General features: G+C 66.1%; 106 protein-coding genes, 1 other RNA gene and 1 pseudogene (1 of these 108 only partly in view). 46 read left to right on the forward strand and 62 right to left on the reverse strand.

The features are described 5' to 3' along the window. The coding region (locus ACW4E8_RS26170) for a DUF6946 family protein (RefSeq protein ID WP_456807180.1) at positions 1–278 on the forward strand (278 nt) is incomplete at its 5' end. A 108-nt stretch (positions 279–386) separates the two neighbouring features. Here the strand turns inward: ACW4E8_RS26170 and ACW4E8_RS26175 are convergent. Beyond that, positions 387–683 carry a hypothetical protein gene (locus ACW4E8_RS26175; protein ID WP_456807181.1) on the reverse strand — a complete coding sequence of 99 codons (297 nt, stop codon included), beginning with the start codon at positions 681–683 and terminating at the stop codon, positions 387–389. Next, on the reverse strand, positions 680–1327 hold the full coding sequence (locus ACW4E8_RS26180) for a hypothetical protein (protein ID WP_456807182.1): 648 nt from the start codon (positions 1325–1327) through the stop codon (positions 680–682). The genes ACW4E8_RS26175 and ACW4E8_RS26180 overlap by 4 nt, the downstream gene beginning before the upstream one ends. Positions 1328–1568: 241 nt before the next feature. On the opposite strand from ACW4E8_RS26180, the gene ACW4E8_RS26185 reads away from it, so the two are divergent. Then, positions 1569–2318, forward strand: coding sequence for a DUF5131 family protein (locus tag ACW4E8_RS26185; RefSeq protein ID WP_456807183.1), 750 nt, complete (start codon positions 1569–1571; stop codon positions 2316–2318). Positions 2319–2332: 14 nt separating this feature from the next. Here the strand turns inward: ACW4E8_RS26185 and ACW4E8_RS26190 are convergent, their stop codons facing one another. Beyond that, positions 2333–3616 (reverse strand): three-Cys-motif partner protein TcmP, encoded by a 1284-nt coding sequence (locus ACW4E8_RS26190; RefSeq protein WP_456807184.1) that lies wholly within the window; start codon positions 3614–3616, stop codon positions 2333–2335. Positions 3617–3769: 153 nt separating this feature from the next. Here ACW4E8_RS26190 and tcmP point away from each other — a divergent pair, with 153 nt between their 5' ends. Further along, on the forward strand, positions 3770–4591 hold the full coding sequence (tcmP, locus tag ACW4E8_RS26195) for a three-Cys-motif partner protein TcmP (protein ID WP_456807185.1): 822 nt from the start codon (positions 3770–3772) through the stop codon (positions 4589–4591). A 1532-nt stretch (positions 4592–6123) separates the two neighbouring features. Here tcmP and ACW4E8_RS26200 read toward each other — a convergent pair. Then, on the reverse strand, positions 6124–6582 hold the full coding sequence (locus tag ACW4E8_RS26200) for a hypothetical protein (protein WP_456807186.1): 459 nt from the start codon (positions 6580–6582) through the stop codon (positions 6124–6126). 303 nt (positions 6583–6885) lie between these two features. On the opposite strand from ACW4E8_RS26200, the gene ACW4E8_RS26205 reads away from it, so the two are divergent. Both ACW4E8_RS26205 and ACW4E8_RS26210 read left to right on the forward strand, forming a co-directional pair. Beyond that, on the forward strand, positions 6886–7503 hold the full coding sequence (locus tag ACW4E8_RS26205; protein ID WP_456807187.1) for a hypothetical protein: 618 nt from the start codon (positions 6886–6888) through the stop codon (positions 7501–7503). 216 nt (positions 7504–7719) lie between these two features. Beyond that, positions 7720–8877, forward strand: coding sequence for a hypothetical protein (locus ACW4E8_RS26210; RefSeq protein ID WP_456807188.1), 1158 nt, complete (start codon positions 7720–7722; stop codon positions 8875–8877). A 200-nt stretch (positions 8878–9077) separates the two neighbouring features. Here ACW4E8_RS26210 and ACW4E8_RS26215 read toward each other — a convergent pair whose 3' ends face one another. From ACW4E8_RS26215 to ACW4E8_RS26235, 5 genes are read right to left on the reverse strand one after another with little or no spacing between them, the layout of a single operon-like run. Continuing rightward, positions 9078–9452, reverse strand: a complete 375-nt coding sequence (locus ACW4E8_RS26215) for a hypothetical protein (RefSeq protein ID WP_456807189.1) — start codon at positions 9450–9452, stop codon at positions 9078–9080. A gap of 40 nt (positions 9453–9492) precedes the next feature. After that, positions 9493–10665, reverse strand: coding sequence for an osmoprotectant ABC transporter ATP-binding protein OsmV (locus tag ACW4E8_RS26220; protein ID WP_456807190.1), 1173 nt, complete (start codon positions 10663–10665; stop codon positions 9493–9495). Further along, a complete protein-coding gene (locus tag ACW4E8_RS26225) occupies positions 10662–11312 on the reverse strand; it encodes an ABC transporter permease (protein ID WP_018312364.1) in 651 nt (216 codons plus the stop codon). Before ACW4E8_RS26225 ends, ACW4E8_RS26220 begins: the two co-directional genes overlap by 4 nt. A 10-nt stretch (positions 11313–11322) precedes the next feature. After that, positions 11323–12258, reverse strand: coding sequence for a glycine betaine ABC transporter substrate-binding protein (locus ACW4E8_RS26230; RefSeq protein ID WP_456807191.1), 936 nt, complete (start codon positions 12256–12258; stop codon positions 11323–11325). Between the two features lie 26 nt (positions 12259–12284). Next, positions 12285–13001, reverse strand: a complete 717-nt coding sequence (locus tag ACW4E8_RS26235; RefSeq protein WP_456807192.1) for an ABC transporter permease — start codon at positions 12999–13001, stop codon at positions 12285–12287. Positions 13002–13689: 688 nt separating this feature from the next. Between ACW4E8_RS26235 and ACW4E8_RS26240 the strand changes: the two genes are divergently transcribed. The 6 genes from ACW4E8_RS26240 (at position 13690) to ACW4E8_RS26265 (ending at position 20255) form a co-directional block, all read left to right on the forward strand. After that, positions 13690–14622 carry a pirin family protein gene (locus tag ACW4E8_RS26240; RefSeq protein WP_456807193.1) on the forward strand — a complete coding sequence of 311 codons (933 nt, stop codon included), beginning with the start codon at positions 13690–13692 and terminating at the stop codon, positions 14620–14622. Between the two features lie 317 nt (positions 14623–14939). Next, positions 14940–16502, forward strand: a complete 1563-nt coding sequence (locus tag ACW4E8_RS26245; protein WP_456807194.1) for an ABC transporter ATP-binding protein — start codon at positions 14940–14942, stop codon at positions 16500–16502. Then, positions 16495–17604, forward strand: coding sequence for an ABC transporter permease (locus ACW4E8_RS26250; protein WP_456807195.1), 1110 nt, complete (start codon positions 16495–16497; stop codon positions 17602–17604). Before ACW4E8_RS26245 ends, ACW4E8_RS26250 begins: the two co-directional genes overlap by 8 nt. 18 nt (positions 17605–17622) lie before the next feature. Continuing rightward, positions 17623–18543, forward strand: a complete 921-nt coding sequence (locus tag ACW4E8_RS26255; RefSeq protein WP_018312370.1) for an ABC transporter permease — start codon at positions 17623–17625, stop codon at positions 18541–18543. A gap of 59 nt (positions 18544–18602) precedes the next feature. Continuing rightward, positions 18603–19748 carry a BMP family ABC transporter substrate-binding protein gene (locus ACW4E8_RS26260; protein ID WP_456807196.1) on the forward strand — a complete coding sequence of 382 codons (1146 nt, stop codon included), beginning with the start codon at positions 18603–18605 and terminating at the stop codon, positions 19746–19748. A gap of 213 nt (positions 19749–19961) precedes the next feature. Next, entirely contained in the window at positions 19962–20255 is a 294-nt protein-coding gene (locus ACW4E8_RS26265) for a YkvA family protein (protein WP_011614800.1), read from the forward strand. A gap of 75 nt (positions 20256–20330) precedes the next feature. On the opposite strand, the gene ACW4E8_RS26270 is transcribed toward ACW4E8_RS26265, so the two are convergent. From ACW4E8_RS26270 to ACW4E8_RS26285, 4 genes are read right to left on the reverse strand one after another with little or no spacing between them, the layout of a single operon-like run. Next, positions 20331–21308, reverse strand: coding sequence for a quinone oxidoreductase family protein (locus ACW4E8_RS26270; protein WP_456807197.1), 978 nt, complete (start codon positions 21306–21308; stop codon positions 20331–20333). Between the two features lie 39 nt (positions 21309–21347). Next, positions 21348–21740: a methylglyoxal synthase gene (locus tag ACW4E8_RS26275; protein WP_018312374.1), complete on the reverse strand. Its 393-nt coding sequence runs from the start codon at positions 21738–21740 to the stop codon at positions 21348–21350. Between the two features lie 58 nt (positions 21741–21798). After that, positions 21799–22587, reverse strand: coding sequence for an SDR family oxidoreductase (locus ACW4E8_RS26280; RefSeq protein WP_114132269.1), 789 nt, complete (start codon positions 22585–22587; stop codon positions 21799–21801). 55 nt (positions 22588–22642) lie between these two features. Next, a complete protein-coding gene (locus ACW4E8_RS26285; RefSeq protein ID WP_456807290.1) occupies positions 22643–23530 on the reverse strand; it encodes a DMT family transporter in 888 nt (295 codons plus the stop codon). A gap of 206 nt (positions 23531–23736) precedes the next feature. Here ACW4E8_RS26285 and ACW4E8_RS26290 point away from each other — a divergent pair, with 206 nt between their 5' ends. Further along, positions 23737–24216 (forward strand): MarR family winged helix-turn-helix transcriptional regulator, encoded by a 480-nt coding sequence (locus tag ACW4E8_RS26290; protein WP_013955915.1) that lies wholly within the window; start codon positions 23737–23739, stop codon positions 24214–24216. 28 nt (positions 24217–24244) lie between these two features. Here ACW4E8_RS26290 and ACW4E8_RS26295 read toward each other — a convergent pair whose 3' ends face one another. Next, positions 24245–26518: a molybdopterin cofactor-binding domain-containing protein gene (locus ACW4E8_RS26295; RefSeq protein WP_456807198.1), complete on the reverse strand. Its 2274-nt coding sequence runs from the start codon at positions 26516–26518 to the stop codon at positions 24245–24247. An 83-nt stretch (positions 26519–26601) separates the two neighbouring features. Between ACW4E8_RS26295 and ACW4E8_RS26300 the strand changes: the two genes are divergently transcribed. Next, on the forward strand, positions 26602–27357 hold the full coding sequence (locus ACW4E8_RS26300; protein WP_456807199.1) for a TetR/AcrR family transcriptional regulator: 756 nt from the start codon (positions 26602–26604) through the stop codon (positions 27355–27357). A 27-nt stretch (positions 27358–27384) separates the two neighbouring features. Here the strand turns inward: ACW4E8_RS26300 and ACW4E8_RS26305 are convergent, their stop codons facing one another. From ACW4E8_RS26305 to ACW4E8_RS26320, 4 genes are read right to left on the reverse strand one after another with little or no spacing between them, the layout of a single operon-like run. Then, a complete protein-coding gene (locus ACW4E8_RS26305; protein WP_456807200.1) occupies positions 27385–28020 on the reverse strand; it encodes an N-carbamoylsarcosine amidohydrolase in 636 nt (211 codons plus the stop codon). Beyond that, complete coding sequence (locus ACW4E8_RS26310) at positions 28013–29092, reverse strand: 2,5-dihydroxypyridine 5,6-dioxygenase (RefSeq protein WP_456807201.1); 1080 nt, start codon at positions 29090–29092, stop codon at positions 28013–28015. Before ACW4E8_RS26310 ends, ACW4E8_RS26305 begins: the two co-directional genes overlap by 8 nt. A 13-nt stretch (positions 29093–29105) precedes the next feature. Continuing rightward, positions 29106–29936 carry an alpha/beta fold hydrolase gene (locus tag ACW4E8_RS26315; RefSeq protein WP_456807202.1) on the reverse strand — a complete coding sequence of 277 codons (831 nt, stop codon included), beginning with the start codon at positions 29934–29936 and terminating at the stop codon, positions 29106–29108. A gap of 11 nt (positions 29937–29947) precedes the next feature. Continuing rightward, positions 29948–30700, reverse strand: coding sequence for a maleate cis-trans isomerase family protein (locus ACW4E8_RS26320; RefSeq protein ID WP_010812897.1), 753 nt, complete (start codon positions 30698–30700; stop codon positions 29948–29950). A 347-nt stretch (positions 30701–31047) separates the two neighbouring features. Here ACW4E8_RS26320 and ACW4E8_RS26325 point away from each other — a divergent pair, with 347 nt between their 5' ends. From ACW4E8_RS26325 to ACW4E8_RS26350, 6 genes are all read left to right on the forward strand, one after another. Beyond that, a complete protein-coding gene (locus ACW4E8_RS26325) occupies positions 31048–32208 on the forward strand; it encodes an FAD-dependent monooxygenase (protein WP_456807203.1) in 1161 nt (386 codons plus the stop codon). A gap of 86 nt (positions 32209–32294) precedes the next feature. Continuing rightward, positions 32295–32792, forward strand: coding sequence for a (2Fe-2S)-binding protein (locus ACW4E8_RS26330; RefSeq protein ID WP_456807204.1), 498 nt, complete (start codon positions 32295–32297; stop codon positions 32790–32792). A 50-nt stretch (positions 32793–32842) separates the two neighbouring features. Next, complete coding sequence (locus ACW4E8_RS26335) at positions 32843–35731, forward strand: c-type cytochrome (protein WP_456807291.1); 2889 nt, start codon at positions 32843–32845, stop codon at positions 35729–35731. Between the two features lie 616 nt (positions 35732–36347). After that, positions 36348–37748 carry an MFS transporter gene (locus tag ACW4E8_RS26340; protein WP_456807205.1) on the forward strand — a complete coding sequence of 467 codons (1401 nt, stop codon included), beginning with the start codon at positions 36348–36350 and terminating at the stop codon, positions 37746–37748. Positions 37749–37949: 201 nt separating this feature from the next. Next, entirely contained in the window at positions 37950–38600 is a 651-nt protein-coding gene (gene upp / locus ACW4E8_RS26345) for a uracil phosphoribosyltransferase (RefSeq protein ID WP_078195614.1), read from the forward strand. Between the two features lie 143 nt (positions 38601–38743). Continuing rightward, positions 38744–38917, forward strand: coding sequence for a DUF3149 domain-containing protein (locus ACW4E8_RS26350; protein ID WP_456807206.1), 174 nt, complete (start codon positions 38744–38746; stop codon positions 38915–38917). Between the two features lie 45 nt (positions 38918–38962). On the opposite strand, the gene ACW4E8_RS26355 is transcribed toward ACW4E8_RS26350, so the two are convergent. Next, complete coding sequence (locus tag ACW4E8_RS26355; RefSeq protein ID WP_456807207.1) at positions 38963–40486, reverse strand: helicase HerA-like C-terminal domain-containing protein; 1524 nt, start codon at positions 40484–40486, stop codon at positions 38963–38965. 219 nt (positions 40487–40705) lie between these two features. Between ACW4E8_RS26355 and ACW4E8_RS26360 the strand changes: the two genes are divergently transcribed. From ACW4E8_RS26360 to rng, 8 genes are all read left to right on the forward strand, one after another. After that, positions 40706–41431: a YebC/PmpR family DNA-binding transcriptional regulator gene (locus ACW4E8_RS26360; protein ID WP_456807208.1), complete on the forward strand. Its 726-nt coding sequence runs from the start codon at positions 40706–40708 to the stop codon at positions 41429–41431. 91 nt (positions 41432–41522) lie between these two features. Next, the gene (gene purD / locus ACW4E8_RS26365; RefSeq protein ID WP_456807209.1) at positions 41523–42791 is read left to right on the forward strand and encodes a phosphoribosylamine--glycine ligase; all 1269 of its coding nucleotides are present in this window, start codon (positions 41523–41525) and stop codon (positions 42789–42791) included. 176 nt (positions 42792–42967) lie between these two features. Beyond that, positions 42968–43879: an oxygen-dependent coproporphyrinogen oxidase gene (gene hemF / locus ACW4E8_RS26370; RefSeq protein ID WP_456807210.1), complete on the forward strand. Its 912-nt coding sequence runs from the start codon at positions 42968–42970 to the stop codon at positions 43877–43879. Between the two features lie 10 nt (positions 43880–43889). Further along, positions 43890–44624, forward strand: a complete 735-nt coding sequence (locus tag ACW4E8_RS26375) for a nicotinate-nucleotide adenylyltransferase (protein WP_456807211.1) — start codon at positions 43890–43892, stop codon at positions 44622–44624. A gap of 61 nt (positions 44625–44685) precedes the next feature. After that, complete coding sequence (gene rsfS, locus ACW4E8_RS26380) at positions 44686–45420, forward strand: ribosome silencing factor (RefSeq protein WP_456807212.1); 735 nt, start codon at positions 44686–44688, stop codon at positions 45418–45420. 53 nt (positions 45421–45473) lie between these two features. After that, on the forward strand, positions 45474–45953 hold the full coding sequence (rlmH, locus tag ACW4E8_RS26385; protein ID WP_035822259.1) for a 23S rRNA (pseudouridine(1915)-N(3))-methyltransferase RlmH: 480 nt from the start codon (positions 45474–45476) through the stop codon (positions 45951–45953). A gap of 31 nt (positions 45954–45984) precedes the next feature. Continuing rightward, positions 45985–46599, forward strand: coding sequence for a Maf family protein (locus ACW4E8_RS26390; protein ID WP_456807213.1), 615 nt, complete (start codon positions 45985–45987; stop codon positions 46597–46599). Positions 46600–46686: 87 nt separating this feature from the next. Further along, positions 46687–48153 (forward strand): ribonuclease G, encoded by a 1467-nt coding sequence (gene rng / locus ACW4E8_RS26395; protein WP_456807214.1) that lies wholly within the window; start codon positions 46687–46689, stop codon positions 48151–48153. 62 nt (positions 48154–48215) lie between these two features. Here the strand turns inward: rng and ACW4E8_RS26400 are convergent, their stop codons facing one another. Further along, a complete protein-coding gene (locus tag ACW4E8_RS26400; protein WP_456807215.1) occupies positions 48216–48530 on the reverse strand; it encodes a hypothetical protein in 315 nt (104 codons plus the stop codon). A gap of 267 nt (positions 48531–48797) precedes the next feature. Between ACW4E8_RS26400 and ACW4E8_RS26405 the strand changes: the two genes are divergently transcribed. Then, the gene (locus tag ACW4E8_RS26405; RefSeq protein WP_456807216.1) at positions 48798–49313 is read left to right on the forward strand and encodes a hypothetical protein; all 516 of its coding nucleotides are present in this window, start codon (positions 48798–48800) and stop codon (positions 49311–49313) included. A gap of 15 nt (positions 49314–49328) precedes the next feature. Here the strand turns inward: ACW4E8_RS26405 and ACW4E8_RS26410 are convergent, their stop codons facing one another. Next, a complete protein-coding gene (locus ACW4E8_RS26410) occupies positions 49329–49919 on the reverse strand; it encodes a peroxidase-related enzyme (protein WP_456807217.1) in 591 nt (196 codons plus the stop codon). Positions 49920–50099: 180 nt separating this feature from the next. Here ACW4E8_RS26410 and waaC point away from each other — a divergent pair, with 180 nt between their 5' ends. Further along, on the forward strand, positions 50100–51086 hold the full coding sequence (gene waaC / locus ACW4E8_RS26415) for a lipopolysaccharide heptosyltransferase I (RefSeq protein ID WP_456807218.1): 987 nt from the start codon (positions 50100–50102) through the stop codon (positions 51084–51086). 58 nt (positions 51087–51144) lie between these two features. Here the strand turns inward: waaC and msbA are convergent, their stop codons facing one another. Continuing rightward, entirely contained in the window at positions 51145–52875 is a 1731-nt protein-coding gene (msbA, locus tag ACW4E8_RS26420; RefSeq protein WP_456807292.1) for a lipid A export permease/ATP-binding protein MsbA, read from the reverse strand. A gap of 91 nt (positions 52876–52966) precedes the next feature. Further along, the gene (locus ACW4E8_RS26425; RefSeq protein ID WP_456807219.1) at positions 52967–53740 is read right to left on the reverse strand and encodes a glycosyltransferase family 25 protein; all 774 of its coding nucleotides are present in this window, start codon (positions 53738–53740) and stop codon (positions 52967–52969) included. A 299-nt stretch (positions 53741–54039) separates the two neighbouring features. Between ACW4E8_RS26425 and ACW4E8_RS26430 the strand changes: the two genes are divergently transcribed. Next, on the forward strand, positions 54040–54819 hold the full coding sequence (locus tag ACW4E8_RS26430; RefSeq protein WP_456807220.1) for a glycosyltransferase family 2 protein: 780 nt from the start codon (positions 54040–54042) through the stop codon (positions 54817–54819). 38 nt (positions 54820–54857) lie between these two features. Beyond that, complete coding sequence (locus ACW4E8_RS26435) at positions 54858–55931, forward strand: glycosyltransferase family 4 protein (protein ID WP_456807221.1); 1074 nt, start codon at positions 54858–54860, stop codon at positions 55929–55931. An 18-nt stretch (positions 55932–55949) separates the two neighbouring features. Here ACW4E8_RS26435 and dnaE read toward each other — a convergent pair whose 3' ends face one another. Next, on the reverse strand, positions 55950–59462 hold the full coding sequence (gene dnaE / locus ACW4E8_RS26440) for a DNA polymerase III subunit alpha (protein WP_456807222.1): 3513 nt from the start codon (positions 59460–59462) through the stop codon (positions 55950–55952). 207 nt (positions 59463–59669) lie between these two features. Here dnaE and ACW4E8_RS26445 point away from each other — a divergent pair, with 207 nt between their 5' ends. Next, entirely contained in the window at positions 59670–60518 is an 849-nt protein-coding gene (locus ACW4E8_RS26445) for a sulfurtransferase (protein ID WP_456807223.1), read from the forward strand. Positions 60519–60530: 12 nt separating this feature from the next. Here the strand turns inward: ACW4E8_RS26445 and ACW4E8_RS26450 are convergent, their stop codons facing one another. The 5 genes from ACW4E8_RS26450 to rpsP form a co-directional block, all read right to left on the reverse strand. Continuing rightward, entirely contained in the window at positions 60531–61211 is a 681-nt protein-coding gene (locus tag ACW4E8_RS26450) for a CoA pyrophosphatase (RefSeq protein ID WP_456807224.1), read from the reverse strand. Between the two features lie 153 nt (positions 61212–61364). Continuing rightward, complete coding sequence (gene rplS / locus ACW4E8_RS26455) at positions 61365–61757, reverse strand: 50S ribosomal protein L19 (RefSeq protein WP_340523941.1); 393 nt, start codon at positions 61755–61757, stop codon at positions 61365–61367. 75 nt (positions 61758–61832) lie between these two features. Continuing rightward, positions 61833–62615, reverse strand: a complete 783-nt coding sequence (gene trmD / locus ACW4E8_RS26460; RefSeq protein ID WP_035822286.1) for a tRNA (guanosine(37)-N1)-methyltransferase TrmD — start codon at positions 62613–62615, stop codon at positions 61833–61835. Between the two features lie 55 nt (positions 62616–62670). Then, positions 62671–63294: a ribosome maturation factor RimM gene (gene rimM / locus ACW4E8_RS26465; protein ID WP_456807293.1), complete on the reverse strand. Its 624-nt coding sequence runs from the start codon at positions 63292–63294 to the stop codon at positions 62671–62673. 111 nt (positions 63295–63405) lie between these two features. Continuing rightward, complete coding sequence (rpsP, locus tag ACW4E8_RS26470; protein ID WP_078195596.1) at positions 63406–63660, reverse strand: 30S ribosomal protein S16; 255 nt, start codon at positions 63658–63660, stop codon at positions 63406–63408. Between the two features lie 152 nt (positions 63661–63812). Between rpsP and ACW4E8_RS26475 the strand changes: the two genes are divergently transcribed. The 5 genes and pseudogenes from ACW4E8_RS26475 to ACW4E8_RS26495 all read left to right on the forward strand — a co-directional run bounded on the left by ACW4E8_RS26475 (position 63813) and on the right by ACW4E8_RS26495 (position 67503). Further along, entirely contained in the window at positions 63813–64940 is a 1128-nt protein-coding gene (locus ACW4E8_RS26475; protein WP_456807225.1) for a PQQ-dependent sugar dehydrogenase, read from the forward strand. Positions 64941–65094: 154 nt separating this feature from the next. Next, complete coding sequence (locus ACW4E8_RS26480; protein WP_013955877.1) at positions 65095–65496, forward strand: hypothetical protein; 402 nt, start codon at positions 65095–65097, stop codon at positions 65494–65496. Positions 65497–65794: 298 nt separating this feature from the next. Next, entirely contained in the window at positions 65795–65950 is a 156-nt protein-coding gene (locus ACW4E8_RS26485) for a hypothetical protein (RefSeq protein WP_456807226.1), read from the forward strand. A 136-nt stretch (positions 65951–66086) separates the two neighbouring features. Beyond that, positions 66087–66572, forward strand: coding sequence for an NINE protein (locus tag ACW4E8_RS26490; RefSeq protein ID WP_456807227.1), 486 nt, complete (start codon positions 66087–66089; stop codon positions 66570–66572). 22 nt (positions 66573–66594) lie between these two features. Next, positions 66595–67503: pseudogene (locus ACW4E8_RS26495) on the forward strand (LysR family transcriptional regulator). 296 nt (positions 67504–67799) lie between these two features. On the opposite strand, the gene ACW4E8_RS26500 reads toward ACW4E8_RS26495, so the two are convergent. Continuing rightward, the gene (locus ACW4E8_RS26500) at positions 67800–69020 is read right to left on the reverse strand and encodes a PA0069 family radical SAM protein (protein WP_456807294.1); all 1221 of its coding nucleotides are present in this window, start codon (positions 69018–69020) and stop codon (positions 67800–67802) included. Between the two features lie 11 nt (positions 69021–69031). Further along, positions 69032–69535, reverse strand: coding sequence for an Lrp/AsnC ligand binding domain-containing protein (locus ACW4E8_RS26505; RefSeq protein ID WP_340523957.1), 504 nt, complete (start codon positions 69533–69535; stop codon positions 69032–69034). 108 nt (positions 69536–69643) lie between these two features. Between ACW4E8_RS26505 and ACW4E8_RS26510 the strand changes: the two genes are divergently transcribed. Next, positions 69644–70948 carry a D-amino acid dehydrogenase gene (locus ACW4E8_RS26510; RefSeq protein WP_456807228.1) on the forward strand — a complete coding sequence of 435 codons (1305 nt, stop codon included), beginning with the start codon at positions 69644–69646 and terminating at the stop codon, positions 70946–70948. A 78-nt stretch (positions 70949–71026) separates the two neighbouring features. On the opposite strand, the gene ACW4E8_RS26515 is transcribed toward ACW4E8_RS26510, so the two are convergent. The 8 genes from ACW4E8_RS26515 to ACW4E8_RS26550 all read right to left on the reverse strand — a co-directional run bounded on the left by ACW4E8_RS26515 (position 71027) and on the right by ACW4E8_RS26550 (position 79257). Then, a complete protein-coding gene (locus tag ACW4E8_RS26515) occupies positions 71027–72811 on the reverse strand; it encodes an acyl-CoA dehydrogenase (protein WP_456807229.1) in 1785 nt (594 codons plus the stop codon). Positions 72812–72909: 98 nt separating this feature from the next. Next, complete coding sequence (locus ACW4E8_RS26520) at positions 72910–73845, reverse strand: electron transfer flavoprotein subunit alpha/FixB family protein (RefSeq protein ID WP_456807230.1); 936 nt, start codon at positions 73843–73845, stop codon at positions 72910–72912. An 18-nt stretch (positions 73846–73863) separates the two neighbouring features. Further along, entirely contained in the window at positions 73864–74613 is a 750-nt protein-coding gene (locus ACW4E8_RS26525; protein ID WP_456807231.1) for an electron transfer flavoprotein subunit beta/FixA family protein, read from the reverse strand. Positions 74614–74831: 218 nt separating this feature from the next. Further along, positions 74832–75629 carry a MetQ/NlpA family ABC transporter substrate-binding protein gene (locus tag ACW4E8_RS26530; RefSeq protein WP_456807232.1) on the reverse strand — a complete coding sequence of 266 codons (798 nt, stop codon included), beginning with the start codon at positions 75627–75629 and terminating at the stop codon, positions 74832–74834. 46 nt (positions 75630–75675) lie between these two features. Further along, positions 75676–76329: a methionine ABC transporter permease gene (locus tag ACW4E8_RS26535; protein ID WP_010812940.1), complete on the reverse strand. Its 654-nt coding sequence runs from the start codon at positions 76327–76329 to the stop codon at positions 75676–75678. After that, complete coding sequence (locus ACW4E8_RS26540; protein WP_114132306.1) at positions 76319–77353, reverse strand: methionine ABC transporter ATP-binding protein; 1035 nt, start codon at positions 77351–77353, stop codon at positions 76319–76321. Before ACW4E8_RS26540 ends, ACW4E8_RS26535 begins: the two co-directional genes overlap by 11 nt. Before the next feature lie 164 nt (positions 77354–77517). After that, the gene (locus tag ACW4E8_RS26545) at positions 77518–78321 is read right to left on the reverse strand and encodes an enoyl-CoA hydratase (protein WP_456807233.1); all 804 of its coding nucleotides are present in this window, start codon (positions 78319–78321) and stop codon (positions 77518–77520) included. Between the two features lie 12 nt (positions 78322–78333). Continuing rightward, on the reverse strand, positions 78334–79257 hold the full coding sequence (locus ACW4E8_RS26550; RefSeq protein ID WP_456807234.1) for a histone deacetylase family protein: 924 nt from the start codon (positions 79255–79257) through the stop codon (positions 78334–78336). Positions 79258–79406: 149 nt separating this feature from the next. Here ACW4E8_RS26550 and mltB point away from each other — a divergent pair, with 149 nt between their 5' ends. Further along, entirely contained in the window at positions 79407–80513 is a 1107-nt protein-coding gene (gene mltB, locus ACW4E8_RS26555; RefSeq protein WP_456807235.1) for a lytic murein transglycosylase B, read from the forward strand. 68 nt (positions 80514–80581) lie between these two features. Here mltB and cysM read toward each other — a convergent pair whose 3' ends face one another. The 11 genes from cysM to cmk all read right to left on the reverse strand — a co-directional run bounded on the left by cysM (position 80582) and on the right by cmk (position 92029). Continuing rightward, positions 80582–81484, reverse strand: a complete 903-nt coding sequence (gene cysM / locus ACW4E8_RS26560; RefSeq protein ID WP_456807236.1) for a cysteine synthase CysM — start codon at positions 81482–81484, stop codon at positions 80582–80584. A gap of 135 nt (positions 81485–81619) precedes the next feature. Then, complete coding sequence (locus tag ACW4E8_RS26565; protein ID WP_013955857.1) at positions 81620–82921, reverse strand: solute carrier family 23 protein; 1302 nt, start codon at positions 82919–82921, stop codon at positions 81620–81622. Positions 82922–83159: 238 nt separating this feature from the next. Further along, positions 83160–83546: a ComEA family DNA-binding protein gene (locus ACW4E8_RS26570; RefSeq protein WP_456807237.1), complete on the reverse strand. Its 387-nt coding sequence runs from the start codon at positions 83544–83546 to the stop codon at positions 83160–83162. A gap of 155 nt (positions 83547–83701) precedes the next feature. After that, on the reverse strand, positions 83702–84697 hold the full coding sequence (rfaD, locus tag ACW4E8_RS26575) for an ADP-glyceromanno-heptose 6-epimerase (RefSeq protein WP_456807238.1): 996 nt from the start codon (positions 84695–84697) through the stop codon (positions 83702–83704). A gap of 28 nt (positions 84698–84725) precedes the next feature. Then, positions 84726–85673, reverse strand: a complete 948-nt coding sequence (gene rfaE1 / locus ACW4E8_RS26580) for a D-glycero-beta-D-manno-heptose-7-phosphate kinase (protein WP_010812949.1) — start codon at positions 85671–85673, stop codon at positions 84726–84728. Positions 85674–85753: 80 nt separating this feature from the next. Beyond that, positions 85754–87136 (reverse strand): UDP-glucose dehydrogenase family protein, encoded by a 1383-nt coding sequence (locus tag ACW4E8_RS26585; RefSeq protein WP_456807239.1) that lies wholly within the window; start codon positions 87134–87136, stop codon positions 85754–85756. 38 nt (positions 87137–87174) lie between these two features. Further along, the gene (gene lapB, locus ACW4E8_RS26590) at positions 87175–88413 is read right to left on the reverse strand and encodes a lipopolysaccharide assembly protein LapB (protein WP_456807240.1); all 1239 of its coding nucleotides are present in this window, start codon (positions 88411–88413) and stop codon (positions 87175–87177) included. 3 nt (positions 88414–88416) lie between these two features. Further along, entirely contained in the window at positions 88417–88764 is a 348-nt protein-coding gene (locus tag ACW4E8_RS26595; RefSeq protein WP_456807241.1) for a LapA family protein, read from the reverse strand. Positions 88765–89049: 285 nt separating this feature from the next. Beyond that, positions 89050–89469, reverse strand: coding sequence for an integration host factor subunit beta (locus tag ACW4E8_RS26600; RefSeq protein ID WP_436221040.1), 420 nt, complete (start codon positions 89467–89469; stop codon positions 89050–89052). 30 nt (positions 89470–89499) lie between these two features. Then, entirely contained in the window at positions 89500–91194 is a 1695-nt protein-coding gene (gene rpsA / locus ACW4E8_RS26605; protein ID WP_010812954.1) for a 30S ribosomal protein S1, read from the reverse strand. A 166-nt stretch (positions 91195–91360) separates the two neighbouring features. Next, positions 91361–92029 (reverse strand): (d)CMP kinase, encoded by a 669-nt coding sequence (gene cmk, locus ACW4E8_RS26610; protein WP_456807242.1) that lies wholly within the window; start codon positions 92027–92029, stop codon positions 91361–91363. Between the two features lie 125 nt (positions 92030–92154). Here cmk and ACW4E8_RS26615 point away from each other — a divergent pair, with 125 nt between their 5' ends. Beyond that, positions 92155–92391 (forward strand): DUF2061 domain-containing protein, encoded by a 237-nt coding sequence (locus ACW4E8_RS26615; RefSeq protein WP_456807243.1) that lies wholly within the window; start codon positions 92155–92157, stop codon positions 92389–92391. On the opposite strand, the gene aroA is transcribed toward ACW4E8_RS26615, so the two are convergent. The 7 genes from aroA to gyrA form a co-directional block, all read right to left on the reverse strand. After that, entirely contained in the window at positions 92388–93692 is a 1305-nt protein-coding gene (gene aroA, locus ACW4E8_RS26620; RefSeq protein WP_456807244.1) for a 3-phosphoshikimate 1-carboxyvinyltransferase, read from the reverse strand. The genes ACW4E8_RS26615 and aroA overlap by 4 nt on opposite strands. A gap of 41 nt (positions 93693–93733) precedes the next feature. Beyond that, positions 93734–94630: a prephenate dehydrogenase gene (locus ACW4E8_RS26625; protein ID WP_456807245.1), complete on the reverse strand. Its 897-nt coding sequence runs from the start codon at positions 94628–94630 to the stop codon at positions 93734–93736. Between the two features lie 117 nt (positions 94631–94747). Then, positions 94748–95875 carry a histidinol-phosphate transaminase gene (hisC, locus tag ACW4E8_RS26630; RefSeq protein ID WP_456807246.1) on the reverse strand — a complete coding sequence of 376 codons (1128 nt, stop codon included), beginning with the start codon at positions 95873–95875 and terminating at the stop codon, positions 94748–94750. A 28-nt stretch (positions 95876–95903) separates the two neighbouring features. Continuing rightward, positions 95904–97052 carry a prephenate dehydratase gene (gene pheA / locus ACW4E8_RS26635; protein ID WP_456807247.1) on the reverse strand — a complete coding sequence of 383 codons (1149 nt, stop codon included), beginning with the start codon at positions 97050–97052 and terminating at the stop codon, positions 95904–95906. A 108-nt stretch (positions 97053–97160) separates the two neighbouring features. Continuing rightward, positions 97161–98318: a 3-phosphoserine/phosphohydroxythreonine transaminase gene (gene serC / locus ACW4E8_RS26640; protein WP_456807248.1), complete on the reverse strand. Its 1158-nt coding sequence runs from the start codon at positions 98316–98318 to the stop codon at positions 97161–97163. 159 nt (positions 98319–98477) lie between these two features. Beyond that, complete coding sequence (locus ACW4E8_RS26645) at positions 98478–99041, reverse strand: DUF2059 domain-containing protein (RefSeq protein ID WP_456807249.1); 564 nt, start codon at positions 99039–99041, stop codon at positions 98478–98480. 94 nt (positions 99042–99135) lie between these two features. Continuing rightward, positions 99136–101802, reverse strand: a complete 2667-nt coding sequence (gyrA, locus tag ACW4E8_RS26650) for a DNA gyrase subunit A (RefSeq protein WP_456807250.1) — start codon at positions 101800–101802, stop codon at positions 99136–99138. A gap of 433 nt (positions 101803–102235) precedes the next feature. Here gyrA and ompA point away from each other — a divergent pair, with 433 nt between their 5' ends. The 5 genes from ompA to ACW4E8_RS26675 all read left to right on the forward strand — a co-directional run bounded on the left by ompA (position 102236) and on the right by ACW4E8_RS26675 (position 105420). After that, the gene (ompA, locus tag ACW4E8_RS26655; RefSeq protein ID WP_039011313.1) at positions 102236–102892 is read left to right on the forward strand and encodes an outer membrane protein OmpA; all 657 of its coding nucleotides are present in this window, start codon (positions 102236–102238) and stop codon (positions 102890–102892) included. Between the two features lie 124 nt (positions 102893–103016). Next, positions 103017–103775, forward strand: coding sequence for a bifunctional 2-polyprenyl-6-hydroxyphenol methylase/3-demethylubiquinol 3-O-methyltransferase UbiG (gene ubiG, locus ACW4E8_RS26660; protein WP_456807251.1), 759 nt, complete (start codon positions 103017–103019; stop codon positions 103773–103775). Then, the gene (gene gph / locus ACW4E8_RS26665; protein ID WP_456807252.1) at positions 103772–104446 is read left to right on the forward strand and encodes a phosphoglycolate phosphatase; all 675 of its coding nucleotides are present in this window, start codon (positions 103772–103774) and stop codon (positions 104444–104446) included. Before ubiG ends, gph begins: the two co-directional genes overlap by 4 nt. Before the next feature lie 79 nt (positions 104447–104525). Further along, positions 104526–104884, forward strand: a transfer-messenger RNA (tmRNA) gene (ssrA, locus tag ACW4E8_RS26670). A 314-nt stretch (positions 104885–105198) separates the two neighbouring features. Continuing rightward, the gene (locus ACW4E8_RS26675) at positions 105199–105420 is read left to right on the forward strand and encodes a DUF2188 domain-containing protein (RefSeq protein WP_456807253.1); all 222 of its coding nucleotides are present in this window, start codon (positions 105199–105201) and stop codon (positions 105418–105420) included. Between the two features lie 214 nt (positions 105421–105634). Here the strand turns inward: ACW4E8_RS26675 and ACW4E8_RS26680 are convergent, their stop codons facing one another. The 5 genes from ACW4E8_RS26680 to ACW4E8_RS26700 all read right to left on the reverse strand — a co-directional run bounded on the left by ACW4E8_RS26680 (position 105635) and on the right by ACW4E8_RS26700 (position 111192). Further along, complete coding sequence (locus tag ACW4E8_RS26680) at positions 105635–107356, reverse strand: gamma-glutamyltransferase family protein (protein WP_456807254.1); 1722 nt, start codon at positions 107354–107356, stop codon at positions 105635–105637. Between the two features lie 132 nt (positions 107357–107488). Then, positions 107489–108025, reverse strand: coding sequence for a DUF1097 domain-containing protein (locus ACW4E8_RS26685; RefSeq protein ID WP_456807255.1), 537 nt, complete (start codon positions 108023–108025; stop codon positions 107489–107491). Positions 108026–108062: 37 nt separating this feature from the next. Further along, the gene (locus ACW4E8_RS26690; protein WP_456807256.1) at positions 108063–109331 is read right to left on the reverse strand and encodes an amidohydrolase family protein; all 1269 of its coding nucleotides are present in this window, start codon (positions 109329–109331) and stop codon (positions 108063–108065) included. Positions 109332–109477: 146 nt separating this feature from the next. Then, on the reverse strand, positions 109478–110128 hold the full coding sequence (locus ACW4E8_RS26695; RefSeq protein WP_456807257.1) for a response regulator: 651 nt from the start codon (positions 110126–110128) through the stop codon (positions 109478–109480). Further along, the gene (locus ACW4E8_RS26700; RefSeq protein WP_456807258.1) at positions 110116–111192 is read right to left on the reverse strand and encodes a PAS domain S-box protein; all 1077 of its coding nucleotides are present in this window, start codon (positions 111190–111192) and stop codon (positions 110116–110118) included. The genes ACW4E8_RS26695 and ACW4E8_RS26700 overlap by 13 nt, the downstream gene beginning before the upstream one ends. A 416-nt stretch (positions 111193–111608) precedes the next feature. Between ACW4E8_RS26700 and ACW4E8_RS26705 the strand changes: the two genes are divergently transcribed. Beyond that, positions 111609–111918, forward strand: the 5' end (the start) of a protein-coding gene (locus ACW4E8_RS26705; protein ID WP_456807259.1) for a fimbrial protein. 704 nt of this gene lie beyond the right edge of the window; the window shows 310 of its 1014 coding nt (coding positions 1–310); the start codon lies at positions 111609–111611; the stop codon falls past the right edge of the window.

The following is a 111918-nucleotide window of genomic DNA, read 5'->3' on the forward strand; positions in this document are numbered from 1 at the left end:
TCCTGCTTCGTTTTAGTCATAAACACAGTCGTATGCCTACCCGCTATTGTAAGTGGGGGACTGTGTCCGGCGATTCAGGGGGCCGCTCCACCGGCCATGCACTGATGCTTGTGCACTCATTCAGCCAGACGCACGAGTGGTTTGAGGACTACCAGGCGTTCGCTGCGTTGTTTGGTATCAATGCCGAACTCAATCGGGTACATATGGCGAAGCGAGTTGGTGGGGTCACGCTGCACCTCGGCTGGGTCTGCGGTGCCGCCGAGTACCTCACCCGCTAGCGACAAGGCTCCCCCCCTCGCAGCCCATCCATCTAAGAGATACTCAGCAGTCAGGCGACCCACTGAGAGGTCGCCTGTTGGAATCAAATCCGTCTACCTGACGCCCGTTTAGTGGCCCACATGTCCTGCTTGACCTCTTTCCCATTCCGCCTTCACGACTAGCATCTGCAAATACGGTCTACCGAATCGCGGCACCCCGACTTGCATCCCCAGCATCGGTTCAAGGCGGACAGGGGCATGGCATTCGACACCGACCAATGGACGGATGGCCTCAAAAAACTCCCCGGCCTCCGCCACGCCGGCCGCTTCTACAACCGCTACCGGTGCATCAGCCCCGTTGAGGAGGACCTTGAAGTTGCAGTATCCACTCGTGGTCGGAAACCCGCCCGGCGTATGAACCTTCATGACAGACTCTCCACTCTCTTTGAGGCGGGGCGGCCGGCCTTTTGAGCATGGTTGAGGATGAGCTTCTCCGGCAACACAAAGGAGATGCTCAAGTCATCCACCGCAGTTTCAATGTCATTGCTAGGTATGGCGTCAAACCGCGCGAGCGCCGCCAGCACCTCCTTCAATTCCAAAGTAGCAGACGATGCGCTTATGTCTGAAGGATGCTGGAGCATCTCTATGAGCGGCACTACATGGCTCCACGGGCACTCGCCGCGAAGCACCAACGCATTTTCCTGACCTTGTCGACCGAGTGAGACCTGAAAGAGGCTCTCCTCCAGTGACCGCAGGAATCCCCCAACCTTTTCGTCGTACAAGGGCAGTAGGAATCGATGCTGACAGCTTTGTACCTGATGCGTTATTGCGGCGTAGTTTCCACCCCTGCTGCCAGCAAATCCAGTGAAGCGAATCGGCGGTGCTTCGCTAAGCTGAGATAGCGCGTCAAACATCCGACTAGACATATCCCCACAAATGCACCAGCCCGCGTTTGCTAGCAATTGCTGGAGTTGCAGCTTCTCTGCAAGTGCCTCTGTCAGCTCGGTCGGGGCCATGATTCTCGCAGGGATGACGAGCGCGTCACCATGTGCAACGGGTTCTGAAAGCATAATCTTTTGTCCTATTGAGAACGCCAGTGTGGCGCTTCACGTATAGGGACCCGTGATAAATCGGTAGCACCGATGCAGCTGGGTAGTTCGTGGCACTGGAGTCCCCACGAGTAAGGTTTAGCAAGACTATGGTCGATTCTCAGTCAGCATCGCCCCTGTATCGAAAGGGGCAATCGAAGGCAGTTGAAACGCGGCGATGCGCCCCATGTACAATTTCGCTTCTGCCTAATAGGAGCGAGCGATGAGCGGGGGCCAGAGCAAGATTGAGTGGACCGAGCGAACGTGGAACCCCACCGTCGGCTGCACGAAGATTTCGCAGGGGTGCAAGAACTGCTACGCCGAGGTGATGTCACATCGCTTGCAGGCTATGGGAACGCCTGGATACGAAAACGGTTTTAAGCTGACGCTGCTGGAGAGCCGCTTAGAGGAGCCCTTCCGCCGCGCCAAGCCGACAATCTACTTTGTCAACTCCATGTCGGACCTGTTTCACCAGTCCGTGCCTGATAAGTATATTGCCCGGGTGTTTGACGTCATCCGCTCCTGCCCGCAACACACATTTCAAATTCTAACGAAGCGTGCCGAGCGACTCGCCACCTATTGCACCCGCAACGAGATTCCGTTGAACGCCTGGCTAGGCGTCTCCGTGGAGGATAAGCGGCATGGCGTGCCCCGTATTGACCTGCTGCGCAACGTGAATGCGGGAATCCGCTTCCTGTCCATCGAACCTTTGCTCGAAGACCTCGGCAGACTGAATCTCCGTAACATAGATTGGGTAATCGTCGGCGGTGAATCGGGACCCAATGCCCGCCCGATGAAGCGAGCTTGGGTGGAGCGAATCCAGCAGCAGTGCGAGCAACAAGGCTCCCTCTTCTTCTTCAAGCAATGGGGCGGCTGGGGTGCCGACGGCATCCGGCGCTCAAAGAAGGCAAACGGGCGGCTATTGGATGGCAGGACGTGGGACGCAATGCCAGAACCTATAGCCTTGGTCTGACCAAGTCGCCAACGTCAAGTCAGGATGATTTGCGGAGAATATTCGACAATATCAGTCGCACGGTAGACTTTCGACGGTCGACGTACCCTGTCCTCGGAGGAGGACACTATGATTTCCCTAGACCGGTGCAGGCGATTGATGACGGCCTGTAGTCGGGACTCGTCCGCCATTGTGTTTGTGATATTGGTTTCGAACAATTGCTTTACCGTCACCGGGGCCTGAACCGTAGCAAGCTGCCTGGCAAAGTGAGTCGCGAGTTGGTCAATACAAAGCTCTTCACTGGTGGGGCCGAATGCGATAGAACTTTGACCACTATATTCTTCGTCCCTCCTGGCGTTGTAGCCCAGCATGAACAGGCCAGGCTCCAACTCATGCCCAAATTCGCTCGAATGTTCCCAGTGGAGCTGCTTCATCACATCGTGGGCCCGATAACGCTGTGACAGGTGGACCAGCCAGTAACTCCAGGCGTTCGCCTGGAACGGCCGGACAAAGAATAGCGTCATGTAGGGCGCACCGGTTTCCTTCTTGATACCATGCGCGAGGTGACGTTGCAACGTTGTACGCCAATCTTGCTGGGTCTTCATCCATTTCAGTCGGTCCCACGGCACGTAGTCTTCGAGGTTAATGTACCGCAGGGGCTTGCGGTTCACCGCACTGTCGCTCAAGAAGGTTGCCAGCGCGTCGACATTGAACGTGAGGATAATTTCTGCACCGGGAAGCTCGCTCATGAGCCACCTCAGTGTGCTCATCGGAATGGCATGATAGTTGTACTGGTCTAGCAAAAAAATGGCGCGCCCCCCGCCCTTTCTAGCCTTGATTCGCTGGACGATGTCAGGCAATTCCGTGAGGAACGCGGCGCTTCTTACATGGGCGTTCCGGTAGTCTTGATTGGCGACAGCGCCATCTTCACGGCGGCACGATATCCACCACTTCAAGTATTCAACCGTCTGCGGATTCTTATCGATGAAGAAGAACTCCGCATCAATTTCACGGGGGCGGTGACGCCGCCCAACGTTTAACTCCGCACGCGCCTCAAGTACGGAACGCAGCATGATAAGTGGGGTTCCGTCAACGACACCGTTGCCAGTCTCATCAAGATAGGCACCACCACCTGAGAACCCGTCAACCAAGGTCAAGGTGAGTCTTGGAATCGTTGCCGGCGCCATGACCGTCTCGATATAGCGGCGAACATAGCCTCCCACGATTGAATGCTTGACCGCACTATGCTGGTCAAGCACCGGAGGGGGAGTACCGATAACCCATTCGTATTTGTCGCCGTTCTTGGCCATAGTGAGCATTTTGGGGACTGATACTTGCGCCACAGCATAGCAGGTTTAGGCCGTCGTAATGGAAAGGCGAACTTATGTAGAATGCGATAGACGAGACCGAAAGTCGTTCTCGCCCAGATAGGGCCTGGCCATTTTCTAAAGCCAACGATGAGAAACACTCCCGTGATAGTTGACCCAGTGGACGGACTGCCGGTTATGGAGGTAGGCGGCTGGGCGAGAGAAAAGCACGACGCTCTCGCGCGCTATGTCGACGCTTCTCGCGCGGCACGTCGGAAATTCGGCTACTCGTCCTATATCGACCTATTCTCCGGGCCGGGCCGCGTAATTGAACGAGACACGGGGGTCATCCACGATGGCGGTGCTTTGTTGGCCTGGCGAACATCCATCCAGCGAAATGCCGCCTTCAGTGCGATGTACATTGGGGACCTGAACAGTGGCTACGTCGAGGCATGCGCAACACGCCTTCGGTCGCTCGGGGCTACCGTACAAGGCTTCACGGGGCCGGCATCGCGCACGATTGACGAAGTGCTTTCGATATTGCCAAACGGTTTACATCTCGCGTTCGTCGACCCGTTCAATATCGAGCATCTCGATTTCTCGATAATTCGGAAGCTCGCCACACAAAACAACATGGACATCCTGCTTCACTTCAGCGTGATGGATGTCCAGCGCAATATTGGCAAGGAGTTCAATGCAAGTGACTCCAGGCTTGAGGCCGCGGCTCCCGGCTGGCGGGATTCCGTGGCTCTGGATAAACTGCCTGTCCGAAATCGCGTTGCCGCCTTCCTCGACTACTGGGAGCAACTTGTTGTTGACTTGACGAAAATGCGGATTGCAGACGCGAAGCCCATTTTCATCAATCGGAAGCGCGGGCCGCTCTACCGACTGATACACCTGAGTCGGCATGATTTGGCCGAGAGACTTTGGAACGATGTCGGGAGGCCAGAGCGCGGGCAGGGCCGATTATTTTCGGATGCCGACTAGTAGAAGCGTTGCACGCGCCATGAGGCCGCACGTTGAGCAAATTAGCAAGCTGGCTCGTGCGTACGAACGCGATACCCTGCGGCGATGGCCTGCGTCACTGACGGTGACGTTATCAGCTGGACCACTGAGGTGGCAAGCCAGGTGGACTTGCCACCAGCGTAGCCATTCTGGCCCCATTCCAGGAGCGAGGTACCGGTCCAAAGGTGAGGCTTTCCACCCCAGATTACCAAGACCCCTGGGGGAAGCGTGCCAAGTTCACGAGACCAATCGGCACCATCCTTGGCACCGGTCCGCTCCACATGCATTGCCAGGTCGATTTCCGCAATGGTCGTGGAGTCAGGTCGCTTGTTGCCAAGCACCCAGGCACGCTTGAAACTGTTGTAATCGTCCCGACGACACTCACCACAAGGGCGATGTCCGGCAGCCCGTGCCGTTGCATCGTCCAAAAAGAAGAGCTCTGTGTAGCGACCTGGCTGCATGAGGGGCTTTCGGTTTCGGCCCTTATATGACAATAGGCACGTAACCCAAGCCTTGCGTTGCCACGGCCGGACAATGACGCCGTTGGCATCATGCAACGTACCTCGATTACCTAGCCAACCTGCCGAGGGGCAGATGGACTGAATTTCACCGGTCGGTGAGACGCCGTTTGGCAGTGGCATCTGCCCCCCTTACAAGCTTTGGATGGTTCTCAGACGACCGGGCGCCACCGGAAGCCCTTGCTGAGCATGCAGTCGTTTACCGCAGCACCTTGCTCGGTCGGGGCCAATTTATTGAGCCGCACCTGATATCGGCACTCGGCTAGCGCCGTCGCAGATTCCTCTCGGTCGACACCCTGTCGTTGCCATGCATACTGCCGAGGAGGGACGCATCCCGCCAGTAAGGTAGCTACCACGATACGCCAGAGAAATCTTGTGACCCCGTTTGTTTTCATTTTTCTCGCATTGCTAATCAGTCTTGCTCCCCTCTCAAGTCTGGCGAGAATGTTTGACTCCGAGAATCCCCCGTTTGGGGTATTGGAGGCGCAGGCGGTCTAACTCCTTTGTTCTGCTAGCGCGGGTACCCGAATCGGCCGGGGGGATTCGCCAACGTTACAGGACCGCCAGAAGACTACGCCACGCTTGGCTGCGATGTTCTCACGATGGTCGAGACGCACAGCCCGCAGCTGGCCCGTAAGCCTTCCCCTTCGGCACTTCACCCAACACCACACTCCAACCTGTGATAGTTGCGCGTTGACTGTTCAGTACCCACAAACCGGCCGCGCCCCATCTCTTCAGAAAAAATACCCACGCGGCCAGGGTGGCGCGTGGGCGGTAGCAGGGATGCAACTTCAGCCTGTCCTGACCTTATGAAGATTGACGGCAGAATCGGACGGTTCTTAACACAGGTCGACCAGGAACAATTGCGACCGCGCCTTTCTGCCGATGCATGGCGGAAGCCAGGCACACCTCCGACCTGAAGAAGTCCGCTTCATAAAGGGAGAAATTACCTCGCGAAGGGCTCCGTGACTCGAAGGCGGTCGGTGCGTTCCCACGCTATTCTTGGACAGCGTCGTCATCGCTGTTGCCTTGGCCTGAAGGCGAGAGCTCATTAAGTTGTTGGTAGAGGAAATCGTACGCTTCGAACCTTCGCTTCATTTCATACCGCACCCGGACAACAATCTGACTGCCGACCGCCTTAAAGGCATCTTCTCCCGACCGAGTCGCCTTATAACCATTCCACGTTGTCTCGGCGAACCGTAACTCACATAGGGCTTCCAGATACTCTTCCAGCTCAGGGTTTTCGAGGCCGGTTGCCACCAATAATTTCGACACGTCCATTTCACCGTTAGCAGCGAGTTGCGCGAGCGGCAAAAGCGCTGCCGCGGGAATCTCGTCCAGACCGGCGATTCTCAAGGCCAAGTGATATGCCTCCTCCTGCAGCCACGCTTGTCGGTCCAGCTTGCTGTCGCTGTCACACATTACCGCCGCAATCTGCTGCGCTATATCACGCATGCTCTTCTCCGTTAAACGTTGCACGAAGCGTCTGTCGGCAGGCTAAGGACCGGCCTCTCGGTACGAATGCAAAGAGGGACGCGCTCGCCGAGATGCGATTTTACAATGGGTCCGTGCAATACACTTCAAACTGGTCGACGTCGAATCTCGCTGACTTGCGTCGCTCTCGCATCCGCTCACAACGCCGAGAGTCGACTGTTCGCTGAAACCCAAAAATTGGCATGCAATCGGGATTGGCCCTAAAACACTTCGAGTGGCACAGCCATAGAATCGGCTTTCCAAAACCCATGTCTATAGCGCGCCATGCCTCTCGCTGACTTCGAACGCCGCCTGCATTCTCTTTTGGACGCTCACCCGACGGCCTCTCGTCCATTTGTCTGTGAGGGGTCCCCGCTGGACTGTCGCATCGTCATCGCTGGTATCAACAGTGCCTCGGAGTCTCCCGAACCCTTCTGGGACTACTGGCAACCCGGCGCGGGCTTTCATTACAGTCGGTTCATTGAAGACTACCTCGAGGCGAATAACGGGAAGTTCCGCCATACGCGGCGAGCCATTAACGTGGCTTCGGCAGCAGCCGCGCCTTTCAAGTGCCTGGAAACGAACCTGTACGCGACGCCTTCTAAGACCGCGCAGAGTCTACACAAAGAGGCGAAAAGCACCAAGATTTTCGAATTTTTGCTCGATGCCGTTCGTCCCGACGCCATCCTCGTACACAGCGTTCCAGCCTATGAGTTTCTTGCCGAACTGTCTGGCATCTCGACGACCGAGCTGCTACGAGGGCCGGTCCGTGGCAAGCTGTTCGGCAAGGACGTACTTCTTGCAGCGACCCCTCATTTCCGTAGCACATCGCACCGACGGATTGAGGAATTGATGCATCAGTTTGGGCAGCACCTCCTACCGCCTCCGCGCGAAGCTGCCTAATCCGCGTCGACAAAAATGAAAACCGCCGGCAGTGCCGGCGGGATGCGAACCCAAGCTGCCGACTGGCCAGCAAGCCCTCAGTCAATTGCGCAGCAAGTCGACCACAACCGCGACGAATAAACAAAGAACGCGCTCGGATGCCGGACGCATGAAAATCGATGCTGCTCGTATCCATTCGTGCCCGACACGAGCGCTCGCCCCTACTGTGAGGACGCGATGCCTTGGCAGTACACCGATTTTCAACGCGAGAAGCTATATGAGCAGGTTTGGGCAGAGCCTGTCACCCGAGTCGCCAAGTGCTATGCGATTTCCGATGTCGGCCTGCGGAAGATTTGCCGAGCCCTCGACGTGCCAATTCCCCCGGCGGGCTATTGGGCGAAGGTCGCCGCCGGCAAGGCCGTGGAAAGGCCTCGGCTGGAACCGACGGACGGCGCGACCAGCTACCGGCGCTCTCAGTATGTGGACGAAGAATTGGACGCGAGGTATCAGGAGCGCCTCGAACAGGACCTACCCCACCGGGCCAAACCAGCGACCGTTCCATTGCGGACGTCCCTCGACGATTGTCTGCCGCTGGCACGGCGCGTGGCGCAACGCCTGCAGGGCAAAGGCAAAGATACCGAAGCATGGCGCGCTTGCGACGGCCCGGGCCTGATGGCAGCTTCCACATCCAGTGTGAACAGTTTGCGGGCGGTGTTGCTTCTGAATCTTGTACTGGAATCAATGCTGGCCGCCGGCTACGCCTTGTCATCCCACGGCAAGGGGAAGAGTCGCGCATCCGTGTCCATTCTGCAACTCGACCTCTCCTTTCGCATTCGGGAAAGAGCCCGTCGGGAGACGCTTCCACTGTCGCCGGAACAGGAACGGCAAAACGCCGAAGCCGGGTTCAACCTCTACCGGCCACAGTACAAGCAGCATCCAACCGGGGATTTTGACATTGCCGCGACGGAGGTCGATGGCTACCGGGAACTGGCGCGAATCGGCGACAGCGCGGCTAGCCGCGTCGAAACTCGCGTCGCCGCGTTCGTGGAACGCCTACGCGAACTGGCCGTGCGGCACCAGGTAAAGGCCGAACTAGCCGCAGAGCGCCAAGCCCTCGCCGCGGTCCAAGCGGCCGAACTGCGCCGGCAAGCCGAGGTGCGCCAACTGGCACAGGCACGCCTCAAGACGGTCGAGGAATGGTCTGCACAACTGGAGCGCGCCAATCGGCTGCGGGCCCTTGCCGACGTCTTCGAGAGCAAGCACTTGGCGGCATGGGACGGCGCGGTCGACGGCAACTGGATTCGACGTGCGGCGGACTGGTTGGACCCGACCGTGGCTGGAAGGTGGGAGGAAGTCGATGGACCGTTCGATAGCGGTGCCAATCATGTCGATTGACACCGCCGACCTCACTGGCCCCGGCCAACGAGCAACTCGCAGCGAATGGGCTTGTGTGTGCCGGGAAGGTGTGCCAAAATGCCCTCACACGACCACGCTAACCTGTTGAATTTACAGCGATTTAGTGGCACTACGGGAGAATCTCACCGCTTCCGCCAGACAGCAAACGGCCCGCACCAGTCAACCGGTGCGGGCCGTTTTCATTTGGGATCGTCGTGCAGGTCTTGCGTCAGCAGGTGGTACGCGTCGGCCTCTGAAATCTTAAGCCGGTACTTACACGCCAGCACGCGCGCGAGCCCGTGTGCCGCGCCCGGCGGACTGTGCCTGAGCTGCTCGCGATAGGCCTCGACTTCATAACGCAAACGCCAGCGCCGGCTGGCCAGGTAGAGCACGCCCATCAGCCCCCAGCTGCGCCAGAACTGGCGCACATGGACCTTCTCATGCTCGATCAGCGCGTCGCTGGCGCCGGGCCGCAGCAGGATCAGCGGGCCGGGCGTAAAGCCGTCAAACCCGCGCGGGATCAGCCAGCGGGTTTCGACGACCAGGCACAGCGGCGAGCGGCAGTAGCGAAGCATGCGTAAAGCATAGCGCGGATGCCGCCGCCCTGCCCTGGCCTCAGGCGGCCGCGCGCAGCGGCGCCGGTGCGGCTGCCGCAGGCATCATCGCCGCCTGCCCACGTGAACGGCCGGAGCTCAGGTAGCCCGCGATGGATTCCTGCGTGACTTCGCCCAGGTAGCCGCCGTCCGCATCCATCACCGGCAGCCAGCTGGTGTTGTGCTGGTACATGCGCGACAGCACGATGCGCAGGTGCTCGTCGAAGGCCGCAGTGACGGCGAACGGGCGCATCACGTCGCTGCACTGGCCCTGGCCCGAGCGCGCATCGCGGCGCGTGACGTAGCCCAGCGCGACCTGGGCGTCGTCCACCACCGGCAGGTGGCGCACGTCGGCATCGTCCATCACGCCCAGCGCTTCGGCCAGCGGCATGTCGGGGCGGCAACTCGGCGGCATGGTGGCCGCATCGCCGGCGCGCACCAGCAGCAGGCGCTTGAGGGTGTTGTCATGGCCGACGAAGGCCTGCACGAACTCATCGGCCGGATGCGCCAGCAGCGCGTCGGGGTGGTCGAACTGCACCAGCTTGCCGCGGCGGAACACCGCCACCTTGTCGGCCAGCTTGATGGCCTCATCGATGTCGTGCGAGACCATGATCACGGTCTTGCCGAGCTGGCGCTGCATCTGCAGGAATTCATTCTGGATGCTCTCGCGGTTGATCGGGTCGACCGCGCCGAAGGGCTCGTCCATCAGCAGCAGCGGCGCGTCGGCCGCCAGCGCGCGGATCACGCCGATGCGCTGCTGCTGGCCGCCGGAGAGCTCGCGCGGATAGCGCGTCAGCAGCCGGTTGGGGTCGAGCTGCACCATCGCCATCAGCTCGCGTGCGCGCTCGCGGCATTGCTTCTTGTCCCAGCCGAGCAGGCGCGGCACCACCATGATGTTCTCTTCGATGGTCATGTTGGGGAACAGGCCGATCTGCTGGATCACGTAGCCGATCTTGCGGCGCAGGGTCACGCCGTCAAGGCCGCGCGTGTCCTCGCCCTCGATGCGCACCGTGCCCGAGGTCGGCTCGATCAGCCGGTTGATCATCTTCAGCGTGGTGGTCTTGCCGCAGCCCGAGGGGCCAAGGAAAACGCAGATCTCGCCGCGCGGCACCGTCAGCGACACGGCGTCGACCGCGCGCGTTTCGGTGCCGTCTTTCTGCGGGAAGGACTTGGTGAGTTGGTCGAGTTCGATCATAGCCGGATTCCTTTCGGCGTCAGCGCCCGCTGCAGCCACTGCAGGAAGGCGTCCGCCACGATGGCAAGCAGGCTGACCAGGACCGCGCCCACGGCCAGCTTGCTCATGTTGCTCTGGCTGATCGCCTGCAGGATCAGCACCCCAAGGCCACCCGCGCCGATGATGGCGGCAATGGTGGCAACCCCGATATTCATCACCACGGCGGTACGCACCCCGCCAAGGATCACCGGCACCGCCAGCGGCAGGTCCACCAGTCGCATGCGCTGCCAGGTGGTCATGCCGATGCCGCGCCCCGCTTCCTGGATGCCGGGGTCGACATTGGCCAGCGCGGTGTAGGTGTTGCGCATGATCGGCAGCAGCGAGTACAGGAACACCGCCGTCACCGCGGGCACGTAGCCCAGCGCATGGCCGAAGCGCGCAAACACCGGGATCATCAGCCCGAACAGCGCGATCGACGGCAGCGTCAGCACGATCGTGGCCAGCGCCAGCAGCGGCGTGGCCAGCGCCCGGAAGCGCGTGATCACGATGCCCAGCGGCACCCCGATCAGGATCGCCAGCCCCACGGCCGAGCCCACCAGCGCCAGGTGCTCGCCGGTCATTTTCAGCAGCGTGGGCCAGCTGTGCTGCAGGTAAGAGAACAAGTCCATGCGGCCCTCCTCAGATCAGTCCGTGGCTGCGCAGGAAATCCTCCGCGACCTTGTCCACCGGCTGCTGGCCGATGTCCACCTTGTAGTTCATGTCGGTCATGCTCTGGTTGTCGAGCTTGGCCGCCAGCGCATTGAGCAGGCCCGCCAGTTCCGGGTGCTGGTCCAGCACCGGCTTGCGCACCACCGGCACGGCGTTGTACGGCGGGAAGAAGTGCAGGTCGTCTTCCAGCAGCACCAGGTCGAAACCCTTGACGCGGCCGTCGGTGGCATAGACCAGGCCCAGCTCGACCTGGTTGTTCTTGAGTGCGGTGTAGACCAGGCCCGGGTCGAGCTGGATCACGTCGCGGCGCGAGAACGGCAGCTTGTACAGCGCCTTGAGCGGCTCCAGCCCGTCCGGGCGCGCGGCGAATTCCATGTCGACCGCGAACGGATGGCTGGTGTCGGGGCCTGCCTTGCGCATCTGCTCGGCAAAGCCCGACAGCGTGGTCACGCCGCTGGCCGCCGCGCGTTCCTTCGGCATCGCCAACGCATAGGTGTTGTTGATGTTCGAGGCATCGAGCCACACCAGCCCGCGCGCGCCGTCCATCTGCCTGACGCGCTCGTAGCTTTCCCTGGCGCCCAGTTTTTCCTGGACCTTGTTGAACACGATCAGTGCGGTGCCGGTGTAGTCCCACACCACGTCGAGCTGGTTGCTCTCCATCGCCTGGCGCATCAGCGTGCTGCCCAGGCCGGCGGTCAGTTCGGTGGTGAGGCCCTTGGCGCGCAGGTACTTCGAAGTCATCGACGACAGCAGCAGCTGCTCGGTGAAATTCTTGCCGCCCACGCGGATCGGCGTGGCCTCGGCATGCGCTTCAGGCGCAGTGGCCAGCGCTAGGCCCGCCGCGAAAGCGGTGACGGCAGCCACCACCAGGGCGACGCGCCGGGCACGGCGGCGGATGAATTGCATCTGGTTTTCCATTTCGGTCCCCAAGGTCAGCGCGCCAGGCCGCGGCGGCGCAGGTACAGCTGGCCGGCGGCGGCAAAGAGCGCGTCCAGTGCCAGCGCCAGCAGCGCCGTGGCGGCAGCGCCCAGCAGCAGCAGCGGCTGGTTGTTCAGGTAGATGCCCGGGAAGATCAGCTCGCCCAGGCTGTTGGCGCCGATCAGGAACGACAGCGGCACCGTGCCCACGTTGATGACCAGGGCGATGCGGATGCCGGCCAGCATCACCGGCAGTGCGTTGGGCAGTTCCACGCGCACCAGGCGCTGCACCGGGGTCATGCCGATGCCGCGCGCCGCTTCCAGCAGCGTGGGCGACACGGTGCGCAGCCCTTCATAGGTGTTGCGCACGATCGGCAGCAGCGAGGCCAGCCACAGCGCCAGGATGGCGGGCCGCTCGCCGATGCCGAGCACGGCCAGGGCCAGCGCCAGCACCGCCAGCGACGGCACGGTATTGCCCACGTTGAAGACCTGCATCAGGCGGTCGGCCCAGCGGCGCATGCACGGGCGGCTCAGCGCAATGCCGGCCGGGATGCCGGTGGCCAGCGCCAGCGCCATGGACAACACCACCAGGCGCAGGTGGTCGGCCACGTCATAAACCAGGCGCTCCTGGTACTGGCGGATCACATCGATGCCGATCCATGCCACCAGTGCGGCCAGCGCGGCCAGCGTCAGTCCTGCCCAGGCGAAGGCCCGTGCCGATTGCTTTGACATACTCTCCCCTTTTCCGAAACCGAAAAGCGCGCAGCACGCCACTTCCCGGCGATGGAAAACAATATGGGCTGGTGCGTGCGGAGAAGAGGCGCCACCAGGCCCGGTTCAGATTGCATTGCCGCCATGACCGGCACGATTGCCGGCGGACGGTCTGTGGATTCCTCCGCCGTGGGCGGGAAGTCCGATTGACGGGATGCCGGGTTGGATGGCAGTCCCTGAAGCGGCGCAACCGGCGACGCAAGCATGTTGCGATCGGTTGGCCAGTGGCAGCGCAAGTATTGAAGTTTTCCGACGCGCCGCCGGTCCATCGGCCGTTGACTGGCAAGGGCTGGCGAGGTTTTTCCAACCCCGCATCTCGCTTCAACGGATGACAAAGAGACCGCTATTATAGCGATCTTCATCGATCTTGTCATCTTCCCGCTTTCTTCCGGCATTCCTGCGCCGATCTGGCGCGAATTGGCGGCATTGGGACGGCATGCAAGACATGCATTAAGCGCCACACCGCGACCGCCCGCATCGTTCTGAAATCGCAACAACCAGCGCAGCCCATTGTTACGCCAGCAGAACAATCTGTTGCCCGGCGACCCTCTACTCTTTCCCCGCCAAACCACTAAATTGACGAGGTAGCTGAAACGACGGGAACCCGGTCTGGCCATTGCCGCGCGGGCCCCGCCCACAGGAGAAAGACATGGACACCCTTACTACCACCCTCGCCACCGTTCCCGCCGCCGCCGCGGAAACCGTGCAACGCTCGCGCGCCGTGGACCGCGTGGTGCGGGGCATCGCCACCTCGGACGGCGCCGGCGTCAAGCTGACCCGCGTGCTGACGCAGAACCTGCAGCGCCGGCTGGACCCGTTCCTGATGCTCGATGCCTTCGGCACCGACAGCAAGGACGACTACATCGGCGGCTTCCCCGATCACCCGCACCGCGGCTTCGAGACCATCACCTACATGCTGGCCGGGCGCATGCGCCATCGCGACAGCGCCGGCAACGAGGGCCTGCTGCAGAACGGCGGCGCGCAGTGGATGGTGGCGGGCGCCGGCGTGGTCCACTCGGAAATGCCCGAGCAGGAAGACGGCCGCATGGAAGGCTTCCAGCTGTGGCTGAACCTGCCGGCCGCGGACAAGATGACCGCGCCGTGGTACCGCGACCTGCCCGCCGCCGCGATCCCGACGGTGGCGCTGGAGAACGGCGGCGCGGTGCGCGTGCTAGCGGGCGCCACGCACGGCGTGGCCGGCGCGATCACGCGCCCGGTGACCGAGCCGGTCTACCTGGACGTGCACCTGCCGGCCGGCCAGACCTTTGCGCAGGCGCTGCCGGCCGGGCACAACGCGTTTGTCTACGTGTACCGGGGCGAGGTCTCGATCGGCAGCGGCGACGACCGCGCCGTGGTCGAGGCCCAGCGCATGGGCGTGCTGGACAACGCCGGCCAGTCTGACGGCGTCATCGTCAGGGCCGAGGCCGACGCGCGCTTCCTGCTGATCGCGGGGCAGCCGCTGAACGAGCCGATCGCGCAGTACGGGCCGTTCGTGATGAACACGCAGGAGCAGATCTACCAGACGCTGGCAGACTTCCGCGACGGGCGCTTCGCCACCAGCGCCGCCACCATCGACGCCTGAGCCCTGCCTGCGAGCGGCCGCCCTGGCCGCCCGCTGCTGCCGCTCCAGTCCAGCCGCTGGCCCCGCAAGGGCCGGCGGCTTTTTTTCGTGCTGTGGTCGGCACGCGACTTGCAACCACCCCCAAACCGTTGCAGGGACTGGAATGACGCCGGAATCGGCCCGCCCGGCTCCCTGTCACTTATATAATTCATCACCAATATCGGGCATCACCAGACCATGATGAATGCTGCAATGCGTCGCGGCGATGCTGCGCCACGCACTGCCGTGCTGTTGACTCATCCCACGTTGCTGCCACCACAACAACCCGAGCCGCCTCAGTGACATCACAACTCCCTCCCAGGCTGGCGCTGGCCCATATCAGCAAGCGCTACCCGGGCGTCGTCGCCAATGACGACGTCAGCCTCAGCGTCGCTCCCGGCGAGATCCATGCCGTGCTGGGTGAAAACGGCGCAGGCAAGTCCACCCTGATGAAGATCATCTTTGGCGCGGTCCGTCCGGATGCCGGCGAGATGCACTTCAACGGGGCGCCGGTCACCATCAACAGCCCGCACGACGCCCGCAACCTGGGCATCGCCATGGTGTTCCAGCATTTCTCGCTGTTCGACACGCTGACCGTGACCGAGAACATCGCGCTCGGCCTGCCCGCGGGACAGCAAGGCAACATGAAACAGCTGGCCGAGCGCATCCGCGCTACCGCCGAGCGCTACGGCCTGCCGCTGGAGCCGAACCGTCACGTGCATACGCTATCGGTCGGCGAGCGCCAGCGCGTGGAGATCGTGCGCGCACTGCTGGCCAATCCGCAGCTGCTGATCCTGGACGAACCCACCTCGGTGCTGACGCCCCAGGCAGTGGAAACACTCTTCGTCACGCTGCGCCAGCTGGCCGCCGAAGGCACCAGCATCCTCTACATCAGCCACAAGCTCGACGAGATCCGCGCGCTGTGCCATCAGGCCACCGTGATGCGCATGGGCAAGGTCACCGGCGTGTGCGATCCGCGCCAGGAAACCGCGGCGTCGCTGTCGCGGCTGATGATCGGCGGCGAGCCCCCGCGCGAGACGCGCGTGATTGCCTTTCGCGGCCCGGTGCGACTGAGCGTGCAGGAGCTGTCGCTGCCGCGCGCGCATGCCTTCGCCACCGAGCTGAACCGAATTTCGCTGGACGTGCATGCGGGCGAGATCGTCGGCATTGCCGGGGTCTCCGGAAACGGCCAGCAGGAACTGCTGGCAGCGCTGTCGGGCGAAGACACGCGCGCGACCAACGTATCGGTGCAGCTCGGCGGCAAGCTGGTGGGCAAGCGCGATGCACGCCAGCGCCGCCGCGCCGGCCTGGCCTTCGTGCCGGAAGAACGCCTGGGCCGCGGCGCCGTGCCGGGCATGAGCCTGGCCACCAATATCCTGTTGTCGCACCAGACGCGGCCCTACGTGCGGCGGGGCATGATCTCGCCCAAGGCCGCCACCGGGCTGGCCGCGGCGGTGATCAACCGCTTCCGCGTCAAGGCCAGCGGCCCCGAGGCGCTGGCGCGCAGCCTCTCCGGCGGCAACCTGCAGAAATTCATTGTCGGCCGCGAGATCGAAAGCGGCCCGAAGGTACTGATCGTGGCACAACCGACCTGGGGCGTGGACGTGGGCGCCGCCGCGCAGATCCACAACGAGATCCTGGCGCTGAAGGCCACCGGCTGCGCCATCCTGGTGGTGTCGGAAGAGCTCGATGAGCTGTTCGCGATCTGCGACCGGCTGCACGTGATCGCCAAGGGCCGGTTGTCGCCCTCGGTGCCGACCGAGACCGCCACGCGTGAGCAGGTCGGCCTGTGGATGAGCGGACTTTGGGAAGGCGGGCCCGCCCAGGCGCAATCCGGCGCGGAGGAGGCAAGCCATGGCTGATGTGCGACAACTGCTGCCCCGCTCCCCCCTCTCACTGGCGCCGCGTGGCCTGCCCTCGCGCACGATGGCCTATGCCTCGCCGGTGATCGCACTGGCGCTGACGCTCCTGTTCGGCGCGCTGCTGTTCCTGGTGCTCGGCAAGGACCCCGTAGCCGCGCTCAAGGTCTTCCTGGCCGATCCGCTGCGCGACCAGCGCGCCATCGGCGAGGTGCTGCTCAAGACCGTGCCGCTGGTGCTGTGCGCGCTCGGCCTGTCGGTCTGCTACCGCGCCAACGTGTGGAATATCGGCGCCGACGGGCAGCTGGTTGCCGGCGGCATCTGCGCCGGCGCCACCGTGCTTTACTTCGATGTGCCGGGCCAGGCCATGAACGGCACCGTGGTGCTGGTGCTGGCCTCATTGGCCGGCATGATCGGCGGCATGCTGTGGGCCTCGCTCACGGCAGTGCTCAAGGACAGGTTCAACGCCAACGAGATCCTGGTCTCGCTGATGCTCACCTATATCGCGCAGCAACTGCTGCTGTGGGTGGTCAACGGGCCGCTGAAGGATCCCAACGGCATGAACTTCCCGCAGTCGAAGGTGTTCTCGTCCGAGTACCTGCTGCCCAACCTGATGTCGGGTTCGCGCCTGCATGCCGGCTTTGCCGTGATGCTGGTGCTGGTGGCGGTGATGACCGTGTTCGTGTTCCGCAGCTTCGCGGGCTATCGGCTGCAGGTGGGCGGCACCGCGCCTGCGGCGGCGCGCTACGCGGGTTTCTCGGCGCGCAACGCGCTGTGGAGTGCGCTGCTGATCTCGGGCGCGACGGCCGGCCTGGCGGGCGCGTTCGAAGTGACCGGCCCGATCGGCCAGCTGCTGCCGTCGATCTCGCCGGGCTACGGCTTCACCGCCATCATCGTCGCCTTTATCGGCCGGCTGCATCCGGTCGGCACGGTCTTCGGCGGCATCATGATGTCGCTGTTCTATATCGGCGGCGAGATGGCGCAGTCGCGCCTGGGCCTGCCGTCGGCCATTGGCTGGGTGTTCCAGGGCATGCTGCTGTTCTTCCTGCTGGCCTGCGACACGCTGATCGAAAACCGCCTGCGCTGGCGCGCCACCACGGCCTGAGCGGAGCTACAGAACAATATGGAACAACTCGCTCCCCTCATCGCCACCGCCATCAACGCCGGCACGCCGCTGCTGCTGGCCGCGCTCGGCCTGCTGATCAACGAACGCTCGGGCGTGCTCAACCTGGGCGCCGAAGGCATGATGCTGGTGGCCGCGGTGGCCGGCTTCATGGTCGGCTACCAGACCCAGTCGCCGCTGCTCGGCTTTGCCGCCGGCGCGCTCGCCGGCATGCTGATGGCCACGCTGTTCTCATGGCTGGCGCTGGTGCTGGCCACCAACCAGGTCGCCACCGGGCTGGCGCTGTCGATCTTCGGCACCGGCCTGTCGGCCTTCATGGGCCAGCGCTTTGTCGGCCACGCCATGCCGGCGCAGGCCAAGGCCGTGCCCGGCCTGGCCGACCTTCCCTTCTTCGGGCCAGCCTTCTTCCAGCATCACTGGATGGTGTATTTCAGCCTGCTGCTGTGCTTTGCCATCATGTGGTTCCTGTTCCGCACGCGCGCGGGGCTGACGCTGCGCGCGATCGGCGAAGCGCCGGAATCGGCGCACGCGCTGGGCTACCCGGTGCGCACCATCCGCTTTGGCGCGCTGCTGTTCGGCGGCGCCTGCTGCGGGCTGGCGGGCGCCTACCTGTCGCTGGTGTACACGCCGATGTGGGTCGAGAACCTGGTCGCCGGCCGCGGCTGGATCGCGCTGGCGCTGACCACCTTCGCCACCTGGCGCCCGGGCCGTGTGCTGGTGGGCGCGTGGCTGTTCGGCGGCGTGACCATCCTGCAGTTCTACCTGCAAGGGATCGGCGTGTCGGTGCCGTCGCAGTTCCTGTCGATGCTGCCGTACGCGGCCACCATCGTGGTGCTGGCGCTGATCTCCCGCAATCCGGCCTGGATCCGGCTGAACATGCCGGCCTCGCTGGGCAAGCCCTTCCGGCCCGGCAATGCCTGAGCCTCGAGTTTTTTGACGGAAATCCCCGAGCTACCAACAATTCATCACAAGGAGAAATCATGATCGTCACGCGCAGGAAGACCCTGGCGGCCCTGGCCGCCACCGCCGTGCTGGCCCTCGCGGGCTGCGGCAAGAAAGAGGCCGACAAGCCTGCCGAGACGGCAGGCACGGCCCCGGCGCCCGCGGCCGAGCAGAAGGCCGAGCCGCTCAAGGTCGCCTTCGTCTATATCGGGCCGGTCGGCGATGCCGGCTGGACCTTCGCGCATGACAATGGCCGCAAGGCCGTGGAAGAGAAGTTCGGCGACAAGGTCAAGACCACCTTCGTCGAGAACGTGCCCGAATCCGCCGCCGACGCCGAGCGCGTGTTCCGCGACCTGGCCAGCCAGGGCAACAAGCTGATCTTCGGCACCACCTTCGGCTACATGGAGTCGATGCTCAAGGTCGCCAAGGAATTTCCGGACGTGAAGTTCGAGCACGCCACCGGCTTCAAGACCGCGGAGAACCTGGCCCAGTACGACGTGCGCACCTATGAGGGCGCCTACCTGGCGGGCGTGGTCGCCGGCAAGATGAGCAAGTCCGGCAAGATGGGCGTGGTGGCATCGGTGCCCATCCCCGAGGTGATCCGCAATATCGACTCGTTCACGCTGGGCGCGCGCAGCGTCAACCCCAAGGCCACGGTCAAGGTGGTGTGGGTCAACAAGTGGTTCGATCCGGGCAAGGAGCGCGAAGCCGCCACCACGCTGATCGGCCAGGGCGTTGACATGCTGATGCAGAACACCGACTCCGCCGCCGTGGTGCAGACCGCGCAGGAAAAGGGCGTGCACGCCTTTGGCTGGGACAGCGACATGAGCAAGTTCGGCGACAAGGCCCACCTGGCCGCGTCGGTGATCTCGTGGGGCGTCTACTACAACAAAGTGGTGGAAGACGTGCTGAGCAAGCAGTGGAAGAACAGCACCACGTGGTGGGGCCTGAAGGAAGGCATGATCGACCTGAAGGGCTTCAACGCGGACGTGCCGGCTGACGTCAAGGCGCTGGTCGAAGAGCGCAAGAAGGGCATCGCCGACGGCAGCGCGCCGATCTGGAAGGGTCCGATCAAGGACAACACCGGCAAGGAACAGCTGGCCAAGGACCAGGTGGCCGACGACGGCTTCCTGCACGGCGTGAAGTTCTACGTCGAAGGCGTGGAAGGCAAGATCCCGGGCTGATCGCCACGCAGCCCAGCCGCGCGCCAGTGACGGTGCGCGGCGCCCGCCTCCGCCGCGCGGGGGCGAAATCGCCACAATTCCCCGCCCTGCCGCCCGTTCCGGGCACCCTCCCCGCACCGCCCTTCCCTTGCGGAACTTGAAGCCGGCAATAACGGCCCAAGCTATCTGTGCATGCGCCAGTAACCGGCGCCCGCAATGTGAAGGAGGCCTCTCATGTGGAAGCGATTTTCGGCCCTGTGGACGCTGGTTCGCCGCGACGGCCGCCTGTTCTGGTACGCGCTGCGCCATCCGGACGCGCCGCCCTGGCTCAAGCCCGCCGCCATCGGGCTGCTGCTCTACGCAATCTCGCCGATCGACCTGATTCCCGACGTGGTCGCGGGCCTGGGCATTGTCGATGACGTGGTGCTGATTCCGCTGGCAGTGCACCTGATCCTGAAGCGCTTGCCGCCGCATATCCTGCGCCAGGCGCAGACGCGCGCCACCGCCACCACGGTCCGGCCGCACTGACGGCATCGGCCAATGACAAAGCCCCGGGGCAGCGCTTGCCGCCCCGGGGCTTTTGCTTGCCTGCCTGGCTATTGCTCAGTTCGGCAGCAGGATGGTCGAGCCGGTGGTCTTGCGCGATTCCAGGTCGCGGTGCGCCTGCGCCACCTCCGACAGCGCGTAGCGCTGGCGGATGTCGATCTTCACCTTGCCGGTGGCCACGGCGTCGAACAGGTCGGCCACCATCGGCTCCAGCAGTTCGCGGTGCACCACGTAGGTCATCAGCGTCGGGCGCGTCAGCCGCAGCGAGCCCTTGTTGCCCAGCACCGACAGGTCGAACGGCGGCACCGGGCCTGAGGCGTTGCCGAAGCTGACCATGGTGCCGCGCGGCGCCAGACAGTCGAGCGAGCCGCGGAAGGTATCCGCGCCGATCGAATCATAGACCGCCGGCACGCCCTTGCCGTTGGTGATTTCCTTGACGCGGTCCACGAACGACTCACGCGTGTAGACGATGGTGTGGGCGCAGCCGTTGGCGCGCGCCAGCTCGGCCTTCTCGTCGTTGCCGACGGTGCCGATCACGGTCACGCCCAGCGCCTTGAGCCACTGGCTGGCAATCAGGCCGACGCCGCCGGCGGCCGCATGCAGCAGCACCGTGTCGCCCGGCTGCACCTTGTAGCTGTCGCGGATCAGGTACTGCGCCGTCAGGCCCTGCAGCATCATCGCCGCGGCGGTGTCGAACGGGATCGCATCGGGCAGCCGCACCACGATATCGGCCGGCATCACGCGCACCTGCGCGTAGGCGCCGGTGGGTCGGCCGGCGTAGGCCACGCGGTCGCCCACGGCGACGTGGCGCACGCCCTCGCCCACCGCTTCGACCACGCCGGCGCCTTCCATGCCCAGCCCGCCCGGCAGCGGCTGCTTGTACAGCCCGGTGCGGAAATAGACATCGATGTAGTTCAGGCCCACCGCCTCATGGCGCACGCGCACTTCGCCGGGACCGGGGTCGCCCACTTCGACATCGACCCACTGCATGACTTCGGGACCGCCGGTCTGCTCGATCCGGATGGCTTTGCTCATCTGTGTCGCTCCTCGTTATGGTGATGCATCGATGGGAATTCAGTTGCCGGCTTCAGCCTCGCGCGTCAGCCCGGCGATCAACAGCTCGGCGGTGGCCACGTTGGTGGCGCACGGCACGTTGTGCACGTCGCAGGCGCGCACCAGCGCGTTGATATCGGGTTCGTGCGGCTGCGGCGTCATCGGGTCGCGCAGGAACACCACGGCGCGCACCTGGCCTACAGCCAGTTGCGCGCCGATCTGCAGGTCGCCGCCCCACGGCCCCGACAGCATCCGCGTCACCTCCAGCCCGACCTCGTCGATCAGGCGCCCGCCGGTGGTGCCGGTGGCCAGCAGCTCGCACTGCGAGAGGAAGGCGCGGTGGCGCGTGGCGAAGGCGACGATATCGTCCTTCTTGTGGTCATGGGCGATCAGCGCGATGCGGGGGCGAGTCATCAGGGGTTCCTTGTTGCGGGGGTCGGTGAACGTCAGGAAACAGGAGAAAGCAGCGGAATCAGAAGGTGCCCGGGTAGGCGCCGCCGTCGAGCAGGATGTTCTGCCCGGTGATGTAGCCGGCATGGCGGCTGCACAGGAAGGCGCAGGTGGCGCCGAACTCCGCCGGCTCGCCGAAGCGGCGCGACGGGTTCGCCGCGGCGCGCCGCTGCGCCACCTCATCGACGGTCAGCCCAGCCTTCTTGGCCCCGCCTTCCATGGTCTTGAGCAGGCGGTCGGTGTTGAACGGACCCGGCAGCAGGTTGTTGATGGTCACGCCGTGCTGCGCCACTTCGCGCGCCACGCCCGCGACAAAGCCGGTCAGGCCCGAGCGCGCGCCATTGGACAGGCCCAGCACGTCGATCGGCGCCTTGACCGCGCCGCTGGTGATATTGATGATGCGGCCCCACTTGCGCGCGATCATGCCGTCGACGGTGGCCTTGATCAGCTCGATCGGGGTCAGCATGTTGGCGTCCAGCGCGGCCAGCCAGTCGCTGCGCTCCCAGTCGCGGAAGTTGCCCGGCGGCGGGCCGCCGGCGTTGTTCACCAGGATGTCGAGATCGCCCAGCTTGGCCACGGCGTCCAGCGCCGCCTTGCGGCCTTCGGGCGTGGTGATGTCGGTCGCCACCGCGATCACGCGGCGGCCATGGCGCGCGCGCAGGCCGGCAGCGGCCTTCTCCAGCGCCTCGGCGCCGCGCGCCACGATCACCACGTCAACGCCCTCGGCCGCCAGCGCGTCGGCGCAGGCAAAGCCCAGGCCCTTGCTGGCGCCGCATACCAGCGCATGCTTGCCGCGCAGTCCCAGATCCATGTCTTTCTCCTTTGTCTGTTGTCTTTGGCGGGCCAGCTCCGGGGCCGGCCCGGAATCACGTTTTTCTTGCCGACAGCAAATACATGCCGCCCATCACCAGCGCACTGCCGGCCAGCTGCACGCCGCTGATGGGCTCGCCCAGCAGCCAGAAGGCCAGGAACAGCGTCGACACCGGGCCGATCATGCCCGCCTGCGACGCCATCGGCGCGCCGATGCGCGACACCGCCACCATGGTCAGCGACACCGGCAGCACGGTGCAGAACACCGCATTGATGAGTGACAGCCACATCACCGGCGCCGGCTGCGCCAGTTCCGCCACCGGCCGGCCCAGCACCAGGTACTGGATCACGCAGCAGGCGGTCGAGACGCACATCGCATACGCCACCAGCCGCAGCGAGCCGATGCGCCGCACCAGCTCGCCGCTCAGGATCAGGTAGATACCATAGGTCACGGCGCTGCCCAGCACCAGCGCGCCGCCCAGCCACACCTGGCTGCCGCTGACGTCCAGGTCATGCGCGAATACCAGCACGATGCCGGCGTAGGCCAGCAGCAGCGACAGCCACTGGCGCATGGCGATCGGCCGGCGGAACACCAGCGCGGTGGCCAGCAGCACGAACGACGGCGTCAGGAACAGGATCAGCCGCTCCAGCCCGGCGGTGATGTATTGCAGGCCGATGAAATCGAGGAAGCTCGACAGGTAGTAGCCGATAAAGCCGAGAAACACCACGCGGCCGCGGTCCGCCCACGACAGCGGCGCCAGCCGGCGCGACTGCCACCAGCCGATCGCCATGAACAGCGGCACCGCGAACAGCATGCGCAGCGTGATCACCATCACCGCATCGACGTTGTAGCGGTACATCAGCTTGGCGACGATCGCCTTGGCGGAAAACAGCACCGCGCCGACGGCGGCGATGACAAGGCCCGAGCGCTGCGGCGATGGCAGCGCGGCAGGTGCGGCGAGAGACTTCTGGGAGGCGGGCACGGGGAATACAGGGGGAAAGCGGGCGGGCACGTCGGCCCCGCGAAACGACCCGACGATTGTATTCGAAAAGACGCAATGGCATCGGGCGTCGCCTCGGCGGCCCCGGCCACCTTCCCGGCCCCCTTCCTCGGTATACTCTGGGTCACCTTACCCTCTGCACCAGGTTCGTGCCCCAGCCCTCCGACACGCCTTCCGGCAAGACCGCTGCCGACTACGATTTCACCGAGCAGGTGGGCCACCTGCTGCGGCGCGCCTACCAGCGCCATGTGGCGATCTTCCAGCAGACCATCCCGGATTCGCAGCTGACCGCGGCGCAGTTCGTGGTGCTGTGCGCGGTCAGGGACCGCCAGCCGTGTTCGATGAACGAGGTGGTGCGCGCCACCGCCATCGACCAGGCCACGGTGCGGGGCATCATCGACCGGCTGAAGTCGCGCGAGCTGATTGCGGTGTCGCACGATCCCAACGACCGGCGCAAGGTGGTGGTAACGGTCACGCCCGCCGGGCTGGCACTGATCGATGAGACCGTGCCGTTTGCGAAGGAGATCTCGGAGCAGACCTTCGGCGGCCTGAACCCGGCCGAGCGCGTGGCGGTGACTTACCTGCTGCGCAAGATGAGTGAGATCGACGAGGGGAATGGCGGCGCCTGAGCAGGCGCCGCTTCAAGTTTGGGGGGCCTCAGCGGGCCTGCAACGCCGCCAGCACAGTCTCGGGCACGAAAGGCGGCCGGCGCAGGCGCACCCCCAGGGCGTCGAACAAGGCATTGGCAAGCGCCGGCGCGCCGGGCAGCGAGGCCGATTCGCCCGCGCCCAGCGGCGGCTCCGACTGCCGCGGCATCAGCACCACTTCAATCGGCGGGATTTCCGGGAAGGTCAGCAGCGGATAGCTGCCCCATTCGCGGCTCGCGACCCCGTCCGAATCGAACCGCACCTGCTCCTTCAACACCCGGCTGAGCGTCTGCACCACGTTGCCGTGGATCTGGTGGCGCACGCCGTCGGGATTGACCATCATGCCGGTGTCCTGCCCGACCACCACCTTTTCGATGGTGATGCGGCCGGTGCCGGCATCCACCGCCAGGTCCACCACCCAGGCCGACCAGGCTGCGCCGAAGCCCGGGAAACGGCTGTGGATATAGCGGGCATAGGCCACGCCCCGGCCGCGCAGCCGGCCTTCGGCATCCGCGATGCCGCGCGATCCGGCCACGCCCCGCTGCCAGCCAGCCGCTTCGGCCACGGCACGCAGCAAAGCCGCGGCACGTTCATCCGGCAGGTGCCGCAGCCGGAAATCCACGGGATCGGCATCCGCCTGCGCGGCCAGCTCATCGATCACGCACTCGTGCGCAAACGCATTGGGCAGCGCCGACACGCCACGCAGCCAGGACGCGCGCACGATCGCGGGCGTGTCATCGCAACCGATGCGGCGCGCGCCATACGCGTACGGCGGCACGGCGGTGCGATCGCCCATCTCCAGCGTGCGCGGCGCGTTGGGCACGGCACCGGTCAGCACCAGCGCCAGCGTGGGCGCGTCGTTGGACGGATAGCGGCTGGTGAAGTCGTAGCCGAGCAGCGCGCCGTCCGCCCCCAGCGTGGCACTGACGTCCATCAGCTGGGCCGCGCCCTTGGGCTCCCACAGGTGCTCCTGTTCGCGCGAGAGCTGCACGCGCACGGGCCGCCCGACGGCGCGCGACAGTAGTGCCGCGTCGGCGCATACATCGTCGGCGCAGTTGCGCCCGTAGCAGCCGGCGGCCTCCATGCGCACGATCTCGATGCGGTCTTCGCCGAGCCCGCACAGCCTGGCCAGATCGATGCGCAGCACATGCGGGTTCTGCGTGCCGGACCACACCGTCAGGCCATCGTCATGCCAGTCGGCCACGGCGCATGACGGGCCGATCGAGCCATGCATCTGGTACGGCCAGACGAAGCGCCGCTGCAATACCGTGCCGGCGCCGTTTGCCGGCAGCTCGCCGTCGGACAGCAACTCGCGCCGCGTGGCCGGGTTGGCGCGCAGCGCGGGCTCCGGATCGTCCAGCGCGGGCAGCGGCGGCACCGGCTTCCAGCGCACGCGCAGCCGGCGCGCGGCCTGCACCGCGTATTCCTCGCGCTCGGCCACCACGCCGACAAAATCGCCCTGCACCACCACGTCGACCAGGCCCGGCACGTCGCGCACGGAGTCGCGGTCGACTTCCAGCAGGCTGTTGCCGACAAAGCCGCCGCTGTCGCGCCCAGCGTACGGCGGGCGCACCACGCGGCCGTGCAGCATGCCGGGCACGCGCACGTCGTGAACGAAGGTCAGCACGCCGCGCGCCTTGTCGGGAATATCGACGCGGCCTGCCGCGCGGCCGACGATGCGGTAGGACTCGACCGGCTTGGTCGCTATGTCGTCTGCCAGCGGCAGTTCCACATGCTCGCCGGAAACCAGCGCGCCGTAGCCGATGCTGGCCTGCGTGCCGGGAACCTGGAAAACGCCGTCCCCTGCCTCCAGCCCGCCGGATTCCACGCCGAGGTGCTGCGCGGCACGCGCCTGCAGCCACGCACGGGCCTGGGCGGCGGCGCGGCGCAACGGCAGCGCCGAGATCTGGATCGATGCGCTGGCAATGGTGGGGCCCTGGTTGGGGGTGGCGTCGGTATGGCCAAGCACCATGCGTACGCGTTCGAGCGGCACGTCGAGTTCTTCGGCCACGATCTGCGCCAGCGCCGTGCGGATGCCGGTGCCCAGGTCGACGTGGCCGTTGAAGGCCAGCACCTCGCCGCTGTCGCGCACGGCAATGAAGATGTCCGGCAGCGCCGGCACGTAGTCCGACGCCGCACCGGGCTGGCCGGGCGCGGGCCGCGCCGCCGCCTGCGGGGCGCGCGTCACCAGCAGCACGCCGGTGGCCTGCAGCAGCGCCAGCCGCAGCGTGCGCGGCGTGTCGGCGTCGGCCTGTGCCGCGGGTTGCAGGTTGGTTGCCGTCATCGTTCTGCCATCTCCTTCACCGGCGGCGCCCCGGGGCGCCCGTTATACTGCAAGCCAACTGTGGAATAGCCCAAGCATCGACCATGACGATCACGACCGCGCCCAAGCCAACCGCAAAGCGGGCGCCAGCCGGCACGCGGGCCCGGCAAGCGCAGGACAGCCGCGACCGCATCCTGAAGGCTGCGATCAAGGTCTTCGCCCAGCGCGGCTACGACGGGGGCCGCATCGAACGCATCTCGTCGCTGGCCAAGACCTACGACCGGATGATCTATTACTACTTCGGCAGCAAGGAAAAGCTGTTTGTCGAAGTGCTGGAGACCATCTACCTGCAGCTCAATGAAGCCGAGCAGCAGCTGGAACATGAACTCGACGCCGCCGATCCCGTGCGCGCGCTGTCGCAGCTGATCGATTTCGTCTGGCAGTACTACCTCGATCATCCGGAGTTCGTCGCCATCCTGACCAGCGAGAACATGAGCCAGGGCAAGCACGCGAAGAAGTCGGTGCGGCTGCGAGAGATCTCCAGCTACGCGCTGTCGGTGCTCGACGGCATCCTCGCGCGCGGCAAGGCCGCAGGGCTGTTCCGGCCCGACGCGGGCGCGCGCGATGTCTATATGGTGATCGCTTCGCTTGGCTACTTCTACAACTCCAACCATCATACGCTCAGCGCCTTCCTGGGCGAACCCATGATGAGCCCGCCCGCGCTGGCGCACTGGCGCGATGTGATCCAGCAGACGGTGCTGCGCGCTGTGGCCGTGCCCGGCGCGGTGCCGGATGCGGACGCAGCGCCGCCGGCCGCGCCGCGCAAGGCGGCCCGCGGCCGGCGCGCGGCTGCAGGCTGACGCCAGGCCCGGCCGCATCGCCACGCCTCAGGCGGCGGCCCGCACGCCGGCAACCTGCGCCAGCGCCTCGTCGCGCGTCAGCACGGTGGCGTATTTCTGCGCCATGTCGAACAGGTTGGCGTCATGCGGGCCCAGCGCGCGGTCGCCCACGCAATCCGACACCACCAGCGGGCGGAAGCCCAGCGACATCGCGTCGACCACGCTGGCGCGCACGCAGCCGCTGGTGACGCAACCCGCCACCAGCAGCGTCTGCACGCCGCGCTGCGTCAACCAAGCCGCCAGCGAGGTGCCGAAGAACGCCGACGGCACCGTCTTGCGCACCACCAGCTCTCCCGGCGCGGGCGCCAGCTCCGGCACGATCTTGCTGTTGCGGCCATCCTCCTTCAGCGTCAGCATGCCCGGCACCTTCAGCGTGAAGATATTGTGGTCGCTGTCGTCGTCGGCAAACACGATGCGACTGTGCGCCACCGGCCAGCCCTGCTCGCGCGCGGTGCGCAGCAGCGGCTGCGTATTGCGGATCGCCTCGGGGATATTGCCGCCGCCGAACACCGCCGGATCGGCAAAGCCGTTGACGAAGTCGATGATCAGCAGGCCGTACGGCGCTCGCAGTGGAATTGCTGCGCCAAAGCCCTGGCGCTGGTAGGTCTGCACGGCGTCATCCATGGCGCGCGTCCTTGTAGAGAGAAGCGGCCGGCTCGTGGTGGCCGTCCATCACCTTGCCGCGCACTACCACGGGTTCGCCATCCAGGCTGACGGTGCAGTGACGCACCGGGATGTCGATATGGCAGGCGGTGGTGCGGCTGCCGCCGGCTTCGTTGTTGGGGCCGAACGAGCACAGGAAGTTGCCCTCGTAGGCGCGCGCGTCCATGCCGATGGTGGCCTCGCGGTCATACATCGCCAGCGCCGACCAGCTGGCGCGCGGCTGCAGCCCCCAGCCGATATGCGACATGGCATAGGCTTCGGGGTCGTTGAACGAGGCCATGTAGTCGGCCAGCAGTTCGGCATCCACGCCGCCTTCGATGCGGCGCACGTAGCCGGCTTCGACCGTGATGCGGATCGGCGCCTGGATATAGGACTTCATCGGCAGCAGGATGTCGCCGCGGTCCAGCACGATGGTGCCGTTGGTGCCGCCCTCGTCCGGCCAGGTCAGCACGAAGCCGCTCGGCCAGTGGTCCCAGCGGCCGGGCTCGTCGACAAAGCCGTACTCGCTGATCGCCGGGAACTCACCCAGGCGGCAGCGCAAGTCCATACCGGCGTCGGACACGATATGCATCTCGCGCGCCTTGCCCAGCCGTGCCGTCGCCGCTTTGACGCGGGCGCGATCGGCTTCGGTCGGCACCAGCCGCGCCAGCACTTCGGGGGGCTCCACCGCCAGCAGGATCTTGGTGCCTTGCGCCAGGATCTCGTGCTGCTCGGGCGAGAACAGCAGCGTCATCAGGTCCAGCACCAGGTCGCTGGCCTTGAGCGCGGCAATCGCGGCCGGGTTGCCGGTCAGCGGCGTGGTCCCCAGGTAAGCCAGCGCGTCGCGGCTGAGCGCCTTTTCGCCATTGACCGGCGGCAGGTCGAGCCGGTTGAGGATGGCCCCCATCGATGCCGCCGCCACCATCGCGGTGCGCAGCGTCTGCGGATGCGTGGCGGCGCCGGTCAGCACGGTGACGGTCTGTCCCGGCTCAAGCTTCGACAGCGTCAGCACCTGCTTCCAAGCCGCGGTCAGGTCGTAATCGCTTACGGGCATGTTCGCTCCTCGTTCAGTTCAGCGCCGCACCCAGGAAGTCGCCGAAGGCGCGGTAGAAGCCGGCCTCGTCGTCCCACGGGATCATGTGGCCCGCGTTGGCGACATGCGCGACCAGCAATGCGGGCAGCAGCTTGCGCATCTCCTGCACGTCTTCCTCGCGGATCACGTCGCCCCGGCCCGCGGTCATCAGCAGGGCCGGCACCGACACGTGCGGCAGGTCGGCGTGGATATCGTCTTCATGGAAGCCATTGAAGCTGGCCAGGATCGCGCGCTCGTCGCAGGTATGCAGCCATTGCGCGCGCAGGCGCAGCTGGTCCTCGGTCCAGGTCGGGCAGAAGCGGCGCATGCCTTCCACGTCGATGCCCTGCTGCGCCAGCCGGATCGAATCGATGTACCACGGCAGTTGAGACGGATACGGGCGGCGGCCCGGGCCCGACACCGGCGGATCGACCAGCACCAGGCGCGTCAGGCCTGCCGGCTTGCTGCGCGCGGCGCGGATGCCGATGCGCGCGCCCATCGAATGGCCGACGATGGCGTAGCGCTGCAAGCCAAGCGCTTCAGCAAACGCGATCACATCGGCAGCCTGCGCATCGAGGCTGTAGTCCAGCTCCGCGCCGGCCTGCGACAGGCCGCGGCCGCGCACGTCGAGCACATAGGTATCGAACTGCTGCCCGAACTGCTCGCCGACAAAGCCCCAGGTTACCGCCGGGCTGGTGATGCCCGGCACGATGATGACGGCATCGCGCTGCGCACGCGCGCCGCCCTGCCCGCCATAGCGCAGGTAGTGCTGGCGGATGCCGTTGGCGTTCACGCTGGCGCCGTAGAGAAAGCTGCTGTCTGCCATGGCCGCCCCCTTCAGTACGCGCCCGACAGCAGCGCGCCGGCGCCCGGCACCACCGGCTCCAGCCCGAGCCGCTTCAGCAGCGCGTAGGTGGTGGCGACGGCGGCGGTGACCACGGGCTTGCCGGTCATTGCCTCGACCTTGGCCACGGCCGGCAGCGACGGCATCTGCACGCACGCCGACAGCACGATGACATCGGCGTCGGCCGTATTCATCTGCGCGACGATCTCCGGCAGCCGTGCCGGGTCATGGCGCCCGACTTCGAGGTTGTCAGGGATTTCCAGCGCGCGGTAGTCGACCACCTCATAGCCTTCATTGCGGATGTAGTCGACCACCAGCTCGGTCAGCGGCTTCATATAGGGCGCCACCACGGCAATGCGCTTCGCGCCCATCACCTTGAGCGCATCGACCAGCGCGCCGGCGCTGGTGATCACCGGCGCGTCGCCGCCGTTCTCGGCGGTGTGCGCCTGCAGGCGCTGCTCGGACACCCGGTGGTAGCCGTGGCCCATCGCCATGATCGCCACCAGGCAGGCATAGCCGAGCACGTCGACGCGGGCGTCGCTCAGCTCCACCGCGCAGCGGTCGGATTCGGCGTCCATGGCCGCCAGTTCTTCCTTGACCACCTTCTTCATCCGCATCCGGCTTGAGTGGAAGGTGAAGCGTTCCGGGCGCACCAGCTGGCGCGCGGCCAGCATCGCCGGGATCTCGGTTTCCATGGTGGTGTTGGAGCTCGGCACGATCTGGCCGATTCGGAAAACTTTCTGCACTGTCGACTCCGTCATCTGTTTGTCTGTCTACCCGCCTGCCTCGGCCTGGCGGCCCTGCATGCTGCGATTGATTGTAGTGTACACACTTTATCTAAGCAAACAGAATCTGTGCCGCCGCAAATTCACTCGTTCAGTGCATACTTAACTAACCAATCCCGGTATTTGCGCATAAATTCACCGATTCATCGCGATGTGCGAGCGTCGTCACGTTCCATTAAGGGTTTTCCATAGGTTCATCAATTTCTCCTTTTACTTTGATATTTTGAGTGTGTACACTCGTTTTCAACGGTCGGCCGAGTGGCCGCCCCAGCCCCCATCGACCTTGTGTCATTGCCAGGAGAAATAACGTGCAAGGCAAACCGCGAATCGCAGTTGTCGGCGCCGGACTCGGAGGGACGGCCGCGGCCGCCCTGCTGCAGCGAGCCGGCTTTCAAGTCAGGCTGTATGAACAGGCACCGGGGTTCTCGCGCCTGGGCGCGGGCATCCATGTGGGGCCCAACGTGATGAAGATCATGCGGCGCATCGGCATCGAAGACGCGCTTAACGACATGGGCTGCCACCCCGACTACTGGTACAGCCGCGACGGCCTGACCGGCGAGGTGATCGCGCAGATCCCGCTGGGCGACTACGCGGAGCGCCACTACGGCGCGAGCTACCTGACCGTGCACCGCGGCGACTTCCACAAGCTGCTGACCGACGCCGTGGCGCCCGACACGCTGTTCTTCAACAAGAAGCTGGAAAGCGTCACCGACCAGGGCGACGTGGTGCAGCTGCGCTTCACCGACGGCACGGTCGATGAGGCCGATATCGTGATCGGCGCGGACGGCGTCAACTCGCGCATCCGCGAGACGCTGCTGGGCGCCGAGCCGCCCAAGTACACCGGCTACGTGGCGCACCGCGCGGTGTTCCCGATCTCGCGCGTCAAGGGCTTCACGCATGAGCGCTGCACCAAGTGGTGGACCGACGACCGCCACATGATGGTCTACTTCGATACCAGCAAGCTCGACGAGATCTACTACGTCACCGGCGTGCCCGAGCCCGAGTGGGACATGAGCAAGAGCTGGGTGCCGAGCAGCATCGAGGAAATGCGCGCCGCGTTCGATGGCTGGCATGAGGGCGTGCAGTCGCTGATCGAAGGAACCGTCGAAGTGACCAAGTGGCCGCTGCTGGAGCGCGACCCGCTGCCGTTGTGGAGCCGGGGCCGCCTGGTGCTGCTCGGCGACGCCTGCCACCCGATGAAGCCGCACATGGCACAAGGCGCAGCGATGGCGATCGAGGATGCCGCGATGCTCACGCGCTGCTTCACCGAGACTGGCGTGGACGACTTCGCCTCGGCATTCGCGCTGTATGAAGCGAACCGCAACGAGCGCGCGAGCAAGGTCCAGCTGGTCTCGCACAACAACACCTGGCTGCGCAGCAACGAGAACCCCGACTGGTGTTTCGGCTACGATGTCTTCAACGTGCCGCTGGTGTCGGCCGGGACCGGGACGCTGTCCGCCGCGGCCTGACGCCTGACCAACCCTGCCCGCCGCAGCCCCTCATCGAAGGGGCGCGGCGCAGCGATGCGTGATGTTCAAACCGCCCCCAGCCCCCGATGAACACGCCCCGCCCCCTGACATTGCAAGTTAACCACGCCGAGCACACGCTGAGCGTGGCCCCTGACACGCCGCTGCTCTACATCCTGCGCAACGACCTGTGCTGCAACGGGCCCAAGTATGGCTGCGGCCTGGGGCAATGCGGCGCCTGCACGGTGTTGGTGGACGGATTGCCCGCACGTTCTTGCGTGCTGCCCGTCAGGGCCGCGGTGGGCCACGCGGTGACCACACTTGAGGGCCTCGGCACGGCTGAGCATCCCGACCCCGTGCAGCAGGCCGTTATCGACGAACAGGCCGCGCAGTGCGGCTACTGCCTGAACGGCATGATCATGACCGCCAAGGCACTGCTCGCGCAGAATCCCGATCCCGACGAAGCGCAGATCCGCGAGGCGCTGCGCTTCAACCTGTGCCGCTGCGGCACCCACGTGGAAATCGTGCGCGCGGTGCAACGTGCCGCGGTGCTGCAACGACAGGCGGCCGAGGGGGCGGCATCGTGAACGAAGGACTCGTCCCACAGGCCACCCCTGCGACCGCGGTCGCGGGCAGCATGCCGCCGCCCGCCGCCGACTGCCTGGTTGCCCGGGTGCTGACACCGCCTGGCCTGCGCTGGATCGACGGCAAGGCGCTGGCGGCACGCCTGCTGGGCGCGGAGCGCGAGGCAGCGCTGGCGCTGCCGGGCGTGCGCGCGGTCGTCATCCGGAACAACTTTGCCGGCGTGGCGGCGGCTTCCGGCGCACAGGCCGCCAACGCAACCCATGCGCTGCAGGCACGATGGTCCGCCCCGCCCCGCGCGGACGACGCGCCGGTAGCACGCCACGCGCTGGCCCGGCGCGGCAACGCCGATGAGGTGCTGGCCAGCGCCGATGCGCGCCACACGCAGCACTACCAGTGGCCGCTGGCCGGCACCCGCGGCGAGGCGTATTGCACGGCCGTCGCCGACTGGCGCGACGGCAAGCTGACCGTGTGGCTGCCAAGCACGCGCCCTGGCGCGCTGCGCGCCGAGCTTGCCGCGCTGCTGGGCATCGCGGCGCAACAGGTGGTGCTGGCCTGCTGGCAGTCGTCCGACGACCGCGCGGACCCCGCGCTGCTCGCGCCGCACGCCGCCGCCGACGCGGCGCTGCTGGCCCACGCCACCGGACTGCCCGTGATGCGTCGGCTGTGTGCTGCCGACGTAGGCCTTGCCGATGCCGCGCTCGATGTGCGCGTCGACACCGCGCTGGCCGGCACTGCCGTCGAAGCCTACGCCGCAACCCTGGCGGGCACCGCGGCCCCGGCCGTGCCGCTGGCGCTGTGGCTGACGCATACGGCATCGCCCGTGGCGGACGGCATCGATGCCGGCCACGCAGGCGACACCGCCATGCCGCCCTATCGCATTCCGCATGTCGACCTGGTTGCGACAGGCAACGCCGCCGCGTTCGATGCGGCGCCACTGGCGACCGCCCGGGCACAGGTGTTCGCGCGGGAATCCCATCTCGATGAGCTTGCCGCCGCCTCCGGCACCGACCCGGTCGCGCTGCGGCTGGCGCATCTCGACGATGCGCGCGGCACGGCACTGGTACGGCAAGTGGCCGAGCGCGCCGGCTGGACGCCGGCCGCGCCCCGCGCCAACACAGCGGCCGGCAACGTGCAGCGCGGCCGCGGCTTTGCCTATGCCCATACCGTCGACCACGACGCCGGCCAGAGCTGGTCGGCATGGGTGGCCGAGGTCGAGGTCGACGGCACCACCGGCGAGCTGGCGGTCACGCGCGTGACGGTGGGGCATGACAGTGAATCGCTGCCACGCGCGCAAGTCGCGCCGTCCGCGCGCTCGCTCGAGCAGGCCGTGGCCGATGCTGCCCTGCAGCTGACGTCGGCCACGCCCGCCTTCGACACCTGGCCGACCGAGGCGCCACCTGCCAGCCAGACGCTGCCAGCCGTGCCGGGCAGCACCCTGCCGGAAGTCCGCCTGGCCGGCACGCTCGCCACGCATGACGCGCTGGCCGCCAGCCCGACCGACACCATGCCCGCCGCCGCGGCCGTGGCCAATGCCATCTACGATGCCACCGGCGTGCGCCTGCGCACGCCGCCCTTCAGCGCCGATCGCATCCGCCTGGCGCTGGCCGAGGCCAGGCCCGGCAACCAGCGCAGCAAGCGCGGCTGGATCGCCGCTGCCGCCGCTGCCGCCGCAGCCGCGGCGGGCGTGTGCGCCACGCTGCTGCCTTGGCGCGCGCCGATCGCACCGGTGGCGCCGCCCGAGGCCGGCTTCTATTCCGCCGCCACGCTCGAACGCGGCCGGCTGGTGGCCGCCGCGGGAGACTGTGCGGTATGCCATACCGCGCCGGGCGGCGTGAAGAACGCCGGCGGCCTGCCGCTGGAGACGCCCTTCGGCACGGTCTACAGCACCAATATCACCCCGGATGCGCAGACCGGCATCGGCAACTGGTCCTTCGCCGCGTTCGAGCGCGCCATGCGCGAGGGCATCCGCCGCGACGGGCGGCGCTTGTACCCCGCGTTCCCGTACACCGCATTCGCGAAGATCAGCGACGGCGACATGCAGGCGCTATATGGGTACCTGATGTCGGCAGAGCCGGTGAAATCCGAAGTCCCGCAGACGCAGCTCGCGTTCCCCTTCAACATGCGCCCGCTGCTGGCGGGCTGGAACCTGCTGTTCCATCGCAACGAACGCTTCACGCCGGACCCGTCGCGCTCCGCGCAATGGAATCGCGGCGCGTATCTGGCCGAAGGGCTGGGCCACTGCAGCGCCTGCCATTCGCCGCGCAATGCGCTCGGTGCCGAGCAAGGCGGCCGCCAGTACCTGACCGGCGGCAGCGCCGAAGGCTGGGAAGCGCCGCCACTGAGCGCGCTGTCGCATGCACCGCTGCCCTGGACCGAGGCGGCACTGTTCACCTACCTGCGCGGCGGCTACGCGCCGCACCATGGCGCCGCGGCGGGGCCGATGGCACCGGTGGTCGAAGAGCTGGCGCAACTGCCTGAAGCCGACGTGCGCGCGATCGCGCACTACGTGGCCTCGTTCGGCACGCCCCCGCCCGCACCGACCGTACTCGCCGCACAGGCAGCACAGATCGAGCAACGCAGCGCGCAGGCCGCGCGCACCCTGGGCGGCCCCGCCGAACGCCTGTACCAGAGCGCATGCGCGGTCTGCCACCAGTCGGACCAGGGCATCGCCCAGTTCGGCGTCAAGCCTTCGCTCGCGCTCAATACGAACCTGCACAGCAAGCTGCCTGACAACGTGATCCAGGTGCTGCTGCAAGGCATGCCGGCACCGCCTAACAGCGAACTGGGTGCAATGCCGGCCTATGCCGACACGCTCGACGACCAGCAGATCGCGCAGCTGGCGCAGTACCTGCGCGCGCGCTTTGCGCCCGACAAACCCGCATGGCAGGACCTGGAGAACACCGTCGCGCGCCTGCGCGCGACGCCTGCCCACCAGGACTAACGCAGACCTCGCGGGGCCGGCTCGCCGCGCCTTCCGCATCCACACTGACCGCATCTACGCCGTGCCTGGCAAGGCGCTTCGCCACCGGGCAGGGAGACGTGCATTCCCGCGCCGGCGCCATGCGCGCCACGCGCGGGAAAACCCCGAGGAGGGAAAACGCAATTCGGCCTTGCCCGCCAGTTTCATGTAGCTTACGCTGAACGCTCATGTAGTGCGCACTACATGAGAGCCGCATGGCTCGCAGCGGTGCCTCCCCGCACAAGGACGGCGCGCCGCAAGCGGCAGACGAGACAACAAAACTAAAAGATTGGCCCTTTACATCACCGGAAGCGCTGGCCCGGGGCTTGCATAGCCCCCCGCAGCGCCAACCGGGAGGCCGGGCCTGGACCAACCAAGGGTAGACAACAAGGAGTGACTATGTCGTATCAGAACCAAGCAGGTGTTGCGAGCGTGCTACCGGGTTAGTTCTAGCCTCGCCAAGTTGGAGTAGTCATCACGTTTCGTTGCAACTCGGTGCCGTTGCATCACGCAGTAGTTGCGTACCGTAGTCTGGCCCCGCTTCGATAAACGTGTGCTTCCGAGTTCAAGAACCAGCCTATAAAGACAGGTAGACAAAATGTCGTCATCCATTTCATCCATGACAACAACGGCAATCCCAGAAGCAACGCTAGGCTCGGCCCCACAGCCAAGCGCGAGGGGAGCGTCGTCTCAAACCATCACGATCGAGCAAGGCATCCGCGCGGCCGGAGTCGGCCGGTTCCAGTATCGGCTCTTTGTCATCTTCGGCCTGGTCTGGCTCGCTGACGCGATGCAGGTTCTGTCGATCGGATTCACCGCGCCGTCGATCGCAGCGACATTTGGCATTCCCGTACCGACGGCCTTGCAGACCGGCACGATGTTCTTTGTCGGCATGCTGATCGGCGCTTTCGCGTTCGGCCGGCTGGCGGACAGGATCGGCCGCCGGCCAGTGCTGATGATGGCGGTGGTCATCGACGCCATCTGTGGGGTCGCTTCCGCTTTCGCACCCGACTTCCAGTGGCTGCTGTTGCTGCGCTTCCTGACCGGCATCGGCGTGGGCGGCACGCTGCCCGTCGACTACACCATGATGGCCGAGTTTCTCCCCTCCGACCGGCGCGGCCGCTGGCTGGTCCTGCTGGAGTCATTCTGGGCCGTCGGCACGATCCTGCTCGCCATTCTTGCGCTGATCGCCGTTTCGCGAGGCGATGATGCCTGGCGGCTGATCTTCCTCGTCACTGGCATCCCCGCCCTGGTCGGCGTGGTCTTCCGGTTCTTTGTTCCCGAGTCTCCGCTCTATCTGAATAAATCCGGACGCTCGGCCGAGGCACGCGCGGTGCTGCAGCGTGTCGCCACCGCCAATCGCGTGTCCGTGGAAATTGGCAACCTGGAGCCGCAGCCGATGGAGCGCAAGTCGGTCTTTGCGCTGTTCGCGCCCGGATGCCGGCGCCGCACCATCTGCCTGCTTGCCGCCTGGGCGCTGATCTCGATCGCCTACTACGGCGTCTTCGTTTATCTGCCGGTGAAGCTGGCGGGCCAGGGCTTTGGTTTCATGCGTGGCCAGGTCTTCCTGATCGTGCTCGCGCTGGTGCAGCTTCCCGGGTTCGCGCTGGCCGCGCACGGCGTCGAGCGCTGGGGCCGCAAGCCGACGCTGATCGGCTTCCTGCTGCTTAGCGCGGCAGGTTGCATGCTCTATAGCCTGGGCCAGTCCACTGCGCTTGTCGTCGGCTCGACCCTGCTGATGAGCTTCGCGCTGCTCGGCACCTGGGGCGCTCTCTACGCCTTCACGCCCGAGGTGTATCCGACGGACCTGAGGGCCAGCGGGATGGGCACTGCGGGTGCGATGGCACGCTTTGGTGGCCTCTTCGCGCCGTCCATCATTGCACCGATCATGGCCAGCCAGTTCACCCTTGCCCTTGCGCTGCTTTCGTCATTTCTTGCCGTGGCGGCGATCGCCATTTACATGGTGGATATCGAGTCGAAGAACCGCGCGCTTGACTAGCGCAAGGCACCGCCGGCCGCTCCCAGCGGTTCAGGGAGCCCGCCGGCGGCGCTGGCGTGGGCGGGTTTCGAAAGCGAAGCCACGGGCAGGGCGGCCCGCTTCCATTACAATCCGGCTGCAACGGCGCGGCGCCCTGGTCCACCCGATCTCGCCGCCCGCTTCACCTGCTTGTCCCTATCCCGCCGAGCCCACGCCGCAGCCATGAAACAAGATCCGCGCTTTCCCAACCTGTTCATCCTCGACCACCCGCTGATCCAGCACAAGCTTTCGCACATGCGCGACAAGGAAACGTCGACGCGCACCTTCCGCGAGCTGCTGCGCGAGATCACGCTGCTGATGGGCTATGAGATCACCCGCAATCTGCCGCTGACCACGCGCCGCATCGAAACGCCGCTGGTGGAGCTGGACGCGCCGGTGATCGCCGGCAAGAAGCTGACCATCGTCCCGGTGCTGCGCGCGGGCGTGGGCATGAGCGACGGCCTGGTCGAACTGATCCCGTCGGCGCGCATCGGCCATATCGGCGTGTACCGCGACGAGCAGCATCGTCCGGTGGAGTACCTGGTGCGCCTGCCCGACGTGGAAGACCGCAGCTTCATCCTGTGCGACCCGATGGTCGCCACGGGCTATTCGGCCGCGCATGCCGTGGATGTGCTCAAGCGGCGCGGCGTGAAGGACGAGGCCATCACCTTCGTTGCGCTGGTCGCGGCACCCGAGGGCGTGGAGGTGTTCCAGAAGGCGCATCCGAACGTGCAACTGTTCGTGGCCTCGCTCGACAGCCACCTCGACGACCATGCCTACATCGTGCCGGGCCTGGGCGATGCGGGCGACCGCCTGTTCGGCACCAAGAACTGAGTTGCGAGGCGGCAGCGGGCTGACGTGGGCTTGACCGGCCTCAATAGCCTGGGCCGCAAGGCTCCCTACACTGGCGAGATGCGCTGGCGGCACATTGCCCGCCCGCGTTGTCAAACGCCTCGCCAAACCACAGGGAGCCAACCATGGAAGCCATCAAGATCCTCTTCAGTACCAGCACCGGCCTGATGAGCCTGGGCGTGATCGTCTTCATCATCGGCATGGGGTGGTTCTTTGCGCGGATGTTCGCGCGCAAGATGCGCGAGGATGCGGCAGCGGCCAAGGCGCAGCAGGCGGCGCAAGCGGCGCAACGCCGCTGACCAGTCCAGGGCGGCCCCGGTGCTGCCCGTTCCTTCCTGTTTTTTTTACTTCTTCTTGCCGAGCAGGCTGCCCAGCACGCCACGGATCAGTTCGCGTCCGACCTGCGAGCCCACCGTGCGTGCGGCCGACTTGGCCATCGATTCCAGGATCGAATCGCCGCGGCCGGTCTTGCCGGTGCCCTTGGTCAGCGAGCCGAAGATCTCGCCGGCCGTGAGCCAGCCGCTGTCCTGCTCGCCCGCCGGCTGCCCCGCCGGCGCGCCGCCAGCGCCCTTGCCGTTGCCATTGCCGACCGTCGCCACGCTGCCGCGCAGCTTTTCATAGGCGGATTCGCGGTCCACGGTCTTCTCGTAGGTGCCCGCCACCAGCGAACTGGCGATCAGCTGCTTGCGCTCTTCCTCCGTCGCCGGGCCGATGCGGCTGCCCGGTGCCAGCACCCAGGCGCGCTCGGTCACGCAGGGCGTGCCCTTGGCGTCCAGGAGCGACACCAGCGCCTCGCCCACGCCCAGTTCACTGATCGCGGTTTCCAGGTCCAGCTTGGGGTTGGCGCGCATGGTGGTGGCCGCCACCTTGACCGCCTTCTGGTCGCGCGGGGTAAAGGCGCGCAGCGCATGCTGCACGCGGTTGCCCAGCTGGCCCAGCACGGTGTCGGGGATGTCGATCGGGTTCTGCGTGACGAAGTACACGCCCACGCCCTTGGAGCGCACCAGCCGCACCACCTGCTCGATCTTGTCGAGCAGCGCCTTGGGCGCATCGTTGAACAGCAGGTGGGCCTCGTCGAAGAAGAACACCAGCTTGGGCTTGTCCAGGTCGCCGGCCTCCGGCAGCTTCTCGAACAGTTCGGACAGCATCCACAGCAGGAAGGTGGCGTACAGCCGCGGCGCGTTCATCAGCTTGTCGGCGGACAGGATATTGACCACGCCCTGGCCCTTCTCGGTCTGGATGAAGTCTTCCAGGTTCAGCATCGGCTCGCCGAAGAAGACATCCCCGCCCTGCGATTCCAGCGCGATCAGCCCGCGCTGGATGGCGCCGATCGAGGCAGCCGAGATATTGCCGTACTCGGTGGTGAACTGGCCGGCGTTGTCGCCGACGTACTGCAGCATGGCGCGCAGGTCCTTGGCGTCGAGCAGCAACAGGCCGTTGGCGTCGGCAATGCGGAACACCAGGTTCAGCACGCCCTGCTGGGTGTCGTTCAGCTCCAGCATGCGCGACAGCAGCAGCGGGCCCATGTGCGAGACCGTGGCGCGCACCGGATGGCCCTTCTCGCCAAACACGTCCCACAGCGTGGTCGGGCACGCGCCCCATACCGGCTCCGGCAGGTTCAGGTCGGCCAGGCGCTGCTTGAGCTTGTCGGACGGCTGGCCGGCCTGCGAAATGCCGGTCAAGTCACCTTTGACGTCCGCCATGAAGACCGGCACGCCCAGGCGCGAGAAGCCCTGCGCCAGCGTCTGCAGCGTGACGGTCTTGCCGGTGCCGGTGGCGCCGGTGATCAGCCCGTGCCGGTTGCCCATCTGCGGCAACAGCACCAGTTCATGTTCGGCGTTCTTGGCGATGAGGATGGGGTCGGCCATGATGTTCCTGGGGTTTTGAGGTCTGGCACCGCGGGACTCGCCACGGCAGCGGCGCGGGCAGGCCCGCGTGATAAAATCCTGGGCTGATTATAGCCAGCCGCCAGGCATATCCGTCACCTGGCGCGCGCTGCCCCACGGCCTTGCGGCCCCGGCGCCGGCGCGCATGGCGACCCCGCACAACATCACCGCAGATCACCGCATTCCGCTTCGGAGAGAAACATGGCCGGTCACTCGAAATGGGCCAATATCAAACACAAGAAGGCCGCCGCTGACGCCAAGCGCGGCAAGATCTGGACCCGCCTGATCAAGGAAATCACCGTGGCCGCCAAGCTCGGCGGCGGCGATGTCGACTCCAACCCGCGCCTGCGCCTGTCGATCGACAAGGCCATGGATGCGAACATGCCCAAGGACAACATCCAGCGCGCCATCCAGCGCGGCGTGGGCGGCATGGAAGGCGCCAACTACGAAGAAATCCGCTACGAGGGCTACGGCCTGGCCGGCGCGGCCATCATCGTCGACTGCCTGACCGACAACCGCACCCGCACCGTGGCCGAAGTGCGCCATGCGTTCTCCAAGCACGGCGGCAACATGGGCAACGAGGGTTCGGTGGCGTTCATGTTCACCCACTGCGGCCAGTTCCTGTATGCGCCCGGCACGCCGGAAGACAAGCTGATGGAAGCCGCGCTGGAAGCCGGCGCCGACGATGTCGTCACCAACGACGACGGCTCGATCGAAGTCACCTGCCCGCCCAACGATTTTTCGGCGGTCAAGGCCGCGCTGGAAGCCGCCGGCTTCAAGGCGGAAGTGGCCGACGTGCTGATGAAGCCGCAGAACGAAGTCAGCTTCAGCGGCGACGACGCGGTCAAGATGCAGAAACTGCTCGACGCCCTGGAAAACCTGGACGACGTGCAGGAAGTCTTCACCAACGCGGTGATCGAAGACTAAAACAGAGTAACAAGCCCCCAACGGCGGCAGCCCGGCTCCAAAGACCCAAGCTGCCGCCTTTTTGCATGCGTTTCTTTTCTGGCAGTGGATCATGAAAGTATTGGTTGTCGGCTCGGGTGGACGTGAACACGCGCTGGCCTGGAAAATGGCCCAGTCCCCCAGGGTGCAGGTGGTGTACGTCTCGCCGGGCAACGGCGGGACCGCGCTCGACAAGCGCCTGCAGAATGTTCCGCTGACCGACCCCGAGGTCATCGCCGCCTTTGCCGAGCGCGAGGGCGTGGCCTTCACCGTGGTCGGCCCCGAGGCCCCGCTGGCCGCCGGCATCGTCGATATCTTCCGCGCCAAGGGCCTGCGCATCTTCGGACCCACCCAGGCTGCCGCGCAGCTGGAATCGTCCAAGGACTTCGCCAAGGCGTTCATGGAGCGCCACGGCATCCCGACCGCCGCTTACCAGACCTTCTCCGACGCCACCCAGGCGCACGCCTACATCGACGCCCAGGGCGCTCCGATCGTGATCAAGGCCGACGGCCTGGCCGCGGGCAAGGGCGTGGTGGTGGCGATGTCGCTGGAAGAAGCGCACACCGCGGTCGACATGATGCTGGCCGACAACAAGCTCGGCGACGCCGGCGCGCGCGTGGTGATCGAAGAGTTCCTGGACGGCGAGGAAGCCAGCTTTATCGTGCTGGTCGACGGCAAGAACGTGCTGGCGCTGGCCACCAGCCAGGACCACAAGCGCCTGCTGGACGCCGACGCCGGCCCCAACACCGGCGGCATGGGCGCGTATTCCCCCGCGCCGGTGGTCACGCCCGCGCTGCATGCGCGCGCGCTGCGCGAGATCATCCTGCCGACCGTGCGCGGCATGGAAAAGGACGGCATCCCGTACACGGGCTTCCTGTATGCCGGCCTGATGATCGACAAGGACGGCAACCTGAAGACGCTGGAATTCAACTGCCGCATGGGCGACCCTGAAACCCAGCCGATCCTGGCGCGCCTGAAGACCGACCTGATCGATGTGATGGAGCACGCCGTCAACGGCAAGCTCGACAGCATCGAACTGGACTGGGACCGCCGCACCGCGCTGGGCGTAGTGATGGCCGCCTACGGCTATCCCGACAGCCCGCGCAAGGGCGATGCCATCACCGGCATCCCGGCCGAGACCGACGACAGCGTGACCTTCCACGCCGGCACCACCCTCAAGGACGGCACCCTGCTGACCTCGGGCGGGCGCGTGCTGTGCGTGGTGGGCCTGGCCGACACCGTCAAGGCCGCGCAGCGCGCCGCCTATGCAGCGGTCGAGCAGATCCGCTTCGACGGCATGCAGTACCGGACCGACATCGGCTACCGCGCCATCAAGCGCTGATCCTTCCCGGCAAACGCCCTTCCGGCCGGCATGGCTGATCCGCCTTGCCGGCCAGCTTTGGACCTACGCGCCCGGCCGGCGGCCTCAGCCGGTACAATCGTGACAACGTTGTGACGCACCCGGCGTCCGGCAACGCTGCCGGACGCCCAGCCCGGTCCATCCGCTTTCCGCCAATCATGATCGATTCCCAGGCAGTCCGTGCCTATCTGCTCGGTCTGCAAGACCGCATCACCGATGCCATCGGTGCCATCGACGGCCAGCCGTTCCTGACCGACGCCTGGGAGAAACCGCCCACCGAACGCCTGCGCGGCAGCGGCCGCACCCGCATCCTGGAAGGCGGCGCGGTGATGGAGCGCGCCGGCGTGGGCTTCTCGCATGTCAGCGGCGACACCCTGCCGCCGTCGGCCACCGCCAACCGGCCGGAGCTGGCCGGGCGCAGCTTCGAGGCCATGGGCGTGTCGCTGGTGTTCCACCCGCGCAATCCCTATGTGCCCACGGTCCATATGAACGTGCGCTGCTTCCTGGCGGTCAAGCCCGGGGCCGAGCCGGTATGGTGGTTCGGCGGCGGCATGGACCTGACGCCCTACTACGGCGACGCCGGCGACTGCACGCACTTCCACCGCACCTGCCAGCAGGCGCTGTCGCCCTACGGCGACGACCTGTACCCGCGCTTCAAGCAGTGGTGCGACGAGTATTTCTTCCTGCGCCACCGCAACGAGGCGCGCGGCGTGGGCGGGATCTTCTTCGACGACTTCTCCGCACTGGGCTTCGAGCGCAGCTTTGCCATGATGCAGGCGGTCGGCGACGCCTTCCTGGACGCCTACCTGCCGATCCTGCAGGCACGCAAGGACACCCCCTACGGCGAGCGCGAGCGCGGCTTCCAGGCCTACCGGCGCGGGCGCTACGTCGAATTCAACCTCGTGTTCGACCGCGGCACGCTGTTCGGCCTGCAATCGGGCGGACGCGCCGAATCCATCCTGATGTCGATGCCGCCGCTGGTGACCTGGCGCTATGACTGGCAACCGGAACCGGACAGCCCCGAAGCGGCGCTGTACACCGATTTCCTGCCGGCGCGCGACTGGACCTGACGCCTGACCTATGGCCAATCCAGCGCAACACCGCAAGCCCGCCGCCGACGCGGGAGAACCGCCGCAACCGTCCGCCCGCCCCTATCGTCTGGGTATCCTTGGCGGCACTTTTGATCCTCCCCATGTCGGCCACCTGGCACTGGCGCGGCTGTGTATCGAACACCTTGGGCTGGATGAGCTGGTGTGGATTCCCACCGGCCAGTCGTGGCAAAAAGGCGACGACGTGACCCCTGCCGCCGACCGCCTGGCCATGACCGGACTGGCCGCCGCGACGCTTGGCGACAGCGGCGCCAAAGTCCGCGTGAGCCGCATGGAAGTGGACCGCGCCGGCCCCAGCTACACCATCGACACCGTACGCCAGCTGCGCGCCGAATACGGCCCCGAAACCTCGCTGTGCTGGCTGATGGGCGCCGACCAGCTGCTGCGCCTGCACACCTGGCACGGCTGGCAGGAGCTGTTCGAACACGTGCACCTGTGCACCGCCACGCGGCCGCGCTTTGAGCTGGCGGCACTGGAGGGTCCGGTGCTGGCGGCACTGGCCGAACGCCAGGCTGACACGCACCTGATACAATGCACGCCCTCCGGCCGGATGTGGATCGACCAGACGCTCGCCGTCGACCTGTCTTCCACCCACCTGCGCCAGCGGCTGGCAGCCGGCCAGCCGGCAGATGACCAACTGCCGCCCGGCGTGGCACACTACATTGCCAACCACGGGCTGTACCGCAACGCCCCGGCCAGGGCATGACCGGGGTTGCACCAATCCCGGCGCCCACCCCCAACCGATCTCAGCTGAACAAGAAGACACCATGGATATTCGTAAACTGCAACGCGCCATCGTCGACGGCCTCGAGGATGTCAAAGCGCAGGACATCAAGGTGTACGACACCAGCCACCTGACCGAACTGTTCGACCGGGTGGTGATTGCCAGCGGGACATCCAACCGCCAGACCAAGGCGCTGGCAGCGTCGGTGCGGGATACGGTGAAGGAAGCCGGCGGCCATATCGTGGCGGTCGAGGGCCTGGAAACCGGCGAATGGGTGCTGGTCGACTGCGGCGACGCCGTGGTCCACATCCTGCAGCCGCAGTTGCGCCTGTACTACAACCTGGAAGAGATCTGGGGCGACAAGCCGGTGCGCATGAAGCTGGCCACCCGCGGCCGCGGCCTGGCCAAGGCCAGCGAGCCGATGGACGAGGACGAGGACGAAGCCCCGGTGCGCACCGTGCGCCGCGCCAGCAACCTGCGCCCCGCGCTGGCCCGCCTGCCCGAAGGCATGAAGGAGCCGTCGCCGCCGATGGGCCATGAGGACACCGACGCGGATGCCATCGCCACCATCCGCAAGCCGGCCCGCAAGACCGCCACCAAGACGGCAGCCACCAAGACCGCCGGCACCCGCGCCGCCGCGCCGCGCAAGACCGCTGCCGGCACCACCGCGCGCAAGACCGCGACCAAGACTGCAACCAAGACCGCGGTCAAGAAGGCCCCGAGCAAGACCGCCGCAGCCAAGCCGGCCGCGCGCAAGCGCACCACCCGCTCGGCCTGAGCCCCGGCGCGCGGCCGCCTGGCGGCCGCGCAGCATGACCCATCCTCTGCCCCATGCAACTGGTAATCGTGGCCGTCGGCCACAAGATGCCCGGCTGGATCGAAACCGGCTTCAGCGAGTACGCCAAGCGCATGCCGCCCGAGCTGCGCATCGAACTGCGCGAGGTCAAGCCCGAAGCCCGCTCGTCCAGCAACAACGCCGCCACCGTGATGCAGCGCGAAGCCGCGCGCATCGAGGCGGTGCTGGGCTCGCTGTCGAAGCAGTGCCGCATCGTCGCGCTGGATGAGCGCGGCCGCGACTTCACCACCGTGCAACTGGCCGCGCAGCTGACCGACTGGCAGCGCGAGGGCGGCGACGTGGCCTTCCTGATCGGCGGCGCCGACGGGCTCGACCCCGCCCTGAAAGCCCGCGCCAGCACCCTGATCCGGCTGTCCAGCCTGACCCTGCCCCACGGCATGGTGCGCGTGCTGCTGGCCGAGCAGCTGTACCGCGCCTGGTCCGTCACGCAGAACCACCCCTATCATCGGGCCTGATCCCGGCTGTCGCCGGAAGGCCCCCGCCGCCATGCCCGACAACCTGCACGATTACCTCTACCTCGCCTCGCAGAGCCCGCGCCGCCGCGAGCTGCTGACCCAGCTCGGCGTGCGCTACGAACTGCTGCTGGCCGATGACGACGAGGATGCCGAAGCGCTTGAGGCCGTCCAGCCCGGCGAAACCCCCGACGACTACGTCCAGCGCGTCTGCGCGCTGAAGGCCGAAGCCGCGCTGCGCCGCCGCGAACGCCGCGCGCTGCCCGATGCGCCGGTGCTGACCTCCGACACCACGGTCTGCCTGGGCGGCCGCATCCTGGGCAAACCCGCCGACGGCGCCGATGCCGCGGCCATGCTGGGCGCGCTCTCGGGCAGCACCCACCGCGTACTGACCGCCGTGACGATCGTGTCGACCACGGGCATGCGGCATGCGCTGTCGATCTCCGAAGTCACCTTCCGCGCCATGCAGCCCGCCGAGATCGAGCGCTACGTCGCCAGCGGCGAGCCGCTCGGCAAGGCCGGTGCCTACGGCATCCAGGGCCGCGCGGCGGAGTTCGTGGAGCGGATCGCGGGCAGCTATTCAGGTATCATGGGCTTGCCCTTGTTTGAGACGGCGGCGTTACTTCGCCAGGCCCATCTGCAGTTCTGAGCCGCGGCCTCCGTGCCCAGACAAGACCCGGCCCCCGCGCCGGGCCACCCTATACAGCCGGGCCACCGGCGACGCGTTTCACCCGCTATGACTGAAGACATCCTCGTCAACATCACGCCCCAAGAGACCCGCGTCGCCATCGTGCAGCAGGCCGCCGTGCAGGAACTGCATGTCGAACGCACGCTGACGCGCGGGCTGGTCGGCAATATCTACCTGGGCAAGGTGGTACGCGTGCTGCCCGGCATGCAATCGGCCTTTATCGACATCGGCCTGGAGCGCGCCGCCTTCCTGCACGTGGCCGACATCTGGCATCCGCGCGACGCCGACCGCAACAATTCCACCCCGCAGCTGGCCATCGAGAAGACCCTGTTCGAAGGCCAGGCGCTGATGGTGCAGGTGATCAAGGACCCGATCGGCACCAAGGGCGCGCGGCTGTCCACCCAGGTGAGCATCGCCGGGCGCACCCTGGTGTACCTGCCGCAGGACCCGCATATCGGCATCTCGCAGCGCATCGAGGGCGAAGTGGACCGCGAGGCGCTGCGCAGCCGCGTGCAGGGCCTGGTGCCTGACGACGAGCGCGGCGGCTTTATCGTGCGCACCATCGCCGAGGAAGCGACCGACGAGGAACTCGGCAACGATATCGCCTACCTGCGCAAGATCTGGGGCACGATCCGCCAGAACGCCACCACCCTGCCCGCGCCCAACCTGCTCTACCAGGACCTGAACCTGGCCCAGCGCGTACTGCGCGACTTCATCAACGACGCCACCGGCGTGATCCAGATCGATTCGCGCGAGAACTTCCAGATGCTGCTGGAGTTCGCCAAGGAATACACCCCGGCGGTGCTGTCGCGGCTGTCGCACTACACCGGCGAGCGCCCGATCTTCGACCTGTTCAATATCGACGCCGAGATCGAGAAGGCGCTGTCGCGCCGGGTCGACCTGAAGTCGGGCGGCTACCTGATGATCGACCAGACCGAGGCGATGACGACCATCGACGTCAACACCGGCGGCTACGTGGGCGCGCGCAACTTCGACGACACCATCTTCAAGACCAACCTGGAGGCGGCCCACACCATCGCGCGGCAACTGCGCCTGCGCAACCTCGGCGGCATCATCATCATTGACTTCATCGATATGGAGAACGCCGAGCACCGCGACGCGGTGCTGTCCGAGCTGAAGCGAGCGCTCGCACGCGACCGCACCCGCATCACGGTCAACACCTTCTCGCAACTGGGCCTGGTCGAGATGACGCGCAAGCGCACGCGCGAGTCGCTGGCGCACGTGCTGTGCGAACAATGCCCGGTCTGCCAGGGCAAGGGCCAGGTCAAGACGCCGCGCACGGCCTGCTACGACATCCTGCGCGAGATCATGCGCGAATCGCGCCAGTTCAACCCGCGCGAATTCCGCATCCTGGCCTCGCAGGAAGTGATCGACCTGTTCCTGGAAGAAGAAAGCCAGCATCTGGCGATGCTTGGCGACTTCATCGGCAAGCCGATTTCGCTGCAGGTGGAATCGACGTTCCACCAGGAGCAATACGACATCATCCTGATGTGAAGATGCCGGCGCAGGCATGGAAAAGCCCGCTTATTGGCGGGCTTTTCTGCATTCTGGCCGGACTAGGGCCGGATCACGACTTGCGGACTCACCACGAAGGCGGGTTCGGGCTGGTAATACACAGCCGGCGGCGGCTGGTACACGACCGGCCGGTCCTTGCACTTGCGCTCTTCCTTGTACTCGCCGTTGTCTTTCCACTTGCGCTTGATCTTGCAGTTGCCGACCCAGAACTCTTCCTTGTAGTCGCCGCCCTTGTACCGGCGCGCGTAGCGGTGATCGTCATCGTCGTCCCAGTCGTCGTCGGCATGGGCGGCGACGGAGATGGTGCCAAGGAGCACGGGCAATACAACGAGGGCAATAAAGGCGCGGGGCTTCATTCTGGGGGCGGCGAGCGATGGTTGAGGAAGGCTAGCACGCCGAATCCCGCATCTGTGTATCAAGCTGTTTACGAACGTAACCACGTTGCAGCGCCTGCGCCTGTCCGCTTGCGTCCGTCTCCTTGCGGACTCGGGGATGGTCCTACTCCAATTCCGTTTGCCATCCGCTATAACTAAGCCAATAGTCAGCGGCATCCGCACGGATGCCGCGCCCGGCTTGCCGCCCCGATGCGAGGCGCGGACCGGTCGGCAAGCAAGGAGTCCGGCATGAACGCCACGAACCATGGGGCCTGTCTGCTGGCCCTCCTGTTGTCGGTGGCGTGCGCGCCATTGCCATTGCCGATCGCCAAGCGCGCCCCCGTACCGCCACCCGAGGCGAAGGGCGAAGCGCCCGCCGCGCCCAAGGAGCGTGCCACCCCGATCGCGAACAAGACCATCAACATTGCCGCCGCCTGCAAGCGCACCGAGGAAGACGGCTTCCGCGAAGACGCGCTGATGGACGTCAAGGCCAACGAGGTGCGTGCGCTCAAGTGGAAGCTATGGGTATCGCGGCGCGGCAGTTGCGAATTCAACCTGGCCGAGTTCCGCCAGGTCCGCCAGACCCCGCACATCGAACTGCAGGCCATTGACGGCAGCCAGTGCAAGCTGCTGGTGTGGCAGGACCCGCGGCGCGTGACGCTGGCCCATAACCGCTGCGAGAAGCACTGCACGCCCGGCATCTACGAACAGGCGTGGCCGGTGCTGTTCGATCCCAAGAGCGGCGCCTGCGCCGAAGTGCGCTGACCCCGATCGCCGGCGTTACCTGGCCTTGGGCACCCGGCCCATCAGGTAGAACTCGTCGTTCGGGCGCATGCTGATCGTGTTCGCCATCCGGTTCGACAGGCCGAAGAACGCCGTGATGGCGGCAATATCCCAGGCATCCTCTTCGGAAAAACCGTGCTCGCGCAGCGCAGCAAAGTCGGCATCGCCCACTTGATGCGACGCCTCGCACACCTTCATCGCAAAGTCGAGCATCGCGCGCTGGCGCGGCGGAATATCCGCCTTCAGGTAGTTCACCGCCACCTGGTCCGCCACCAACGGCTTCTTCTCATAGATGCGCAGGATCGCGCCATGCGCCACCACGCAGTACAGGCACTGGTTGGCACCGGAAGTCGCCACCACGATCATCTCGCGCTCGCCCTTGGTCAGGCCGCCCTCCTTGAGCATCAGCGCGTCGTGGTAGGAGAAGAACGCGCGGAACTCGTCGGGACGGTGCGCCAGCGCCAGGAAGACGTTGGGGACGAAGCCGGCTTTTTCCTGGACTTCCAGGATGCGGGCGCGGATGTCGTCGGGGAGATCGGTCAGCGCAGGAATGGGGTAGCGGCTGATGGGGAATGCCGTGTCGGACATGGTGGTCTCCTGTTGGATATGCGTCATCGATCGTGAGCTTCTGGTGCAGATACTAACGGATCGGCATGGGCGTGGCGGGCGCCATGTCGCCCATGCATCGCACGGACACATGAGCGTTAGATAAGGCATACTACGCACCTTCCGAACCAGGCGGGCACACTGCCCGCCCTACTGTTCCTGATGAAACGTATTCTCATCGTCAAGCTGACCTCCCTCGGCGACATGGTGTTCACCCAGCCGCTGGTCGCAGACCTGCAGCGGGCCTTTCCCGGCGTCAAGATCGACTGGATCGCTGACTCATATTGCGCCGACGTGCCGCGCTGGAATCCGAATATCGAGCGTGTGATTTCCGCGCCGCTGCGTGGTTTCAAGAAGTCGCGCAATTGGGCTGGCTTGCGTGCGATCTTCAGTGCGCTGCGTGAGCTGCGCCGCGAGAAGTACGATGCGGTGCTGGACGTCCACGGCGTCTACAAGAGCGCCATCGTGACGTTCCTGGCACGCACGCGCAATCGCTATGGCTACCCCGTGGAAGAGTTGGGCGAGAGCGGCGCTCGCTTCGCCTACAACCATGTGTTCCAGCCATTTGTCGAAGAAGATTGCGCGCGGCAGCGGATGCGCCGCGCCGTCAGCCGCGCCTTGGGCTATGAGCTGACCAGGGAAATGGACTACGGCCTGGAGATGCCCGCAGACACGCCGGCGCCGGCCGCCAAGGGTCCGTACGCGATGCTGTTCCATGCCACCTCGAGCGAAGAAAAGAAGTGGCCGGTCGCCGACTGGATCAGCGTGGGCAGCGCGATCTCGGCGCGCGGGCTGCGCGTGCTGGTGCCCTGGGGCAACGACGCGGAGCGCAAGGAAGCCGAAACCATCGCCGCCAGCGTGCCCAACGCCGAAGTGATGCCGCGCCTGAGCATCACCGGCGTGGCGCAGGTGGTAGGCAAGGCATCGCTGGTGGTTGGCATGGACACCGGCTTCGTGCATATCGCCGATGCGCTGCGCCGCCCGACCGTGATCCTGTTCACGACCACGTCGCGCCACCTGTACGGCGTCGATGCCCCGGGCCGCGCGGTCTCGCTGGGCGGCGGCGGCGTGGTGCCGCAGCGGGATCAGGTGCTGGCTGCCATCGATGAAGTGCTGGGCGTGAAGCCGCCCGTCACCTCGCCAAGCTGAGCACGCAGGAAACGACAAAGGCCGGCGCAAGCGCCGGCCTTTGTCGTTGGTACGTCCGTTACCCTTGCTGCGTCGCGAACTGGATCCGGTGCAGCCCGGCGTACAGGCCGTTGGCCGCCAGCAGCTGCGCGTGCGTGCCCTGCTCCGCCACGCGGCCGTGGTCCAGCACGGCGATGCGGTCGGCGTTCTCGATGGTGGACAACCGGTGCGCAATCACCAGCGTGGTCCGGCCCCTCATCAGTTCCTCCAGCGCCGCCTGCACCTGGCGCTCCGACTCCGAATCCAGTGCCGAAGTGGCCTCGTCCAGGATCAGGATCGGTGCGTCCTTGTACAGCGCCCGGGCAATCGCCAGCCGCTGGCGCTGGCCACCGGACAGCTTCATGCCGTTGTCGCCGATATTGGTGTTCAGGCCCTCCGGCAGCCCCTTGACCGTTTCCGTGAGGTAGGCGGCCGCCAGCGCGCGCTCAACGCGGGCCATGTCGATCTCGCTGTCGGATTGCGCGCCATATGCCACATTGGCGGCGACGGTGTCGTTGAACAGCACCACGTCCTGGCTGACGAAGGCAATCTGGTTGCGCAGGTCCTTCAGCGACAACTCGGTCAGCGGCGTGCCGTCCAGCAGGATGCGCCCGGAAGTGGGGTCGAAAAAGCGCGGCACCAGGTTGACCAGCGTGGTCTTGCCGCTGCCCGACGGGCCCACCAGCGCCACCACCTCGCCCGGACTGACACGCAGGTCAATGCCCTCCAGCGCGGCGCGCGATGCTTCACCGTAGCGGAAGCCGACTTGCTCGAAGGCCAGCTCGCCACGGGCATGACCCAGCATCTTGCCACCGTCCTGCGGCTCGATCGGTTCATCGATCAGCCGGAAGATCATCTCGGCTGCGGTGAGGCCGCGCGTCAGCGGCTGGTTGATGTCGGTCAGGTGCTTGAGCGGCGAGATCAGCAGCAGCATCGCCATCACGAAGCCGGTAAAACCGCCCACCGTGGTCTGGTTGGCCTGCGCCTGCACCATCGCAATGGTGATGATCACCGACAGCGCCAGCGCGGCCAGGAAGGCCGTGACCGGCTGGTTCAGCCCGCCGGCAACCGCCATGCGCATCGAATAGTTCTTGAGCCGCTCGGCCACGGTGCGGAAGCGGCCCATCTCGTAGGCCTCGCCGCCGTGCAGCTTGACCACCTTGTAGCCGCCCACGGCCTCTTCCACGACATAGGCAGCGTTGTTGGTAAAGGCCTGGTGATCGCGGTTGAGCTTGCGCAGCCGGCGGTTGATCTTCGACATCAGGTAGCCGATCACCGGCAGGATCACCGCCACGATCAGCGTCAGGCGCCAGTTGGTATAGAACAGGTAGATCAGCAGCGCGACAACCGTCAGCGAGTCCCGCACCAGCGTGATAAAGACGCTGGTCAGGATCTGCAGCACCTGGTTGACCTCGAAGATCACGGCATTGATCAGCGAAGCCGCCGTGTTGCGGTGGAAGAACGACGCCGGCGCCTGCAGCAGGCGCTCGAACATCTGCAGGCGCATCTTCAGCAGCACGCGGTTCGAGATCAGGTTCAGCAGGTAGCCCGAGGCAAACTGCGCCACGCCGCGGATCAGGGCCACGCCGGTCAGGATGGCGGGGACATGCCACAGCGTGCCGGCGTAGTCGCCGCCGAAGCCTTTGTCGAGCAGGTCATTGACAACCTTGGGGATCACCCCTTCGCTGCCCGCGACCACGGCCATGGCGAGGATAGCGCCGATGAAGATGCGTAACTCGGGGCGCAGGTAAGACCAGAGCCGGCTGGCCATGCTGGACGGCACGGCGGCACCTGGCGAAATGGGCGGTTTGGATGTGGTCACTGATATTTCTTGTGTGTGGAGGCGGCGTGCCGGCCCGGCGCTAGCCCGGCCGCTTCTGCCGGGCTACCCGAAGGAAGGGCCTGACGATGAGCTGGAACAGGAAGCGCTGATAGACGTAGCGGCGCAGATAATAGCCGATGCTGCGGTGAGACTTGTCGGTGGCGTCCAGGTCGGCGCGATGCGTTTCGAGCGACGAGGTCTCGGCCAGCTCGGTCAGGCCGATGCAATATGGCACCACCGCACTGACCGACACCAGGCCCTGCTTTTCGAAGGCCGACCAGTAGTCGGCCGCGCACCACATCGGCTGCAAGCCCGCCAGCAGCCGCTGCGCTGCGGCGCGCGTCACCACGTAGCCGTGCGCGCGCCACCATTCGCCGTAGCGCCTGACCAGGCGTCGTTCGCCGCCGAGCCTGCGGGCACCCCAGCAGGTGTACTTGTCGACATGGGACAGCAGCACCACCTCGGCCCGGTCCGGATCCAGGCGCGACTCCAGGTCGGCCAGTGCGGTTGCCAGGTCGGGGCCAAGCGAAGCATCGTCCTCCAGCACCAGCGCAAAGGCGGCGCCGTCGTCCAGCATCTTGCGGTACACACCGAGGTGGCTCAACCCGCACCCGACCTCGCCCCGGCTCATGGGCCGGTAGCGCGCGGCGGCGGCGGCGGCATCGTACTTGCTGGCCACTTCCGCCTCCGCCAGCACGCGGCCATCCACGGCCCGGAACACCTGGAACGGGATGCCAAGGCTCGCCAGCTGGCCGGAAATGCGCTCCCGGCGTTCCCGCGCGGTGTCGAGATTGATGACGTAGGCGCCGATCATGCGGCCAGCGCCTGTGCGTCCAGTCTTGCCCGGATTGCAGCCGGGAAGAGAGAGGCCAATGCTGCACGCGCAGGCAGAAGGAAGACTTCTTCCATCCCGGCAGAACGGGACAATTGTGCTCGTATCATCAATTTGAGGTTCAGGAAACGGCCCGCTAGCCGACTCGATGGCATCAGGGTGCGCGAAGGGCGCCATGCGCCAGTGCGGTAGAATACGCGGTCTCGATCCAGCGCCTGGCGCCGTGGGCGACTCCGGCGGCCCGTCGGTCTTGTCCGACCTGCGTGCCTCCCCTATGTTCCATGAGAGTCTCGGCCGTCATCATTACCAGGAATGAAGCTCACAATATCGGGCCATGCCTCGAAAGCGTGTCCTGGTGCGAAGAGGCGATTATAGTGGATTGGGCCAGCACGGATGACACGGTGGCGATTGCGCGTGCCGCCGGCGCCACTGTCATCCAGACCGACGACTGGCCTGGGTTCGGCCCGCAGAAGAACCGCGCGGTTGACGCCGCCACGGGCGACTGGATCCTGAGTCTCGATGCCGATGAACGTGTCACGCCCGCCCTGCGCGACGAGATCCTGGGCCACCTTGAGCGGGCCGACGCCCACGCGCTTGCGCTGCCGCGCCTGTCAGCGTTCTGCGGCACCTTCGTGCGCCACGCAGGCTGGTATCCGGACTATGTGACCCGCGTCTTCCGCAAGGGCCGCGGCCGCTTCACGGATGACCTGGTCCACGAACACCTGAAGGTGGACGACCCGGTCACCCATCTGCGCGAGCCGCTGATCCATTACAGCTACCGCACACTGTCGGACGTGCTGCGCAAGATCGACAGCTACTCCAGCGCAGGCGCGCAGCAGGCCTACGCGCGGGGCAAGCGTAGTTCGGTGGCGTCCGCCGCGGGCCACGGCCTGTGGGCCTTCATCCGGACCTACCTGCTCAAGCGCGGCTTCCTGGACGGCAGCGCAGGCTTCGGCGTGGCGCTGATGAATGCGCAGGCAAGCTACTACAAGTACGCCAAGCTGGCGCAGTTGCACGCCGACGCCGATCTCAAGGCAGCCGCCCCTGAGGTCACCCGTTGAGGTCGGCCGGCCGCCCCTCCCCTTTATTCCATGCATCGATGAAAGTTGGCATCTCCTGCAATCGCTTCGGCGCTGGCGGCGGCCTGGAACGCTATGCGCTCGACATCAGCCGGGCAATGGCAGGCCGCGCCGGCACGGAGGTATCGGTCTACGCGCGCCGCTTCGACGCCGGCGTGGCAGAGTCGGCCGGCATTGCCCCGCACCGGATCGTGGTGTCGTGGCTGCCCGGCAAGCTGCGCGACCGCTACTTCTCGTGGCGGCTGCAAGCGCGCCGGCCTGCGGACGAAGTGCTGATCGGCTGCAACCGCGTGCGCGGCTCCGACATCGCCATCTGCGGCGGCACCCATCGCGGCTATCTCGCCGCGCGCGGCACGACAGCGCGCCGCTCGGACCACTGGCAGATCGAACTGGAGAGCGCCCAGTACGCCGGTGCGCACCGCGTGGTCGCGCACTCCGCCTTGATGCAGCGGGAGGTTGTTGAGCTGTACGGTATCCCCGAAGATCGCGTCGACCTGATCTACCCGCCGGTCGATACGCAGCGCTTCACCCCGGTCGATGCCGCCACCCGGGCGGCCTTGCGCCGCGAGTTCGGCTTCGGCGACGACGAGATCGTCTTCCTGTTCCCGTCGTCGGGCCATGCCCGCAAGGGCTTCGACCTGCTGGCCGATTACTTCTCGAAATCCAGCCTGCCGATCACACTGGCCGTGGCTGGGCGCCCGGTCGGGCGCACCATCCCGCGGGTCCGCGAACTGGGCTACAGCAGCAGGATCGACGCGCTCTACCGCGCCGCGGACTTCACCATCCTGGCATCAGGCTATGAGCCGTTCGGGCTGGTCGGCGTGGAATCGGTGCTGTGCGGCACGCCGCTGGTCTTTGCTGACAATATCGCCTGCCTGGAGGTGATCCGGCCGCAGGCCGTGCATGCGTTTTCACGCGAACGTGCCGAAACGCTGGACCATGCCATTCGCGCCGCGGTCGACTCGGCGCGCGCCGGCCAGGGCCGGCTGGCGAACCCGATTGCGATGCTGGACTACGATCCCGGCATCGACGCCCACGTCGATGCCCTGCTGACGCTGGCCGCCAGCGCGCGCGCCGCCCGGCAGGCGGCCTGAGGCCGCCGCTTCCGTGGCTTATTCGTAAACCGTACTGACACTGTCCGGCGACAGCGCCAGCCGCAAGGCCATCAGCGCATCGTCCGACGGCACCACACGCCAGTCAGGACCCAGCATGGCCTCGCACGAGGCCGCCGCCGACTGGTAGTGGATGCGCACCGGCAGACCCTGCGCACCGCTGGCCCGGGCCAGGTGCGGCATCAGCAGTTCACGCAACATCCCGGTCGACGAATTCCCATTCATCGACAACCGCACGGCGCTGGCAAACTTGACGCGTGCGGCCACCAGGTCCATCACCGATTCCGCCGTAAACCTGACCCCGCCGGTAAACATATCGTGCCGCGCATTCCCCGTGGCAATCAGCAGCTCGTCCTCGCGGAACATTTGCCGGTTGGCATCGAAGACCTCGTTGAACACCGTCATCTCGACCACCCCGGTGCCGTCGTCCAGCGTCACGATCAGCATCTTGCCGCGCTGGGTCATCTGCGTGCGGATGCCGGCGATCACGCCGGCGATGGTCTTGCCGCGCACGTCGCGGCCGAAGCCGCCGCCGTTGCCCTGCACTTCCTTTTCCAGCGCGGCCAGCGTGCCCTTGTTGAAGCGGCGGACCTCGTCGCGGTAGGCGTCGAACAGGTGGCCGGAGAAGTAGTAACCAAGCGCCTGCTTCTCTTCCTGCAGCGTGCGCTTGGCGCTCCAGCGCGCCTCGTCGAGCAGCTCGGGGCGGTGCGCTTCGCCGGCATCGCCCATCAGGTCGAACAGCGACACCTGGTTGGCGGATTCTGCCTTCTGCTCGGCGGCCTCCATCGCGATCGGGACCGATGCCAGCAGTTGGGCGCGGTTGTCATTCAGGCTGTCGAAAGCGCCGGCGCGGATCAGGGCCTCGATGGTGCGGCGGTTGACCTGGCGGCGGTCGACGCGCTCGCAGAAATCGAACAGATCGGTGAACGGGCGCTCCTCGCGCGCGCGCAGGATGTCTTCGATGGCGCCCTGGCCGCTGCCCTTGATGCCGCCCAGGCCATAGCGGATGGTCTTGGGGTCGGTCGGCGCGAAGCGGTATTCGCTGGCGTTGACGTCGGGCGGCAGCACCGCGAGCTTGTTGAGCTTGCAGTCCTCATAGAGGATCTTGACCTTGTCGGTGTCATCCATGGCCAGCGACATGTTGGCTGCCATGAATTCGGCCGGGTGGTGAGCCTTGAGCCACGCGGTGTAGTACGCCAGCAGCGCATAGGCGGCCGCGTGCGACTTGTTGAAGCCGTAGCCCGCGAACTTCTCCATCAGGTCGAAGATGTCGTCGGCCTGCTGCGCGGAGAGGCCGTTCTTGTCGGCGCCCTCGCGGAACATCACGCGGTGCTGCGCCATTTCCTCGGGCTTCTTCTTGCCCATGGCGCGGCGCAGCAGGTCGGCGCCGCCAAGCGAGTAGCCGCCGATGATCTGCGCCATCTGCATCACCTGCTCCTGGTAGACCATGATGCCGTAGGTCTCTTTCAGGACGGGCTCGACGCGCGGATCGGGATACTCCACCCTCTCGCGGCCGTGCTTGCGCGCGCAGAAGCTGGGGATCAGGTCCATCGGGCCCGGGCGGTAGAGCGCCACCAGCGCGATGATGTCCTCGAAGCGGTCAGGCTTGGCGTCCTTCAGCATGCCCTGCATGCCGCGGCTTTCCAGCTGGAACACGGCGACGGTGTTGGCAGTCTTCAGGATGTCGAAGGCCGGGCTGTCGTCGAGCGGGATATGGCTGCAGTTCCAGTCGGCCTTGCTGGGGTCCAGGCGGCGGATATAGCGCTCGGCCCAGTCCAGGATGGTCAGCGTGGTCAGGCCCAGAAAGTCGAACTTGACCAGGCCGGCGGCCTCGACGTCGTCCTTGTCGTACTGGCTGACCACGCCGCTCATGCCGTCGTTCTGCGCGCCCTGCGTGTACAGCGGGCAGAAGTCGGTCAGCTTGCCGGGCGCGATCAGCACGCCGCCGGCGTGCATGCCGACGTTGCGGGTCATGCCTTCGACGCGCTGTGCCAGCTCCAGCAGCTGGCGCACTTCTTCCTCGTTGTTCTCGCGCTCAGTCAGCAGCGGCTCTTCCTTCTTGGCCTCTTCGATGGTGACCAGCTTGCCCGGCTTGAACGGGATCAGCTTGGCGATGCCGTCGACAAAACCGTAGCCGAGGTCGAGCACGCGGCCCACGTCACGCACCGCGGCCTTGGCCGCCATGGTGCCGAAGGTGGCGATCTGCGACACCGCGTCCTTGCCGTACTTCTCCTTCACGTACGTGATCACGCGATCGCGGCCGTGCTGGCAGAAGTCGATATCGAAGTCGGGCATCGAGACCCGTTCCGGGTTCAGGAAACGCTCGAACAGCAGCGCGTACTTGAGCGGATCCAGGTCGGTAATGCCCAGCGCATAGGCCACCAGCGAACCGGCGCCCGAACCGCGGCCCGGTCCGACCGGCACGCCGTTGTTCTTGGCCCAGTTGATAAAGTCCGCCACGATCAGGAAGTAGCCGGGGAAGCCCATCTTGATGATGGTGCCGGTCTCGAACTCCAGCCGTGCGTAGTATTCCGGGCGCTTGGCCTCGCGCACAGCTTCATCGGGGAACAGCACCGCCAGGCGCTTCTCCAGGCCGTCCTTGGCCATGTGGACGAGGTAGTCGTCCAGCGACATGCCGTCGGGCGTCGGGAACAGCGGCAGGCGCGGCTTGCCCAGCTCCAGCGTCAGGTTGCAGCGGCGCGCGATCTCGACCGCGTTCTCCAGTGCCGAGGGGATGTCCGCGAACAGCGCGCACATCTCGTCCTGGGTCTTGAAGTACTGGTCGGTGGTAAAGCGCCGGGTGCGGCGCGGATTGGCCAGCAGCTCGCCCTCGGCGATGCACACGCGCGCCTCGTGCGCGGTGTAGTCGTCCGGCGTCATGAACTGCACCGGATGCGTGGCCACCACCGGCAGTTGCAGTTCCGCCGCGAGCTGCACGGCCTGCTGTACGTAGGCGTCGGTGCCGGCATTGCCGGCGCGCTGCAGTTCGATGTAGAAGCGCTGCGCGAATACCGTGGACCAATGCTGTGCCGCGCGGCGCGCACCGTCGGCATTGCCGTTGGCCAGCGCCATGCCAATATCGCCACCCATTGCGCCCGACAGGGCGATCATGCCGGTCGCCAGCGGCAGGTCGTCTTCGCCGGATTCCAGGAACCAGGCCGGATCGATCTCGGCGCGGCCGCGGTGCTGGTTGCCCAGCCACGCGCGCGAAAGCAGCATGCACAGGTTCAGGTAGCCGCGGCGGTCCTGCACCAGCAGCAGCAGGCGCGACGGCTTGTCGCGGTCCTCGGCGTTGGTGAGCCAGACGTCGGCACCGACCACCGGCTTCACGCCGCCGCCGCGTGCCTCCTTGTAGTAACGGATCAGCCCGAAGGCGTTGGCGAGGTCCGTCAGGGCGAGCGCGCCCATGCCATCGGCGGCAGCGGCCTTGACGGCGTCTTCCAGGCGGACGATGCCGTCCACGATGGAGTATTCGGAATGCAGGCGGAGGTGTACGAAGCGGGGTGCGGACATGGGCGACATTGTACCGGCTCAGCCCGCTGGCATGCCTCCGATATTGCGTGCAGGCGGCTTGGCGCGAGGGCCTGGCATAGCTGATCGGAGTGCTTGGGAATGCGCGGCGGCGGCGCCCGCACGGGTTATAATTTCGCCTTTCCAATCAGGCAGTTATCGCAAGCCGTCGGCGCCCTCCCGGACGCGGCCGTGCAGGCGCAGTCTCTCATGCAGATCGTCAATATTTCCGCTTACAAATTCGTCTCGCTGGACGACATCGAGACCCTGCGCCCGGCCATGCGCGAGCGCTGCGAAGCGGCCGGCCTGAAAGGCACGATCCTGCTCGCGCCGGAAGGCATCAATATGTTCCTGGCCGGCTCGCGCGCAGCCATCGACGGTTTCATGGCCTGGCTGCACGCCGATGCGCGCTTTGCCGATATCGCGCCCAAGGAAAGCCTGTCGGAGCACCAGCCCTTCAAGCGCATGCTGGTGCGCGCCAAGAAGGAAATCATCACCATGAAGATGCCGCTGATCCGCCCCGAGGAAGGCCGCGCGCCGTCAGTGCGGCCGGCCGACCTGAAGCGCTGGCTGGACCAGGGGCACGACGACGAAGGCCGCCCGGTGGTGCTGCTGGACACGCGCAATGATTTCGAAGTCGCGGTTGGCACGTTCGAAGACGCCGTCGAATACGACATCGCCAAGTTCAGCGAATTTCCCGAGGCAGTGGCGGCCCACAAGGCGGAGCTGGAAGGCAAGACCGTGGTGTCGTTCTGCACCGGCGGCATCCGCTGCGAGAAGGCGGCGATCCATATGCAGGAAGTCGGCGTCGAGCGCGTGTACCAGCTTGAGGGCGGCATCCTGAAGTACTTCGAGGAAGTCGGCGGCAGCCACTATCGCGGCGACTGCTTCGTCTTTGACTACCGCACCGCGCTGAACCCCAACCTGGAGCCGGCCGGCCCCAAGCAGTGCTTTGCCTGCCGCACGGTGGTCACGCCGGAGGCGCAGCAAAGCCCGCACTACGTGGTCGGCAAGAGCTGCCCCCACTGCATCGGCAGCAAGGACCAGGCCACAGCGTAAGAACCCGGCGGCTCAGGCCGCCAGCAGATGGTAAAGATTGCGCAGCATGCCCGCGGTGGCGCCCCAGATAAAGCGGTGGCCGCCAGTCTCGCGCGGATAGGGCATGGCGTAGAACACCCGCTCGCCGTCGACCCAGCGGAACAGGCGCCGTTCATGGTGGGACGGGTCCATCAGGAACGCGAGCGGCACTTCGAAGACATCAGCGACTTCCGAGGCATCCGGGCGCAGCGTGAAGCCGTCACGCACCAGCCCTACCACGGGGCTCACGTGGAAACCGGTGCCGGTGATGTAGTCCGGCAGCGCACCCAGCACTTCCACATAGTCGCGCGCCAGCCCCACCTCTTCTTCCGTCTCGCGCAGCGCCGTGTCGATTCGGTTGACATCCCATGACTCCTGCCGCCCGCCCGGGAAGCTGATCTGCCCGGCATGCGCGCTCAGGTTGGCATTGCGCTGCGTCAGCAGCACCGTCAGGCCGTCATGGCGCTCCACCAGCGGCACCAGCACGGCGGCGTCGCGCAGCCCGCGGCTGCGGTCATAGACGCGCGATTCATCGGTCAGCTCCGGCGCCCAGGCCGGCGGCACCTGGAAGCGGTGCCGGATAAAGTCGACCTGCAGCCGCGGCGCGCTCAGCGCGCCGTTGCCCAGGTCGGTATCGATGACAGGAAGGGATTCGGGATCGAAAGCAGGACGCATAACATCGCAAGTATGACAGAAGCGCGCATTCTGGCGCCGCAGCAAAAGCGCCTGCCGCTTCCACCGTTTGCGCCGCGCCAATGCAAAAAGGGCACCCTGGGGTGCCCTTCCTGAGGAAACGCTGGCCGGGCTGCCCCGGCCGGCATGCCCAGCTTACTGCGCAGCCTTGGCAGCGACAGCAGCCTTCGACACCAGCTTTTCCTTGATACGTGCGGACTTGCCCGAACGCTGGCGCAGGTAGTACAGCTTCGCGCGACGCACGTCGCCGCGACGCTTCACTTCGATGGCAGCGATCAGCGGCGAGTACAGCTGGAACGTACGTTCCACGCCTTCACCCGACGAGATCTTGCGCACGATGAAGGACGAATTCAGGCCGCGGTTGCGCTTGGCAATCACGACGCCTTCGTAGGCCTGCACGCGCTTGCGGGTACCTTCCACCACGTTCACGTTGACGATCACGGTGTCGCCAGGTGCGAATGCGGGGATGGTCTTGTTCGCGGTCAGACGCGCGATCTCTTCCTTCTCGATCTGCTCGATGATGTTCATCGTTTTTTCTCCGTAGCCATCGTGCCGGCGTTGTATGCCCCAGGCATTGCCCGGGCCCCGGCAGAGGATGGGGTTTTACCTGGCGGGGGTCTCCCCCCGCCCTTCCTTCGCCGCCCATTCCGACAAGAATTTCTCGTCGGCCCGGGTCAGCAAACCCTGTTCGCGAGCGGCCTCGATCAGGTCGGGGCGCTTGCTCGCGGTATTGGCCAGCGCCTGCTGGCGCCGCCATTTCTCGATCTCGGCGTGATGGCCCCCGAGCAGGATCTCGGGCACCCGCACGCCTTCATATTCTTCCGGCCGCGTGTAGTGCGGACAATCCAGCAGGCCGTTGACAAAGCTGTCCTGCACGGCCGACTGCGCATCGCCCAGCACGCCGGGCAAGTGCCGCACCACGGCGTCGATCAGCGCCATCGCCGGCAGCTCGCCGCCCGACAGCACGAAGTCGCCGAGGCTGATTTCCTCGTCCACGCGGCGGTCGATCAGCCGCTGGTCGATTGCCTCATACCTGCCGCACAGCAGGACCAGGCCCGGCCGCTCGGCCAGTTCCATCACCTTGGCATGCGACAGCGTCTTGCCCTGCGGCGACATCAGCACCACATGCGGCTTTGGCACGCCGGCCTGCGCCTGCGCCGCCACCGCGGCATCGATCGCGTCATCCAGCGGCTTGGCCAGCATCACCATGCCGGGGCCGCCGCCGTAAGGACGATCATCGATGGTGCGGTAGTTGTCGACCGTGAAATCACGCGGATTCCAGGTACGCAAGCCATACCGCTGCTGCTTGGCCGCCCGGCTGGTGATACCCCAGTCGGTCAGCGCGCGAAACATGTCGGGAAACAGCGTGATCACATCGAACTGCATCCGCTCTCTCCCAATCCCAATCCTGCGCCTATCCCGCACCATCGCGGGCACAGGCTCAGTAGTCGAGTCCCCAGTCCACCACGATGCGCCTGTCCGCGGTATCCACCGAGCGCAGGAACGCATCGACAAACGGGATCAGCCGTTCGCCGGCCTTGCCGTCAGGGAGCACGCAGGCCACCTGCAGGATCTGGTGGGCACCGTTGTCGATCAGCCCGGACACCTCGCCCAGCAACTCGCCTTGCTCGTTGCTGACGGTGCAGCCGATCAGGTCGACCCAGTAGAACTCATCTTCTTCCGGCGCGGGAAAATCCGCACGCCGGATCCACACGCGACGGCCCTTGAGCGCTTCCGCAAGATTGCGGTCGGCCACGCCGGACGCTTGCGCCACGACGGTGCCGCTGTGCTCGCGCGACTGCGCGATCTTTACGCAGACGGGCTGGGCACGCGACGCATCGGCCGCCACCAGCCCCGCCTGCGGCGGTGCCAGCAGCCACCAGCGGCGGGCATGCAGCAAGGCCGAAGCATCATCGGCATGCGGCAAGACCTTGATCCAGCCACGGATGCCGTAGGCAGCGCCAATATAGCCGACCTCCACCAGGTCTTCCGGCAGGGGGTCGGCATACAGGAGCGCCGCGGGCAGTTTGCAAGCCTTTTGCGGCTCGCCCGGGGGCTGAACCAGCGGTCGGTTCAGCGGTCGGGCGGCGCCCTGCTTTCGTTCAGTCACGTGTGCAATAAGAACGCGCCCGGCCGGCCGTAAAAACGGCTCGACGGGGCGCGCTGCAGGCAGCTATCAGGCAGCAGCCTTGGCTGCGCCTTGCTTGACCAGGCGGGCAACGGTCGGCGACAGTTGGGCGCCAACGCCTTGCCAGTAGGCCAGGCGGTCTTGCGACAGGCGCAGGCCTTCTTCACCTTCCGTAGCCAGCGGGTTGTAGAAACCAACGCGCTCGATGAAACGACCATCGCGACGGTTGCGCGAGTCGGTGGCGACGATGTTGAAGAACGGGCGCTTCTTGCTGCCGCCGCGAGCCAGACGGATAACGACCATGGAATGATTCCTCAGAAAACGGGGTGTTCGAGGACGTTCGAACACGAAACGCAAGAGTATAGCCCAATTACCGAGGCCAAACAAACACTTAGGTGATTGACGCGCGCCTGCCGTGCAGGCATCGTGGCAAAAACCGCGACAGGAGGCCCGACATGCGCCCGGCTCTGCACTTCATGGCACGCACCGTACGGCCTACGGCCCTGCTCGCCATTGTACTGCTGGCAGGCACCGGGTCCGCGCCGGCCGCCCTGCCGCTGGACCAGGTCCGGCTGCCGCCTGGTTTCCGCATCGAGGTGCTGACGCAGGACGTGCCCGGCGCGCGCGCCATGGCGATGTCGCCGTCGGGCACGCTCTTCGTCGGCTCGCGCAGCGAAGGCAAGGTCTACGCAGTGACCGACGCGCTGGGGGCCCGGCCGCGCGTGCGCACGGTCGCCACCGGGCTGCGCATGCCGGTCGGCGTGGCGTTGCACGACGGCAGCCTGTATGCGTCCTCGGTGTCGAAGATCGTGCGGATCGACCATATCGAGGCCAGCCTCGACAAGCCGCCGGCACCAACGGTGGTGAGCGACCGCTTCCCGACGGACGGGCACCACGGCTGGAGATTCATCGCCTTCGGTCCCGACGGCTACCTCTACGTGCCGGTCGGCGCGCCATGCAATATCTGCGCGCCCGACGAGAACCGCTACGCCAACATCATGAAGATGAAGCCCGACGGCAGCGACCTGCAGGTGGTGGCACGCGGGGTGCGCAACACCGTCGGCTTCGACTGGCACCCGGCCACGCGCGAACTGTGGTTCACCGACAACGGCCGCGACCGCATGGGCGACGACGTGCCCGACGACGAACTCAACCGCGCCACCGCTGCCGGCCAGCATTTCGGCTACCCGTACTGCCATGCCGGCGCGGTTGCCGATCCCGAATACGGCAGCCAGCGCCCCTGCGCCGAGTTCGTGCCGCCGGTGGCCCGCCTGGGCGCGCACGTGGCGGCCCTGGGCATGCGCTTCTACACCGGCACGCAATTCCCGGCGGCCTACCGCAACAACGTCTTCATTGCCGAGCACGGCAGCTGGGACCGCAGCGAGCCGTCCGGCTACCGCGTGGTCCGCGTGGCGCTCGACGATGCCGGCAAGGCGGTGCACCAGGAAGTGTTCGCGCAGGGCTGGCTGCGCGGCGGCAGGCCGTGGGGCCGCCCGGTCGACGTCCTGGTTGCGCCGGACGGTTCGCTGCTGGTCAGCGACGACCTTGCCGGGGCCATTTACCGCATCCGCTACCGACCCTGAACCCCGCTGAAAACCCCACGGAACGGGGGTCTGGGGGGGGCGAAACAATCCGTTACACCGGTAACGGGATTGGCATAGGCGCCCCGATGACCCATGCGTACCATGAACCCATCTTCCAACAGCAACACAGCGCGTCAGGAACCTGGGAATCCGCATGCTCACCCGCTCTCTCCTGCGCGACCTGGTGGCTGGCATCCTGGTGGCCTCGGGCCTGGTCGGCGCGGTTGCCGCCAGCCATGCCCAGGTCGCGTTCTGGCAACAAGTACGGCCCGATGGCCGGTCCGCACGGATGCAGCCGCAGCCCCGCGACGGCTGGCAGATGGCCAGCGTGCGCGCCGAGAGCCGCGAGCACGTGCAAGCCCAGATCGACCGCATGGAGGCACGCGCCCGTGCCGACGACCGCCTGAGCGGGCGCCGCGCCGCGCTGGCTGGTGCCCGCGACGACAACCGCGGCCGGGGCCAGGAACGCGACAACCCCAATGAAGCCCGCAACGACTCCCGGCCAGGCAACGTCGGTCCCGGCTGGCAGGCACGTGGCCGCGACAATGGCCGATAAAGGTCGCTGCTGACGGCTGTCGGCACAACCCCGCCCATTGCTGCACTGCCCAACGGTCTTTCGGCTGTTCGCGGAACTCCTCCCCCGCTCCCCGTGTCTCTATTTAAGTGTGTGCCCCGCTTTCCGGGTGCCACGCACAGGCTGCCGCCCGGCGCTGCCCGGGGCTCACAGCGTGCCGTCCAGTGCAGACGGCAATCGAACTGACCTGCCTCTGCCCGACACCTCCTGCCGGACCCGATCAAGACGGCCCGGGCGCAGCCTCCAGAAAGACAATAACAATAATTCTGTGAGGTTTATCATGTCATCCCTTCTTAGCGACCTGGCCGAACACGCCGGCCAGTTATCGCTGTCAATCCTGTTCATGGGCATCCTGACCCTGGTCCTCTACGGCGAAACCCATATCAGCGAGCACGCGGCTGCCTTCCTGGACGGCCTGCAGTCCGGCTGGCATTAGCGCCGTCCTGCGCGTCTTCTGACGCACCTCCCTTTCTTGCGCTGACTGCCGGCGTACAATGTGGGCCGGCCGGTACTCGTGTGCCGCCGTTCCTGTGCCGGTGCATTGCCGGCCCGCAACCGCCGGATATCCGACCATGCCTGCAGCCACGCCAGCCCGCCATGCCTCCACGCTCGCCTCGCCGCCCGCCCGCGGCAAATCGAAGCTGCTGACCGTGGCGCTGGCGTTCCTGTTCGGCAGCCTGGGCGCGCATCGCTTTTACCTGGGCGGCCTGCGCGACCCGTATGGCTGGGCGCACCTGCTGGCGCTGCTGGCGGGCGCGATCGGCGTGGCCTCGATGGCGACCGGCGCGGGCACCCCGGCGCTGACCTTCGCCGTCGCCGGCGGAGCCTCCGTCATCAGCGCCTTCCTGGCGGCCATCGTCTACGGGCTGCGCCCGGACGACAAATGGGACGCACGCTTCAACCGGCACGGCAAACCTACGCGCTCCGGCTGGCCGGTGGTGATCCTGGTGATCCTGTCGCTGCTGATCGGCACCGGCCTGCTGATGGCCGGGCTGGCGATCAGTTTCCAGACCTTCTTCGAATCGCAGGTCGAGGCCGCCCGCGCGTTGTCGCAATAGCGGCCGCGGCGACATTGGCGCCGTGCATTTCGACCTGCTCGACATTGCCGTCTTCGTCCGCGCCGCGGCACTGGGCAACCTGTCGGCCGCCGCGCGCGACCTGGGCTTGTCCACCTCCACCGCCAGTGCCCGTCTGGGCCGGCTGGAACAGTCGCTGGGCAGCCGCCTGTTGCATCGCACCACACGCCGGCTGGCACTCACCGCCGACGGCGAACGCTTCCTGCCGCATGCGGAGCAGTTGCTTGCCACCGCGGATCTGGCCAGCGCATCGGTCGGCACCAGCGCCGAGTACCCGCGCGGGCCGTTGCGCGTGACCGCGCCGGCGTCCTTCGGGCGCCAGCATGTCTCGCCGGCGCTGCCCGAATTCCTTGCCGCCTATCCCGACATCGCGCTTGACCTGCGCCTGACCGACCAGGTGATCGGACTGGTCGATGCCAGCATCGACGTGGCGCTGCGCATGGGCGTGCTGCCCGATTCCACGCTGGTGGCACGCGCGCTCGCACCCAGCCACCGCGTGATCTGCGCCTCACCCGCATACCTGCAGCGCCATGGCGTGCCGCGCCACCCGGACGACCTGCGCTAGCACAACTGCCTGGTGCTGGCCGACCAGTCGGCGTGGCGCTTCAATACGCCGCTGGGCGAGACCGTGGTGAACGTGCGGGGCAACCTGCGCGTGGACAACGGCGAAGTGCTGCGCGACGCGGTGGTGGCCGGCGTCGGCATCTCGCTCAAGTCGACCTGGGATGTGGGCCCGCTGTTGCGCAGCGGCGCGCTGGTGACGGTGCTGGACGAATACCCGGTGGTGCCGGCAGTGTCGATCTGGGCAGTGTTTCCCAGCCGGCACCTGGTACCGCCCAAGACACGCGCCTTCGTGGATTTCTTCGCCGAGCGCTTCGGCAACCCGCCCTACTGGGACCGGCCCGATACCTAGGGCGCACTGCGCGCTTGCGCACGATCAAGGCCGGCGTAAACGGCGGCTCCCCTTTCCGTCAATTGGCCCATACTGGAAGAGCCGTCCGATTCCGGCGGCGTCACGCGCGGCGGGGCCACACCCTGGCGCAAAGGAGCAAACATCGACATGCCAACCTATGAGGAAGGACGCCTGGCGGCGATCGCTGTCAGGCTGGCGCTGTCCTCGGGACTGCCGCCATCGAGCGCGAAGGCCGCGCTGGAACTCGCCAGCAGCATGATCGGCGACCAGCAGGCCACCGAGCGCGCTCAGAAGACTCAGAACAGCGAACCCTGCGGATCGTCCTTGCCGCGGGGCCCCCTGACTGGCGGGCGGAAACGCGACGTATCCAGCTCGAACCGGTTGTAACGGAAGCCTAGCCGTTCGGCGGCCTTGTAGAAACGCTGGCGCAGCAAGTCCGCCCACACGCCCGTACCGCGCATGCGCGAGGCAAAGCTGGCATCGTAGGCTTTGCCCTCGCGCATGTCACGGACGCGGTTCATCACCCGTTCCGCGCGGTCGGGAAAATGCGCCAGCAGCCATTCCTCGAACAGCGGCCGCACTTCCCAGGGCAGCCGCAGCACGATGTAGTTTGCATAGACGGCGCCCGCTTCGTGCGCCGCTTCCAATACACGCTCCAGGTCGGGTTCGGTGATGAACGGGATCACCGGGGCGATGCTCACACCCACCGGGATGCCCGCGTCGGTCAGCGTGCGGATGGTGCGCAGCCGGCGCGACGGCGTGGCCGCGCGCGGCTCCAGCGTGCGCGCGATGCCGGCGTCCAGCGTGGTGATGGTGACCGCCGCCACCGCCAGCCGCTTCGCCGCCATCGGCGCGAGCAGGTCGATATCACGCTCGATCAGCGACGACTTGGTGATCAGGGCGACCGGGTGGTCGCACTCCTTTAGAACCTCCAGAATACCGCGCGTGATGCGCTGCTCGCGCTCGATCGGCTGGTAGGCGTCAGTGTTGACGCCCAGCGCGATGGTCTCGCAGCGGTACGACGGCCGTGCCAGCGTCTCGCGCAGCCGCTCGGCGGCGTTGGCTTTGGCATAAAGCTGCGTTTCAAAATCCAGCCCCGGTGACAGGTCCAGGTAGGCGTGCGTCGGCCGGGCGAAGCAGTAGATGCAGCCGTGCTCGCAACCGCGGTAGGGGTTGAGCGAGACATCGAATGGGATGTCGGGCGATGCATTGCGCGTCAGGACCGAACGGGCGCGCTCGATATGGACTTCCGTGCGCAGCGGCGGCAGCGGGGCTGCTTCCGGCGGCGGTGCGGCCTCGATGGTACGCGGTGCCTCTTCCGGTGCACTGCCCCAGCCATCGTCGAATGCTTCACGCAGGTCGCGCTCGAAACGCCCCTGCAGGTTGCTCACGGCGCCCCGGCCCTTGCGCGCCACGGCCGGCCGCTGGCCTGCCTGCGGCGCGAGCGCGTCCGGGTCGGCATCGGGCCGCGTCGGGCGGCTGCTGGCGGGCTTGGGTTTCTGCGGGGGGCGCTCCATGCTGGCCTTGGTCACACTGCCTGGCTCTTTTCCTCGACGGAAATCGCCAGCGTCTCCTTGATCTCTTCCATCACCACATAGCTCTTCGACTGCGCTGCGCCGGGCAGCTGCAGCAGGATATCGCCCAGCAGCCGGCGGTATTCGCCGATCTCGCGGATGCGCGCCTTGATCAGGTAATCGAAATCACCCGAGACCAGGTGGCATTCCAGCACTTCCGGGATGCGCAGCACCTCGCGCCGGAACTGCTCGAACATATTGCCCGACTTGTTGCCCAGCGAGATCTCGACGAACACCAGCAGCGCGCTGCCCAGCAGCGCCGGGTTCAGCCGCGCGTAGTAGCCCATGATGACACCATCGCGCTCCAGTCGCTTGACGCGCTCGATGCAGGGCGTGATGGTCAGCCCGACCGCCTCGGCCAGGTCCTTCATCGACATCCTGCCGTCGCTTTGCAGCGCCATCAGGATCTTGCGGTCGAGCCGGTCGAGGGTGCGGGTCGGCTGCCGACTCGTTCTCATGAGTTTTTCCTGTTTTCCTGAGAAATTCGGTAACTATGACTGGATTGTATTCAATAGTATAGAGACAAATCCTTCATCTACTCGTCATCGCAGTTGGAGCCCCCGAACATGCGCGTTCTCGTACTTGGCAGTGGCGTTATTGGCGTCACCAGTGCGTGGTACCTGGCCAAGGCCGGTCACGAAGTGACCGTCGTCGACCGCGAGGCGGGTCCCGCGCTCGGCACCAGCTTTGCCAACGCGGGACAGATCTCGCCCGGCTATGCGTCGCCGTGGGCCGCGCCCGGCGTGCCGCTCAAGGCGATCAAGTGGATGTTCCAGGAACACGCGCCGCTCAGCATCCGTCCGGACGGCACGCTGTTCCAGCTGCAATGGATGTGGCAGATGCTGATGAACTGCAGCGCCGGGCGCTACGCCGTCAACAAGGAGCGCATGGTGCGGCTGGCCGAGTACAGCCGCGACTGCATCCGCGCGCTGCGCGCGGAAACCGGCATCGCTTACGAAGGCCGCCAGCAAGGCACGCTGCAGGTGTTCCGCACCGAAGAGCAGCTGCAAGGCGCGGCCAAGGACATCGCCGTGCTGGAAGAAGCCGGGGTGCCCTACCAGTTGCTTTCGCGCGAGGAACTCGCCGCGAGCGAACCGGCGCTGGCCGCCGTCCGCCACAAGCTGGCCGGCGGCCTGCGCCTCCCCAATGACGAAACCGGCGACTGCGCGCTGTTCACGCAACGCCTGGCCGGCATGGCCGGGACGCTGGGCGTCAGGTTCCTGTACAACCGATCGATCGACAGCCTGATGACCCAGGGTGACGCCGTCACCGGCGCCGTGGTCAACGGCGAGCCGATGGCCGCCGACCTGGTGGTGGTGGCGCTGGGCAGTTGGTCGAGGCAACTGGTCAAGCCGTTCCTGTCGGGCATGTCCAACCTGCCGGTCTACCCGCTCAAGGGCTTCTCGATCACGGTGCCGATGACCGATGCCTCGCGCAGCCCGGTTTCCACGGTGCTGGACGAGACCTACAAGGTCGCCATCACCCGCTTCGAAGACCGCATCCGCGTGGGCGGCATGGCGCAGATCGTCGGCTATGACCGCAGCCTCGATCCGGCCAAGCGCCGCACGCTCGAACACGTGGTGACCGACCTGTTCCCGGGCGCCGGTGATGTCAGCCGCGCCACCTTCTGGACCGGCCTGCGCCCGATGACGCCGGACGGCACGCCCATTGTCGGCCCGACCCAGGTGCGCGGCCTGTGGCTGAACACCGGCCACGGCACGCTGGGCTGGACCATGGCCTGCGGCTCGGGCAAGCTGCTGTCGGACCTGGTCTCGGGCAAGTCGCCCGCGATGCGCGCCGACGACCTGTCGGTAGGCCGCTACCTGAAGCCCGCGCGCCAGCACCTGGCACCGCGCCCGGCTGCCGCCTGACCCAGACACCGTCCCGACCAGCAAAAAGGGCGACCCCGCAGGGTCGCCCTTCTTACGTCTGCGCGCCGCGCGTGGCGCTCAGAACTGCTCGGCGGTCAGCGCATTGACCGGCGCCCCGCCGCTGACGACGGCATCACGCAATGCCGACGCCTGCGACAGGATGTGCTCGGCGAAGAAATGCGCGGTCGCGATCTTGGCATCGTGGAAGGCAGGATCCTCGGCGCGCTTGGCATCGGCAGCCAGCATCGCACGGCCGAACTGCCAGCCGGAGAACACGATGCCGCACAGCTTCAGGTAAGGCACGCTGCCGGCAAAGACGGCGTTCGGGTCGGACTTGGCATTGGCCACAACAAACGCCACTACGTCTTCCAGCGCCACGCGGCCCTTGGCCAACTGCGCCTGCACCGCAGTGAACGCGGTGCAGCTGTGCTTGCCCAGCGCGGCCTCGGTCTCGGCGATCTGCGCGCAGATCGCGCGTGCCACGGCGCCGCCGTCGCGCACGGTCTTGCGGCCGATCAGGTCGTTGGCCTGGATTGCCGTGGTGCCTTCGTAGATCGGCAGGATGCGCGCATCGCGGTAGTGCTGCGCCGCGCCGGTCTCCTCGATAAAGCCCATGCCGCCGTGCACCTGCACGCCCAGGCTGGTGACATCGATCGACAGCTCGGTGCTCCAGCCCTTCACCACCGGCACCAGGAACTCGTAGAAAGCCTGGTTCTGCCTGCGCACGGCCTCGTCGGGATGCTGGTGCGCGGCGTCGCTGGCGGCCGCGGCCACGTAGGCCACGGCGCGTGCGCCTTCGGTCAGCGCGCGCATGGTCATCAGCATGCGCTTGACGTCCGGGTGGTGGATGATGGTCACCGCCTCGCGCGCCGAACCATCGACCGGGCGGCTCTGCACGCGCTCGCGCGCAAAGCCCACCGCCTGCTGGTAGGCGCGTTCGGACACTGCGATGCCCTGCATGCCGACCGAGAAGCGTGCCGAGTTCATCATGATGAACATGTACTCGAGGCCACGGTTCTCTTCGCCGACCAGCGTGCCGATGGCGCCGCCATGATCGCCGAACTGCAGCACGGCCGTGGGGCTCGCCTTGATGCCCAGCTTGTGCTCGATCGAGACGCAATGCACGTCATTGCGCTCACCGGTGCTGCCATCGGCGTTGACCATGAACTTCGGCACGATGAACAGCGAGATGCCCTTGACGCCCTCAGGCGCGGTGGGCGTGCGGCCCAGCACCAGATGGACGATGTTCTTCGCCATGTCGTGCTCGCCGTAGGTGATGAAGATCTTGGTGCCGAACACTTTGTAGGTGCCGTCGCCCTGCGGCTCGGCACGGGTGCGCACCGCGGCCAGGTCCGAGCCGGCCTGCGGCTCGGTCAGGTTCATGGTGCCGGTCCATTCGCCCGAAATCAGCTTCGGCAGGAAGGTGGTCTTCTGTTCATCCGTGCCGGCCGTCAGCAGCGCCTCGATGGCACCGTCGGTCAGCAGCGGGCACAGCGCGAACGACAGGTTCGCGCTGTTCAGCATCTCGTTGCAGGCGGTGGCGATCAGCTTGGGCAGGCCCTGGCCGCCAAACTCCTGCGGATGCAGCACGCCCTGCCAGCCGCCCTCGCCGAACTGGCGGAACGCATCCTTGAAACCAGGCGTGGTGGTGACCACGCCATCCTTCCAGCTGCTCGGATCCAGGTCGCCGGCGCGGTTCAGCGGCGCGACGACCTGCTCGTTGAACTTGGCAGCCTCATCCAGCACGGCCTCGGCCGTTTCCGGCGTGGCTTCTTCGAAGCCCGGCAGTTTGCTGACGGCCTCAAGCCCGGCCAGCTCGTTCATGACGAACAGCATGTCCTTGATCGGCGCACGGTAAGTCATCGATGTCTCCCAACATGTATGAAAAAGCCGTTCGCGGGTCACCCCCGGAACGGCTCGTACTTGCTACCCGTGCCGGCCGCCTGGCGGCCGGCGAGGCATCAGCCCAATGCTGCCACCAGCTCCGGCACCACGGTGTTCAGGTCGCCCACCAGGCCGTAGTCGGCCACGGAGAAGATCGGGGCTTCGGCATCCTTGTTGATCGCAACGATCACCTTGGAATCCTTCATGCCGGCCAGGTGCTGGATCGCGCCGGAGATACCGACGGCGATGTACAGCTGCGGCGCGACGATCTTGCCGGTCTGGCCGACCTGGTAGTCGTTCGGCACGAAGCCGGCGTCCACGGCGGCGCGCGAAGCGCCCAGCGCGGCGCCCAGCTTGTCGGCCAGCGGCGTCAGCACCTTGGTGTAGTTTTCACCCGAACCCACGCCACGGCCACCCGAGACGATGATCTTGGCGGCGGTCAGCTCCGGACGGTCGTTCTTGGCCACTTCGCGCGAAACAAACTGCGAAACGCCTGCGTCGGCCACGGCCGGCAGGGTCTCGACGGCAGCCGAGCCACCTTCGGCGGCAGCGGCGTCAAAGGCGGTGCCGCGCACGGTGATGACCTTGATCTTGTCTTCCGACTTGACCGTGGCAATGGCGTTGCCGGCGTAGATCGGGCGCTCGAACGTGTCCGGGGCGTCGACCTTGGAGATTTCCGAGATCTGGGCCACGTCCAGCTTGGCAGCCACGCGCGGCAGGATGTTCTTGCCGTACGGGGTGGCCGGGGCCAGGATGTGCGAGTAGTCGTTGGCGATGGCCAGCGCCTGCTCGGCCACGTTCTCGGCCAGGCCGTCACCAAAGTACGGTGCGTCGGCCAGCAGGACCTTGGTCACGCCGGCGATCTTGGCGGCGGCATCGGCCGCGGCCTTGGCGTTGGCGCCGGCGACCAGCACGTGCACGTCGCCGCCGCACTGGGCAGCGGCAGTCACGGTGTTCAGCGTGGCGGCCTTGATGGATTGATTGTCGTGTTCAGCAATGACGAGTGCAGTCATGTTATTTCTCCCCCGCGCTCAGATAACCTTGGCTTCGTTCTTCAGCTTCTGCACCAGCGTCGCGACGTCCGGCACCATCACACCCGCGCTGCGCTTGGCAGGCTCGACCACCTTCAGGGTCGACAGGCGCGGCTTGACGTCGACGCCGAGGTCTTCCGGCTTGACGATATCGAGCTGCTTCTTCTTGGCCTTCATGATGTTCGGCAGCGTCACGTAGCGCGGCTCGTTCAGGCGCAGGTCGGTCGTGACCACGGCCGGCAGCTTGAGCGACAGCGTTTCAAGGCCGCCATCGACTTCACGCGTCACCGAGGCCTTGCCGTCGGCAACCACCACCTTCGAGGCGAACGTGGCTTGCGGCAGCCCAGCCAGCGCGGCCACCATCTGGCCGGTCTGGTTGGAGTCGTCGTCGATGGCCTGCTTGCCCAGGATCACCAGTTGCGGCTGTTCCTTGTCGATCAGCGCCTTCAGCAGCTTGGCCACGGCCAGCGGTTGCAGGTCTTCGTTCGATTCCACCAGGATGCCGCGGTCGGCACCGATGGCCATCGCGGTGCGCAGGGTTTCCTGGCACTGCGTGACACCGCACGAGACGGCGATCACTTCGGTGGCAACGCCGGCTTCCCTCAGGCGCACGGCCTCTTCCACGGCGATTTCGTCGAAGGGGTTCATGCTCATCTTCACGTTGGCCAGATCGACGCCACTGCCGTCCGGCTTGACGCGGACCTTGACGTTGTAATCCACCACCCGCTTGACTGCGACGAGTACTTTCATGCGCTCACTCCACTGATAGCTGATAGTCAGAAATTTTGTTCGCTCGTCATTATAACCACCGGGTTGGCGGCTCTCCTGTTTTTCGAACGATCGTACTATTTTATCGGCAAAATGATGCCGGGCATAGCCCGGCAGATCCCAGCCGTCCGACGATTGTGCCGCAAACCGGGGCTTGCGGGCATCGTCTGATTGGATGAAAGCCTCAAAGTGACGTCGGCTTACCAGGCGGTAATGACCGAGTCCTTGAAGGTCGATGTGACGTATTGCTTGATTTCCGGCGAGTGGTAGGCCTTCACCAGCTTGGCCACCCAGGGCTTGCTCTTGTCGGTCTCGCGGATCGCGATCAGGTTGGCGTACGGACCCTTCGGGCCTTCGATGGCAATGGCGTCCTTGATTGGCGACAGGCCGGCCGATTCCGCGTAGTTGCCGTTGATGGCAGCGGCATCCAGGTCATCCAGCGAGCGCGGCAGCTGCGCGGCGTCCAGCTCGACGATGCGGATCTTCTTCGGGTTCTCGACGATGTCCAGCGGCGTGGCCTTCAGGCCGGCGTTGGGCTTGAGCTTGATCACGCCCTTGCTTTGCAGCAGCAACAGGCCGCGCCCGCCGTTGGTGGGATCGTTGGGCACGCCCACGCGCGCGCCCTGCTTGAGCTGGTCGAGCGACTTGATCTTCTTGGAGTACACGCCCATCGGGAAGGTCACCGTATAGGCGATGTGCGTAAACTTGTAGCCGCGGTCCTTGATCTGGGCTTCCAGGTACGGCAGGTGCTGGTAGCTGTTGGCGTCCAGGTCGCCGGCAGCCAGCGCGGCGTTGGGCTGGATGTAGTCGCTGAACTCGACCACCTGGATGTTCAGGCCGTCCTTGGCGGCGACCTTCTTCACCTGTTCCATGATCTGGGCGTGCGGGCCGCCGGTCACGCCGATCTTGATCGGCTTTTCCTGGGCGACGGCGCCGGTGGCCAGCGTTGCGCCGATCGCGGCGCCGAGAATCCATTGCAGCAGGTTGCGACGTTGCATGATATGCGTTCCTGTTTCAGAAAATAATTGGTTTGGCGGTGGCTGATTAACGGTGGCTGATGCGGCGGACGAGCCAGTCGCCGAAGCTCTGCACGGCCTGCACGAACACGATCAGGATCACCACCACCGCCACCATGACCTCGGTGATATAGCGCTGGTAGCCGTAGCGGATGCCCAGGTCGCCCAGGCCGCCGCCGCCGATCGCGCCGGCCATGGCCGAATAGCCGACCAGGCTGACAAAGGTGATGGTCAGGCCGGCGACGATGCCGGGCATGGCCTCGGGCAGCAGCACCTTCCACACGATCTGGCGGGTGGTGGCGCCCATCGACTGCGCCGCCTCGACCAGGCCCTTGTCGACCTCGCGCAGCGCGCTTTCCACCAGGCGCGCGATGAACGGGATCGCCGCGATGGTCAGCGGCACGATCGCCGCCGTGGTGCCGATCGACGACCCGACGATAAAGCGCGTGAACGGGATCACCACCACCAGCAGGATGATGAACGGGATCGAGCGCACCGCGTTGACCACCACGCCGATGCTGCGGTTGAACAGCGGATGCGACAGCACGCCGCCACGGTTGGTCAGGTGCAGCAGCACGCCCAGCGGCACGCCCAGCAGCGAGCCGACCACGCCCGAGATCGCCACCATCAGCAGGGTCTCGTTGAACGAGGTCAGGAACAGGTCAAACATTTCAGACCACATGCTCGAACTCCTCCACCACGACGCCTTGCGCCTGCAGGTATTCCATCGCCGCCTTCACGTCGGCCAGTTCGCCCGTGGCCATGATCGCCAGCGAGCCGAAGGCCTGGCCCTGGATCTCGTCGATATGCCCGTGCAGGATATTGAAGTCCAGCCCGTAGCGGCGGATCGCCTGGGCCAGCACCGGCTGGTCGACGCCCTCGCCGGTGAAGGCCAGGCGGTAGACGTGGTCGCGCCCGTTGCCCAGCCGGCTCTCCACGCGCTTGAGCACGCTGGCCGGCAGTTCCTGCGAGATGACGTCGCCGATCATGGCGCGGGTGACGTCGTGCTGCGGGCGCAGGAATACGTCGATCACGCGCCCGGTCTCCACCACCTGGCCGGCTTCAAGCACGGCCACGCGGTCGCAGACCTGTTTGATGACTTCCATCTGGTGCGTGATCATCACGATGGTCAGGCCCAGGTCGCGGTTGATCTGCTTGAGCAGCTCCAGGATGGAGCGGGTAGTTTCCGGGTCCAGCGCAGAAGTGGCCTCGTCCGACAGCAGCACCTTGGGCTTGCTGGCCAGCGCGCGCGCAATGCCCACGCGCTGCTTCTGCCCGCCGCTGATCTGCGCCGGATAGCGGTCCTTCAGGGCAGACAGGCCCACCAGGTCCAGCAGCGGCAGCACCGTCGCGGCGATCTCAGCCTTGGGCTTGCCGGCCAGTTCCAGCGGCAGCGCCACGTTCTCATACACCGTGCGCGACGACAGCAGGTTGAAGTGCTGGAAGATCATGCCGATCTCGCGGCGGGCCAGGCGCAGCGCGCCCGTGTCCAGCGCTGTCAGTTCCTGGCCCGCGACGATCACGCGGCCGCTCGAGGGCCGGTTCAACAGGTTGATGGCGCGTACCAGCGTGCTCTTGCCGGCGCCGCTGCGGCCGATAATGCCGAAGACTTCGCCCGCCGCTATCGACAGGCTGACGTCCCGCAATGCATGCACGTCGCCAGACGCGCCCGGGAAGCGCTGCGACAGTCCTTGCAGTTCGATCATGGAAAGGTGACCAAAAGAAAACGGCAACAGGCGAGGGATCTCCAGCGCTGTTGCCGCTCGTTATTTTTCTGAAGCGCGTATTTTATGCGATTCGCTTCATACCATAAACGACTTTTTACCGATGTCTTTATACGTTCCCGGCATATAAGAAGCAAAAAAGTCGATTATGAGCCATGCCAGGACGGCGAGCGCTTGTCAATGAAGGCCTGCACCCCCTCCAGCGCCGACTCGTCCATCATGTTGCAGGCCATGGTCTGGCCGGCGAGCTGGTAGGCGGCGTCGATGCCCATTTCCAGCTGGCGGTAGAACAGGCCCTTGCCGGCGGCCACCGCGGCGGCCGGCTTGGCGCAGATGCTGGCGGCCAGGCGGGCCACCTCTTCGTCCAGCTGGGCAGCGGGCACCACCCGGTTCACCAGCCCGCGCTCACGGGCGGTTTCGGCGTCGATCATGTCGCCGGTCAGCAGCATCTCCATTGCCTGCTTGCGGTGCAGGTTGCGCGACAACGCCACCCCGGGCGTCGAACAGAACAGCCCCAGGTTGACGCCGGACACCGCAAAGCGCGCATCGTCGGCAGCCACCGCCAGGTCGCACATGGCCACCAGCTGGCAGCCCGCCGCCGTGGCGATGCCCTGCACGCGCGCAAGCACCGTCTGCGGCATCTTCTGGATCGCCATCATCATGCGCGTGCAGCGGTCGAACAAGCGCCGGTAGTAGTCGTGCGACGGCGAAGCCCGCATCTCGCGCAGGTCGTGCCCGGCGCAGAATGCCTTGCCGGCGCCGGCCAGCACCACCACGCGCACGGTGTCGTCCGACGCCAGCCGGCCGAGGGCTTCGGTCAGTGCGTCGAGCAGCCCTTCTGACAGTGCATTGAACGCCTGCGGCCGATTCATGGTCAGTCGCACCACGCCCGCGGCGTCGCGCGATTCGGTCAGCAGCGGCGCGTCCAGGCGCGCATCGTTCTCGGCCATGGCCATGCTCTCCTATCGTTCCAGCAGCACCTTCAGGTGCGCCAGCACGCTGCGGCCCAGCGCGCTCAGGTTGTAGCCGCCCTCCAGGCAACTGACGATGCGGCCCTGGGCATGGGTGCGCGCAAGGTCCACCAGCTGGCCGGTGATCCAGGCGTAGTCCTGCTCCACCAGGCCCATCTGGCCCAGGTCGTCCTCGCGGTGCGCGTCAAAGCCGGCGGAAATGAACAGCATCTGCGGGCGGAATTCATTGAGCCGCGGCAGCCAGATGGTTTCGACCACTTCGCGCACTGCCATGCCGTTGGAATAGGCCGGCAGCGGGATGTTAACCATATTGGGCGCAAGATGCTCGGTGCCGCTGTACGGATAGAACGGGTGCTGGAAAATGCTGCACATCATCACCTGCTCATCGCCGCGAAACGCCGCTTCGGTGCCGTTGCCGTGGTGCACGTCGAAATCGATGATCGCCACGCGCTCCAGCCCGTGCGCCTGCAGCGCGTGGCGCGCGGCGATGGCGACGTTGTTGAAGAAGCAGAAGCCCATGGCGCGGTCAGGCTCTGCGTGGTGGCCGGGCGGGCGCACGCAGCAGAATGCGTTCTCGAACTCGCCCGCGATCACCGCATCGGTGGCCGCCACCGCCGCGCCAGCGGCCAGCGTGGCGGCGGCGAGCGTGTGCGAGTTCATCGAGGTATCCGGATCGATCGCGTGATAGCCGCTGGCCGGGCTGGCGCGTTCGAGCGAATCGACATAGTCGGGACGGTGCACGCGCTCTAGCTGCTCGCGCGTGGCGGGCGGGGCTTCGCGGCGCTCCAGCAGCCCGTCCAGGCCGTGCGAAATCAGGTGATCCTCGATCGCCTGCAGGCGTTCCGGGCACTCCGGATGGAAATGCCCCATCTCGTGCCGCTGGAACTCGGGGTGCGTGTAATAGCCTGTCGGCATCTCTTATCGTCGCAATGTTGTCTCCAATCGCTACGTTAGCACACGCCAGCCCATGCCACCCAGCGGCGCCGGCGCGCCATGTCGTGACGGCTTGCCCGTAGTTGCCGCAGTGGCATCCGCTATACTCGGTGCGACTTGCAAAGGACATCATGACCGACACCCAGCGCTCACTGCGACGCCCCCTGCTGGGCGCCGCGCTTTCCGCTGCCGCACTCGGACTCTGCGGCCTCTCCCCCAGCCTGCTCGCCGCGGGCAAGCGCCGCGTCAGCATGCGCGAGGAAGAGATCGAACCCGGCCGCTACCGCGACAATCCGCAGACCCGCGCGTTTATCGACGAGATGGTGGCCCGCCACCGCCTTGACCGCGGGATGCTGCAAGAGTGGTTTGGCCAGGCGGTCTATTCCGCCACCGTGGTGCGGCTGATCATGCCGCCTGCCACCACCGGCCGCAAAAGCTGGCGCACCTACCGCTCGCGCTTTATCGAGCCGATCCGCATCAACGCGGGCGTGCGCTTCTGGCAAGACAACCGCGACACGCTGCGCCGCGCCGAAGCCGAGTTCGGCGTGCCGGCCTCGGTCATCGTCGGCATCATCGGCGTAGAAACCATCTATGGCCGCGACATGGGCACCTTCCGCGTGCTCGATTCGCTGTCCACGCTCGCCTTCGACTACCCGGACACGCCCAACCGCGAAGCCCGCACCACGCTGTTCCGCAACCAGCTGGCCGACTACCTGCTGTGGTGCCGCGACACCCGCACCGACGTGTACTCGGTGCTGGGCTCCTTCGCGGGCGCGATCGGCATCCCGCAGTTCATGCCGACCAGCCTGCGCGAATACGCCATCGACTACGACAACAACGGCCGCATCGACCTGCGCAACAGCCCTACCGATGCCATCGGCAGTGTGGCGCGCTTCCTGCAACTGCACGGCTGGGAGCCGGGCCGCCCGGTGGTGTGGCGCATTGCCGGCGACGACGGCAGCCTGGGCGTCGCCACGGCGGCGGCCGACGGCGAGCCATGGCCCACGCGCACGCTCAACCAGCTGACCCGCGCCGGCCTGCGCGTGGACGAGCCGATCGACCCCGCGCGCGAAGGCGAGACCGGCGTGCTGGTGGTGGACTTGCCCACCCCCGACCAGCCGACCGAGTACCTGCTCGGCCTGCGCAACTTCTACGTGCTGACGCGCTACAACCGCAGCTTCTTCTATGCGCTGGCGGTGTACCAGCTGGGCGAGGCGGTCAAGGCGGCAATGGGCTGACGCCAGCTGTCCGCCAAAGCAATAAGGCCTCGCATTTGCGAGGCCTTTCTTGTTGGCACCGGTTCAGGTCACGCCGGGAACACGCCGGTCGACAGGTAGCGGTCGCCGCGGTCGCACACCACGAAGACGATGGTGGCGTTCTCCACTTCCTCGGCAATGCGCAGCGCCACGCAGAGCGCGCCCGCGGCCGAAATGCCGCAGAAGATGCCCTCTTCGGACGCCATGCGCCGCGCCATGTGCTCGGCATCGCCCTGGCTCACCGGCTCGGTGCGGTCGATGTATCTGGCATCGTAGATCTTGGGCAGATACGCCTCGGGCCACTTGCGGATGCCCGGGATGCGCGAGCCTTCGGCGGGCTGCGCGCCGATGACCTGGATCTCAGGGTTCTGTTCCTTCAGGTAGCGCGACACGCCGGTAATGGTGCCGGTGGTGCCCATCGCGGAAACAAAGTGGGTGATGCGGCCGTCGGTATCGCGCCAGATCTCCGGCCCGGTGCCCTCGTAGTGGGCCAGCGGGTTGTCCGGGTTGGCGAACTGGTCGAGGATCACGCCCTTGCCGTCGCGCTCCATCGAATCCGCCAGGTCGCGGGCGTACTCCATGCCGCCCTTGACCGGGGTCAGGATGATCTCGGCACCGTAGGCCGCCATGCTCTGGCGGCGCTCGAGGCTCAGGTCCTCGGGCATGATCAGCACCATCTTGTAGCCGCGGATGGCGGCTGCCATGGCCAGCGCGATGCCGGTATTGCCGGAAGTCGCCTCGATCAGGGTGTCGCCCGGCTTGATGCGCCCGCGCGCCTCGGCCCGGGCGATCATCGACACCGCAGGGCGGTCCTTGACCGAACCGGCCGGGTTGTTGCCTTCGAGCTTGCCGAGGATCACATTGCCGCGCGCGTCGTTGGCGGCACCGGGGATGCGCTGCAGTCTGACCAGCGGCGTATTGCCGATGGTGTCTTCAATTGTCTTGTAGGCCATTGGGCGAGGGGTCGCGAAAGGGGGTCGCAAACGGGGGATTCCAATTCGCCGGCCATTGTAATCCAGACACCTATCCCTCGCCGGCAGGCGGGATTTACGTTGCCACCCGCCCGCCTGCGCCCATCCTGCCGCGGCTCAGCCTTCCTCGTGGTTGCCTTCGCCCAGCAGGTGGTACAGCAGGATGCAGCCGAAGGTGGCGGTACCGATGCCGCCCAGCGTCATGCCGCCCAGCTTCAGCGTCAGGTCGCCGGCGGCCACCGTCAGCGTGGCGCCAACCGTGATCAGGTTGCGCGAGCTGGAGAAGTCCACCTTGTTCTGCACCCAGATCCGGCCCGCCGTCGCCGCGATCAGGCCGAACACGACGATGGTCAGCCCGCCGATCACCGGACCCGGGATGGTCAGGATCAGCGCACCGAACTTGGGCGAGAAGCCCAGCAGGATGGCCACCGCGGCCGCGACCACGAAGATCAGCGTCGAGTAGATCTTGGTGACCGCCATCACGCCCATGTTCTCGGCATAAGTGGTCACGCCGGTGCCGCCGCCGCTGGCCGACAGCATGGTCGCGATGCCGTCGCCGATAAAGGCACGGCCGATATACGGGTCCAGGTTGCGCCCGGTCATCACGCCGATGGCCTTGATATGGCCCAGGTTCTCCGCCACCAGCACAATCGCCACCGGGGCGATCAGCAGCATGGCGCTGAACTCGAAGGTCGGTGCGGTGAACGCTGGCAGCCCGAACCAGCTGGCCGCTGCCACGCCCGAGAAGTCGATCGGCTTGCCCAGCCCCATCACGTTGGTGCCCAGGTAGTAGGCGAGGTAGCCAGCCAGGCCGCCGATCAGCACCGGCAGGCGCCCGATCATGCCGGGCGCGCGCACCGCCACCAGCCCCACGGCCACCACCGTCAGCAGGCCCACCCAGGTATCGAGGGCCGCGCCGCTGACCGCCTTGACCGCCACCGGGGCCAGGTTCAGCCCGATGGCCGCGACGATGGCCCCGGTCACCACCGGCGGCATCAGCTTTTCGACCCAGGCGTAGCCCACCGCCTGCACGATCAGGCCGATCACCGTGTACAGGGCGCCGGCGGCGATGATGCCGCCCAGCGCCACCGGGATATTGAGGTTGGGGCCGCTGCCCGCGTAGCCGGTGGCAGCGATCACCACGGCGATGAAGGCGAAGCTGGAGCCAAGATAGCTCGGCACCCGCCCGCGCACGCACAGGAAGAAGATCAGCGTGCCGATGCCGGAAAACAGGATGGCGATATTCGGGTTGAAACCCATCAGGATCGGTGCGATGGCGGTCGAGCCGAACATCGCCACCACGTGCTGGATGCCGGCCAGCAGCGTCTGCCCGGCGGGCAGCCGCTCATCCGGCCCGATCACGCCTTCGGTCTTGAGCCGCCATTGCGGCAGGAATCCCGCGTCCTCGCCATTCGCCATATTGTTCTGCTCCCTGTGATCCGGGCTGGCCGCCTGGTCGGCAGCCGCCGCGATTGTGCCTGGTTGTTTGGTAGATGCGTGCCTGTCGGCAGCCGCGCGCGGCAGATCCTGCCAGCGCGGCGTCCGCATGATACTCCGCCGCCACGGGGCGTGCGAAGCGCGCAAGGGTCTAGCACAACCCATACCAGCAAGGAGAGCGCCCGGCCGCTGCGCGGTCGGGCGCCGGACCGTGACCCGGTCAGCGCGCGGGCTTGGCGGCCGCCGCGGGCGCTGCCTTACCCGCCTTGGCCGGGGCTGCCGCCGCTGCCGGCGACGCTGCTGCGGTTCCCTTCGCGCCGATGGCAAGGCCAGCGTCCTGCAGCTTCGCCACGGACTTCGGCCCGATGCCGCTGACGCGCTCGGCCAGGTCCGCGGCGTCCTTGTAGGGCCCACGCTTGTTGCGTTCGTCGATGATGTTGCGGGCGGTGGCGGGTCCCACGCCCTTGACCGAGGTCAGCGCCGCCTCGTCCGCCGTGTTGACATCGATGGCGGCATGCGCGGCACCACCCGCGAACAGGCAGATGGTTGCAGCGAGGGAAACCAGGGAAAAACGCCGGGCAAATTGCCGGACCCAATGCTTGAACATGAAGGCTCTCCTTTCCTGTGGATGGTCTGAGGTACCACCCCCGCCGGGGCGGCGAGGTCAGGTCAGGATAGGGGCGGGCCGCAGCGGCGGCCCAGGCGGCAACAAAAGTTGACACCGGCCGCACGAAACCGTGTCGGCCGGCTGCGCGCCGATTATCAGCCGGCGCGTTCGATCAGCCAGCGGCAATAGCGCGCCACGCCTTCCTCGACGCTCAGGAAGGGCTCGCTGTAGCCGGCGCTGCGCAGCTTCGACACATCCGACTGCGTGAAGCACTGGTACTTGCCGCGCAGCGCATCGGGGAACTTGACGTACTCGAGCAGGCCTTCCTGCACCAGTTCTTCCAGCGACAGGCGCGGCTTGCCTTCGGCCTCGCGCAGGGTGTTGACCACGGTCGCGGCGATGTCGTTGAACGGCTGTGCGCGGCCGGTGCCGAGGTTGAAGATGCCGGACTTGTCGGGATGGTCAAAGAAGTGCAGGTTGACCTTGACCACGTCCTCGACCGAGATGAAGTCGCGGCTCTGCATGCCGGGGGCATAGCCGCCGTACTCGCCGAACAGCTTCACCGTGCCGTCGGCGCGGAACTGGTTGAAGTTGTGGAACGCGACCGAGGCCATGCGGCCCTTGTGCGTTTCACGCGGGCCGTACACGTTGAAGTAGCGGAAGCCCACGATCTGCGACAGCGCCGACGGCAGCCGGCGCCGCACGATCTGGTCGAACAGGAACTTGGAGTAACCGTACACGTTCAGCGGGCGCTCGAATTCGCGGTCTTCGCGGAACACCTGCGAAGCACCGTAGGTAGCCGCCGACGACGCGTACAGGAACTGCGTGCCCTGTTCCAGGCAGCTCTCCATCAGCGACAGCGTGTAACGGTAGTTGTTCTCCATCATGTAGCGGCCGTCGGTCTCCATGGTGTCGGAGCACGCGCCTTCATGGAATACCGCCCGCACCTTGCCGAACTCGCCGCGGGCAAAGCGCGCGAGGAAGTCCTGCTTGTCCAGGTAGTCGGAGATCTCGCAGTCGACCAGGTTGTGGAACTTGTCGGCACGGGTCAGGTTATCGACGGCGATGACGTTGGTCTCGCCGCGGTGGTTCAGGCCTTTGACGAGGTTGCTGCCGATAAAGCCAGCGGCGCCGGTGACGATGATGGTCATGGTCGGATCAGGATGGGGGCGCCACGCCTCACGGGGCGGCGCCGAACAATTCAGAATAAGAGACGACGGCGGTACCAAGCTTGCCCACCACGATGGCGCCGGCACGATTGGCATGCTGCACGGCTTCCTTGAGCGGCACGCCGGCACCCAGCATGGTGGCGAGCGTGGCGATCACGGTATCACCCGCACCCGATACATCATAGACCTCGCGCGCCTGGGCGGAGACGTGCAGCACCTCGGCCTCGGTGTAGAGCGTCATGCCCTCTTCCGAGCGCGTCAGCAGCAGCGCCTCGAGCTGCAGCCCGCGGCGCAGGTTCTGCGCGCGGATGGTCAGGTCGGCCTCGGTCTTCCAGGCGCCGACCACGGCACGCATCTCGGCCCGGTTGGGGGTGATCAGCGTGGCGCCGCGGTAGCGCGAGTAGTCGTCGCCCTTGGGGTCGATCAGCACCTTGCGCCCGGCCGCGCGGCTGGCGTCGATCATGCGCGTGACGTGGGTCAGGCCGCCTTTGCCGTAATCGGACAGCACCAGCACCTGATAGTCGTTGATCAGGGCCAGGAAGCGGTCCTGTACCGCGGCCAGCACTTCATGCGCCGGCGCGCTTTCGAAATCCACGCGCAGCAACTGCTGCTGGTGCGCCACCACGCGCAGCTTGATGGTGGTGTTGAGCTTGGGATCGCGGTGCAGGTAGGGCTGCACGTGGCTCTCGCCCAGCAGCGCTTCGAGCGTGCGGGCCGGCTCGTCGTCGCCGACCACGCCCAGCATGCCCACGCGTGCGCCCAGCGCCGCGGCATTGCGGGCCACGTTGGCAGCGCCGCCCAGGCGCTCGTCGCTGCGCTTGACCTGCACCACCGGCACCGGCGCTTCCGGCGAGATGCGCTCCACATCGCCGAACCAGTAGCGGTCCAGCATCATGTCGCCGACCACCAGGATATGGGACTGCCGGATCTGCTCCTGCGGAATGACGGTCTTGTTCATGAAGATCCTTGGCAATATCGCGACGGCCGCGGCCGTCGCGTTAGCTTATCGGTTGATGAGTCCGTTGACCCGCCGGCGCCTCATTCGTTCACGGCCTGCCGGGTCGGGCGGCCGATGGCGTGGTACTCCACGCCGGTCTCGACCATGGCCTCGGGCTCATACAGGTTGCGCCCGTCGAAGATCACCGGGGCCTTCAGGCGCCGCTTGATCTGGCCGAAGTCGGGGCTGCGGAACACCTTCCATTCCGTCACGATCACCAGCGCGTCGGCGCCGTCCAGCGCATCCATCTGGTTCTCATGGAAACTCACGCGCGCGGCGCCGCCCGGCAGGTCGGCCAGGTCGGCATCAAGCGCGCGCCGGGCTTCGGCCATCGACACCGGGTCGTGCATGCGCAGCGACGCGCCGCGCGACACCAGTTCGCGCGCCAGCACCCGCGACGGCGCCTCGCGCATGTCGTCGGTATTGGGCTTGAAGGCCAGGCCCCACACGGCAAAGGTGCGCCCGCTCAGGTCATCGCCGAAGCGGCGCACGACCTTGTCGCCCAGCACGCGCTTCTGCGCGCCGTTGACCGATTCCACTGCCTCCAGCACGCGCATCGGCTTGCCATGGTCGGCGGCAGTGCGCATCAGCGCCTGCACGTCCTTGGGAAAGCATGAACCGCCATAGCCGGCGCCGGCATACAGGAAACTGTAGCCGATGCGCGGGTCCGAACCGATGCCCATGCGCACCAGTTCGATATCGGCGCCAACCTCGTCGGCCAGGTTGGCCAGCTCGTTCATGAACGAGATGCGCGTGGCCAGCATCGAATTGGCCGCGTACTTGGTGAACTCGGCCGAGCGCACGTCCATGTAGAAGGTGCGCTCGTGGTGCCGGTTGAATGGCGCGTAAAGCTGGCGCATGGTGGCCTGCGCGTGGCGGCCGGCGACGTCGGCGTTGCAGCCCAGCACGATGCGGTCCGGGCGCATGAAGTCCTCGACCGCGGCGCCCTCTTTCAGGAACTCGGGGTTCGACACCACCGAGAACTGCAGGTCTTCCAGGCTGCGCGCGGCCAGCTCCTCGCGGATCGCGGCGGCCACGCGGTCGCCGGTGCCCACCGGTACGGTGGACTTGTCGACCACGACCTTGAAGCCGGTCATATGGCGGCCGATATTGCGCGCCGCCGCCAGCACGTACTTCAGGTCGGCAGAGCCGTCTTCGTCCGGGGGCGTGCCCACGGCGATGAACTGCACGTCGGCGTGCTCGACACTGGCCGCCACGTCGGTGGAAAAGGTCAGCCGCCCGGCGGCACGGTTGCGCTGGATCAGCTCCTGCAGGCCCGGCTCGTAGATCGGCACGCCGCCTGCGTTAAGCAGCGCGATCTTCTGCTCGTCCAGGTCCAGGCAGAACACGTCATTGCCAAGTTCCGCCAGGCAGGCGCCGGTGACAAGGCCGACATAGCCGCTGCCGATGATGGTGACTTTCATAGCGTTAGTTCAATTCTGTTGCACAGGACCGCCCGGGGTCAGCCGAGCGTCTCGGAGCGCCGCGGGGCGTAGGTTTCCCAGCGGTTGCAACCCGGGCATTGCCAATAGAAAAGCCGGGCGCGGAAGCCGCACTCGCGGCAGGTGTAGCGCGCGAGGTTGCGCGTGCGCAGCTGCAGCAGGTCACGGATGGCCGTGGTTTCCTGCGCTTGCTCGTCGTTGCCGTCGGCGCCCTCGGCACCCTCTGCCGGGGCATCGGCACCCGCCGGCTGCGCAGACGGGGCGCCGGCCGCGGCCACCGCCGCCTGCGCCTCGAAATACTTGGTCAGCGCCAGCAGCGTGGGCTGGCGGCGCAGCTGCTCGCGCATCAGGCGCGCGGCGGCTTCCGGGCCGTTCACGTCCAGCTCTGCCTTGTAGGCGGTGTCGAGCACCTCCGGCGCCAGCTTGCCCTTGAGCAGGCCGCGCAGCCATTCCAGCGCGGCGCCCCCCTCTTGCAGGCTGGCGTAGGCCTTGACCACGCGGTCCGCCACCAGCGGCAGGAAGGATGCATCCTGCCGTTCGATGCCAAGCCAGTGGCCAAGCGCCGCGCGGGCGTCGCCCGCGGCCGCGGCCACGTCGCCCAGCAGGATCGGGGCGCGCACGTTGGCTGGATTCTCGGCAACGGCCTGGTTCAGCCACTTCACCGCATCTTCGGGGCGCTTGCGTTGCAGTGCGTCCTGCGCCAGTTCGCAGCAGAACTGGGCAATCTGCAGGCTGTAGCTCGTCTGCTCCAGCGTCTGCAGCTCGCGCGCGGCCTCGATCGCCTTCTGCCACTCCTTTTCCACTTCATAGAGCTCAAGCAGCACGCGCTTGGCCGACGCCGCGTACGGGCCCGACATCAGCCGGCGCAGCGATTCCTCGGCACGGTCCAGCAGGCCGGCGCGCAGGAAGTCCTCGCCCAGTTCAAACAAGGCATGCTCGCGCTCGGGCTCGGGCAGGTCGGGGCGGGTCGCCAGGTTCTGGTGCACGCGGATGGCGCGCTCGGTTTCGCCGCGGCGGCGGAACAGCGCACCCAGCGCAAAGTGCAGCTCGGTGGTTTCCGGATCGAGCCGCGCGACCTCGATAAAGGCGTCGATGGCCTGGTCGGGTTGCTCGTTGAGCAGGAAATTGAGGCCCTTGAAATACGAGCGCGGCAAGGCGCCCTGCTCGCTGATCAGCTGGCGCACATCGAAGCGCGCCGCCATCCAGCCAAGGCCAAAGACAAGTGGCAGCGCCAGCAGCCACCAGGTTTCAAACATCATGGATCAGACTTTCGGGCCGACTACGTTATAGGGAACAGGCTTGCCGTCACGCGGCGCGGATGCGGCCGCCGCCGTCGACGCTGCGGCTGCGGCGGACGCCGGTGCCTGCGCCTCCGCGGCCGCGCGGCGCAGCTTCGCCACCTCCAAGCGCTGGCGCATCAGCCCGGGCGCGACCGACGCCAGTGCCGCCACCGCGCCCAGCACGAAGGCGGCGAACAGGATCAGGATCAGCGGCGCATGCCAGACGGCATTGAAGAACAGCTGCAGCGAGGCTTCGGCGGTATTGCGCAGCGCCAGCACGAACAGCAGCACGAATACGACGATACGGACGATCCAGGCGAACAGTTTCATGCAGGTAGGCAACGAGTCAGCGTGACATTGGGACGGGGCAAGCGACAGGCAAGACGCACTGGCGCAAGGCCCGGCAAAGACCCCGGCATTGTAACGGAATCACTTCCCGGATTCGGTAACGTGGCGGTAACGGGGTGCGAACCCGCTGCGGCGATCGACCCCTGGCATCGACTTGCGCACGATGCAGCACCTGGCATGGCGTCATCTCAGAAGCATCAAACGAAAAAAAGCGCCCCAACGGGGCGCTTTCTTACGACAACACAGCAGCAGGCAAAGCCCGGGCAATCAGGAGCGGACAAAATTCAGCCCGCTCTCATGCAATCCCGCCGGTGCGGCGGGAGCCGCACCCTGGCCAGCCTTGCCCGGCGCGGCTTGCACCGCGCCGCCGGAATGGCCGTTGCCATTGACGCCCGCAGGCACCGGCTGGCTACGGTCAACCCGTTCGCGCAATTCCTTGCCCGCCTTGAAGTGCGGCACCCGTTTTTCGGGCACCAGCACACGCTCGCCGGACTTGGGATTGCGCCCCACGCGAGGCGGACGCTTGTTCAGACCAAAACTGCCGAATCCGCGGATCTCGATGCGATGGCCGTCGGCCAGCGCCTCGGACATCGCGTCGAGTATCGTTTTGACCGAGATGTCCGCGTCCCGCAGCAACAGCTGGGGGAAGCGGGCAGCCAGTTTTTCGACGAGCTCCGACTTGGTCATGGGCATACGCGCAAGCGCGGGGGCCTGCGATTACTGGTTGTCCTGGCCGAGCTTGGCCTTCAGCAGGGCGCCGAGATTGGTCGTGCCAGCCGTGCCGGTGTCAGCCTGGAACTTTTGCATCGCTTCTTGCTGCTCTGCGCTGTCCTTGGCCTTGATCGACAGGTTGATGTTGCGCGACTTGCGGTCGACGTTCACCACCAGGGCGGTGATCTGCTCGCCTTCCTTCAGCACGTTGCGGGCGTCTTCCACGCGGTCAGCGGAGATTTCCGATGCACGCAGGTAGCCTTCCACGTCGTCAGCCAGCTGGACCACGGCGCCCTTGGCGTCAACGGCCTTGATGGTGCCCTGAACCAGCGAGCCCTTGTCGTTGGCCGAGATGAAGTTGTTGAACGGATCGCCCGACAGCTGCTTGATGCCCAGCGAGATGCGTTCCTTGTCGACGTCGATGCCCAGGACCACGGCTTCGACTTCGTCGCCCTTCTTGTACTTGCGCACGGCTTCTTCGCCAGTCTCTTGCCACGACAGGTCCGACAGGTGCACCAGGCCGTCGATGCCGCCCGGCAGGCCGATGAACACGCCGAAGTCGGTGATCGACTTGATCTGGCCGGCCAGCTTGTCGCCCTTCTTGTGGTTACGCGAGAAATCGTCCCACGGATTGGCCTTGCACTGCTTCATGCCCAAGCTGATACGACGCTTGTCTTCGTCGATATCCAGCACCATGACTTCGACTTCGTCGCCCAGCTGGACAACCTTGGACGGGGCAACGTTCTTGTTGGTCCAGTCCATTTCCGACACGTGCACCAGGCCTTCGATGCCGGCTTCGATCTCGACGAACGCGCCGTAGTCGGTCAGGTTGGTCACCTTGCCGAACAGGCGGGTGCCTTGCGGGTAGCGGCGCGAGATGCCGACCCACGGATCTTCGCCCAGCTGCTTCACGCCCAGCGAGACGCGGTTCTTTTCCTGGTCGAACTTGAGGATCTTGGCGGTGATTTCCTGGCCAACCGACAGCACTTCGCTCGGGTGGCGGACACGGCGCCAGGCCAGGTCGGTGATGTGCAGCAGGCCGTCAATGCCACCCAGGTCCACGAACGCGCCGTAGTCGGTGATGTTCTTGACGATACCGTTGACGATGGCGCCTTCCTTCAGGGTTTCCATCAGCTTCTGGCGCTCTTCGCCCAGGGTCGCTTCGACCACGGCGCGGCGCGACAGCACCACGTTGTTGCGCTTGCGATCCAGCTTGATGACCTTGAATTCCAGGGTCTTGCCTTCGTACGGGGTGGTGTCCTTGATCGGGCGCACGTCAACCAGCGAGCCCGGCAGGAACGCGCGGATGCCGTTGACCATCACCGTCAGGCCGCCCTTGACCTTGCCGGTCACGGTACCCGAGATGATCTCGCCGTCTTCCAGCGCCTTCTCGAGGTTCAGCCACGATGCCAGGCGCTTGGCCTTGTCGCGCGAGAGGATAGTATCGCCATAGCCGTTCTCGAGCGCATCGATGGCCACGGAGACGTAGTCGCCGGCCTGCACTTCGAGTTCGCCCTGGTCGTTCAGGAACTCCTCCACCGGCACGAATGCCTCGGACTTGAGGCCGGCATTGACGACCACGAAATTGTGGTCGATGCGCACGACTTCAGCGGAGATCACTTCGCCAGCCTTCATATTGGAGCGGGCGACGGATTCCTCGAACAGTGCGGCAAAGGATTCGTTAGTTTGCAGGTCGGACATAAACGTAAGGTGAAATCCGCAGTACGCCGGCCGGCGCGACTATCGCGCTCAGTCTGCCAGTGCAGCGGGGTCAGGTTTGACACAAGCCAGCCACAAGTCTTGCCCGGGCTGGCGCCATCTGGTGCCGTCGGGGTACGCCGCTTCTACTGATGCGCCCGCATGCATTTCATGCATCGAGCCGCACAGCGGCAAACCACTCCAGCACCTGCGCCACTGCCTGGTCCACCGTCATATCGGAGGTATCCAGCAGCTTTGCATCCTCGGCGGGACGAAGCGGCGCGGCGGTGCGGGTGCGATCCCGTACATCGCGCGCTTCAAGGTCACGCAAAAGGTCTTCAATATTAGCAGAAATTCCCTTATCAATCAATTGTTTATAGCGCCTGCGAGCGCGCGCCTCAACACTTGCGGTCAGGAACACCTTGAGCGGCGCATCCGGGAAGATCACGGTGCCCATGTCGCGGCCGTCGGCCACCAGCCCCGGCAGCTTGCGGAAGCTGCGCTGCAGCTGGGTCAGCGCGTCGCGCACCGGCTGGTGCACGGCGATGGCCGAGGCCCGGTTGCCGATCGCCTCGGCGCGGATTGCCAGGCTGACTTCCTCGCCCCGCAGCCAGACGCGGTCAGGGCCGAACTTCACATCGAGGCGGGAAGCGATCTTTGCAAGGGCGTCCACGTCCGCCAGGTCAATCCCGGCGCGGTCGCTGGCCAGCGCCACGAGCCGGTACAGGGCGCCGCTGTCGAGCAGGTGAAAGCCCACGGCATCCGCGACCTTGTGCGCGACAGTGCCCTTGCCCGAGGCAGTCGGCCCGTCAATGGCGATGACGTTGACGATAGTCATTGTTTATAAAGCCAAGAGAAACGATTGATTGTGAATTCAATTGCGAATCATTATCATCTGATTCATGGCACTTCGCCGCAGCCGCGGCACGGTGCCCTTTCCGTCCAGTCGCGAGGCAATCTACCATGGCAAAAACCCTGACGTTCGGCATCATGCACCTCGGCATCGCGTTCAGCGTGACGTATGCGCTGACCGGCAGCCTCGCCATCAGCGGTGCCGTCACCTTCATCGAGCCGGCCGTCAATACCGTGGCCCACTATTTCTTCGACCGCTACTGGGAGAAGCGCGAGCGCCGCCAGGCCGGGGCTGCCCGCGACCACGCCCCGGCGCAGCGCGACAGCGCCAATCTGGCCAGCGCTTAGCCGGTCACGCCCGCAAACACGCTGAAGTAATCCGGGAACGTCTTCGCCACACAGCCCGGATCATTGATCCGCACCGGCAGTGGCCCGAAGGCCGCCAGCGAGAAGCACATCGCCATGCGATGGTCATCATAGGTGCCAATGCCGTCGGCCGGAGTCTGCCAAGGCTGCGGCGGCGTCACACGCAGGTAGTCTGCCCCTTCTTCCACGACTGCGCCGAGCTTGCGCAATTCCGTCGCCATCGCCGCGATACGGTCCGTTTCCTTGACGCGCCAGCTGGCGATATTGGTCAGCGTGGTCGTGCCTTCGGCAAACAGCGCCGCCACCGCCAGCGTCATCGCCGCATCGGGGATATGGTTGCAGTCCAGTTCGATGCCGTGCAGGCGCCCGTCGTCGCGTTCCGTGCCGCGCACTTCGATCCAGTTGTCGCCGGCCATCACATTGGCGCCCATGCGGTTGAGCGCCTCGGCGAAGCGCACATCGCCCTGGATGCTGGCCATGCCCACGCCTTCCACCCGGACCGGGCCGCCGCCGATCGCACCGGCCGCCAGGAAATAGGACGCAGATGACGCATCGCCCTCGACAAAGATCTCGCCCGGCGAGCGGTAGGCCGCGCCCGCCGGCAGCACGAAGCGTTCCCAGCCCTGGCGCTCGACCTGGATGCCGAAGCGCGCCAGCAGGTTCAGCGTGATCTCGATATACGGCTTGGAGATCAACTCGCCCACCACCTCGATCTCGATGCGGCCGCTGTCGGATTGCGCCATCGGCAGGCTCATCAGCAGCGCGGTCAGGAACTGGCTTGACACGTCGCCGCGCACGCGGATCGGCGCATCGATGCGAATGCCGGCCGGCTGGATATGCAGCGGCGGAAAGCCATCATTGCCAAGGTAGTCGATCACGGCGCCCACCTGGCGCAGGCCGTCGACCAGGTCGCCGATCGGCCGCTCATGCATGCGCGGCACGCCCGACAGCTTGTAGCTGCCGCCCTGCAGCGCCAGCGCTGCGGTGAGCGGGCGGATCGCCGTGCCGGCGTTGCCCATGAACAGCTCGGCCGACTTGTTCTGGAAGTTGCCGCCGGCGCCGGTGACGATATAGTCTGCGCCCTCCTGCCGCCAGGCCACGCCCAGCGTGCGCAACGCCTGCAGCATCACGCGGGTATCGTCCGAATCGAGCAGGTCGCGCACGCGGGTCTCGCCATTGGCCAGTGCGGCCAGCAGCAGCACACGGTTGGAGATGCTCTTCGAGCCCGGCAGCCGGACGGTGCCGTTGGCGCGGGTCAGGGGGCCTAGCGTCAGGTGTTCCATGGTTTTCGTGGGCGCCGGGGCGCCGCGGTCAGACGATTGGTTCAGGGTTCGGTATGGTTGCCCGCGGCACGCTCTGCGCCCCAGGCCAGGCGGGTCTTGCTGGCGCGCGCGAAGATGCGTTCGAGCGCGTCGCCGTCGCCCTTCTCGATCTGCGCCTTCAGGTGCGCCAGCACCGACTGGTAGGTATTCAGTTCACGCAGCAGCGCGTCGCGGTTGGCCACGCAGATATCGCGCCACATCTCCGGCGACGAGGCCGCGATGCGCGTGAAATCGCGGAAGCCGCCACCGGCGAAGCCCAGCTTCAGCGCCGCATCTTCCGCATTGGCGACCTGCGCCACCAGCGCATACGACAGCACGTGCGGCAGGTGGCTGACCGCGGCAAACACCGCGTCGTGCTGCACCGCCGACATCACGTGGCATTCTGCACCGGCACTTTCCCACATGGCGCGCACCGCGGCGACATCGGCGCGCGAATTTTCCTGCAGCGGGCACAGCACGGTCTTCTTGCCGACGTACAGGTCCGGCAGCGCCGCCTCCACGCCGTTGAGCTCGCGTCCGGCGATCGGGTGTGCCGGCACGAACTGCGCGACCTTGTCGCCCAGCGCCGTCTTGGCCGCCATGATCACGTCTGACTTGGTGCTGCCGGCATCGGTGACGATGGTGCCCGGCTGCAGGTGCGGCTCCAGCGCGTGCAGCAGCGCAAAGTTCTGCGCCACCGGCGCACACAGCATGATCACGCTGGCGCCGCGTGCGGCATCCGCCAGCGTCGCGGCCTCGTCGATCACCCCAAGATCCAGCGCCTTCTGCAGCGACGCCGGCGAGCGCCCCACCCCGACCACCGTGCCCACCACGCCGGCGCGCTTGAGCGCCAGCGCGAGCGAGCCGCCGATCAGGCCGACACCGACAATGACAACACGGGAAAAATGCAATGCACTCACAATCTCAGGCCGCTAGGGGCAGTGGCTCGGACCAGACCGAGGTAAATCAATGTTGGTAAAGCGGCAGGCAAGCAGCCCGCCGCCAAACGCTGCGGAACGCCGCGATTGTAGCCGCGCTCACGCCAGCGCCCGCTCCAGCGCCGCAATGAAAGCCGCGTTCTCCTCGGCCAGGCCGATGGTCACGCGCAGCCAGCGCGGCAGGTTGTAGTTGCCCACCGGCCGCACGATCACGCCCTGCTTCAGCAACGCCAGGTTGACGCGCGCGCCGGCGCTGTCGTCATCGCCCACGCGCACCATCACGAAGTTGCCGGACGACGGCACGTATTCCAGCCCAAGCCGCTTGAAGGCATCGGTCAGCTGGCGCTTGCCAGCACGGTTCAGCTCGGCGCTGCGGCGCAGGAAGTCGGCATCGCCCAGCGCGGCGATGGCCGCCGCCTGCGCCACGCTGTTGACGTTGAACGGCTGGCGGATGCGGTTCAGCAGGTCGGACAGCTCCGGTTGCGCCACCGCGTAGCCGATGCGCAGGCCCGCCAGGCCATAGGCCTTGGAGAACGTGCGCGACACCATCAGGTTCGGGTAGCGGCGCACCCAGGCGAGCGAATCGTATTGCTGGTCCGCATCCAGGTATTCGTTGTACGCCTCGTCCAGCACCACCACCACGTTGGCCGGCACCCGCTGCAGGAAGGCTTCGATCTGCGCGGCCGGCACGAACGTACCGGTCGGGTTGTTCGGGTTGGCGATAAAGACCAGGCGCGTATCCGGCGCGATCGCCGCGGCCATCGCCTCCAGGTCATGGCCGTAGTCGCGCGCGGGCACTTCGATGGCGCGTGCGCCGATCTCCTGCGTGGCCAGCGCGTAGACCGCGAACGAGTACTCGGCATAGACGATCGACTGGCCCGGCTCCACCAGCGCATGCGCGGCCAGCTCCAGGATGTCGTTGCTGCCATTGCCCAGCGTCAGCCAGTCGGCGGGCACGCCGAAGCGCGCCGACAGCGCGCCCTTCAGCGCAAAGCCGTTGGAATCCGGGTAGCGGCCGAGTTCAGCCACCGCATCGGCCACCGCGCGGCGGGCCGACTCGGGCATGCCGAGCGGATTCTCATTGGAGGCGAGCTTGACGATGCCGGCCTCGTCCAGGCCGAACTCGCGCGCGACTTCCGAAATCGGCTTGCCGGCCACGTACGGCGAAATCGCCCGCACATAGTCGGGTCCGAACACCGTGCCGCCTTGCTTACCCTGCTCTGCCATCTCGTCTCCTTGTTCTTGCCTGGCTGCCTTACTTGCTCGACGGGTACGAGCCCAGCACCTTCAGGTAGGCCGCGTTGCGGCGCAGCTCTTCGATGGCGCGCGCCACTGCCGGCTCATGCTGGTGCCCTTCCACGTCGACGTAGAAGTAGTACTCCCACGCGCCGCTGCGCGCCGGGCGCGACTCGAAGCGGCACATCGACACGCCGTTCTCCGCCAGCGGCGCCAGCAGCTGGTACACCGCGCCCGCCTTGTTGGGCACCGACAGGATCATCGAGGTCTGGTCGCTGCCCGACGGCTCGGTCTCATAGCGGCCGATCACGGCAAAGCGCGTGCGGTTGTGTGGATCGTCCTGGATATGCGTGCGCACGATATGCAGGTGATAGCGGTTGGCGGCGGACTCGCCGGCGATCGCAGCCACGGTCGGGTCTTCGCTGGCCATGCGCGCGGCCTCGGCATTGCTCGACACCGCCTGGCGCTCCAGGTGCGGATAGTTGGCGGTCAGCCAGTGCTGGCACTGCGCCAGTGCCTGCGCATGTGCGCGCACCACCGTGACGCCCTGCATGTCGGGCGTGGATGCCATCAGGTTGTGGTGCACCTTGAGCGCGATCTCGCCGCTGATCTTCAGCGAGGTCTGCAGGAACAGGTCGAGCGTGCGCGACACCGCGCCCTCGGTGGAATTCTCGACCGGCACCACGCCGTACTCGACCGTGCCCGCCTCGACGGCACGGAACACCTCATCGATGCTCGGGCAAGGCACGCCCGACACCTCATGGCCGAAGTGCGCATACAGCGCCTGCTCGGAGAACGTGCCGGCCGGGCCGAGGAAAGCCACTTCCAGCGGCTTTTCCAGCCCGCGGCAGGCGGACATCACCTCGCGCCAGATCGCCGCTACGCTTTCGCCCAGCAGCGGGCCGGGGTTGGCGCCCTGCACCTTGCGGATCACCTGCAGCTCACGCTCCGGGCGGAACACCGGCGCGCCGTACTTCTTCTTGACCTCGCCGACCTCGAGCGCCAGTTTCGCGCGGCGGTTCAGCATCGCCAGCAGCTCGCGGTCAACGGTGTCGATCTGCTCGCGCAGCGGGCCCAGCTCAACCGACAGCTTGCGCTCGGCTTCGCTCAGGTGGTTGTCGTTGGGCGGCGTCTCCTCGCGCGCCGGGGTGCGGTCTTGGCTTGTCATTTTGTATGAATCCGGTGGGCCGCCGGGGCGCGGCGGCCGGAGAAAAACTGACCGCTGCCTGCCGGCGCACTGTGCCTGACGTGCGCGGGCAGCCAGCGGGAATGCGCGTCAGGCGGACGTACGCTCGAACTCGCGCATGAAATCGACCAGCGCCATCACGCCTTCCAGCGACATCGCGTTATAGATGCTGGCACGCATGCCGCCCACGGTCTTGTGTCCCTTGAGCTGCACCAGGCCGTTGGCCCGCGCCTGCTGCAGGAACGCCTCATTGCGCGATTCGTCGCCCAGGAAGAACGGCACGTTCATGCGCGAGCGGCAGCTCGGATGGATCTCGTTGCGATAGAAATCGCTCTGGTCCAGGTAGTCGTACAGCGCCGACGCCTTGGCGATATTGCGCTGCTCGATCGCGGGCACGCCGCCCTGGCGCTTGAGCCATTTGAAGACCAGGCCGGCGATATAGATCGCATAGGTCGGCGGCGTGTTGTACATCGAGTTGTGCTCGGCCACCAGGCGCCAGTTGAATGCCGACGGGCACAGCGGGTGGGCATGGCCGATCAGGTCGTCGCGCACGATCACGATGGTGACGCCGGCCGGGCCGATATTCTTCTGCGCCCCGCCGTAGACCACCTGCACGCGCGACCAGTCGATCGGGCGCGACAGGATATGGCTCGATGCGTCCGCCACCACCACGCGGTTGCCCCTGACCTGGCCGATATCGGGAATGTCCTGGAACTCCACGCCGACGATGGTCTCGTTGGTGCACAGGTGCACGTAGCCGGCATCGTCCGACAGCTTCCAGTCCGCAACCTCAGGAATGCGGTGGAATTTCTGCGCCTCGCTGGTGGCCGCGATATTGACCGCGCCATAGCGTCGGGCTTCCTGCTCGGTCTTGACCGACCAGGTGCCGGTGACGACGAAGTCGGCCTTGGGCGCGTCGGCGCTGCGCAGGCGCATCAGGTTCAGCGGCACGATGCCGTTTTCACCGATGGCACCGCCCTGCAGGAACAGCACATGGAAGTTGGAGGGAATATGCAGCAGTTCGCGCAGGTCCGCGATCGCTTCGGCCTGGATGCCTTCGAACTCGCGGCTGCGGTGGCTCATCTCCATCACCGAGACCCCGGTCCCGCGCCAGGACAGCATCTCCTCGGCAGCCTGTTGCAGCACTTCGGCAGGCAGCACAGCCGGGCCGGGCGAGAAGTTGTGGACGCGTTCGGCTAATGCACGCTGCATCATGCCGGCAAGAGCGGGATTCTGGGGATCGTTCATGAGACGGGGAATGGAAAAATGGCTGCCGGTGTTACCCAAGCAGCCATTATCCCTCAAACCCGCGCCCCGTTGGGCACCCGGGGCCAGGCCCCGGTGCCGCACCGGCCTGCAAGGCTGCAGGCGGGCGGCGGTCTGATTCAGTCGCGGATCACGCCAGCATCACTTCGAAGCGGCGGTGATTTCCTTCTCGGCGGCGTCGCGCATCGATTTGCCGACCTGCGGGCCGTACTTCTGCATCATCGAACCCCAGATCTCCTGGGTCGCCTTGCCCTGGTTGGCCATGAACTTCTGGCCGGTCGGCGACTTCAGGAAGGTGGTCAGGTCCTTGAGTTCCTGCGTCGCGTAGTACTTGCCGAAGGCATCGTAGTGCGCCTGGATCGCGTCCTTGCGGAAGCCATCGGTGCTGAACGCCGAGCCGGCGCCATCAACCATGCGCTGGACCGCGCCGTTCTTCTTCAGCTTTTCGACAGCGGCCTGCTTCTGCTTGTCGTTCAGGGTCTTGTTCTCGACCAGCACTTGTTCCAGCACCAGCGGAGCTTCCTGCTTGGCGCCTTGCTGCCAGTTTTCGGCCTGGCCCTTGACGGCCTGGTCTGCCTGCATGACGGAAAGCAGTTCCTTGATGGCTGCTGTCTTTTCCGCATCCTGCGCGTGGGCATGCTGCGCCATCATGAAGGTCGGAACGAAAGCAGCCAGAACAGCGATACGTCGATAGGTTTTGAGCATTGTGACTCCCTGGTAAATACGTCCGTTTTAGTCCGGACAGCCGCGAGGCGAGTTCCGGCTGGCGTCCTATTGTTGCAACAATTTACGATTTGTCTTACGGATTGGCGTCCGCGTCGGCCCCGGCAGCACCTTCTGCGCCGTCGGCGTCTTCAGCCTCTTCGCCACCGGCGCCGTTGTCGGCATCACTTTCGACGATGCGCTGCAGCCCGGACAACTTGGTGCCTTCGTCAACGTTGATCAGCGTGACACCCTGCGTGGCGCGGCCCATTTCGCGGATTTCGGCCACGCGGGTACGGATCAGCACGCCACCGGTGGTGATCAGCATGATCTCGTCCTCGGGCGAAACCAGTGCTGCCGCCACCACACGGCCATTGCGCTCGCTCGTCTGGATCGCAATCATGCCCTTGGTGCCGCGGCCGTGTCGAGTGTACTCAGCAATGGGGGTACGCTTGCCGTAGCCGTTCTCGGTCGCGGTCAGCACGCTGCCGCGCACGCCCGCCTCAGCCTCTTCGGCGGTCTCGGCCGGCGCCACCAGCATGGCGATCACGGTCTGGCTGTCTTCAAGGTTCATGCCGCGCACGCCGCGCGCCTGGCGGCCCATCGGACGCACGTCGTTCTCGTCGAAGCGCACTGCCTTGCCGGCGTCGGAGAACAGCATTACATCGTGTTGGCCATCGGTCACGGCCGCGCCGATCAGGTAGTCGCCCTCGTCCAGGTCGACCGCGATGATGCCGGCCTTGCGCGGATTGGAGAACTCGGTCAGCGCGGTCTTCTTGACCGTGCCGCGGGCGGTGGCCATGAAGATGAAGTGCTCGGCGTCAAACTGCTTGACCGGCAGGATCACATTGATCTTCTCGCCTTCGGACAGCGGGAACATGTTGACGATCGGGCGCCCGCGCGAGTTGCGCGAGCCCTGCGGCACTTCGTACACCTTCAGCCAGTAGAGCCGGCCGCGGTTGGAGAAGCACAGGATGTAGTCGTGGGTATTGGCCACGAACAATGTGTCGATCCAGTCGTCTTCTTTGGTCGCTGCCGCCTGCTTGCCGCGTCCGCCACGCTTTTGCGCGCGGTATTCGGAAATCGGCTGGCTCTTCATATAGCCGCTGTGCGACAGCGTGACCACCATGTCCTGCGGGGTGATCAGGTCTTCGGTGTCCAGCTCGGTCGCGTTCATCTCGATCTGCGAACGGCGCTCATCGCCAAATTCGGCGCGAATAGCGGTCAGTTCGTCGACGATGATGGCAGTAATGCGCTCCGGCCGTGCCAGGATATCCAGCAGGTCGGTGATTACCGCCATGATGTCGCGATACTCCTGGACGATCTTGTCCTGTTCGAGCCCGGTGAGGCGTTGCAGGCGCATTTGCAGGATTTCCTGCGCCTGGCCATCCGACAGCCGGTACAGGCCGTCCGCCTGCATGCCGAACACCGGCGGCAGCCCGTCCGGACGATAGGAGGCGCGGCCGCCCGGTGTCTCGCCTTCGGCGCGCGCAAGCATGTCGCGGACCAGGGCCGAATCCCACGCCTTCGCCATCAGTTCCTGCTTGGCGATCGGCGGAGTCGGCGCGGCCTTGATGATGGCGATGAATTGGTCGATGTTGGCCAGCGCCACGGCCAGGCCTTCCAGCACGTGGCCGCGCTCGCGCGCCTTGCGCAGCTCGAACACCGTGCGGCGGGTGACGACTTCGCGCCGGTGCGCCAGGAAGTACTCCAGCATCTGGCGCAGGTTCAGCAGGCGCGGCTGGCGATCGACCAGCGCCACCATGTTCATGCCGAAGGTGTCCTGCAGCTGGGTGTTCTTATATAGGTTGTTGAGAACAACCTCAGGCACCTCGTTGCGCTTGAGCTCGATCACCACGCGCATGCCGGACTTGTCCGACTCGTCGCGGATGTCGGAGATGCCCTCGACCTTCTTTTCAGTGACCAGTTCGGCGATGCGCTCAAGCAAGGTGCGCTTGTTGACCTGATAGGGCAGCTCGTCGACGATGATGGCCTGGCGCTGGCCGCGGTCGATGTCCTCGAAGTGCGTCTTGGCCCGCATCACCACGCGGCCGCGGCCGGTGCGATAGCCTTCGCGAACGCCCTGGATGCCATAGATAATCCCGGCGGTCGGAAAATCCGGCGCCGGAATCAATTCAATCAGTTCATCCACCGTGGCCTGCGGGTTGCGCAGCAGGTGCAGGCAGCCGTCAACGATTTCATTCAGGTTATGCGGCGGGATATTGGTGGCCATGCCCACCGCAATACCGGACGAACCGTTGATTAGCAGATTGGGAATACGCGCCGGCAGAATCGAAGGCTCTTTTTCAGAGCCGTCGTAGTTGCTGTCGAAATCGACGGTTTCCTTGTCGATGTCGAACAGCATCTCGTGGGCGATTTTCGCCAGGCGGATTTCGGTATAACGCATGGCCGCGGCGTTATCGCCGTCGACCGAACCGAAATTACCCTGGCCGTCGACCAGCATGTAGCGCAGCGAGAAATTCTGCGCCATGCGGACGATGGTGTCGTAGACTGCGGTATCGCCGTGCGGGTGATACTTACCGATCACATCGCCGACGATACGGGCCGACTTCTTGTAAGCCCGGTTCCAGTCGTTGTTGAGCTCGTGCATCGCAAACAGCACGCGCCGGTGCACCGGTTTCAGGCCGTCCCGCACATCAGGAAGCGCCCGGCCCACGATCACGCTCATGGCGTAATCAAGATAGGAGCGGCGCATTTCCTCTTCGAGGGAGACCGGAAGGGTTTCTTTTGCGAATGGATCCATTGCGGCGTGGTTTATGCGGCAGGTTTAAGCGAATGACAGGCCCTTTAGCGCGCGGCACAGTGGGCGCCTGACGGCTGGGCAACGTGCCATTCTAACATGCCGCCACACCCCGCCTTCCGCTCTCCGGACAGCCCTTGCGCACCCCTCCCGAGGCCCTCGCTGAAACCCGGAATCCCTGATGCCACAAGGCTTTGCGGGCGACACAAGACCCATGTTGCACAAACACCACAGGCCCAAAACCCATGCGGCGAATCGAATATATTTACTTCTTAGGAAACGACCCTTGTGGCACAATTCCCCAGCGAAGAGCCAGACATTGTTCGAAGTGGAGCATCCACCACATCGAGAATGTTATACTCCGAAGAATGTATGACTTGTTTTCGTCCATTTGCTCGCAGTAACCCTGCGGTGATCTCATCCTGAGAGGAGAAATATGAAAAAATTTGCCAAGCTCGCGCTCGTTGCAGCTACCGCAGTAATGGCTGCATCCGCTCAAGCTCAGTCCGTCCCTTATGAAAAGAAGGCAGTGAACGACAACTGGGGCAACGGTACGAGCGAGTACGTGTGGAAGAATGGCACGAACGAGCTCTGCTGGCGCGACAGCTCCTGGACCCCGGCCACCGCCAACGCGCTGTGCGACGGCGCCCTGGCCCCGGCCGCCGCACCGGCACCGGCACCGGCTCCGGTGGCTCCGCCGGTCGTCTCGAGCGAGAAGGTCACTTTCGCTGCTGACACCCTGTTCGACTTCGACAAGGCTGTCCTGAAGCCGGAAGGCAAGGCCAAGCTGGACGACCTGGTCTCGAAGCTGCAAGGCATCACCCTGGAAGTCATCATCGCCGTTGGCCATACCGACTCGTTCGGTTCGGACAAGTACAACGATCGCCTGTCGATCCGTCGTGCTGAATCGGTCAAGGCTTACCTGGTGAGCAAGGGCGTTGAAGCCAACCGTGTCTACACCGAAGGCAAGGGCAAGCGCCAGCTGAAGGTCGATCCGAAGTCGTGCAAGGGCAACCGCAAGGCCCAGATCTCCTGCCAGCAGCCGAACCGCCGCGTGGAAGTCGAAGTGGTCGGCACCCGCAGCGCACGTTAATCGGATCCCTCCCGATGAAAAAAGCCCAGCGCAAGCTGGGCTTTTTTTTTGGTACAGTTGCCCGGGCTGTCCCCCTCTTCCCTTCACACCGCCGGCGCGGCTAGTGCCGCCGGCCCCGCATACGATGACGTTGCAATCGCAAACCCTTTCCGCAGCCGACGCCGCCAATCAAGACCTGCCGCGCCGCAATGCCGATCCGAAGGAAATCGACAAGTTCAGCGAACTGGCCCACCGCTGGTGGGACCCGGAAAGCGAGTTCAAACCGCTGCATGAGCTGAACCCGCTGCGCCTGGGCTGGATCGACGGCATCGCCGGCCTGGCCGGCAAGCGCGTGGTCGACGTGGGTTGCGGCGGCGGCATCCTGTCCGAAAGCATGGCGCGCCTGGGCGCCACGGTGCGCGGTATCGATCTCTCGACCAAGGCACTGAAGGTGGCGGACCTGCACAGCCTGGAGACCGGCGTTGCCGTGACCTACGAGGAGATCGCCGCAGAAGCGCTGGCCGCACGTGAACCGGCCAGCGTGGATGTGGTGACTTGCATGGAGATGCTGGAACACGTGCCCGATCCGGCGTCGATCGTGCAAGCCTGTGCCACGCTGGTCAAGCCCGGCGGCTATGTGTTCTTCTCGACCATCAACCGCAACCTGAAGGCCTACCTGCTGGCCATCGTCGGCGCGGAATATGTGCTCAACATGCTGCCGCGCGGCACGCACGACTACGACAAGTTCATCACGCCGTCCGAGCTGGCGCGCTTTGCCCGCCAGGCCAAGCTGGACCTGGTGGAAATGCGCGGCATGACCTACAACCCGCTGTCGCAGGTGTATGCGCTGGGCCGCGACACCGATGTGAACTACATGATGGCGTTCCGCCGGGTGGCAGCATGACGGCCGGCATCGCAGGGGTGTTCTTCGACCTGGACGGCACGCTGGCAGATACCGCGCCGGACCTGGCGGCGGCCGCCAACCGGCTGGTCGTCGAACGCGGCCAGGCGCCGGTAGCCTATGAAAAGCTGCGCCCGGTCGCCTCGCACGGCGCGCGCGGCCTGCTTGGCGCGGCGTTCGGCCTGCGCCCGGAAGATGCGGAGTTCCCGGCGCTGCGCGATATCTTCCTGGACTACTACGAGGCCGACATCGCGGTCCACACGCGCCTGTTCGACGGCATGCCGCAAGTGCTGGCTGCGCTCGAGGCAGCGGGCATCCCGTGGGGCATCGTCACCAACAAGATCGCACGCTTCACCGTGCCGCTGGTCGCCGCGATCGGCCTGGCCCCGCGCGCCAGCGCGGTAGTCAGCGGCGATACCACGCCCCACGCCAAGCCGCACCCCGCCCCGCTGCTGCATGCCGCGGCAAGCGCCGGCGTCGACCCGCGCCAGTGCGTCTACGTGGGCGATGACCTGCGCGACATCCAGGCCGGCAAGGCCGCCGGCATGATCACCGTCACCGCCGCCTATGGCTATTGCGGGGACAGCGAGCCGCCCGAGACCTGGGGCGCCGACCACCTGATCCGCCACCCGGCCGAGCTGATCCCGCTGCTGGTGCCCGCCGCGGTCGCCTGATTGTGTCGCGGGGGCTGGCCGTGCCTGGAACTCCCCGCGACAGCTCGCGTCCAACCGGGTACAATCCAGCTTCCTCACTGGGGCCGACCTGGTTTCGACGTGGGTTACAAAGCAGTGGAGGGCATACCGAGGACCCGTCACCTCGTTAATCAATGGGAATGCAATAACTGCTAACGACGAACGTTACGCACTGGCCGCTTAATTGCGGCCGTCCTCGCACTGGCTCGCTGACGGGCTAGGGTCGCAAGACCACGCGAGGTCATTTACGTCAGATAAGCTCCGGAAGGGTCACGAAGCCGGGGACGAAAACTTAGTGACTCGCCGTCGTAGAGCGTGTTCGTCCGCGATGCGCCGGTTAAATCAAATGACAGAACTAAGTATGTAGAACTCTCTGTGGAGGACTTACGGACGCGGGTTCGATTCCCGCCGGCTCCACCAGTATTCAGTCCGATGCAGTACCAGCAGGTCTAGAAACCCGCGATAGCCCAAGGCTTCGCGGGTTTTTCTTTGGCAGCCGGATCCCCCGCCATCTGTTATCCAGGACGGCATCCGCATCGCACCGCCGCCTTTGCAGTTGTTTGCAGTCATGCCCCCAGCCCTGGCCTACGCTGGAATCGCTGCAGGCCGGGCAACGCACGGCATCAGCATCACAGTGCTCCACAGGCGGGCTGGCCTGGCACCGGCTCCCCGTTGCCAGGCCCTTTCTCCACGCCCGCGCGACCGCACATCGTCCACAAGAAACGGAGTTGGCGATGCCAATCAAGTCCATCGAGGTCATCCTCACGCGAGACGCGCAGTGGGCCCTGGAATACGACCCCGATACCCCGGGACCGGTCTACCCGTCCCGCGATGCCGCGATTGCCGCAGGCCTGCAGATGGCGATGACCCACGATGCCGTCCTGACGATTCATGGCATCAATGACAAATCGGACGCGTTCGATTTCAGGGAATTGCACGCCCCTTTGCTCCATTGATGGTTGGTGCTAGCAGCGCACAGTGGAAAGCAACATCCCCAGAATTGGGGATGCCCGGATCGCGTAGCGGCACCATCATGGTATGCGGGCGTACTGCGACTCGCCCGCTACCACTTGTGGCCCTCGTCCTCCCTGGCCGAGGGCTTTTTCTTGGATGACGCACCGGCACAGCGCAGCGTCACCGGGAAGCGCCGCCGGCGCTGGGCGCCGCGCACTATACCCCCAGCGCCCGGCCATCGCTGCGCGGGTCGTGCGCGCCGGTAAGCTGCCCGCCGGCATCGATCCGGATCGCGCCCGGATGGCCGGCCAGCTGGCTTTGCGCAGGGATCGGGCTCAGTTGATGGCCGCGCGCGGCAAGCTCGCTGAACACCGGCAGGCCGGCATCCTGTTCCAGCTTGAGGCTGTCGCGGCTGTCCGAGAAGGTCTTGCCCAGCAGGAAGCGCGGGCGGCGCAGTGCCGTCAGCGGATCCATGCCGTAGTCGATCATCCGTGTCAGCACCGCGGCCAGTGTCTGCGGCTGGCCGTCGGCGCCTTGCGTGCCGTACAGCAGGTGCGGCTGGCCCTGCTTCAGGTAGATGCCGGGGTTGAGGGTATGGAATGGCCGCTTGCCGCCGCGCAGCACGTTGGGGCTGGCGGGATCGAGGCTGAACGATGCGCCGCGGTTGTGCCAGAGCACCCCCGTGTCGCCGACGACAAGGCCGCTGCCCCAGTCGAAATAGACGGTCTGCAGCATGCTCACGCAGCGGCCCTCGCGGTCGGCGGCGCCGATGTAGACCGTGTCGCCGGGCTTGAACACATGCGGCCACGCCATGGCGCGGTCCATGCGGATGCGGCGCGCGTGGGCGTCGAGATTGGACCTGGACAACAGCCGGTCCAGCGGCACGTCGACAAAATCGGGATCGGCGACGTACCGGTTGCGGTCCAGGAACGCCAGCTTCACCGCCTCGACCAGCAGGTGGTAATAGTCTGCGCTGCCTTCCGGGATGCCGGATAGATCGAACCGATCGAGAATGCCCATGATCTCCAGCGTCGTCACGCCTTGCGTGGGCGGACGCAGGCCGAGCAGTTCGCCGTCGCGGTAGGCGACGCGCAGCGGCGCTTCTTCGCGCGCCTGGCATCGCGCCAGGTCCTGTTCGCGCAACGGCGAGCCGGCCTTGGCCAGCCCGGCGGCAAGGCGACCTGCGAGGTCGCCCTCATAGAATTCGCGCCCGCCCTGTGTCGCCACCCGGTCCAGGGTGCAGGCCAGCTCGGGCTGGCGGAACATTTCACCGGGCCTGGGCATGCGGCCGTCTGGCATGAAGACCCGGCCGAAGCCATTCCAGCCTGACAGGTCCGCCGAGCGGAACTCTTGCCAGAAGCACTGCGATGGGGTGACAGGGAACCCGTTGGCGGCGTACTCGGTGGCCCGCGCCAGCAACGCCGACCACGACTGCGTGCCGCCCCACTGGTCCCGGCTGAAGGCAAAGGCGCGGTCCCAGATCGCAACGGTGGCGGCGGCAGTGAGGGCCGCTGCCGGGCCCCGCAGCGGAATGGTGCCGGCATAGCCCGAGGTCTCGGACGCGGCCTGGCCGATGCCGGAAAACGTGCGCACATTGCCGCCGCGGTCGCTGACCACCAGGAAGGCGTCGCCCCCCAAGCCGGTAAAGTGGGGGTATGTCACGCTCAGCACCGCGCCGATGGCAAGCGCCGCCTCGATGGCATTGCCCCCGGCTTTCAATACCTCCAGCCCCGCCTGGCTGGCCAGTCCATGCGGGCTCGTGACCATGCCCGCGGACGAATGCGCCAGCCCCGCGCGCCCGGATTGCGCCGGCTCCTGCGCCAGTTCCTGCCCCACGGCAGGCAATACCGTGCTGCCCGCCAGCGCGGCCGAGCCGGCCAGGAATGCCCGGCGCGACGTGCCGGTGCCGCAAGGATCCACTTCACCCAGAAATTCCATACCCACTTCCCCCGGATACGCGGCGGCCGGCCGACGCTGGCATTCCCTGCGCGCCGGCAGCCGCGATAACGATTCGATGATGGCGCCGGGTCATGCCGCGCCTTGCACGCAAACCCGGCAGGACGCGTCGGCTCAGGTCTCGGTCTTCCAGCCCTGCCATGGGCGTTCGGCAACGGATTCCGGCGCGGCGTAGCGATGCTTGATCCAGGCATAGGCCGGTCCGAGCGCATTCATGGCGATCACCGCGCCGAGCGCGACAACGGGATCGCCCGGCACCGGGCCGAAGCCGCCGAACAGCGTTGCAAAATACGAGGCAAAGCCAAAGAACATGCCGGGGATGAAGCGCAGCGTGACGAACACGCGTGCGAGGTACATCATCGAAGCGTTGAGCGTGAACAGGATCACCATCTCCGCCACGATCAGGGCTGGGCCGGAGAACTGCTCGGCTGCCTGCCGGAAGCAAAGCACGATGACAAAGGCAAAGAGCGAGCCCACCGGCAGCGTCGGCCAGATCTTCTTCAGGTTCTCCGGCGTGGGGCCGCCCATGGCAAAGGTCGCGGCCCAGCTGATGAAGATGGCCCATGGCGGCAGGTGCGAGGCATGCGCGGCAATGGGAACGGTGGTGATGGCAAGCAGTGAGGCCACGACTTCGGCAGGCAGCTTTCTCATGATCGACTCCTTGATGGACGGGGAACGGGCATTACTGTCAGTGTGGGCAGCACCGGTGCCGATGGATCTCGCAGCGATGCTGCGTGACGACGGTGATCTTGCCGCGCTTCACCACCCACAGCCGCGGCGGGATGTCGATCAGCGCATCGGCCACCTGGAAGGTATCGAGGACGACCAGGTCAGCCTGGCGCCCGACCTTGAGGCCATAGGTGTCGTGCAGGCCGATCGCGCGCGCGGCGTTGTGCGTGCCCATGTCGAGCACCGCGAGCTGGTGCTCGGGCACGCCGAACTGGGCCACGTGCGCCAGCATGTTGCCGATCTGCAGCATGTCGGCCTTGCCGAACGGCGTGAAGGCATTGCGGATATTGTTCGAGGAATACGCCACGTTGACCCCGCCGCTGTGCAGGGCCTTCACCGGCGCCAGCCCGCGGCGCTGGTTCTGGACGTCCTTGCGGCCGCCGAGATAGAGATCGGTGGCGGGCAGCGTGACGATGCTGATGCCGGCCTCGCGGATCTGCTCGATCAGCGGCTGCAGCTGCGCCGCGTCAAGCGCGCCCAGGCTCGTGACATGGCCCAGCGACACGCGCCCCTGGTAGCCGGCTTCGATGGTCTTCTGCGCGATATATGACACTGCGGCAAAGCGCTGGTCGCCGGTGTCGTCGGCAAAATCGGCATGCATGTCGACCGGCGCGTCATAGCGTTGCGCCAGTTCGAAGACCATGTCGATATGGCGCATGGTGTCGGCCCAGCTCAACTCGTTGTACGGGCAGCCGCCGACCACATCGGCGCCCATGTCCATGGCCTCTGTCATCAGCTCGCGGGTGCCCTGCGATTTCAGGATGCCCTCTTGCGGGAAGGCCACGATCTGCAGGTCGAGCAGATCGTGGTACTCCGATTTCAGCGCAAGCAGCGTCTCCACCCCGATCAGCCCCTGGATCAGGTCGACATCGGGATGCGCGCGGATCGCCACCGTGCCGTTCCTGACCGCCATGTCCAGCACCTGGCGCGAGCGGTCCAGCACATCCTGGCGCTGCTGCTTGCTTTTCAGGATGCCGGTGACGCGGATGGCTTCGTCCAGCGTGCCGAAGCGCGCCGGCAGACGGCGGTGCAGCAGTGCCTTGTCCAGGTGCAGGTGCGCTTCGACCAGCCCCGGGATGACCGCGCGGCCGCCGGCCTCGATCACTTCATGCGCCGGCACGTCGATGCCGGGCTCGATGGCGGCGATGCGGCCGTCGCGGATGGCGATATCGGTCAGGGGCGCGTCGTCGCGAACGCAGGCGTCCCGGACCAGCAGATCCAGCTGCATGGCTTGTCTCCTCAGGTCTTGTTATGCAGGCGAAGTCAGGGCTTCGCTACCTGAAGCGTAGGTGCCGGGGCGGCATCACTGCATCAGGATTGGCTGAATTCGACCTAAGGATTTTCCTAGACGCACCGCAGCAGATCCGCAGCAGACTAGGCGGCGTCCCCGGCTTCGGCGAGCAGGCCGTGGCGGATGGCGTAGTGCACCAGCCCGGCAGTCGAAGCGATATCCATCTTGCCGAGGATGTTGGCCTTGTGGGTGCTCACCGTCTTGGCGCTGAGCGACAGCGCCGCGGCGATCTCGTTGATGCCCAGCCCCTCGGCCAGCATCTGGAACACCTGCAGTTCACGCGCCGTCAGGCGTGCATGCGGCAACATGGCATCCGGCTGCCGGGCCTGGCTGACGAGCTTGTCGGCAATCGCCGGCGAGACCGCGGTACCGCCGCGCGCCACCTTGCGGATGGCACCGAGCAGCTGGTCGGACTCGACATTTTTAGTCAGGTAGCCCGCCGCGCCCGCGCGGATAGCCTGCACCGCATATTGCGACTCGCGGTACATGCTCAGCACCAGGATCGGCAGCGCCGGATGGCTGGCCCGTATCTGCTGGATCAGCAGGATGCCGCTGCGCCCTGGCATCGACATGTCCAGCAACAGCACGTCCGGCACCTGCGCGCGCAGCAGCGCCAACACTTCGCAGCCGTCGGCGGCTTCGGCCACCACCTGCATGTCGGGCACGGTGGAAAAGATCTTCTTGAGCCCGTCGCGGATGATGGTGTGGTCGTCGGCAAGCATCAGGCGGAGCATCTTGCCCCTCCGTTGCCGGCAGCGCCGGCATTGGGGATCTGCGCCTCGACCTGGGTTCCGCCGCCCTTCTCACTGGTTACCGTCAGCTTGCCGCCCAGCATCAGCGCACGCTCGCGCATCCCCAGCAAACCCAGGCTGCGGCGATGCCCGGCCCTGGACGCATCGATGCCGCGGCCGTTATCGGCAACCACCAGCCGCAAGGTCCCGCCGGCCTCGCTCAGTTCAACCCGCACGCGATTGGCGCGGCCATGGCGGCAGGCATTGGTCAGCGCTTCCTGCGCGATGCGAAAGACCGCGGTGCTGAGCTCGGCGCCGATGTCGCCGACGGGCTGCAGCGCCAGCTCGCAGGCGATGCCGCCACGCTCGGAAAAAGACTCGGCCAGCCACTCGATCGCCGCGGTCAGCCCCAGCTCATCCAGCAGCGGCGGGCGCAGGTCTGCCGCAATGCGCTGCACCGCGTCCACCGTCGAATCCGCGATCTGCTTGAGCATCTGCAAATGCTTGCGGCACGCGTCGCCGGCATCGGGGCCCTGCTGCGCTTCGATATAGCTGAGACCCAGGCGCAATGCCGTCAGGGACTGGCCCAGCTCATCGTGCAGCTCGCGTGAGATCCGGGTGCGCTCGGCCTCGCGCACGGACTGCAGGTAGGCGGACAGCTCACGCAGCTGCGCGCGCGAGTCCAGCAACTCCTGCTCGGAGCGCTTGCGGTCGGTAATGTCGCGCGAGATGCCGACCGTGCCGACGACCGCGCCGTCCTGGCCCCGAATCGGCATCTTGATCGTATCGAACCAGCGTAGGCTGCCGTCCTGGCCGTGACGGCATTCCTCATAGCGCCGGCGGATGCCGCTGGCCACCACGGCCTTGTCGGTGCCCAGGTAGACCTGTCCCCATTCCTCCGACCACACCTTGTCCGGCGTGCTGCCCAGGATCTCGGCCTCGGACCGCCCGCATGCGGCCATGAAGGCGTCATTGACCAGGACGTAGCGGGAGCCGGCGTCCTTCAGCCAGGCCTGGTCGGGTATGTTGTTCAGTATGGCCCGCTGCAGGTCGACATACGTATCCATGACTTCTCCTTGCAGGGCCTTTGCCTTGTCGGCAGGTGCCCGATTCATGACAGACAAGAATCGATTCATGCCTTGCACGCATCAGACGGCATGGCCTGCCTGCAGCCCCTCGCAGACTATAGCCAGCAACCGGCGGCAATGCGCCTGTCGTTTTCCTCAATGGCTGGACGAAAGCGAACGGCAGTCCGGATCACAGCGCCTTGCGGCATGGTGTCGATCACGGGGCTGTTGGGCAGTTCTTCCGTTCCGGTGGCGTGAAATCTCTGACCCAGGTTTAAGGCAAGCCTTATTGCCGCAGGAATGCGCCAAACCTATCGTAGTAGCGTAACTTCAACCGGCATGCCGGAAAGCCGGAGGGCCGGCCCACAACCTGGCCGTTTGTGCACGCCGCGCATGCCATCACGTCGAGCCCTGCTATGAACGGAAAACAACTAATCAGCACCCTGCGCCACTGGCTGGTGGTGCTTGCATGCCTTGCGGCCCCGCATTTCGCTCATGCGGCCTGCAGTTCCACGCCGGCGATGCCATATCTGCAGGCACTCAGCAACATGGCAGTCGCCGCCAACCTTGCCGTTGGCAGCACCATTCCCGGAACGGTGCATTACTACTCGTTCAGCGGCACCTGTGCCAACGTGCCGCCGTACGTGGTGGCCGGCGCTCCCATCATCTCCTGCTACTACGGCAGCGGCACTGAAGTCATGCCCGGCGTCTACTCCACCGGTGTCG

This window comes from Cupriavidus sp. CP313 (genome assembly GCF_054072015.1).

What these genes read in the sequence shown, in the direction of transcription:
- ACW4E8_RS26695 (WP_456807257.1), bottom strand. Translation starts at nt 110,128, where the DNA reads ATGCTCCGCCTGATGCTTGCCGACGACCACACCATCATCCGCGACGGG.
- trmD (WP_035822286.1), bottom strand. Translation starts at nt 62,615, where the DNA reads ATGCAGTTCGATGTGATCACGCTGTTTCCCGACATGTTTCGCGCGCTG.
- ACW4E8_RS26350 (WP_456807206.1), top strand. Translation starts at nt 38,744, where the DNA reads ATGGAAGCCATCAAGATCCTCTTCAGTACCAGCACCGGCCTGATGAGC.
- rng (WP_456807214.1), top strand. Translation starts at nt 46,687, where the DNA reads ATGACTGAAGACATCCTCGTCAACATCACGCCCCAAGAGACCCGCGTC.
- ACW4E8_RS26545 (WP_456807233.1), bottom strand. Translation starts at nt 78,321, where the DNA reads ATGGCCGAGAACGATGCGCGCCTGGACGCGCCGCTGCTGACCGAATCG.
- ACW4E8_RS26355 (WP_456807207.1), bottom strand. Translation starts at nt 40,486, where the DNA reads ATGGCCGACCCCATCCTCATCGCCAAGAACGCCGAACATGAACTGGTG.
- ACW4E8_RS26690 (WP_456807256.1), bottom strand. Translation starts at nt 109,331, where the DNA reads ATGCAGCTGGATCTGCTGGTCCGGGACGCCTGCGTTCGCGACGACGCG.
- ACW4E8_RS26215 (WP_456807189.1), bottom strand. Translation starts at nt 9,452, where the DNA reads ATGCTTCGCTACTGCCGCTCGCCGCTGTGCCTGGTCGTCGAAACCCGC.
- ACW4E8_RS26435 (WP_456807221.1), top strand. Translation starts at nt 54,858, where the DNA reads ATGAAAGTTGGCATCTCCTGCAATCGCTTCGGCGCTGGCGGCGGCCTG.
- ACW4E8_RS26295 (WP_456807198.1), bottom strand. Translation starts at nt 26,518, where the DNA reads ATGACGGCAACCAACCTGCAACCCGCGGCACAGGCCGACGCCGACACG.
- ACW4E8_RS26210 (WP_456807188.1), top strand. Translation starts at nt 7,720, where the DNA reads ATGCCTTGGCAGTACACCGATTTTCAACGCGAGAAGCTATATGAGCAG.
- rfaE1 (WP_010812949.1), bottom strand. Translation starts at nt 85,673, where the DNA reads ATGAACAAGACCGTCATTCCGCAGGAGCAGATCCGGCAGTCCCATATC.
- dnaE (WP_456807222.1), bottom strand. Translation starts at nt 59,462, where the DNA reads ATGTCCGCACCCCGCTTCGTACACCTCCGCCTGCATTCCGAATACTCC.
- ACW4E8_RS26175 (WP_456807181.1), bottom strand. Translation starts at nt 683, where the DNA reads ATGAAGGTTCATACGCCGGGCGGGTTTCCGACCACGAGTGGATACTGC.
- ACW4E8_RS26685 (WP_456807255.1), bottom strand. Translation starts at nt 108,025, where the DNA reads ATGAGAAAGCTGCCTGCCGAAGTCGTGGCCTCACTGCTTGCCATCACC.
- waaC (WP_456807218.1), top strand. Translation starts at nt 50,100, where the DNA reads ATGAAACGTATTCTCATCGTCAAGCTGACCTCCCTCGGCGACATGGTG.
- lapB (WP_456807240.1), bottom strand. Translation starts at nt 88,413, where the DNA reads ATGATGTTTGAAACCTGGTGGCTGCTGGCGCTGCCACTTGTCTTTGGC.
- ACW4E8_RS26430 (WP_456807220.1), top strand. Translation starts at nt 54,040, where the DNA reads ATGAGAGTCTCGGCCGTCATCATTACCAGGAATGAAGCTCACAATATC.
- ACW4E8_RS26445 (WP_456807223.1), top strand. Translation starts at nt 59,670, where the DNA reads ATGCAGATCGTCAATATTTCCGCTTACAAATTCGTCTCGCTGGACGAC.
- ACW4E8_RS26255 (WP_018312370.1), top strand. Translation starts at nt 17,623, where the DNA reads ATGGAACAACTCGCTCCCCTCATCGCCACCGCCATCAACGCCGGCACG.
- pheA (WP_456807247.1), bottom strand. Translation starts at nt 97,052, where the DNA reads ATGACAAGCCAAGACCGCACCCCGGCGCGCGAGGAGACGCCGCCCAAC.
- ACW4E8_RS26335 (WP_456807291.1), top strand. Translation starts at nt 32,843, where the DNA reads ATGCCGCCGCCCGCCGCCGACTGCCTGGTTGCCCGGGTGCTGACACCG.
- aroA (WP_456807244.1), bottom strand. Translation starts at nt 93,692, where the DNA reads ATGGAACACCTGACGCTAGGCCCCCTGACCCGCGCCAACGGCACCGTC.
- ACW4E8_RS26230 (WP_456807191.1), bottom strand. Translation starts at nt 12,258, where the DNA reads ATGCAATTCATCCGCCGCCGTGCCCGGCGCGTCGCCCTGGTGGTGGCT.
- cmk (WP_456807242.1), bottom strand. Translation starts at nt 92,029, where the DNA reads ATGACTATCGTCAACGTCATCGCCATTGACGGGCCGACTGCCTCGGGC.
- rpsP (WP_078195596.1), bottom strand. Translation starts at nt 63,660, where the DNA reads ATGGTCGTTATCCGTCTGGCTCGCGGCGGCAGCAAGAAGCGCCCGTTC.
- ACW4E8_RS26280 (WP_114132269.1), bottom strand. Translation starts at nt 22,587, where the DNA reads ATGGATCTGGGACTGCGCGGCAAGCATGCGCTGGTATGCGGCGCCAGC.
- ACW4E8_RS26400 (WP_456807215.1), bottom strand. Translation starts at nt 48,530, where the DNA reads ATGAAGCCCCGCGCCTTTATTGCCCTCGTTGTATTGCCCGTGCTCCTT.
- ACW4E8_RS26250 (WP_456807195.1), top strand. Translation starts at nt 16,495, where the DNA reads ATGGCTGATGTGCGACAACTGCTGCCCCGCTCCCCCCTCTCACTGGCG.
- ACW4E8_RS26450 (WP_456807224.1), bottom strand. Translation starts at nt 61,211, where the DNA reads ATGCGTCCTGCTTTCGATCCCGAATCCCTTCCTGTCATCGATACCGAC.
- ACW4E8_RS26305 (WP_456807200.1), bottom strand. Translation starts at nt 28,020, where the DNA reads ATGGATGACGCCGTGCAGACCTACCAGCGCCAGGGCTTTGGCGCAGCA.
- ACW4E8_RS26310 (WP_456807201.1), bottom strand. Translation starts at nt 29,092, where the DNA reads ATGCCCGTAAGCGATTACGACCTGACCGCGGCTTGGAAGCAGGTGCTG.
- ACW4E8_RS26405 (WP_456807216.1), top strand. Translation starts at nt 48,798, where the DNA reads ATGAACGCCACGAACCATGGGGCCTGTCTGCTGGCCCTCCTGTTGTCG.
- ACW4E8_RS26360 (WP_456807208.1), top strand. Translation starts at nt 40,706, where the DNA reads ATGGCCGGTCACTCGAAATGGGCCAATATCAAACACAAGAAGGCCGCC.
- ACW4E8_RS26585 (WP_456807239.1), bottom strand. Translation starts at nt 87,136, where the DNA reads ATGAAAGTCACCATCATCGGCAGCGGCTATGTCGGCCTTGTCACCGGC.
- ACW4E8_RS26315 (WP_456807202.1), bottom strand. Translation starts at nt 29,936, where the DNA reads ATGGCAGACAGCAGCTTTCTCTACGGCGCCAGCGTGAACGCCAACGGC.
- rpsA (WP_010812954.1), bottom strand. Translation starts at nt 91,194, where the DNA reads ATGTCCGACCTGCAAACTAACGAATCCTTTGCCGCACTGTTCGAGGAA.
- rsfS (WP_456807212.1), top strand. Translation starts at nt 44,686, where the DNA reads ATGGATATTCGTAAACTGCAACGCGCCATCGTCGACGGCCTCGAGGAT.
- ACW4E8_RS26595 (WP_456807241.1), bottom strand. Translation starts at nt 88,764, where the DNA reads ATGAAACTGTTCGCCTGGATCGTCCGTATCGTCGTATTCGTGCTGCTG.
- ACW4E8_RS26260 (WP_456807196.1), top strand. Translation starts at nt 18,603, where the DNA reads ATGATCGTCACGCGCAGGAAGACCCTGGCGGCCCTGGCCGCCACCGCC.
- ACW4E8_RS26475 (WP_456807225.1), top strand. Translation starts at nt 63,813, where the DNA reads ATGCGCCCGGCTCTGCACTTCATGGCACGCACCGTACGGCCTACGGCC.
- ACW4E8_RS26515 (WP_456807229.1), bottom strand. Translation starts at nt 72,811, where the DNA reads ATGACTTACCGTGCGCCGATCAAGGACATGCTGTTCGTCATGAACGAG.
- ACW4E8_RS26180 (WP_456807182.1), bottom strand. Translation starts at nt 1,327, where the DNA reads ATGCTTTCAGAACCCGTTGCACATGGTGACGCGCTCGTCATCCCTGCG.
- ACW4E8_RS26645 (WP_456807249.1), bottom strand. Translation starts at nt 99,041, where the DNA reads ATGCTCAAAACCTATCGACGTATCGCTGTTCTGGCTGCTTTCGTTCCG.
- ACW4E8_RS26615 (WP_456807243.1), top strand. Translation starts at nt 92,155, where the DNA reads ATGGCAAAAACCCTGACGTTCGGCATCATGCACCTCGGCATCGCGTTC.
- ACW4E8_RS26490 (WP_456807227.1), top strand. Translation starts at nt 66,087, where the DNA reads ATGCCTGCAGCCACGCCAGCCCGCCATGCCTCCACGCTCGCCTCGCCG.
- ACW4E8_RS26410 (WP_456807217.1), bottom strand. Translation starts at nt 49,919, where the DNA reads ATGTCCGACACGGCATTCCCCATCAGCCGCTACCCCATTCCTGCGCTG.
- ACW4E8_RS26675 (WP_456807253.1), top strand. Translation starts at nt 105,199, where the DNA reads ATGCCAATCAAGTCCATCGAGGTCATCCTCACGCGAGACGCGCAGTGG.
- ACW4E8_RS26540 (WP_114132306.1), bottom strand. Translation starts at nt 77,353, where the DNA reads ATGATCGAACTGCAAGGACTGTCGCAGCGCTTCCCGGGCGCGTCTGGC.
- ACW4E8_RS26480 (WP_013955877.1), top strand. Translation starts at nt 65,095, where the DNA reads ATGCTCACCCGCTCTCTCCTGCGCGACCTGGTGGCTGGCATCCTGGTG.
- rfaD (WP_456807238.1), bottom strand. Translation starts at nt 84,697, where the DNA reads ATGACCATCATCGTCACCGGCGCCGCTGGCTTTATCGGCAGCAACCTC.
- ACW4E8_RS26340 (WP_456807205.1), top strand. Translation starts at nt 36,348, where the DNA reads ATGTCGTCATCCATTTCATCCATGACAACAACGGCAATCCCAGAAGCA.
- cysM (WP_456807236.1), bottom strand. Translation starts at nt 81,484, where the DNA reads ATGGCCTACAAGACAATTGAAGACACCATCGGCAATACGCCGCTGGTC.
- serC (WP_456807248.1), bottom strand. Translation starts at nt 98,318, where the DNA reads ATGAACGATCCCCAGAATCCCGCTCTTGCCGGCATGATGCAGCGTGCA.
- hemF (WP_456807210.1), top strand. Translation starts at nt 42,968, where the DNA reads ATGATCGATTCCCAGGCAGTCCGTGCCTATCTGCTCGGTCTGCAAGAC.
- ACW4E8_RS26200 (WP_456807186.1), bottom strand. Translation starts at nt 6,582, where the DNA reads ATGCGTGATATAGCGCAGCAGATTGCGGCGGTAATGTGTGACAGCGAC.
- ACW4E8_RS26700 (WP_456807258.1), bottom strand. Translation starts at nt 111,192, where the DNA reads ATGGATACGTATGTCGACCTGCAGCGGGCCATACTGAACAACATACCC.
- ubiG (WP_456807251.1), top strand. Translation starts at nt 103,017, where the DNA reads ATGACGTTGCAATCGCAAACCCTTTCCGCAGCCGACGCCGCCAATCAA.
- ACW4E8_RS26225 (WP_018312364.1), bottom strand. Translation starts at nt 11,312, where the DNA reads ATGGACTTGTTCTCTTACCTGCAGCACAGCTGGCCCACGCTGCTGAAA.
- ACW4E8_RS26185 (WP_456807183.1), top strand. Translation starts at nt 1,569, where the DNA reads ATGAGCGGGGGCCAGAGCAAGATTGAGTGGACCGAGCGAACGTGGAAC.
- ACW4E8_RS26530 (WP_456807232.1), bottom strand. Translation starts at nt 75,629, where the DNA reads ATGCAACGTCGCAACCTGCTGCAATGGATTCTCGGCGCCGCGATCGGC.
- ACW4E8_RS26425 (WP_456807219.1), bottom strand. Translation starts at nt 53,740, where the DNA reads ATGATCGGCGCCTACGTCATCAATCTCGACACCGCGCGGGAACGCCGG.
- ACW4E8_RS26485 (WP_456807226.1), top strand. Translation starts at nt 65,795, where the DNA reads ATGTCATCCCTTCTTAGCGACCTGGCCGAACACGCCGGCCAGTTATCG.
- mltB (WP_456807235.1), top strand. Translation starts at nt 79,407, where the DNA reads ATGACCGACACCCAGCGCTCACTGCGACGCCCCCTGCTGGGCGCCGCG.
- ACW4E8_RS26550 (WP_456807234.1), bottom strand. Translation starts at nt 79,257, where the DNA reads ATGCCGACAGGCTATTACACGCACCCCGAGTTCCAGCGGCACGAGATG.
- ACW4E8_RS26235 (WP_456807192.1), bottom strand. Translation starts at nt 13,001, where the DNA reads ATGTCAAAGCAATCGGCACGGGCCTTCGCCTGGGCAGGACTGACGCTG.
- msbA (WP_456807292.1), bottom strand. Translation starts at nt 52,875, where the DNA reads ATGGCCAGCCGGCTCTGGTCTTACCTGCGCCCCGAGTTACGCATCTTC.
- ACW4E8_RS26205 (WP_456807187.1), top strand. Translation starts at nt 6,886, where the DNA reads ATGCCTCTCGCTGACTTCGAACGCCGCCTGCATTCTCTTTTGGACGCT.
- ACW4E8_RS26520 (WP_456807230.1), bottom strand. Translation starts at nt 73,845, where the DNA reads ATGACTGCACTCGTCATTGCTGAACACGACAATCAATCCATCAAGGCC.
- ACW4E8_RS26600 (WP_436221040.1), bottom strand. Translation starts at nt 89,469, where the DNA reads ATGACCAAGTCGGAGCTCGTCGAAAAACTGGCTGCCCGCTTCCCCCAG.
- ACW4E8_RS26270 (WP_456807197.1), bottom strand. Translation starts at nt 21,308, where the DNA reads ATGAGCAAAGCCATCCGGATCGAGCAGACCGGCGGTCCCGAAGTCATG.
- gyrA (WP_456807250.1), bottom strand. Translation starts at nt 101,802, where the DNA reads ATGGATCCATTCGCAAAAGAAACCCTTCCGGTCTCCCTCGAAGAGGAA.
- ACW4E8_RS26505 (WP_340523957.1), bottom strand. Translation starts at nt 69,535, where the DNA reads ATGAGAACGAGTCGGCAGCCGACCCGCACCCTCGACCGGCTCGACCGC.
- purD (WP_456807209.1), top strand. Translation starts at nt 41,523, where the DNA reads ATGAAAGTATTGGTTGTCGGCTCGGGTGGACGTGAACACGCGCTGGCC.
- ACW4E8_RS26525 (WP_456807231.1), bottom strand. Translation starts at nt 74,613, where the DNA reads ATGAAAGTACTCGTCGCAGTCAAGCGGGTGGTGGATTACAACGTCAAG.
- hisC (WP_456807246.1), bottom strand. Translation starts at nt 95,875, where the DNA reads ATGGCAGAGCAGGGTAAGCAAGGCGGCACGGTGTTCGGACCCGACTAT.
- ACW4E8_RS26680 (WP_456807254.1), bottom strand. Translation starts at nt 107,356, where the DNA reads ATGGAATTTCTGGGTGAAGTGGATCCTTGCGGCACCGGCACGTCGCGC.
- gph (WP_456807252.1), top strand. Translation starts at nt 103,772, where the DNA reads ATGACGGCCGGCATCGCAGGGGTGTTCTTCGACCTGGACGGCACGCTG.
- ACW4E8_RS26500 (WP_456807294.1), bottom strand. Translation starts at nt 69,020, where the DNA reads ATGGAGCGCCCCCCGCAGAAACCCAAGCCCGCCAGCAGCCGCCCGACG.
- rlmH (WP_035822259.1), top strand. Translation starts at nt 45,474, where the DNA reads ATGCAACTGGTAATCGTGGCCGTCGGCCACAAGATGCCCGGCTGGATC.
- ompA (WP_039011313.1), top strand. Translation starts at nt 102,236, where the DNA reads ATGAAAAAATTTGCCAAGCTCGCGCTCGTTGCAGCTACCGCAGTAATG.
- ACW4E8_RS26390 (WP_456807213.1), top strand. Translation starts at nt 45,985, where the DNA reads ATGCCCGACAACCTGCACGATTACCTCTACCTCGCCTCGCAGAGCCCG.
- rplS (WP_340523941.1), bottom strand. Translation starts at nt 61,757, where the DNA reads ATGAACATCATCGAGCAGATCGAGAAGGAAGAGATCGCGCGTCTGACC.
- ACW4E8_RS26510 (WP_456807228.1), top strand. Translation starts at nt 69,644, where the DNA reads ATGCGCGTTCTCGTACTTGGCAGTGGCGTTATTGGCGTCACCAGTGCG.
- ACW4E8_RS26570 (WP_456807237.1), bottom strand. Translation starts at nt 83,546, where the DNA reads ATGTTCAAGCATTGGGTCCGGCAATTTGCCCGGCGTTTTTCCCTGGTT.
- ACW4E8_RS26375 (WP_456807211.1), top strand. Translation starts at nt 43,890, where the DNA reads ATGGCCAATCCAGCGCAACACCGCAAGCCCGCCGCCGACGCGGGAGAA.
- ACW4E8_RS26300 (WP_456807199.1), top strand. Translation starts at nt 26,602, where the DNA reads ATGACGATCACGACCGCGCCCAAGCCAACCGCAAAGCGGGCGCCAGCC.
- ACW4E8_RS26535 (WP_010812940.1), bottom strand. Translation starts at nt 76,329, where the DNA reads ATGTGGTCTGAAATGTTTGACCTGTTCCTGACCTCGTTCAACGAGACC.
- ACW4E8_RS26220 (WP_456807190.1), bottom strand. Translation starts at nt 10,665, where the DNA reads ATGATCGAACTCGACCAACTCACCAAGTCCTTCCCGCAGAAAGACGGC.
- ACW4E8_RS26240 (WP_456807193.1), top strand. Translation starts at nt 13,690, where the DNA reads ATGGACACCCTTACTACCACCCTCGCCACCGTTCCCGCCGCCGCCGCG.
- ACW4E8_RS26190 (WP_456807184.1), bottom strand. Translation starts at nt 3,616, where the DNA reads ATGCTCACTATGGCCAAGAACGGCGACAAATACGAATGGGTTATCGGT.
- ACW4E8_RS26330 (WP_456807204.1), top strand. Translation starts at nt 32,295, where the DNA reads ATGAACACGCCCCGCCCCCTGACATTGCAAGTTAACCACGCCGAGCAC.
- upp (WP_078195614.1), top strand. Translation starts at nt 37,950, where the DNA reads ATGAAACAAGATCCGCGCTTTCCCAACCTGTTCATCCTCGACCACCCG.
- ACW4E8_RS26275 (WP_018312374.1), bottom strand. Translation starts at nt 21,740, where the DNA reads ATGACTCGCCCCCGCATCGCGCTGATCGCCCATGACCACAAGAAGGAC.
- ACW4E8_RS26265 (WP_011614800.1), top strand. Translation starts at nt 19,962, where the DNA reads ATGTGGAAGCGATTTTCGGCCCTGTGGACGCTGGTTCGCCGCGACGGC.
- ACW4E8_RS26565 (WP_013955857.1), bottom strand. Translation starts at nt 82,921, where the DNA reads ATGGCGAATGGCGAGGACGCGGGATTCCTGCCGCAATGGCGGCTCAAG.